The sequence below is a fragment of the Arthrobacter sp. NPDC093125 genome, from assembly GCF_044754225.1.
Classification (GTDB): Bacteria; Actinomycetota; Actinomycetes; order Actinomycetales; family Micrococcaceae; genus Arthrobacter.
In genome coordinates this window covers 130022-245364 of record NZ_JBIVOQ010000006.1, presented here as the reverse complement: position 1 = coordinate 245364, position 115343 = coordinate 130022, and the positions used below count along the sequence as shown (strand labels likewise).

General features: G+C 65.4%; 105 protein-coding genes, 1 tRNA gene and 2 riboswitches (1 of these 108 cut by a window edge). Of the genes, 76 read left to right on the top strand and 30 right to left on the bottom strand.

Annotated elements, in window-relative coordinates; translation table 11 throughout:
- The 7 genes from gcvP to ACIP9X_RS13970 all read left to right on the top strand — a co-directional run.
- On the top strand, window positions 1-77 hold the 3' portion of the coding sequence (gcvP, locus tag ACIP9X_RS14000) for an aminomethyl-transferring glycine dehydrogenase (RefSeq protein WP_400480352.1). It extends 2812 nt beyond the left edge of the window; only the last 77 of its 2889 coding nucleotides appear in the window; the start codon falls outside the window, past its left edge; the stop codon is at window positions 75-77.
- An 11-nt stretch (window positions 78-88) separates the two neighbouring features.
- Window positions 89-1252 (top strand): glycine cleavage system aminomethyltransferase GcvT, encoded by a 1164-nt coding sequence (gcvT, locus tag ACIP9X_RS13995; protein ID WP_400480351.1) that lies wholly within the window; start codon window positions 89-91, stop codon window positions 1250-1252.
- Between the two features lie 537 nt (window positions 1253-1789).
- Window positions 1790-2173, top strand: a complete 384-nt coding sequence (gene gcvH, locus ACIP9X_RS13990; protein ID WP_400480350.1) for a glycine cleavage system protein GcvH — start codon at window positions 1790-1792, stop codon at window positions 2171-2173.
- Window positions 2174-2426: 253 nt separating this feature from the next.
- The gene (locus tag ACIP9X_RS13985; RefSeq protein WP_400480349.1) at window positions 2427-3839 is read left to right on the top strand and encodes an L-serine ammonia-lyase; all 1413 of its coding nucleotides are present in this window, start codon (window positions 2427-2429) and stop codon (window positions 3837-3839) included.
- A gap of 81 nt (window positions 3840-3920) precedes the next feature.
- Window positions 3921-4742, top strand: a complete 822-nt coding sequence (locus tag ACIP9X_RS13980) for a DNA/RNA non-specific endonuclease (protein WP_400480348.1) — start codon at window positions 3921-3923, stop codon at window positions 4740-4742.
- A gap of 123 nt (window positions 4743-4865) precedes the next feature.
- Window positions 4866-5939 (top strand): lipid II:glycine glycyltransferase FemX, encoded by a 1074-nt coding sequence (locus ACIP9X_RS13975; protein WP_400480347.1) that lies wholly within the window; start codon window positions 4866-4868, stop codon window positions 5937-5939.
- A 47-nt stretch (window positions 5940-5986) separates the two neighbouring features.
- Window positions 5987-7483 (top strand): threonine/serine exporter ThrE family protein, encoded by a 1497-nt coding sequence (locus ACIP9X_RS13970; protein ID WP_400480346.1) that lies wholly within the window; start codon window positions 5987-5989, stop codon window positions 7481-7483.
- A gap of 28 nt (window positions 7484-7511) precedes the next feature.
- On the opposite strand, the gene ACIP9X_RS13965 is transcribed toward ACIP9X_RS13970, so the two are convergent.
- On the bottom strand, window positions 7512-8351 hold the full coding sequence (locus ACIP9X_RS13965; protein WP_400480345.1) for a siderophore-interacting protein: 840 nt from the start codon (window positions 8349-8351) through the stop codon (window positions 7512-7514).
- A gap of 127 nt (window positions 8352-8478) precedes the next feature.
- The gene (locus ACIP9X_RS13960; RefSeq protein WP_400480344.1) at window positions 8479-9270 is read right to left on the bottom strand and encodes a uracil-DNA glycosylase; all 792 of its coding nucleotides are present in this window, start codon (window positions 9268-9270) and stop codon (window positions 8479-8481) included.
- A gap of 107 nt (window positions 9271-9377) precedes the next feature.
- Between ACIP9X_RS13960 and ACIP9X_RS13955 the strand changes: the two genes are divergently transcribed.
- The 6 genes from ACIP9X_RS13955 to ACIP9X_RS13930 all read left to right on the top strand — a co-directional run bounded on the left by ACIP9X_RS13955 (window position 9378) and on the right by ACIP9X_RS13930 (window position 15579).
- Window positions 9378-9761 (top strand): DUF3263 domain-containing protein, encoded by a 384-nt coding sequence (locus ACIP9X_RS13955; RefSeq protein ID WP_400480343.1) that lies wholly within the window; start codon window positions 9378-9380, stop codon window positions 9759-9761.
- A 51-nt stretch (window positions 9762-9812) separates the two neighbouring features.
- A complete protein-coding gene (locus ACIP9X_RS13950) occupies window positions 9813-10499 on the top strand; it encodes a LytR C-terminal domain-containing protein (protein ID WP_400480342.1) in 687 nt (228 codons plus the stop codon).
- 158 nt (window positions 10500-10657) lie between these two features.
- Window positions 10658-10861, top strand: a complete 204-nt coding sequence (locus ACIP9X_RS13945) for a cold-shock protein (protein WP_400480341.1) — start codon at window positions 10658-10660, stop codon at window positions 10859-10861.
- A gap of 113 nt (window positions 10862-10974) precedes the next feature.
- The gene (locus ACIP9X_RS13940) at window positions 10975-12225 is read left to right on the top strand and encodes an ABC transporter substrate-binding protein (protein WP_400480380.1); all 1251 of its coding nucleotides are present in this window, start codon (window positions 10975-10977) and stop codon (window positions 12223-12225) included.
- Between the two features lie 318 nt (window positions 12226-12543).
- Window positions 12544-14172, top strand: a complete 1629-nt coding sequence (groL, locus tag ACIP9X_RS13935) for a chaperonin GroEL (protein ID WP_400480340.1) — start codon at window positions 12544-12546, stop codon at window positions 14170-14172.
- 201 nt (window positions 14173-14373) lie between these two features.
- Entirely contained in the window at window positions 14374-15579 is a 1206-nt protein-coding gene (locus ACIP9X_RS13930) for an RNase H family protein (RefSeq protein ID WP_400480339.1), read from the top strand.
- A gap of 39 nt (window positions 15580-15618) precedes the next feature.
- On the opposite strand, the gene ACIP9X_RS13925 is transcribed toward ACIP9X_RS13930, so the two are convergent.
- The 6 genes from ACIP9X_RS13925 to ACIP9X_RS13900 all read right to left on the bottom strand — a co-directional run bounded on the left by ACIP9X_RS13925 (window position 15619) and on the right by ACIP9X_RS13900 (window position 22787).
- Complete coding sequence (locus ACIP9X_RS13925) at window positions 15619-15906, bottom strand: WXG100 family type VII secretion target (RefSeq protein ID WP_400480338.1); 288 nt, start codon at window positions 15904-15906, stop codon at window positions 15619-15621.
- A gap of 116 nt (window positions 15907-16022) precedes the next feature.
- A complete protein-coding gene (locus ACIP9X_RS13920; protein ID WP_400480337.1) occupies window positions 16023-17534 on the bottom strand; it encodes a sensor histidine kinase in 1512 nt (503 codons plus the stop codon).
- Window positions 17535-17536: 2 nt separating this feature from the next.
- Entirely contained in the window at window positions 17537-18250 is a 714-nt protein-coding gene (locus tag ACIP9X_RS13915; protein WP_400480336.1) for a response regulator transcription factor, read from the bottom strand.
- 140 nt (window positions 18251-18390) lie between these two features.
- Window positions 18391-20037 carry a DNA repair helicase XPB gene (locus tag ACIP9X_RS13910; protein WP_400480335.1) on the bottom strand — a complete coding sequence of 549 codons (1647 nt, stop codon included), beginning with the start codon at window positions 20035-20037 and terminating at the stop codon, window positions 18391-18393.
- 13 nt (window positions 20038-20050) lie between these two features.
- On the bottom strand, window positions 20051-22543 hold the full coding sequence (locus ACIP9X_RS13905) for a helicase-associated domain-containing protein (RefSeq protein ID WP_400480334.1): 2493 nt from the start codon (window positions 22541-22543) through the stop codon (window positions 20051-20053).
- A 10-nt stretch (window positions 22544-22553) separates the two neighbouring features.
- Window positions 22554-22787 (bottom strand): hypothetical protein, encoded by a 234-nt coding sequence (locus tag ACIP9X_RS13900; protein WP_400480333.1) that lies wholly within the window; start codon window positions 22785-22787, stop codon window positions 22554-22556.
- 184 nt (window positions 22788-22971) lie between these two features.
- Between ACIP9X_RS13900 and ACIP9X_RS13895 the strand changes: the two genes are divergently transcribed.
- Genes ACIP9X_RS13895 through ACIP9X_RS13885 form a run of 3 tightly spaced genes read left to right on the top strand, consistent with a single transcriptional unit; the run spans window position 22972 to window position 25369 of the window.
- The gene (locus ACIP9X_RS13895; RefSeq protein ID WP_400480332.1) at window positions 22972-23355 is read left to right on the top strand and encodes a cold-shock protein; all 384 of its coding nucleotides are present in this window, start codon (window positions 22972-22974) and stop codon (window positions 23353-23355) included.
- Between the two features lie 9 nt (window positions 23356-23364).
- On the top strand, window positions 23365-23973 hold the full coding sequence (locus ACIP9X_RS13890; protein ID WP_400480331.1) for a DUF3027 domain-containing protein: 609 nt from the start codon (window positions 23365-23367) through the stop codon (window positions 23971-23973).
- 49 nt (window positions 23974-24022) lie between these two features.
- A complete protein-coding gene (locus ACIP9X_RS13885) occupies window positions 24023-25369 on the top strand; it encodes an MFS transporter (protein WP_400480330.1) in 1347 nt (448 codons plus the stop codon).
- A gap of 78 nt (window positions 25370-25447) precedes the next feature.
- Here ACIP9X_RS13885 and serC read toward each other — a convergent pair whose 3' ends face one another.
- Window positions 25448-26578, bottom strand: a complete 1131-nt coding sequence (serC, locus tag ACIP9X_RS13880) for a phosphoserine transaminase (protein WP_400480329.1) — start codon at window positions 26576-26578, stop codon at window positions 25448-25450.
- A 337-nt stretch (window positions 26579-26915) separates the two neighbouring features.
- Here serC and ACIP9X_RS13875 point away from each other — a divergent pair, with 337 nt between their 5' ends.
- The 10 genes from ACIP9X_RS13875 (at window position 26916) to ACIP9X_RS13830 (ending at window position 38332) form a co-directional block, all read left to right on the top strand.
- Window positions 26916-27611, top strand: a complete 696-nt coding sequence (locus ACIP9X_RS13875) for a metal-dependent transcriptional regulator (RefSeq protein WP_400480328.1) — start codon at window positions 26916-26918, stop codon at window positions 27609-27611.
- 143 nt (window positions 27612-27754) lie between these two features.
- Window positions 27755-27999: riboswitch (cyclic di-AMP (ydaO/yuaA leader) on the top strand.
- 4 nt (window positions 28000-28003) lie between these two features.
- Window positions 28004-28831: a M23 family metallopeptidase gene (locus ACIP9X_RS13870; RefSeq protein ID WP_400480327.1), complete on the top strand. Its 828-nt coding sequence runs from the start codon at window positions 28004-28006 to the stop codon at window positions 28829-28831.
- Between the two features lie 113 nt (window positions 28832-28944).
- Window positions 28945-29138, top strand: a riboswitch (cyclic di-AMP (ydaO/yuaA leader).
- Window positions 29139-29209: 71 nt separating this feature from the next.
- Window positions 29210-29890 carry a C40 family peptidase gene (locus tag ACIP9X_RS13865; RefSeq protein WP_400480326.1) on the top strand — a complete coding sequence of 227 codons (681 nt, stop codon included), beginning with the start codon at window positions 29210-29212 and terminating at the stop codon, window positions 29888-29890.
- 99 nt (window positions 29891-29989) lie between these two features.
- Window positions 29990-30784: an NlpC/P60 family protein gene (locus ACIP9X_RS13860; protein WP_400480325.1), complete on the top strand. Its 795-nt coding sequence runs from the start codon at window positions 29990-29992 to the stop codon at window positions 30782-30784.
- Window positions 30785-31054: 270 nt separating this feature from the next.
- Entirely contained in the window at window positions 31055-31555 is a 501-nt protein-coding gene (locus ACIP9X_RS13855) for an HNH endonuclease (protein WP_400480324.1), read from the top strand.
- 23 nt (window positions 31556-31578) lie between these two features.
- Window positions 31579-32301, top strand: coding sequence for a molybdenum cofactor guanylyltransferase (locus tag ACIP9X_RS13850; protein ID WP_400480323.1), 723 nt, complete (start codon window positions 31579-31581; stop codon window positions 32299-32301).
- The gene (locus tag ACIP9X_RS13845) at window positions 32276-32641 is read left to right on the top strand and encodes a DUF6457 domain-containing protein (RefSeq protein ID WP_400480322.1); all 366 of its coding nucleotides are present in this window, start codon (window positions 32276-32278) and stop codon (window positions 32639-32641) included. The genes ACIP9X_RS13850 and ACIP9X_RS13845 overlap by 26 nt, the downstream gene beginning before the upstream one ends.
- Window positions 32638-34119, top strand: a complete 1482-nt coding sequence (locus ACIP9X_RS13840; RefSeq protein ID WP_400480321.1) for a molybdopterin molybdotransferase MoeA — start codon at window positions 32638-32640, stop codon at window positions 34117-34119. Before ACIP9X_RS13845 ends, ACIP9X_RS13840 begins: the two co-directional genes overlap by 4 nt.
- Before the next feature lie 139 nt (window positions 34120-34258).
- On the top strand, window positions 34259-35152 hold the full coding sequence (fdhD, locus tag ACIP9X_RS13835) for a formate dehydrogenase accessory sulfurtransferase FdhD (RefSeq protein WP_400480320.1): 894 nt from the start codon (window positions 34259-34261) through the stop codon (window positions 35150-35152).
- A 153-nt stretch (window positions 35153-35305) separates the two neighbouring features.
- A complete protein-coding gene (locus tag ACIP9X_RS13830) occupies window positions 35306-38332 on the top strand; it encodes an alpha-mannosidase (RefSeq protein WP_400480319.1) in 3027 nt (1008 codons plus the stop codon).
- Window positions 38333-38421: 89 nt separating this feature from the next.
- Here ACIP9X_RS13830 and ACIP9X_RS13825 read toward each other — a convergent pair whose 3' ends face one another.
- From ACIP9X_RS13825 to ACIP9X_RS13800, 6 genes are all read right to left on the bottom strand, one after another.
- Entirely contained in the window at window positions 38422-39258 is an 837-nt protein-coding gene (locus ACIP9X_RS13825) for an amino acid ABC transporter ATP-binding protein (RefSeq protein WP_400480318.1), read from the bottom strand.
- Window positions 39245-39910 carry an amino acid ABC transporter permease gene (locus tag ACIP9X_RS13820; protein ID WP_400480317.1) on the bottom strand — a complete coding sequence of 222 codons (666 nt, stop codon included), beginning with the start codon at window positions 39908-39910 and terminating at the stop codon, window positions 39245-39247. Before ACIP9X_RS13820 ends, ACIP9X_RS13825 begins: the two co-directional genes overlap by 14 nt.
- A complete protein-coding gene (locus ACIP9X_RS13815; protein ID WP_400480316.1) occupies window positions 39911-40741 on the bottom strand; it encodes an amino acid ABC transporter substrate-binding protein in 831 nt (276 codons plus the stop codon). It abuts the gene before it with no gap.
- A gap of 247 nt (window positions 40742-40988) precedes the next feature.
- On the bottom strand, window positions 40989-41774 hold the full coding sequence (locus ACIP9X_RS13810; RefSeq protein ID WP_400480315.1) for a hypothetical protein: 786 nt from the start codon (window positions 41772-41774) through the stop codon (window positions 40989-40991).
- A gap of 36 nt (window positions 41775-41810) precedes the next feature.
- Entirely contained in the window at window positions 41811-42554 is a 744-nt protein-coding gene (locus tag ACIP9X_RS13805) for a hypothetical protein (protein WP_400480314.1), read from the bottom strand.
- Window positions 42551-43327, bottom strand: a complete 777-nt coding sequence (locus tag ACIP9X_RS13800) for a hypothetical protein (protein ID WP_400480313.1) — start codon at window positions 43325-43327, stop codon at window positions 42551-42553. Before ACIP9X_RS13800 ends, ACIP9X_RS13805 begins: the two co-directional genes overlap by 4 nt.
- 214 nt (window positions 43328-43541) lie before the next feature.
- Between ACIP9X_RS13800 and ACIP9X_RS13795 the strand changes: the two genes are divergently transcribed.
- Window positions 43542-45197: an ABC-F family ATP-binding cassette domain-containing protein gene (locus ACIP9X_RS13795; RefSeq protein WP_400480312.1), complete on the top strand. Its 1656-nt coding sequence runs from the start codon at window positions 43542-43544 to the stop codon at window positions 45195-45197.
- A 37-nt stretch (window positions 45198-45234) separates the two neighbouring features.
- Complete coding sequence (locus tag ACIP9X_RS13790; protein WP_400480311.1) at window positions 45235-47148, top strand: ABC transporter ATP-binding protein; 1914 nt, start codon at window positions 45235-45237, stop codon at window positions 47146-47148.
- Between the two features lie 67 nt (window positions 47149-47215).
- Here ACIP9X_RS13790 and ACIP9X_RS13785 read toward each other — a convergent pair whose 3' ends face one another.
- The 3 genes from ACIP9X_RS13785 to ACIP9X_RS13775 form a co-directional block, all read right to left on the bottom strand.
- On the bottom strand, window positions 47216-47623 hold the full coding sequence (locus ACIP9X_RS13785) for an NUDIX domain-containing protein (protein WP_400480310.1): 408 nt from the start codon (window positions 47621-47623) through the stop codon (window positions 47216-47218).
- Between the two features lie 24 nt (window positions 47624-47647).
- On the bottom strand, window positions 47648-48175 hold the full coding sequence (locus tag ACIP9X_RS13780; RefSeq protein ID WP_400480309.1) for a DUF6314 family protein: 528 nt from the start codon (window positions 48173-48175) through the stop codon (window positions 47648-47650).
- A gap of 1 nt (window position 48176) precedes the next feature.
- Window positions 48177-48249: transfer RNA gene (locus ACIP9X_RS13775), tRNA-Arg, on the bottom strand.
- 85 nt (window positions 48250-48334) lie between these two features.
- Between ACIP9X_RS13775 and ACIP9X_RS13770 the strand changes: the two genes are divergently transcribed.
- The gene (locus ACIP9X_RS13770; protein WP_400480308.1) at window positions 48335-49105 is read left to right on the top strand and encodes a DUF998 domain-containing protein; all 771 of its coding nucleotides are present in this window, start codon (window positions 48335-48337) and stop codon (window positions 49103-49105) included.
- Here the strand turns inward: ACIP9X_RS13770 and ACIP9X_RS13765 are convergent.
- Window positions 49102-49746: a hypothetical protein gene (locus tag ACIP9X_RS13765; protein ID WP_400480307.1), complete on the bottom strand. Its 645-nt coding sequence runs from the start codon at window positions 49744-49746 to the stop codon at window positions 49102-49104. The genes ACIP9X_RS13770 and ACIP9X_RS13765 overlap by 4 nt on opposite strands.
- A gap of 62 nt (window positions 49747-49808) precedes the next feature.
- Between ACIP9X_RS13765 and ACIP9X_RS13760 the strand changes: the two genes are divergently transcribed.
- The 16 genes from ACIP9X_RS13760 (at window position 49809) to ACIP9X_RS13685 (ending at window position 68389) form a co-directional block, all read left to right on the top strand.
- Window positions 49809-50657, top strand: a complete 849-nt coding sequence (locus ACIP9X_RS13760; protein WP_400480306.1) for an inositol monophosphatase family protein — start codon at window positions 49809-49811, stop codon at window positions 50655-50657.
- Window positions 50658-50750: 93 nt separating this feature from the next.
- The gene (gene pcrA / locus ACIP9X_RS13755) at window positions 50751-53345 is read left to right on the top strand and encodes a DNA helicase PcrA (RefSeq protein ID WP_400480305.1); all 2595 of its coding nucleotides are present in this window, start codon (window positions 50751-50753) and stop codon (window positions 53343-53345) included.
- Between the two features lie 44 nt (window positions 53346-53389).
- On the top strand, window positions 53390-54109 hold the full coding sequence (locus tag ACIP9X_RS13750) for a hypothetical protein (RefSeq protein ID WP_400480304.1): 720 nt from the start codon (window positions 53390-53392) through the stop codon (window positions 54107-54109).
- Window positions 54110-54333: 224 nt separating this feature from the next.
- Window positions 54334-55500 carry an ADP-forming succinate--CoA ligase subunit beta gene (sucC, locus tag ACIP9X_RS13745; protein WP_400480303.1) on the top strand — a complete coding sequence of 389 codons (1167 nt, stop codon included), beginning with the start codon at window positions 54334-54336 and terminating at the stop codon, window positions 55498-55500.
- Window positions 55501-55530: 30 nt separating this feature from the next.
- Window positions 55531-56433: a succinate--CoA ligase subunit alpha gene (gene sucD / locus ACIP9X_RS13740; RefSeq protein ID WP_400480302.1), complete on the top strand. Its 903-nt coding sequence runs from the start codon at window positions 55531-55533 to the stop codon at window positions 56431-56433.
- 212 nt (window positions 56434-56645) lie between these two features.
- Complete coding sequence (locus tag ACIP9X_RS13735) at window positions 56646-57011, top strand: ArsR/SmtB family transcription factor (RefSeq protein WP_400480301.1); 366 nt, start codon at window positions 56646-56648, stop codon at window positions 57009-57011.
- Entirely contained in the window at window positions 57008-57481 is a 474-nt protein-coding gene (locus ACIP9X_RS13730) for an SRPBCC family protein (RefSeq protein WP_400480300.1), read from the top strand. The genes ACIP9X_RS13735 and ACIP9X_RS13730 overlap by 4 nt, the downstream gene beginning before the upstream one ends.
- Before the next feature lie 159 nt (window positions 57482-57640).
- Entirely contained in the window at window positions 57641-58045 is a 405-nt protein-coding gene (locus tag ACIP9X_RS13725; RefSeq protein ID WP_400480299.1) for a tautomerase family protein, read from the top strand.
- 310 nt (window positions 58046-58355) lie between these two features.
- The gene (gene iolC / locus ACIP9X_RS13720) at window positions 58356-59387 is read left to right on the top strand and encodes a 5-dehydro-2-deoxygluconokinase (RefSeq protein WP_400480298.1); all 1032 of its coding nucleotides are present in this window, start codon (window positions 58356-58358) and stop codon (window positions 59385-59387) included.
- Entirely contained in the window at window positions 59384-60319 is a 936-nt protein-coding gene (locus ACIP9X_RS13715; protein ID WP_400480297.1) for a deoxyribose-phosphate aldolase, read from the top strand. Before iolC ends, ACIP9X_RS13715 begins: the two co-directional genes overlap by 4 nt.
- A gap of 36 nt (window positions 60320-60355) precedes the next feature.
- Window positions 60356-62284 carry a 3D-(3,5/4)-trihydroxycyclohexane-1,2-dione acylhydrolase (decyclizing) gene (iolD, locus tag ACIP9X_RS13710; protein WP_400480296.1) on the top strand — a complete coding sequence of 643 codons (1929 nt, stop codon included), beginning with the start codon at window positions 60356-60358 and terminating at the stop codon, window positions 62282-62284.
- 37 nt (window positions 62285-62321) lie between these two features.
- Window positions 62322-63836 carry a CoA-acylating methylmalonate-semialdehyde dehydrogenase gene (locus ACIP9X_RS13705; protein ID WP_400480295.1) on the top strand — a complete coding sequence of 505 codons (1515 nt, stop codon included), beginning with the start codon at window positions 62322-62324 and terminating at the stop codon, window positions 63834-63836.
- 75 nt (window positions 63837-63911) lie between these two features.
- On the top strand, window positions 63912-64823 hold the full coding sequence (locus ACIP9X_RS13700; protein WP_400480294.1) for a sugar phosphate isomerase/epimerase family protein: 912 nt from the start codon (window positions 63912-63914) through the stop codon (window positions 64821-64823).
- Between the two features lie 39 nt (window positions 64824-64862).
- On the top strand, window positions 64863-65876 hold the full coding sequence (locus tag ACIP9X_RS13695) for a Gfo/Idh/MocA family protein (RefSeq protein ID WP_400480293.1): 1014 nt from the start codon (window positions 64863-64865) through the stop codon (window positions 65874-65876).
- Between the two features lie 114 nt (window positions 65877-65990).
- Window positions 65991-66863, top strand: coding sequence for a sugar phosphate isomerase/epimerase family protein (locus ACIP9X_RS13690; protein WP_400480292.1), 873 nt, complete (start codon window positions 65991-65993; stop codon window positions 66861-66863).
- Window positions 66864-66874: 11 nt separating this feature from the next.
- Entirely contained in the window at window positions 66875-68389 is a 1515-nt protein-coding gene (locus ACIP9X_RS13685; RefSeq protein WP_400480291.1) for a sugar porter family MFS transporter, read from the top strand.
- Window positions 68390-68481: 92 nt separating this feature from the next.
- On the opposite strand, the gene ACIP9X_RS13680 is transcribed toward ACIP9X_RS13685, so the two are convergent.
- On the bottom strand, window positions 68482-68931 hold the full coding sequence (locus tag ACIP9X_RS13680) for a MarR family winged helix-turn-helix transcriptional regulator (protein WP_400480290.1): 450 nt from the start codon (window positions 68929-68931) through the stop codon (window positions 68482-68484).
- Window positions 68932-69077: 146 nt separating this feature from the next.
- Between ACIP9X_RS13680 and ACIP9X_RS13675 the strand changes: the two genes are divergently transcribed.
- Window positions 69078-70343 (top strand): MFS transporter, encoded by a 1266-nt coding sequence (locus ACIP9X_RS13675; RefSeq protein WP_400480289.1) that lies wholly within the window; start codon window positions 69078-69080, stop codon window positions 70341-70343.
- A 34-nt stretch (window positions 70344-70377) separates the two neighbouring features.
- On the opposite strand, the gene iolB is transcribed toward ACIP9X_RS13675, so the two are convergent.
- Window positions 70378-71274 carry a 5-deoxy-glucuronate isomerase gene (gene iolB, locus ACIP9X_RS13670; RefSeq protein WP_400480288.1) on the bottom strand — a complete coding sequence of 299 codons (897 nt, stop codon included), beginning with the start codon at window positions 71272-71274 and terminating at the stop codon, window positions 70378-70380.
- Window positions 71275-71323: 49 nt separating this feature from the next.
- On the bottom strand, window positions 71324-72064 hold the full coding sequence (locus tag ACIP9X_RS13665) for a GntR family transcriptional regulator (protein ID WP_400480287.1): 741 nt from the start codon (window positions 72062-72064) through the stop codon (window positions 71324-71326).
- A gap of 304 nt (window positions 72065-72368) precedes the next feature.
- Between ACIP9X_RS13665 and ACIP9X_RS13660 the strand changes: the two genes are divergently transcribed.
- From ACIP9X_RS13660 to ACIP9X_RS13645, 4 genes are read left to right on the top strand one after another with little or no spacing between them, the layout of a single operon-like run.
- Window positions 72369-73364: a substrate-binding domain-containing protein gene (locus tag ACIP9X_RS13660; RefSeq protein WP_400480286.1), complete on the top strand. Its 996-nt coding sequence runs from the start codon at window positions 72369-72371 to the stop codon at window positions 73362-73364.
- Window positions 73365-73418: 54 nt separating this feature from the next.
- The gene (locus ACIP9X_RS13655) at window positions 73419-74471 is read left to right on the top strand and encodes an ABC transporter permease (protein WP_400480285.1); all 1053 of its coding nucleotides are present in this window, start codon (window positions 73419-73421) and stop codon (window positions 74469-74471) included.
- Window positions 74472-74483: 12 nt separating this feature from the next.
- On the top strand, window positions 74484-75422 hold the full coding sequence (locus tag ACIP9X_RS13650; protein ID WP_400480284.1) for an ATP-binding cassette domain-containing protein: 939 nt from the start codon (window positions 74484-74486) through the stop codon (window positions 75420-75422).
- A gap of 39 nt (window positions 75423-75461) precedes the next feature.
- A complete protein-coding gene (locus ACIP9X_RS13645) occupies window positions 75462-76496 on the top strand; it encodes a Gfo/Idh/MocA family oxidoreductase (protein WP_400480283.1) in 1035 nt (344 codons plus the stop codon).
- An 8-nt stretch (window positions 76497-76504) separates the two neighbouring features.
- Here the strand turns inward: ACIP9X_RS13645 and ACIP9X_RS13640 are convergent, their stop codons facing one another.
- Window positions 76505-77341 (bottom strand): gamma-glutamyl-gamma-aminobutyrate hydrolase family protein, encoded by an 837-nt coding sequence (locus tag ACIP9X_RS13640; protein WP_400480282.1) that lies wholly within the window; start codon window positions 77339-77341, stop codon window positions 76505-76507.
- A gap of 168 nt (window positions 77342-77509) precedes the next feature.
- On the opposite strand from ACIP9X_RS13640, the gene ACIP9X_RS13635 reads away from it, so the two are divergent.
- From ACIP9X_RS13635 to ACIP9X_RS13620, 4 genes are all read left to right on the top strand, one after another.
- Window positions 77510-78217, top strand: coding sequence for a FadR/GntR family transcriptional regulator (locus tag ACIP9X_RS13635; RefSeq protein WP_400480281.1), 708 nt, complete (start codon window positions 77510-77512; stop codon window positions 78215-78217).
- Between the two features lie 210 nt (window positions 78218-78427).
- Window positions 78428-79795 (top strand): MFS transporter, encoded by a 1368-nt coding sequence (locus ACIP9X_RS13630; protein WP_400480280.1) that lies wholly within the window; start codon window positions 78428-78430, stop codon window positions 79793-79795.
- 48 nt (window positions 79796-79843) lie between these two features.
- The gene (locus ACIP9X_RS13625) at window positions 79844-80620 is read left to right on the top strand and encodes an SDR family NAD(P)-dependent oxidoreductase (protein WP_400480279.1); all 777 of its coding nucleotides are present in this window, start codon (window positions 79844-79846) and stop codon (window positions 80618-80620) included.
- 219 nt (window positions 80621-80839) lie between these two features.
- Window positions 80840-81973, top strand: coding sequence for an LOG family protein (locus ACIP9X_RS13620; RefSeq protein ID WP_400480278.1), 1134 nt, complete (start codon window positions 80840-80842; stop codon window positions 81971-81973).
- Between the two features lie 28 nt (window positions 81974-82001).
- On the opposite strand, the gene ACIP9X_RS13615 is transcribed toward ACIP9X_RS13620, so the two are convergent.
- Window positions 82002-82895, bottom strand: coding sequence for a matrixin family metalloprotease (locus ACIP9X_RS13615; protein WP_400480277.1), 894 nt, complete (start codon window positions 82893-82895; stop codon window positions 82002-82004).
- 83 nt (window positions 82896-82978) lie between these two features.
- A complete protein-coding gene (locus tag ACIP9X_RS13610) occupies window positions 82979-84109 on the bottom strand; it encodes a VIT1/CCC1 family protein (protein WP_400480276.1) in 1131 nt (376 codons plus the stop codon).
- A gap of 246 nt (window positions 84110-84355) precedes the next feature.
- Here ACIP9X_RS13610 and ACIP9X_RS13605 point away from each other — a divergent pair, with 246 nt between their 5' ends.
- Complete coding sequence (locus ACIP9X_RS13605; protein ID WP_400480275.1) at window positions 84356-84586, top strand: hypothetical protein; 231 nt, start codon at window positions 84356-84358, stop codon at window positions 84584-84586.
- Between the two features lie 127 nt (window positions 84587-84713).
- Here ACIP9X_RS13605 and ACIP9X_RS13600 read toward each other — a convergent pair whose 3' ends face one another.
- Complete coding sequence (locus ACIP9X_RS13600) at window positions 84714-86249, bottom strand: sodium:solute symporter (protein WP_400480274.1); 1536 nt, start codon at window positions 86247-86249, stop codon at window positions 84714-84716.
- A gap of 271 nt (window positions 86250-86520) precedes the next feature.
- Here ACIP9X_RS13600 and ACIP9X_RS13595 point away from each other — a divergent pair, with 271 nt between their 5' ends.
- From ACIP9X_RS13595 to ACIP9X_RS13545, 11 genes are all read left to right on the top strand, one after another.
- A complete protein-coding gene (locus tag ACIP9X_RS13595) occupies window positions 86521-87096 on the top strand; it encodes a helix-turn-helix domain-containing protein (protein WP_400480273.1) in 576 nt (191 codons plus the stop codon).
- A 176-nt stretch (window positions 87097-87272) separates the two neighbouring features.
- Window positions 87273-88340: an agmatinase gene (gene speB / locus ACIP9X_RS13590; RefSeq protein ID WP_400480272.1), complete on the top strand. Its 1068-nt coding sequence runs from the start codon at window positions 87273-87275 to the stop codon at window positions 88338-88340.
- The gene (locus tag ACIP9X_RS13585; protein ID WP_400480271.1) at window positions 88337-90007 is read left to right on the top strand and encodes a thiamine pyrophosphate-binding protein; all 1671 of its coding nucleotides are present in this window, start codon (window positions 88337-88339) and stop codon (window positions 90005-90007) included. Before speB ends, ACIP9X_RS13585 begins: the two co-directional genes overlap by 4 nt.
- A 188-nt stretch (window positions 90008-90195) precedes the next feature.
- Window positions 90196-90693 carry a MarR family winged helix-turn-helix transcriptional regulator gene (locus ACIP9X_RS13580; RefSeq protein WP_400480270.1) on the top strand — a complete coding sequence of 166 codons (498 nt, stop codon included), beginning with the start codon at window positions 90196-90198 and terminating at the stop codon, window positions 90691-90693.
- Between the two features lie 61 nt (window positions 90694-90754).
- Window positions 90755-92356, top strand: coding sequence for an MFS transporter (locus ACIP9X_RS13575; protein ID WP_400480379.1), 1602 nt, complete (start codon window positions 90755-90757; stop codon window positions 92354-92356).
- A gap of 159 nt (window positions 92357-92515) precedes the next feature.
- Window positions 92516-94249 carry an ABC transporter ATP-binding protein gene (locus tag ACIP9X_RS13570; protein ID WP_400480269.1) on the top strand — a complete coding sequence of 578 codons (1734 nt, stop codon included), beginning with the start codon at window positions 92516-92518 and terminating at the stop codon, window positions 94247-94249.
- Entirely contained in the window at window positions 94246-96255 is a 2010-nt protein-coding gene (locus tag ACIP9X_RS13565; RefSeq protein WP_400480268.1) for an ABC transporter ATP-binding protein, read from the top strand. The genes ACIP9X_RS13570 and ACIP9X_RS13565 overlap by 4 nt, the downstream gene beginning before the upstream one ends.
- A 101-nt stretch (window positions 96256-96356) precedes the next feature.
- Entirely contained in the window at window positions 96357-96797 is a 441-nt protein-coding gene (locus ACIP9X_RS13560) for an acyl-CoA thioesterase (protein ID WP_400480378.1), read from the top strand.
- 2 nt (window positions 96798-96799) lie between these two features.
- Window positions 96800-97042 carry a hypothetical protein gene (locus ACIP9X_RS13555; protein WP_400480267.1) on the top strand — a complete coding sequence of 81 codons (243 nt, stop codon included), beginning with the start codon at window positions 96800-96802 and terminating at the stop codon, window positions 97040-97042.
- A 54-nt stretch (window positions 97043-97096) separates the two neighbouring features.
- Entirely contained in the window at window positions 97097-99328 is a 2232-nt protein-coding gene (locus ACIP9X_RS13550) for an McrB family protein (protein WP_400480266.1), read from the top strand.
- 37 nt (window positions 99329-99365) lie between these two features.
- Complete coding sequence (locus tag ACIP9X_RS13545; protein ID WP_400480265.1) at window positions 99366-100601, top strand: restriction endonuclease; 1236 nt, start codon at window positions 99366-99368, stop codon at window positions 100599-100601.
- Between the two features lie 53 nt (window positions 100602-100654).
- Here ACIP9X_RS13545 and ACIP9X_RS13540 read toward each other — a convergent pair whose 3' ends face one another.
- Window positions 100655-100972, bottom strand: a complete 318-nt coding sequence (locus ACIP9X_RS13540) for a hypothetical protein (protein ID WP_400480264.1) — start codon at window positions 100970-100972, stop codon at window positions 100655-100657.
- Window positions 100973-101325: 353 nt separating this feature from the next.
- On the opposite strand from ACIP9X_RS13540, the gene ACIP9X_RS13535 reads away from it, so the two are divergent.
- Window positions 101326-101973 (top strand): TetR/AcrR family transcriptional regulator, encoded by a 648-nt coding sequence (locus ACIP9X_RS13535; protein ID WP_400480263.1) that lies wholly within the window; start codon window positions 101326-101328, stop codon window positions 101971-101973.
- 32 nt (window positions 101974-102005) lie between these two features.
- On the opposite strand, the gene ACIP9X_RS13530 is transcribed toward ACIP9X_RS13535, so the two are convergent.
- Window positions 102006-103667 (bottom strand): sensor histidine kinase, encoded by a 1662-nt coding sequence (locus ACIP9X_RS13530; RefSeq protein ID WP_400480262.1) that lies wholly within the window; start codon window positions 103665-103667, stop codon window positions 102006-102008.
- A gap of 101 nt (window positions 103668-103768) precedes the next feature.
- Between ACIP9X_RS13530 and ACIP9X_RS13525 the strand changes: the two genes are divergently transcribed.
- Entirely contained in the window at window positions 103769-104524 is a 756-nt protein-coding gene (locus ACIP9X_RS13525) for a response regulator transcription factor (protein ID WP_400480261.1), read from the top strand.
- A gap of 4 nt (window positions 104525-104528) precedes the next feature.
- On the opposite strand, the gene ACIP9X_RS13520 is transcribed toward ACIP9X_RS13525, so the two are convergent.
- Together ACIP9X_RS13520 and ACIP9X_RS13515 are read right to left on the bottom strand one after the other, a co-directional pair.
- On the bottom strand, window positions 104529-104951 hold the full coding sequence (locus tag ACIP9X_RS13520; RefSeq protein ID WP_400480260.1) for a very short patch repair endonuclease: 423 nt from the start codon (window positions 104949-104951) through the stop codon (window positions 104529-104531).
- Window positions 104952-105006: 55 nt separating this feature from the next.
- Window positions 105007-105441, bottom strand: a complete 435-nt coding sequence (locus ACIP9X_RS13515; protein WP_400480259.1) for a pyridoxamine 5'-phosphate oxidase family protein — start codon at window positions 105439-105441, stop codon at window positions 105007-105009.
- A 272-nt stretch (window positions 105442-105713) separates the two neighbouring features.
- On the opposite strand from ACIP9X_RS13515, the gene ACIP9X_RS13510 reads away from it, so the two are divergent.
- The 8 genes from ACIP9X_RS13510 to ACIP9X_RS13475 all read left to right on the top strand — a co-directional run bounded on the left by ACIP9X_RS13510 (window position 105714) and on the right by ACIP9X_RS13475 (window position 115168).
- On the top strand, window positions 105714-106376 hold the full coding sequence (locus ACIP9X_RS13510; protein ID WP_400480258.1) for a DUF6318 family protein: 663 nt from the start codon (window positions 105714-105716) through the stop codon (window positions 106374-106376).
- Between the two features lie 1058 nt (window positions 106377-107434).
- Window positions 107435-108508: an alkene reductase gene (locus ACIP9X_RS13505; RefSeq protein WP_400480257.1), complete on the top strand. Its 1074-nt coding sequence runs from the start codon at window positions 107435-107437 to the stop codon at window positions 108506-108508.
- Between the two features lie 246 nt (window positions 108509-108754).
- Window positions 108755-109489, top strand: a complete 735-nt coding sequence (locus ACIP9X_RS13500) for a GntR family transcriptional regulator (protein WP_400480256.1) — start codon at window positions 108755-108757, stop codon at window positions 109487-109489.
- A gap of 317 nt (window positions 109490-109806) precedes the next feature.
- Entirely contained in the window at window positions 109807-110808 is a 1002-nt protein-coding gene (locus ACIP9X_RS13495) for a sugar phosphate isomerase/epimerase family protein (protein ID WP_400480255.1), read from the top strand.
- A 150-nt stretch (window positions 110809-110958) separates the two neighbouring features.
- Complete coding sequence (gene dhaL / locus ACIP9X_RS13490; protein ID WP_400480254.1) at window positions 110959-112734, top strand: dihydroxyacetone kinase subunit DhaL; 1776 nt, start codon at window positions 110959-110961, stop codon at window positions 112732-112734.
- A complete protein-coding gene (locus tag ACIP9X_RS13485) occupies window positions 112731-113213 on the top strand; it encodes a ribose-5-phosphate isomerase (RefSeq protein ID WP_400480253.1) in 483 nt (160 codons plus the stop codon). The genes dhaL and ACIP9X_RS13485 overlap by 4 nt, the downstream gene beginning before the upstream one ends.
- 2 nt (window positions 113214-113215) lie before the next feature.
- Entirely contained in the window at window positions 113216-114184 is a 969-nt protein-coding gene (locus ACIP9X_RS13480; protein ID WP_400480252.1) for a 3-hydroxyacyl-CoA dehydrogenase family protein, read from the top strand.
- Window positions 114185-114400: 216 nt separating this feature from the next.
- Window positions 114401-115168, top strand: coding sequence for an SDR family NAD(P)-dependent oxidoreductase (locus ACIP9X_RS13475; protein WP_400480251.1), 768 nt, complete (start codon window positions 114401-114403; stop codon window positions 115166-115168).
- The last annotated feature ends 175 nt before the right edge of the window (window positions 115169-115343 follow it).

The following is a 115343-nucleotide window of genomic DNA, read 5'->3' as shown; positions in this document are numbered from 1 at the left end:
GCTCCTGCCCGCCCCTCGAAGCGTTCGAGGAAAACACGGCGGCGTTCGAGGAGAACACAGCAGGCGCTGAGAACTGAGGACCGACCTTATGACTGAAAAGTACACAGCCCTGTACGAAGAGCACAAGAAACTCGGCGCTTCCTTCACCGACTTCGGTGGCTGGCAGATGCCGCTCAAATACACCTCCGAGCTGGCAGAACACCACGCCGTCCGCAACGCCGCCGGCATCTTCGACCTCTCCCACATGGGTGAAGTCTGGGTGACCGGGCCCGGCGCCGCAGCCTTCCTGGATTACGCCCTGGTGGGAAAGATCTCCGCGATGGCAGTGGGCAAGGCCAAGTACTCGCTGATGTGCAACGAGGACGGCGGCATCATCGACGACCTCCTCGTGTACCGGCGCCCTGCCAGCGCTGAGGCTGCCGGGACCGAAAGTGCCGACAGGTTCCTCGTGGTGCCCAACGCCGGCAACGCGGCCACGGTAGCCGCGGCCCTCGCCGAGCGGGCAGCGGGATTCGAGGTCGTCGTGGACGATGTCTCCGTCGACACCTCGCTGATCGCTGTGCAGGGTCCGAAGGCCGAAGAAATCCTCCTTCGCCTCGTTCCCGCAGCGCAGCACGAGCTGGTCACCGGTTTGAAGTACTACGCCGGCGTCGAGGTCCCGTTCCTCGTGGCCGGCGCGGGCCAGGAGCTGCTGCTGGCGCGCACGGGCTACACCGGCGAGGACGGCTTCGAGATCTTCGTGGACAACGCCGACGCCGCCGCCCTCTGGCAGGCAGTCATCGCCATTGCCGACGAAGGCGAGCTGACGCCCGCGGGGCTGGCTTGCCGCGATTCGCTCCGCCTGGAGGCCGGGATGCCGCTGTACGGCAACGAGCTGTCGCTGGAAGGCGACCCGTTCGCTGCCGGCCTGGGTCCCGTCGTCGCACTGTCCAAGGAAGGCGACTTCGTCGGCAAGGCCGCCCTGGCCGCCAAAAAGGACGCCGGAGCCGGAACCAGCACGGGCCGCAAGCTCGTAGGCCTCAAGGGCCTCGGCCGCCGCGCCGGACGCGCACATTACCCGGTGCTCAAGGACGGCAAGGTCGTCGGCGAGGTCACCTCCGGCCAGCCCAGCCCTAGCCTCGGCTACCCGGTGGCCATGGCTTACGTGGACGTCGAGTACACCGAGCCCGGCACGCCCCTGGACATCGACCTCCGCGGCAAGGCAGAGCCGTTCGAAGTCGTCGCACTGCCTTTCTACAAGCGCTCCAAGTAGCCCGGCGCTGGTTGAGCCTGCCGAAACCGTCGAACCCTGCTGGTTGAGCTTGTCGAAACCAGCTCTGTGCGGGGCCGGCGGTGGCTGGCTTGCGCCCGTCGGGGCTGACATCCTCCGCGTGCTCGGTCGCGTAGACGCCCGCTGAGCGGACGTGACGCTCCCTTAGACGCACGCTTCCGGATGCCAGCCCCGAAGGGGCCCGGCAACTCACCTCCCAGCCACTCCAGTTACCGAACGAGAGTCAACTCGCCCGCCAGCCGCGCACCGCGTTCCGACGTTCTTTGCGTCTTCGGTCGCCAGGGGGTGGGAAGCATGTTCGCCTGCCGCGCGTGCGGCTTATGAAAACTAGGCCAACGGGCGAAGTCGCGGGGGGACTGTTGGATCCCAAAAACTGAACTGGATATCGACGGGTGAGGGGATTCCGGAAGCGTGCTCCCCACCAAGCACGCGGAGGAATTCGGTCATCCGCCACTTACCCCAGGCACCACTGATTGAGCCCCACGAGAATTTTCACACCAAGAGAAAAGGAAAAAGCACATGGCAAAAGTTGCCGCTGATCTGCAGTACTCCGAGGAACACGAATGGCTTGCCCGGGAGGATGGGAACGTGGTTTCTATCGGGATCTCTGCCGTGGCTACTGACGCCCTCGGCGACATCGTCTACGTCGACCTGCCTGAGATCGGCTCAACCGTGACGGCGGGGGAGACCTGCGGCGAGGTGGAGTCCACCAAGTCCGTTTCGGACCTGTACTCTCCGGTTACGGGCGAGGTCACCGAAACCAATCCGGCCGTCGTCGACGACCCCGCGCTGATCAACAGCGATCCCTACGGCGCTGGCTGGCTTTTCAAGGTTGCTGCCGAGTCAGAGGGACCGCTGCTCTCCGCCGAGGAATACGCGTCCAAGAACGGCGGCGAGCTGTAACAGGCGCAGCTGCCCCACTGCCTGACCCAGCAGCTGAGCCTGCACGACCAAACGGGGGTAGCGTGGATTAGAGAGACTTCTGACGAATCCGCTGGTTGAGCTTGTCGAAACGTTGGTCCCGACAGGTTCGATCAGCGGGTCCGAGTGCGATCGGAGCAGCGGATCCAGCGCAACACGGAGTCAGCAGACCCAGAGCAATACATCCGGCAGGACCATCTGCCGGACCAGAGCAAGACCAAGTTAGGAACCGGCAATGGCTGTTGGTGTCTTTGACCTTTTCTCGATCGGGATTGGCCCGTCGAGTTCGCATACTGTGGGGCCCATGCGGGCTGCTGCGGTGTTCGCGGAGGAGCTGAGGGCTTCGGGCGTGCTGGAGCGGGTGGCGTCGTTGCGGGTGGATCTGTATGGGTCGTTGGCCGCGACGGGGCATGGGCATGGGACGATGACGGCGATCCTGTTGGGGTTGGAGGGCTTTCATCCTGAGCTGATCCTGCCGGAGGAGGTGGAGTCCCGGCTGGCGTCGATCGCGGAGACCGGGACGCTGCGCCTGGCGGGCGCGGGTGACGGGGGCGGGGTGCCGTTGCCGTATGGGGTGGAGGATATGGTGCTGCGGCCGTTGACGGTGCTGCCCCGGCACACGAACGGGATGACGTTTACCGTCTCCGACGCGGCCGGGGACGAAATCCATAAGGCGACGTTCTTCTCCGTCGGTGGCGGGTTCATTGTCCGGGAGGGTGAGGAGGACGCGGCGCAGCAGGAGCTGGAGGAGTCCAAGAAGGAGCTGCCGCTGCCGTTCCGCACCGCGGTGGAGCTGCTGGAGCACTGCCGGGCCCAGGGGCTCTCGATCAGCGAGATCATGTTTCTCAATGAGCGTGCCTCCCGGTCCGAGGAGGAGATCCGGGCGGGGCTGCTGCACATTTACGCGGTGATGGAGGCCTGTGTGCAGGCCAGCCTGCAGCGGGAGGGGCTGCTGCCGGGCGGGCTGAAGGTCCGCCGCCGGGCTCCGGACTGGCATGAGCGGCTGCTGAAGGAGGACAAGGGCCGGGACCCGATGTACTGGCAGGAGTGGGTGAACCTGGTCGCGTTGGCGGTGAACGAGGAGAACGCCTCGGGCGGGCGGGTGGTGACGGCCCCGACGAACGGGGCGGCCGGGATCATTCCTGCGGTGCTGTACTACGCGCTGCATTATGCCCCGGGCATGGACCGGGCCAGCCAGGCCGACCGGGATGATGTGGTGGTGCGGTTCCTGCTCGCGGCCGGCGCGGTCGGGGTGCTGTACAAGGAGCAGGCGTCCATTTCCGGTGCGGAGGTCGGGTGCCAGGGCGAGGTCGGGTCGGCGTCGTCGATGGCCGCCGCGGGCCTGGCCGAGGTGATGGGCGGGTCCCCGGCGCAGGTGGAGAACGCCGCGGAGATCGCGATGGAGCACAACCTGGGCCTGACCTGTGACCCGATCGGGGGCCTGGTGCAGGTGCCCTGCATCGAGCGGAACGCGATCGCCGCGGCGAAGGCCATCAACGCCGCGAAAATGGCGCTCTGGGGTGACGGCACCCACCGCGTCTCCCTGGACGAGGTCATCATCACCATGCGCGAGACCGGCAAGGACATGAGCTCCAAATACAAGGAAACCGCCATGGGCGGCCTCGCCGTCAACGTGGTGGAGTGCTGAGGCCTGGTTTTTGGTAGCCGCCCGAGTCAAGGCGTTCGGGGGACCAGCGCGGATTGTCAGGGTCATGCCACCATGTAGACCATGGGCGAAGGCTACGATCCCGGCTTCCTGCGTGCGGCCCTTGACCTTCCATGCCCGGCGCGCCCGACTGTCCTGCTCAATTACACGCACTTCTCGGTGCGGCTTCAGCCCTCCCGCAGGCTGGCCGCCGTCGTCGGCGTCAACATCAACGGCAGCGAACTTCGGCCGCTCGAGCGCAGCGGAACCTGGCACTTCGACCCGAGGGTGCCCCGGGAGCAGCAGGCCGGCCCCGAGGTGTACCGGAGCAACAGGCTGGACCGCGGGCACCTGGTGCGCAGGCTTGACCCAGTTTGGGGAGACCCGGAAACCGCCCGGAGAGCCAACCAGGACACGTTTGCCTTTCCCAACGCCGCCCCGCAGGCAGCGGACTTCAACCAGGATAAGGAGCTCTGGCGCGGCCTCGAAGACCATGTGCTGAACCATGCCGACCTTCACGACGCCAGACTGAGCGTCTTCACCGGACCGGTCCTGGCCGACGACGACCTGCCGTACAGGGGGATCCGGGTACCACGACAGTTCTGGAAGATTGCGGCCTGGACCGCGGACGGGGCGTTGGCCTCGGCGGGATTCGTGCTCGACCAGTCGCCCCTGCTGGAAGGACTGGAGCTGGAGCAGGCCATCCGCCGGCGGCTGGCCGCCGGCGAGCCGCCACCGCTGGGACCCTTCCGCACCTTCCAGGTCCCGGTGACGCTGATAGCGGGGCTCGCCGGGCTTGAGCTCGCCGTGCTGGCAGCCGCCGACCGGCTTGCCCGGGAAGCCCTCCGGGCCGGTCGCACACCGGCGGCAGCACGCCTTAAAGACGCAGCGCAGATAAGGCTGTGACCGAAAGCCCACCGCAGGCGTGCCGCTTATTCGGCGAGGTCTCATGGTGTCCCGATAGACTTGAGGCTGCCTCATCGGGCACCTGCTGCAGAGACACGTACGCGAAGATTGGACACGGCACACTTGCGAGAATTCACTGCCCGCTTTGCCACCTCCGAAGAGGTCGCCAACTGGGATTCCCACGTCACCGCGAATCCGAACGGCGGAAACCTCCTGCAGTCCGAGGCCTTCGCCGACGTCAAACAGCACTATGGCTGGAAGACCCTCCACCTCGTCTATGAGACAGCCGACTACGTGAGCTACAACCTCGTCCTCGAAAAGAGCTTCCCGCTGCTGGGCAAGCTCTGGTACCTCATCAAGGGCCCGGACGTGGCCGGCGTCGAGGACATTCCCGGCATCGCCAAGGCCAACGCGGACTTCGTCAGGCGGGCACGGCTCGGGGTCTTTGCCATCAAGATCGAGCCGGACATCGTCCTCAGCGACCAGGCGCGCCAGGTCATCGAAGGGGCGGGGCTGGTCAAGACCCACAACCTGCAGCCCAACGACTCCACCGCCCTCCTAGACATTTCCCCCGCCGAGAACCAGCTGCTCCGCAACCTCCACTCGCGCGGCAGGAACGCGGTCCGCCGCGCCATCCGTGAAGGCGTCGAGGTACACAACGTGGAGCCGACGGAAGAGAACTTCCGCGCCATGTACGGGCTCATGACCACAACCGTGGAGGCGAAGTCGCAGGTCCGGGTCCGGGAGTACGACTACTACCGCCAGTTCTGGACCAACTTCATCAAGCGCGGCCAGGGCAGGCTCCTGTTCGTCTACGAGGACGGGGTCCCCTCCGTGGGCGCCTTTGTCATCAACTACGGCCGCAAAGGCACGTACAAGGACGGCGGCTCGCTGCAGAAACGCAGCCAGTACGGCGATTCGCACCTCGTGCAGTGGACCGCCATCAACCAGGTCAAGGAACTTGGCTGCACCGAATACGACTTCTGCGGCACGCCCCCCAGCGACAAGCTGAAGGACACGTCCAACCCCTTCCACGGGCTCGGGCTCTTCAAGACAAGCTTCAGCAAGACCGTCACCGACTTCGTCGGCTGCTACGACCAGGTCATCAGCCCGCTGAAGTACAAGCTCTGGACCGCCGCCGGTGAACGGGTGGCGCGGCAGGTGTACACCCGCCGGACGGGGCAGCAGTTCTACTAGACAACACTGGTATGCCGAGCAGCAGTAACCGACGGAGGGAGGCCGGAATGACCAAGCAACCCGACGGGGCCAAGCGCCCCCACCCCAACAGCCTGCCCAAGACCGAGCCGCTCACCGCCTCGCAGCTGCGCCAGAACGCGGCGGCCAAGCGCATGCTGCGCCGACTGGTGCAGGGGGAGAACCCACCGACGGCGCCGCTGAGCATCGTGGATCGGCTCACGGGCAGTCCCTACGCCAACCCCATGATTCAGGTGGGCGGGGTGGATACCTCAGCGCGGAAGACGATGGACTTCGCGCTGCGCCTCGCCGAAGCGATGTTCCGCTATGGAGCCGGTGCGCTCGAAGTGGAAACCAGCATCATCGCCGTCACCGCGGCGCTCGGGCTGAAAAACATCGAGGTGGATATCACCAACCAGTCGGTGGCCATTAACTATGCGACCGAGGACCAGCCGCCGATTACACTGCTGCGCGTCGTGCGTTCCTGGACCAACAACTATGCAGGCCTGGCGAAGGTGCACCAGCTCGTGACCGACATCGTGGCCGGAGGCGTTGGCCGGGATGAAGCGGCCCGGCGGCTGGACGAGATCGTCCGCAGCCCCAAACCGTTCCCGCGCTGGATGGTCACGGTCGCGTTCGCGGTGTTTTCCGCCATGTTCGTGGGCGTGATCGGTGGCGGCCCGGGTGCGTCTGCAGTCGCCTTCGCCTCCAACCTGCTGATCAGCCTCCTGGCCCGGAAGCTGGGCCGCTGGCGTACGCCGGACTTCTTCATCACCGCGGCCTGTTCCTTCCTGGCCACTGTCATCGCTCTGCTCCTGTGGAGATTCGGCAGCCCCGTAGGAGTCCAGCTTGCCCCCGCCATCGTGGTGGTGGGCGGCATCCTGCTGCTGCTTCCCACCGGTCGGCTCGTATCCTCGGTCCAAGACGCCATCAACGGCTTCCCTGTTACCGCAGCAGGCCGGTTCCTGTCCACGCTGCTGACTTTCGGGGCAGTCGTTGCCGGGATCGCCGTCGCCTTCGTGGTGGGGGACAGGATCGGCATGGAACCCATCGACGTCACAGAGACCTTCCCACCGGCGTATCCGCTGTGGGCACAGGTGATCATGGTGGCCATCGCCGTCGTGGCCATCGGCATCACGGAACAAACGGACTGGAAGCTGTTGCTTCCGACGGCCGGCGTCGGCGTGGTTGGGCACCTGGCCCTTATCGGCGCCGAATCGCTGAACGTTGGCGCGCGGTTCTCACCGGCGCTGGCCGCCGTCGTGATCGGCTTGCTGGCCCGCGTGGTGGCGCTGAGGATGGGCGCACCGCAGCTGGTGGTTGCCGTGCCTGCCGGCCTGATACTCCTGCCCGGCCTGACCATCTTCCGGTCGATGTATGTGCTCACTATCGAGGAAGCCGAGATCCTGCTGGGGGCCGGAGGCATGCTCAGCGCAGGGGCGATCGTCTTCGGTATCGCCGGCGGCATCGTGCTCGGCGACACGCTGGCGCGGCCGCTCACCAAGAGCCTCGCGAGCAATGAACGACGGCGGGCCCGTCGCCGCTAGTCGCCGCTAGCTGTACAGCTAGCGGCTGTTAGATTTGCCCGATGGGCAGCTTCTTCTCAGCCTGGAAAGCATCTTCCACCCTGCCCTTCGCCCAATATCCGGACAGGGACACCTTGCTGCGTTCCAGGCCACGCTCCTTGAAAAGCACGTCGCGCAGTGCCTTCATGTAGCCCCGTTCGCCGTGCACAAAGGCGTCCACCCTGCCCTCGGGCCACTGCGCCTCCCGCACGGCGTCGATCAGCAGGGTGCTGTCGCCGGCGGGTACGCCCCTCCGCTTGAGCCAGACGACCTCCACGCCGGCGGGTGCGGCAATCGGCTGGACATCGGCGTCGTCGTCCACTTCGAGGAAGGCCTGCCCGCGGGCGCCCGGGGGAAGGGATTCGACGACGGCGGCGATGGCAGGCAGCGCCGCTTCATCGCCGGCGAAAAGGTGCCAGTCCGCCGAGGGATCCGGGTTGTAGGCCCCGCCGGGGCCGGTGAAGATCAGGCTGTCACCGGGCTCGGCCGACGCGGCCCAGGGACCTGCCAGGCCCTCGTCGCCGTGGATGACGAAGTCGATGGCCAGTTCGCGTGCAGCCACGTCGACCCGCCGGAGAGTATAGGTGCGGGTGAACGGCCATTGCTCCCGTGGCATGGTCTCGCGCACGGTCCACAGGTCAAGCGGCTCGGGGTATTCGACGCCCGGCTGCGGAAAGGCGATCTTGACGTACCGGTCCACGAAGTCGTTGTTGATGTAGTCCGCGAAGCCTTCGCCGCCTGCGATGATCCTCACCATGTGGGGCGAAAGCTGCTCCCGGCGCAGGACGGTCAGGTTGATCTGGGGGCGGGATTTCCGCGTCGCGGTGGTAGTGGCAGGCAGAGCAGTCATGAAGTAAGCCTAGCCTAAGTCCACTTTCGGACTCCCTTTTGTTTCCTTCCAAGCCTCAGTGCATCAGTGGACGTCAAGCGCGCGGGTCGGGGCAGCGCGGCATATGCGCCCAGGACGGGAGAGACGATTAGCGGCCAGGGGCAAACGGAGGAAGTTCCCAGTCCACGGCGCGGGCACCCTGTTCTTCCAGCAGGGTGTTGGCGCGGCTGAACGGCCGGGAGCCAAAGAAGCCCCGCGAGGCGGACAGCGGGCTGGGATGGGCGCTGGCCACCACCGGAGTTTCGCCGAGCAGCGGGCGGACGCTTTCGGCATCTTTGCCCCAGAGCACGGCGACCAGGGGGACCCGGCTTCCCTCCGCCGTCCGGCGCCCGGCGACGGCGGCGACTGCCGCCGTCGTAATGGTTTCCCAGCCCTTTCCGCGGTGGGACCCGGCAGCACCCTCGCGCACACTCAGCACCCGGTTCAGCAGCAACACGCCCTGATCAGCCCATGCGCCGAGGTCCCCGTGGGTCCGTGCCGGGTACCCGAGGTCCGATTCCATTTCCTTGTAGATGTTCGCCAGGCTGCGGGGGATGGGCCTGGTCTGGCCGTCCACTGAGAAGGCAAGGCCTACGGCATGGCCCGGAGTGGGATAGGGATCCTGTCCTACGATCAGCACCCGGACGTCCGCCAGGGGCTGCCGGAACGCCCGGAGGAGGTTCGACGGCGACGGCAGCACCTGGTGCCCGGCGGCCTCCTCCCCAGCCACGAAGGACAGCACCGAGCGCAGCTCGTCCTCCACGTCCGACAGGGCAGCGGCCCAGTCGGGCGCCACCAGCTCCTCCAAGGGCGTGGCCGCCATTCCGGCAAGGGCAGGGCCGTCAGCCGCCGCGGCAGGCTCCAGCACAAACAGGGGTTCCGGTTCAGTCACACGGACCATTGTTCCAGCGCGGGGCCTTCGGCGTAACGCCGCGTAAATGACAATGCTGTTATTCGTCCGTAACATGGGGGTTGGTCTTTTTCCCGGAACCAGCCAAGGAGTGTGCAGTGGCCGAACCGTTGCAGGACCATCTCACAGAGCATTCCGCCGAGCACTCAGCTGCCCAACCCGCTGGTGCGTCGGATCCCCACACGGGGCCGCGCCGCGGCTCGCTGCTGGAGGATCTTCAGCTGCGGGACTCGCCGCTGAGCGAGCGCGAGCAGCAGATCCTGGCGCTCGAGCGGCAGTGGTGGAAGTACGCCGGCGCCAAGGAACAGGCTATCCGCGAACTGTTCGATCTCTCGGCCACGCACTACTATCAGATCCTCAATGCGCTCATTGATACCGAGGCCGCCCTGGCCCACGATCCCATGCTCGTGAAGAGATTGCGCAGACTACGTACGTCACGTCAGAGGGCCCGCACCGCGCGCCGCTTGGGGTCTGACGCCTAAATCGTTAGTGCCGGACTGCCGGCAAAAGACCAGCAAGGACGTCGTTTCACCATGACCAATTACGCCCGGGACGAATTCGACAGGGTCCCTGAGGCCGCCTCACGGCAGGGCGTCCACCGGGCCGCGGCGGCGCCGACGCGTCCCCGTCTGTGGCCCATTCTGAGTGTGGGAACCGGCGCCCTGGCAGTGGGCATGGCCGCGTTCGTCCTGCTGCCCCATGCAGGGTTCGAGGCCGCAGGGCAGTCCTCTTCCGAGGCGGCGGCCGCCGTTGCGCAGTCCGGGGGCACGGCATCGGAGGCGGCCTCGGCCAAGCCGTCATCGGCCGCGCCGACTGCGGATGCCTCCAAGCCGGCCTCCCCGTCTGCTGCCGCGTCTGCTGCCGCGTCTGGCGATCCGTCCGAAGCCGCACCGTCATCGCCGGCTGCCTCCGAGGCTGCCGCTGTCGACGTGCTGGCCTCAAGCGTGGACAAGGCAGTTCCGGTCTCGATCTTCAACGGCACCCTGGCTTCCGGGCTGGCAGGCCGTGTTGGTGCCACCGTCAAGGCCGATGGCTGGACCCTGGGCCAGGTTGCCAACTGGCAGGGCGCTCCGCAGCAGACGTCGGTTATTTTCTACTCGGGCTCCGAGCGAAGAGCCAGCGCCGAAGCGCTGGGGGAGCTGTTGAACATTACGACGCTCGTGGAGACCCCGGGATTTGAGACCTCCGTAGCCGTGGTGCTTGGCCCCGGATTCCAGTGATGAGCCGGGTTACGCCCGAATAACTATTGCGTCAGGTTTGGGCTGTCCGTCTGCCTCCCGCCACCCGCCGATGGATAGAGTGAAGACAGTCTTCGCAGCGTAATTCGCGGCACACGCTGAAGTGGGCCTTACGGAAGCAATCTGAAAGTGTGGAAATCATGGCATTGGGAACCGTGAAGTGGTTCAACGCTGAAAAAGGCTACGGCTTCATCACCGTTGACGGCTCGGGCGACGACATCTTTGTGCACTGGTCTGCCATTCAGGGTGACGGCTACCGCGCCCTCGACGAGGGCCAGCGGGTCGAGCTCGATGTCGGAGAGGGTGAAAAGGGCCCGCAAGCTGAAAACGTGCGGCCCGCCTAGTGGCTGACCGTGCCACCCCGGTGACTGCCCGACGGCGGACAGGCGCGTCGCGCTTCACGACCCTCCGCTTCACGAGCCTGAGGTTTGCCCGCACTGGCTCCGTCCGCACGCGCATCATCCGCATTGCAGCGGTCGGCGCTGCCGCCGTACTGGTGCTGGCGGCATGCTCCGGGCAGGGCGGAAACGCAAGGACAGCCTCGGTCGAGGCGAGCGGCGACGGGACACTGCGGATCGGCCTGATTCTTGACAACTCCGGATCCCAGGCGTTTCTGAACGCCGCGCAGCTCGCGGCGGCCAAGCTTGCCGTGCAGGAGATCAACGCCGCCGGCGGGCACAAAGGCCGGCCCGTGGAGTTGCTGCCGGAAAAGATTGGCGGGGAGGTCTCCGACCAGGCGAGAGCACTGGTGGACGCAAAGGCCGACGTCGTCATAGGACCCACGGATTCGAGCCGGGCTCCTGCCGCCATCGATGTGCTGTCCAAAGCCAAGACGGTCCTCATCTCGCCGGCCAACACGTCCGCCAGCCTGAGCCAGTACAAGAGCGACGGCTACTACTTCCGCACTGCGGCAACGGATGTGGCCCAGTCGCCGGTCCTGGTCAAGCTGGCCAAGGACGGCGCTGCAAAGAAGCTGGCCGTTGTCCACGAGCAGGGTGCCTACGGCACCGACGTGTCGGCAGCCGTATCCTCCTCCGCCAAGGAAGCGGGGATGGAGGTCGTGACAGTGGCCGGGTTCAAACCAGGTGAAGCGCAGAAGGCGGCGGCGACCGCCGCGGAAGCCTCGCCGGACGCCGTCGTGGTCATTGCCCGCGACGGCGCGCAGGGTGCCATCGCCGAACTGCAGAATGCGGGCGTGACCGGGAGCCAGCTGATCCTGGCTGACGGAGCCTTCAGACAGTATGGCTCGGACCTTGGCTCCCGGGCGCTGGAAGGAGCCCGGGGGATCGTTCCGGGCGCCTTTCCCTCCGCGCATCTGCAGGGCGAACTGGTCGCCGTGGATAAGGGGCTCAAGGACATGACTTTTGCCGCGGAGACGTACGACGCCATCAATCTCGCTGCCCTTGCCGCCGCCGTGGCTGATGACGACGCCGGAGCCTCCGTGGCCGCCCACCTCATTGCCGTCTCGGGCGGCTCTGCGGGAGCCAGCACTCAGCCCGCCGCGGCGCCCACCGTCTGCAGGTCATACAAAGACTGCCTGGCCAGAGTCAGAGCGGGAACGCCGGTTGATTACGACGGCGAGTCCGGCCCGGTGCGGTTCGATGAGAACGGCGACGTGACGGCGGCCAGGTACATGGTGTTTACCTATGGGGCGGACAACAGGGCGAAATTGACCGGAACCGAAACGGCCGGCAGGGCACACCGTTGATCCGGCTCCACCCAAAGTGTGTCCGCTGATCGCTGAGAGCGAAGCGGCCCTGGAGGACCGGGGGTTTTCAGGCCGACTGCTTGCACTCTCCCCGGGGGAGTGCTAATTATTGATTAGCACTCCTGCGTATCGACTGCTAACTCATCGCCCGGTTTAGGCCGCAAGCGGGGTCAGCGGCCGTGCACGGAGCGAAAGAAACACCTGGTTGGGGTGAGATCGGGACTGCCGGCATACAGAGGCCGTCGGGAACGATCGTCCGTCGCGGGCACCGCAGCGAGGTTCATTCTTAACGACTGTCCCGAAAGGACTACTGCCGTTATGGCCAAGATCATTGCATTTGATGAAGAGGCACGCCGCGGTCTTGAGCGGGGCCTGAACACCCTCGCCGACGCCGTCAAGGTCACCCTCGGCCCGCGTGGACGCAACGTCGTCCTCGAAAAGAAGTGGGGCGCCCCCACGATCACCAACGATGGTGTGTCCATCGCCAAGGAGATCGAGCTGGACGACCCTTACGAGAAGATCGGCGCCGAGCTGGTCAAGGAAGTTGCCAAGAAGACGGATGACGTCGCTGGCGACGGCACCACCACGGCTACCGTGCTGGCCCAGGCCCTGGTCAAGGAAGGCCTGCGCAACGTTGCAGCCGGCGCTGACCCGCTGTCCCTCAAGCGCGGCATCGAGAAGGCCGTAGAGGCCGTCACGGTTGAGCTGCTGGCCTCCGCCAAGGAAATCGAAACCAAGGAAGAGATCGCCGCTACGGCCTCCATCTCCGCCGGTGACGACGAAATCGGTGCCCTCATCGCCGAAGCCCTGGACAAGGTCGGCAAGGAAGGTGTCATCACGGTCGAGGAGTCCAACACCTTCGGCCTGGAGCTCGAGCTCACCGAAGGCATGCGCTTCGACAAGGGCTACATCTCCGCTTACTTCGTCACGGACACCGAGCGCCAGGAAACGGTCCTTGAGGACCCGTACATCCTGATCGTCAACTCCAAGATCTCCAACGTCAAGGAACTGGTTGCTGTCCTCGAAAAGGTCATGCAGTCCAGCAAGCCGCTGCTGATCATTGCCGAGGACATCGAGGGCGAGGCCCTGGCCACCCTGATCGTCAACAAGATTCGTGGCACCTTCAAGTCTGTTGCCGTCAAGGCCCCGGGCTTCGGCGACCGCCGCAAGGCCCAGCTGGCCGACATCGCCATCCTCACCGGTGGCCAGGTCATCGCCGAGGAAGTCGGCCTGAAGCTGGAGACCGCCGGTCTTGAACTGCTGGGACGTGCCCGCAAGGTTGTTGTCACCAAGGATGAGACCACCATCGTTGAAGGCGCCGGAGACGCCGACCAGATCGCCGGCCGCGTTTCCCAGATCCGCGCCGAGATCGAAAACTCCGACTCCGACTACGACCGCGAGAAGCTGCAGGAACGCCTGGCCAAGCTGGCCGGCGGCGTTGCAGTCATCAAGGCCGGTGCCGCCACCGAAGTTGAGCTCAAGGAACGCAAGCACCGCATTGAGGACGCTGTCCGCAACGCCAAGGCTGCTGTTGAAGAAGGCATCGTCGCCGGTGGTGGCGTTGCACTGATCCAGGCAGGTCTCAAGGCGTTCGCCAACCTGAACCTGACCGGCGACGAAGCGACCGGTGCGAACATCGTCCGCGTTGCCATCGACGCTCCGCTGAAGCAGATCGCCTTCAACGCAGGCCTCGAGCCTGGCGTTGTCGTTGACAAGGTCCGTGGCCTGCCCGCAGGCCACGGCCTGAACGCTGCAACCGGCGAGTACGTCGACCTGCTGGCTGCCGGCATCAACGACCCCGTCAAGGTAACCCGCTCTGCCCTGCAGAACGCGGCTTCCATTGCCGGACTCTTCCTCACCACCGAGGCCGTCGTGGCCGACAAGCCGGAGAAGAACGCTCCCGCCATGGGCGGCGGCGACGAGATGGGCGGCATGGGCGGTTTCTAACCACCCCTCCCATCGCTGAGGGAGTCAGCGAACACGCGTAAGCGCGGCGGCGGTCCTATCTTCGGATGGGCCGCCGCTGGTCTTTAACCACCGGACGCCGGACTTAAACGGCTGCTGGCCCTGACGGGCTGCCGGCCTATAACAGTGCAGGCGGTTACAGGGCGGACTTCCAGTGTCGGCCCAGTCTGGCAGGATGGATTTGTGACGATTACAGCAGCGGCCGACGGTTCGGCTTTAGGAAATCCCGGCCCGGCCGGATGGGCCTGGTACGTGAACGACGATTGCTGGCGGGCCGGAGGATGGCCGCACGGCACGAACAACCAGGGCGAGCTGATGGCCGTGCTGGACCTGTTCCGTTCCACGGCGCACATCCCCCAGGAGGATTTGCGGATCCTGTGCGACAGTCAGTACGTCATCAATTCCGTGACCAAATGGATGCCGGGATGGAAGCGCAAGGGATGGCGCAAGGCCGACGGCAAGCCGGTGCTGAACGTGGACCTGCTCAAGGAAATCGATAAAGAGCTTGTCGGCCGCAAGTACACGTTCGAGTGGGTGAAAGGCCATGCCGGCCACGACCTCAATGAGGCCGCCGACGAACGTGCCCGGGCCGTCGCCCTGGCCTACCAGCAGGGCGTCGCAGCCCGGTCCGGCCCCGGCTTCCGCGGAGCGGCTGCGCTGGAACAGGACGACGACGCCCTGGAGCAGGACGAGAGTGAAGAGCTGGACCTGTTCGGTGGCCTTGGAAGCGGGCTTTCCCTCAGCGCCGAACATAACCGCCGTGATCCCAGCGGCCGGGCCGACGCAGGTGCGAACGCCCCGGCAATGGCAAGCGGTGCGGTGCCGGCAAACGGCAGCCTGGCGGCCAGCAGCGGTGCAATGGCAAACGGCAGGGCATTGGCAAGTCGCGGCGTAGTGTCTAACGGCAGCGCAGTGGCAAACGGCGGCGCAGCGGCTAACGGCAGGACAGTGGCCAACGGCAGTGCAGCGGCGGGCAGCGGGCTGCCTGAGGAGCTGGACCTTTTCAGCGAACTGGATGCGGACGCTTTCACCTCGCCGCTCGGCAACCCGAGTCCGGAACAGACTGTCGAAGCGCTCGAACGCGAGCTCCTCCGGCCCGATGTACGCAGTGATATCGGCCGGACCGGGGTACTGCTGCATCCGGAGTTCACCGAAATCGGCACCTCCGGAAGGCTCTGGACCCGTGACGCCATGATGATGTCACTGGAGGAAAGCCCCGGCAGTCACATGGAGCTGGAACTGATCTCCGTGGACCGCATCGGTGCCCAGGCTATCCTGCTGGTCTACCGCAGCCATTCCCGTGAGGGCGCCGCCCTCGGGAGCTCCCTGTGGGTCCTCGACGGCGAACAGTGGCGCCTCCGCTTCCACCAAGGCACCCCGGAGGCCTGAGGACAGCGAGCCTATGCCAGGGTCAGCTCAAGCACGGGGTCAGCTGAAGCGCTGCGCGTTGCCCTGCTCCGCTTGGGCATAGGTAGCCGCCGCGGACGACAGCGCGAGGTTGATGGACGCCAGGGACGCCTCCACCTTTCCCTGCGTCAGGGTCCACTCAGCCACGAGTGCCTGGAAGTTGGTGGCTGCCGAACCCCGCCAGGTTCCTTGGAGTTCGTCCAGGCCGTGCTTCATGGCCTGGACGTCGGCGCTGATGCGGTCGACGGTTGCCCTGACGTTCGCTGACTTGAGCTGGAGGAGTTCGGTATCGACGGAAATGATGCTCATGGCTCTGCCTCTCGACGTGCCGCGCGAGTGATCGCGCCGGCGCTGGACGAAAGCGGACAGGTGGTCCGGCCCGCTGCATCGAGCCTATGAGCGCGGGATCCTCAGGGCACACAGGGTCATCCCTGTATGTGGATAACCTGCGCGTCGTTCTGCCTGTTCTGGCCTTCACCCTTTCTAACGCCGCGGGGCGCAGCTTGCTGTGAGTCGTCGCGCAGGGGAAGGCTGACTGTCAGAGTTGCCCCGCCGCCGTCGGTGGTATGGACCCGGACGGAGCCGCCATGCGAACCCACAATGGCGGCCACGATGGCCAGGCCCAGGCCGCTGCCGCCTGTTTCCCGGGTGCGGGAGGTGTCCGAGCGGTAGAAACGTTCAAAGATCCTGGGAGCCTCACTGTCTGGAATGCCCGGCCCATGGTCACGGACTTCAAGAACAGCACGCGGCGCCCCGTCCTCTCCGGGGCGCACGCCCACGGCGAGCTCGATCGGGGTGCGTTCCGGTGTGTACCTCAGGGCGTTGCCGACCAGGTTTCCCACGACCTGGCGGAGCTTGGCCTCGTCTCCGAGAACGGGGGCCGGTGTGGCGTTCCCGCCGTCGAGGCCGATCAGGGTGATGCTGCGGTTCCTGTCACTTGCCTGGGTGTCCACCACAGCGTCGTGGGCGATCAGTTGCAGGTCGACCGGCTTCTGCTGCAGCGGCCGCTGCTCGTCCAGCCGGGCAAGCAGCAGCAGGTCCTCCACCATGGACCCCATCCGCTTGGCTTCGCTCTCGATCCTGCCCATGGCATTGGAGATGTCTTCGTCAGACTGCAGGGCCCCGTGCCGGTAGAGCTCCGAGTAGCCCCTGATGGTCACCAGCGGGGTGCGCAGCTCATGTGATGCGTCAGCGGCGAAGCGCCGCATCCGCTCCTCGGACGCCATGCGTGCGGCAAACGCTGCCTCGATGTGCGCCAGCATGGCGTTGAGTGAGCGTCCCAGCCGCCCAACCTCTGTGTCCGGGTTCTCCACCGCCACTCGGCGCGACAGGTCGCCGGCCGCGATCGCAGCGGCAGTCTTTTCCACACGGGCGAGGGGTCTGAATGATCTGGTGACGGTCCAGGAAGCGATAAAGGAGGCCAGGATCATCGTCAGCAGGCCGACGCCTGCAACGACTAAGGCCGCATGGCGCAGCACTTCATCCACCGGCGAAAGCGGCAGACCAACAACCACCACCGCCCGGCGCTGTTCGCGGTCCACAACGTTGACTGCAACGACCCGCCAGTTCTTGTCGTCGCTGCCCTTGACCTGGTACGGCCGAAGTTCGCGCTCCCGGGCTTCCTCTATCGAGATTTCCTCGATGTCGGGTCGGTTGGACTTGCCATCGAGGTTGCTTCCCGTGGCTCCGGGGTAGTAGATGGTCACGGTGTAATCCGTGGGTACCACAGGGTTCGGCACGATGAGCTGGTTGAAGGAGCGCTGCCGCTGCGCCGACTCCACCGCTGCCCGCAGCTTGTCGTCCACCTGTCCCTCAAGATAGCTGCGAAGCAGGGTAAGGGTGCCCGCCCCAGTCACGGCGAGGGCCACCAGCATGAGTGCCATCATGATGGCCACCAGCTGGGACCGGAGCGTGGCGGACTTCCAACGTTCGAGCAAGGTCAGCGCTTTTCTGCTGTCCGCAGCACGTAGCCTACGCCGCGCTTGGTCTGGATCAGGGCAGGGGCTGCGGGATCGATGTCCACCTTTCGGCGCAGGTAGGAGATGTAGGATTCCACGATCGAGGCGTCGCCGTTGAAGTCGTACTCCCAGACGTGGTCCAGGATCTGCGCCTTGGACAGGACACGGTTCGGGTTAAGCATCAGGTACCGCAGCAGCTTAAATTCGGTGGGGGACAGCTCGATCACGGTCCCGCCGCGGCGTACCTCATGGGCATCGTCGTCGAGTTCGAGGTCGTCAACGCGGATGACGGCTTCGTCGTCGTCCATCATCGGCTGGGTGCGGCGGAGGACCGCCCGGATCCGGGCGACGACTTCGTCGAGGCTGAAGGGCTTTGTGACGTAGTCATCGCCACCCACCGTGAGGCCGGTGACTTTGTCCTCGGTGTCGTCTTTGGCGGTCAGGAACAGGACGGGGAAGTGCTTGCCGGCGGCACGCAGGCGCCGAGTGACGGTGAAGCCATCCATGTCCGGCAGCATGACATCCAGCACGGCGAGGTCCGGCGCGTGGCTCTCTGCAGCGGCCAACGCATCACGCCCGTTGCCTGCAGATACCACCTCAAATCCTGCAAACCGCAGGGAAGTGGACAGCAGTTCGCGGATGTTGGGTTCGTCGTCTACCACGAGGAGCTTCGCTTCGGCACCGTTTTTCTTCATAACTCAATGATGCTCCCGGAGTCTGGGAGTTTTCTGGACGAATCTTGTGTGTTGCCAGCGCTGAGCAGCCTTTCCCCTCGCTGGCAGCACAAGATGGGCACTTCTAGGGTGCGGTGGCGCCGCCGCCGAAAAGCGTGACGCTAGCCCAGGGCGCCGGCGTCCTTGGCGTCCATGATCCGGTAGGCATACCCCTGCTCGGCCAGGAACCGCTGGCGCTTAGCGGCGAAGTCCTGGTCCAGGGTGTCCCGCGCGACGAGCGAGTAGAAGCGGGCCGCGCGCCCGTCCTGCTTGGGACGCAGCAGCCTGCCGAGCCTCTGGGCCTCCTCCTGCCGGGACCCGAAGGAACCGGAAACCTGGATGGCAACGGACGCCTCAGGCAGGTCGATGGAGAAGTTGGCCACCTTGGAGACAACGAGGGTCTGCACCTCGCCGGCCCGGAACGCGTCAAAGAGTTTCTGGCGCTCCTTCACGGAGGTCTCGCCCTTGATGACTGGGGCGTCCAGCCGCTCGCCGAGCTCATCGAGCTGGTCGATGTACTGGCCGATCACCAGTACCTGTTCGCCGCGGTGCTTTTCCACGAGCTGCTCCGCAACCAGGGTCTTGGTTTCGGATGTTGCGCAGAGCCGGTATTTGTCCGCGTCGTCGGCCATGGCATAGGCGACCCGCTCGTCACGGGGCAGGTCGACGCGCACCTCAACACAATCAGCAGGTGCGATATAACCCTGCGCTTCGATGTCCTTCCAGGGAGCGTCGTACCGCTTGGGACCGATCAGGCTGAAAACTTCCCCCTCGCGGCCGTCCTCCCTGACCAGGGTCGCGGTGAGGCCCAGTCTGCGCCGGGCCTGCAGGTCTGCGGTCATGCGGAAGATCGGCGCCGGCAGCAGGTGGACTTCGTCGTAGATGATCAGCCCCCAGTCGTTGCCGTCCACCAGCTCGAGGTGCGGATAGAGGCCGCCGCGCTTGGTGGTGAGCACCTGATAGGTGGCGATGGTGACCGGGCGGACTTCCTTCACGGCCCCGGAGTATTCGCCGATCTCCGCTTCGGTGAGGGAGGTCCGCTTGAGCAGCTCGTCCTTCCACTGCCTCGCCGAAACGGTATTGGTGACGAGGATGAGGGTGGTGGTGGAGCTGGTGGCCATGGCGGCGGCGCCCACCAGGGTCTTGCCTGCGCCGCAGGGGAGCACCACCACACCGCTGCCGCCGGCCCAGAAGTTCTCAGCGGCGTGCTGCTGGTACGGCCGCAGTTTCCAGCCGGACTCATCCAGCATGATCGGGTGCGGGGTGCCGTCGACGTATCCGGCCAGATCCTCGGCCGGCCAGCCGATCTTGAGCAGCAGCTGCTTCAGCTGGCCGCGCTGGGATGAGTGGACCACCACGGTCTCGCCGTCGATGCGCGGCCCCAGCAGCGGCTGGATCTTCTTGGCGCGGCTGACCTCCTCCAGCACCGGATAGTCGTTGGTCCGCATGACGAGGCCGTGCTGCGGATCCTTTTCCAGCCGGAGCCTGCCGTACCGGGACATCGTTTCTTCGATGTCAATGAGCAGCGAATGCGGCACCGGGAAGCGGGAGTACTTCAGCAGTGTGTCCAGCACCTTCTCCGCATCCAGGCCGGCCGCCCGCGCGTTCCACAGGCCAAGGGGAGTCAGCCGGTAGCTGTGCATGTGCTCGGGCGCGCGCTCCAGCTCGGCAAACGCCGCGATGGCGTGCCTGGCCTCGGTGGCCTGCTCGTGGTCGACTTCGAGGAGAATTGTTTTGTCGCTCTGGACAATCAGGGGGCCGTCGTTCACGCGGTGAAAACCTTCACGGATGGATATCCTCTGCTGCTTCAATATCGATGATCCGGTGGATGGACAGCACCCGCTCGGTGTCTTTGGCGGGATCGAAGACCCGGACACGTCCGCCAGTCACCGATACCGGAACAACCGTTTCCAGCTTCGCATTCCCAAGGCTGTCCACCACGTTCATGGTCACCCGCTGTTTGAGCCGGATGGCCTTCCGCAGGGTTTCAAGCCCCAGCTGGGTGGCTTCCTCGGCCCCGTTGAGTCCGGCACCGGTTCGGTGGCCGTTCGTCGCCGCGGCATGGCTCCGGAGCACGGCGAGCTGCGCGGTGATCTCCTCGTCAGGCGGTGCTGTGCGCGGAGCGCTGTAGACCGGTCGTCCGGTGGCGCCGGGAGCCGGTGCCGTCCGGTTTAGGCGTACGACGGCGGAACCCGCCTCTTCGACGGCGGGCGAGAGTCCCAGCCCGCGCAGCACAAGGGCAGTTTGCCGGGGCGGGGCGTGCGAAATCAGCACCGTCGGGGCGATCCTTACCAGGTTGAGTGAGGCTGCCGCGGCTTCACCAGCCAGTTCCGCAAGAGCCGCCTCATCGTCGCTCTGAACGAAGCTGCCGGCCGCGCCCACCCGCAGTTTTCCGTGCCGCTGCGCGGTGTCCTCGATGAGGTACTCCAGCGGCTGCGGGACGGGGGTGGCTGAGTGCCTGCGCAGGAAATTCAGGATCGCGGCGGCGTCCTGCCCGGCGTCGAGGGCCCGCCTAATGGACTGCACGGAGAACCTGTAGATGGTGGCAGGTCCCTGTCCTTCGGCGTCGGCCATCTGCAGCAGCTGCTTGGTGAGCTCGGGAGTCAGATACCCGGGAGCGACGGCCGTAAGGTCCGCCTGGAGCAGGACATGGTTCAGCGCGGCCGGAAGGTGTTCGCCAAGGATGTCCATGGCGTTTTCCGGCTCTTCGGCCGCGATGGCTGCGCCGAGCTGGCTCAGAGCGCCGGAACCGAGCAGGCCGAGCATTTCGGCTTCCGCCAGAACTCCGCGGATGAGGGAGCTGAAGCGGCGGGCCATGCGGGGCTGCGACCATTCGGCGCGTTGCAGTACAGCTTCAGCGTTGAGGACGGGGGCAGTGCCGTCCGGTGCCTCCGCTTCCAGCGTCAGTTCCCGCAGTATCTCCAGGATCCTCTTCCGGACCACCGGGGCGTCGGTCCGCTGCGCCTCTGCGGACAGGGCGTTGACGGTAGTGGCGGCGGCTGCCTTGTGGTTGGGCGGGCCGCCGGGCGCTCCGTTGATTGGCTGGCCCACCAGCGACGGCGCCCGTTCACTTGCGAGCCATGCGGTGACAAGCCACAGCCACTGTTCCTGGCGGGGGAGCCCCAGCCATTCCAGTTCGGGAGCCTGAACCCAGCAGGAGCTGTCCACATCCAGCCGGATCAGCCCGGAAAGGGCGCAGAATTCGAGGAGGATGGCGGCCGTATGCTGGTCCACCCGCAGAGCGTCGGCAAGCCGCCGCATTTCGCGAATGCCCACCCCGCCGCTCCTCAGGGTGGCCAGCGGCTGTTCCCGGACCGCGTGGAGCAGTTCACCCGTGAGCCGCAGTGTTTCGGCAATGGCGCCCAGGGCCGCGTTGCGGCGGAGGGAAGCGGTGGTTGTTCCGAGCGTCGGCCGGGGCGGGGTGAGGGAGAAGTTGTCGATCGCCGCGCCGCCACGAAGGGAAATGCCGACGCTGTGGGGTAACTCCACGTGTGCCGCGTCCAGGGGCACCAACAGTCCCCGGGCAAGCAGCCAGTCCACCGGCCCGACGTCGTGCCCCTCGGTAGTGACGGAAACTTTCCGTTGCGCCTGGGGGACGGCACCCATGGCCCAGTTGCTGAATCTGGCGAGGAGCGCCGTCGTGCGTTCCGGAGCCTTGGCGAGAACCGTACGCAGGGCTTCGGGAGAGGCCGTCCAGTGCTGCAGCGCGAGCGCCGCTTCCATGGGCGTGGTGGCGGGCTGGATTGCGGCGCCGCTGCGGTGGAGTTCTCCGACTATCTGGACGACGCGCTGGGCGAAGGCAGGCTGCAGGCGGACGAGTTCGGTATAGCTGCGCCCGAGCCCGGCGGGATAGATGCCGATGACGTCCTTCAGGCTGCCTACGGGCAGGTAGAAACGCTGCCGGTGGGCGGACGGGCTGGCGGTGTGAGGGGGCTCAGCCCGGTGGACGAGTGCCAGTTCCTGAAGGGACAGCAGGATCCGTTCAACGGCTGGCAGCGTTGAGCCTGCAATGAGTTTTTTGACGCCCGCGGCCGAAGCGCTGTGTCCGGTGTCCGTGTTGGTGCACAGGTGCAGCGTCTCAAGCACCTGCATGTGCGGCCGGTCCAGGCGTTCCAGCGCGCGCTGTACGCTGACCCTTGCGCTGGCCCGGGCGGCCAAGGCAGCGAAGTCAGGGACGCCGGGCGAGATGAGGTCCGGACGCGCAACGAACAAGCCACGCAGCGAATCGTCGCTGCGTGCCTCCAGTTCCTTGCTGAGCGCACGAATAAGGGACATCAGTCCAACGTTACCGCCCCCCGCCGTTTCCTGCCCGGCGTCGTGCTGCCACGCCATCGATCAGCAGCACGAACATCAGGATGAAAGCGAGCGGAAGCCCGTAGAGTGCGGCGGAGGTAATCCAGGGCGGGGCCGCCTGTCCGCCGAAGGCCAGCGCCATGACTGTTCCCACAGCCATCAGGGAAAGCACTGCGAGGACCGCGGCCGCGATCATCAGGGGGCGCCGGAAACGCGTGGTAATCATGCACGTAACGCTAACAGTCCGGCCACCCGAGCGCGCCTCAAAGCAGGAATCCCGAGCCAGTCAGGATAACCTTGAAGGAGCAGATCAACATGGACCAGGCGGTCACACCCTGAACCCGTACATCAGTGCGGATGCGGTGACGGCCGGACATGTCTTAGACAGTCAGAAGAAGAAGGTTGATTACGTGCCTACCGGCAAAGTCAAGTGGTATGACAAGGACAAGGGTTTCGGATTCCTCGCGGGGGAGGACGGACAGGAAGTGTTCCTGCCCAAGTCGGCGCTTCCGGAAGGCGTTAACGACCTGAAAGCCGGCACCCGGGTGGAGTTTGGTGTGGCCGACGGCCGCAAGGGGGCGCAGGCTCTGGGTCTGCGCGTGCTGGACAAGACCCCGTCCATCGCCAAGGCCAAGCGGCCCAACGCCCGCGATCTCGCGCCTCTGGTGCAGGATCTCGTCACTGTCCTGGACAACCTGTCCGGCACGCTGTCCGCCGGCAAGTACCCGGAGGGTCACAAGGGCAAGGCCATCGCCGCTGCCCTGCGTAAGGTTGCCGACGAGCTGGACGCCTAGGCCCTGCCCATGAACCCGGAACCTGAACAGGCCAAACCGCAGGCGGAACCCACACCGTCCAAAAAGCGTACCGGCGTTCCCGTCTGGCGGACCGGTAAACCGGATGCTGTTTTGGCAGCTTCCGTCGGCGTGGCACGCACTGCCATTGAAGGCATTGCCAAGGCGTCCGAGATTGGCGAGCACCTGGCGGCCCGCACCGAAGGCGACCGCCTCGTGACGCACCTGTTCGAATCAAAGCTGCCCGGTTATGGCGGCTGGCAGTGGTATGCGGTGCTCACCCGTAATTCCCGGTCCAAGGTGGTTACGGTGAGCGAGCTGGGCCTGCTGCCCTCCGAGGACTCGATCCTCGCTCCCGAGTGGGTTCCCTGGGCGGAACGTGTCAGGCCTGAGGACGCCCAAAATGAGGACGTGCAGACGGACGACGTTCAGACGGACGCGCCGGAAGAGGCGCACGTAGAGGCCCCTGCCGGAGAGTACGACGGCGGCCCGGCCGCTGAGGGTGCAGTGCCGCCTTCGGAGCCCGCCGGGGAGTCCGACGGCGCCCAGAACGGGAACGTCCAGAACGGGAACACCCACGACGAGGACATCGCTGAGGCGGACAGTCCCGGTCGGGACTGATCACGCCGTTGATGTTCACAGGGATTGAGCAGCGCGAAGGCGGACGATGATGTCCACCTTCCGATCCCTGCACATCCTCAACTACCGCATCTGGTTCATTGGAGCCCTGGTCTCCAACATCGGCACGTGGATGCAGCGGACCGCCCAGGACTGGCTGGTCTTTGACCACCTGACGGCCCACGACGCCGGGGCCATGGGTGTCACCATGGCGCTCCAGCTCGGGCCGCAGCTGTTCCTGGCACCCGTGGCAGGACTGGCCGCCGACCGCTACAACCGCAAGCAGCTGCTGGTCATGACCCAGTCCCTCATGGCGCTGCTGAGCGCCGGCCTCGGAGTCCTCGTGGTGCTCGGGGCTGCCGAGCTGTGGCACGTGTACGTGTTCGCTCTGCTGCTCGGAATGGTCTCGGCGCTGGACGCGCCCGTGCGGCAGACGTTTGTCTCGGAGCTCGTCAGGGACGAACTCCTGCCCAATGCCGTGGCACTCAACAGCGCTTCGTTCAATGTTGCCCGGATGATCGGACCAGCCGTAGCCGGCCTCCTCACAGTAGCGGTGGGGCCCGGATGGGTGTTCCTGATCAACACCCTCACGTTCCTCGCGCTGCTGGCCAGCCTGGCCAAAATCCCGACGACGTCGCTCCGGTCCCTGCCCCGGGCAGCCGGAGGGAAAGGCCGGATCCGCGAGGGCCTTCGCTACGTTCGCTTCCGCCCTGACATCGTGGTGGTCCTGGTGGCCATCTTCATCGTGGGCACGCTGGGACTCAACTTCGTCCTGTTCATAGCGGCGATGGTTGGCACCGAATTCGGCCTGGATGCGAAGGCCTTCGGGCTGATGAACTCCATCATGGCCCTGGGCTCCGTAGCAGGTGCGCTGCTGTCCGCCCGACGCAGCAGGCCGCGGCTCCGCATCATCTTCGGTGCCGCTGCAGGTTTCGGCCTGGCCTCCGGGCTGGCGGCCCTGGCACCCAACTACTTCTGGTTCGGCGCTGCGCTGGTGCCCGTGGGCCTCTTCGCGCTGACCATGCTTACGAGCGCCAACGGCTATGTGCAGGCAACCACGGACGCCGTAATGCGCGGCCGCGTCATGGCCCTCTACATGGCGATCTTCATGGGCGGCACCCCCATCGGTGCGCCCCTGGTCGGCTGGGTGGCCAACGTTGCCGGCCCCCGCTGGGCCATGTCGGTGGCGGCCGGGTCAGGCCTGGTAGCCGCAGCCATCGGCCTGGTGTGGGTCATCCGGGCAAGGATGCTGCGGCTCCGGGTGAGCCGGCCGCCACGGGGGCTGCCGCGGTTCACGGTCGTCTCGAGGGCGGGCGCCGCTCCAGCGGGCGGAACAGCCGGCTTAACAGCGGACGGCGCCGCCCGGGACGCAAGCCCGGACGACGCCGTCGAACGCTGACGCTGTCAGCGTCACCAGCAGCACGGTGACCTCTGATCGCATCACCTGGTCAAACCGGCGCTGGTGAATTTAGGGACCCTACTTTTTCAGCTCGCCCACCACGTAGTCGATGCAGTCCAGCAGTGCGGAGACGTCCGACGGCTCGATGGCAACGAAGGTGGCGATGCGGAGCTGGTTGCGTCCGAGCTTCCGGTAGGGCTCGGTGTCCACGATGCCGTTGGCCCGCAGGATCTTGGCGACGGCGGCGGCGTCAATGGAGTCATCGAAGTCGATCGTGGCGATAACGTTCGAGCGTTCGGCTGCATTCGTGACGAACGGGGTGGCGAATTCCGACGCTTCGGCCCACTTGTAGATGCGGCCCGCGGAGTCGGCGGTACGGCGGGCAGCGAAGTCCAGGCCGCCATTGGCATTGAGCCACTGCACCTGGGCGTCGAGGGTCACAAGGGTGGCCAGTGCCGGTGTGTTGTAGGTCTGGTTCAGCTTGGAGTTGTCGATCGCCGTCTGCAGGTCCAGGAAGTCGGGGATCCAGCGGCCGCTGGCCTTGACCCGGGCGGCCCGATCCAGCGCGGCGGGGGAGAAGAGCCCCAGCCATAGCCCGCCGTCGGAAGCGAAGTTCTTCTGCGGCGCGAAGTAATAGACGTCCGTCTGGGAGACGTCAACATCCAGGCCGCCCGCAGCTGAGGTTGCGTCCACGAGGACGAGCGAACCGGCATCGGCGCCGGCCACCCGCTGGACGGGGGCGGCAACGCCGGTGGAGGTTTCGTTCTGCGGCCACGCGTAGACGTCAACGCCCGCCTCAGCCTGGGGTGCGGGGCATGTTCCCGGTTCAGACTTGATGATGGAGGAGTCGGAAAGGAACGGCGCCTTGTTGGTGGCTGCGGCAAATTTTGAACCGAACTCGCCGAAGGAGAGGTGCTGGGCTTTCTGCTCCACCAGGCCAAAGCTCGCCACATCCCAGAAAGCCGTCGAGCCCCCGACTCCGAGGATCACCTCGTAGCCTTCAGGAGCGCGGAAGAACGTGCTCAGGCCCTCACGTACGGAGCCGACCAGGTTCTTGACAGGAGCCTGGCGGTGGGACGTGCCCAAGAGCGTCGTGGACACGGCGGACAGTGCTTCAACCTGCTCCGGCCTAACCTTGGAGGGTCCGGCGCCGAACCGTCCATCCTTTGGCAGGAGGTTTGCTGGGATAGTGATGCTGGTGTCGCTCACAGTGGCTCCAATTTTCGGCATGGACATGAAGTTCAGCGGGGGGATCGATGACCTGCGGCCAGACTTGGCTGCCCGCGAAGGCCCCTTTTATTCTGCCTGAGACGCTGAAATCCGCGGAAACTCCGCCGTCACAGTCCAGTCATTGAGACGGCCCTGCCGTGAGACAAATTATCTGGAGTAATTCAAAATAGGCTAAGCTTTTAGAGGACGTACGGGCGGAACGCCGGTGTGCGCCGCCGCCGATTTGCGGCCGCGGTGCCGGACGCCGCAACGCCGGACGGTGGGCCCGCGATACGGTGGGACGGACGCAAGTACTGTGCTCGAGGAGCTGAGCTGAATGACGGATCTGATCGATACCACGGAGATGTATCTTCGGACCATTTTGGAGCTTGAAGAAGAGAACATCGTGGCGCTCCGGGCCCGCATCGCCGAACGCCTCCGCCATTCTGGCCCCACTGTTTCACAGACCGTCGGCAGGATGGAGCGCGACGGGCTGGTGGTGGTCTCCGGCGACCGTCACCTGGAGCTGACGGAAACAGGCCGGAAGCGGGCCACGGAGGTCATGCGGAAGCACCGCCTGGCCGAGCGGCTCCTCGCCGACGTGATCGGCCTGGACTGGGCCTATGTCCATGACGAGGCCTGCCGGTGGGAACACGTGATGAGTGAGCGCGTGGAGCGCAGGATCTACGAACTGCTGGACCACCCCACCGAGTCGCCGTATGGAAACCCGATTCCCGGGCTGGCTGCACTTGGCGGCGAGCCGTCACGGGCATTCACCGACGGCGCCATGAATCTGCTCGAAGCAATGGCCCGCTATGCCCCGGACTCCCGGGTCACCGTCAGCAGGCTGGCGGAGCCGATCCAGGTAGAGCCGGAACTGCTGCTGCAGCTGGACGAGGGCGGTATCCGGCCCGGTGCCACAGTCTCCCTGGAGCGCGTCGGCGAGTACATCTCCGTGCGGGTCCCCGGCATCGAGGGTGCCCTTGAACTCCCGCCGGAAGTGGCCGCGCATGTGTTTGTCCAGGTGGGCTGACCGTCATGGTTGACCACGCAGACCAGATGTCCGACATCAGTTGGCAGGACGACCCACGAGTTTTGCACAATGAAGATAACGGAATTATTACTGCAAGCTTTAATCGCCTATAGTTAAACGGCAGCGCCGATACTAAAGCGTTACCTGATCCGGAGCCGAACTCTGCCAGCGGATCAGTAGCTCGAAACACCTTCTGGCAGAGGCGGGGGAACCACAACCGGCCGTTCATGAACGGCCTTGGGGTGAAGTCCGCAGCGGCAAGCCACTTTCCACAGCTGGAATCTCCTGGGATACCCCTGTGCCGAAAAGCTTGCCATGGCGGACCGGGCCAATGATCTCTCTGGCCCGAATCCGACAGCTAACTTCGCAGGCTTTCCAGAGAGGAACAGTTCTTGACCATGCAGAATGCCCGGGGCCGCCGCCGCGCGACGGGCCCCGCAGCGGAGCCGCGCACGCCCGTAGCCGTCGCCGTCGAGCGACCCCGCGACGCGCAGCGCGAAGCGCGCAGGCGCCGCGGCCCCTTCCGTCAGGTCACAGACTTTGCCGCCGCCAGCGGCATGGGCCAGAAAGCCGGTGTAGCGCTGGCCGCCACGGGCCTCCTGCTGACCGTCACGGTCCCCGCCACCAGCCCCGTCATGGCGACGCCGGACCAGGGCAGTGCGCCAGCCAATGCGGCAGCGGCTACCGCCCAGCCTGAGGTTTCAGCCGAGGCAGCAGCCAAGATCGACTTCAGCCGCACCTCCGTAGCGACGGCCGGCGACCCCGAAGGAAAGCTCAAGCAGCTCCTCAGTGCCCAGTCCGCCGGCAGCATCAGCCGCGCGGCCTCAGCCGGCAGCCTCGGCCTCCCGCTGGAGACCATGGTCAAGTCTTCCCCCTTCGGCTACCGCGTGAGCCCGATCACCGGAGGCGCGGGAGAATTCCACCGCGGCCAGGACTTCGCTGCCCAGTGCGGAACGCAGGTGTTTGCTGCCGCGAGCGGCAAGGTCACTTTTGCCGGCTGGCACCCGTACGGAGGCGGCAACAGGGTGGTCATCGACCACGGCAACGGCCTGGAAACCACGTACAACCATTTGTCGTCATCGAGCGTCCGGGTAGGCCAGAAGGTCAGCCGGGGCGAAGCGGTGGCACTTAGCGGGACCACCGGCGCTTCCACTGGCTGCCACCTCCACTTCGAGGTGATGGTCAACGGAGACGTCGTTGATCCCCAAGGCTGGCTCTGAGCAAGCCGATGGAGAACTCTCACATTCTCGTGACACGCCGTGATCTGAATGTGACATTCGCTCCGAACTGCTGTACCGTCTAAACCGCGTCAACTTTTCCGAAGTTGACGCCTTTGAGTGGATTGCCTAACTCTGCCACCGCTCAAGGTCCGTTCGCATTACATCGTCTGGCAGGGGCGGGGGAACCAATTTTGGTCTTCGCAAGAAGGCCTTGGGGTTAAGTCGCAAAGCTTCCCAGGAAGCAGCGCGGCCGGGTGACTCCCATCCGAATCCGACAGCTCACCTCGTAGGCATTGGGAGAGGCTACCTTTCGTGTCTTCACGCCACAATTCTGCGCGCCACCGTGCGCAAACGGTTCGCAAGAACCCGCTCGGCGCCGTGTCCAAGGCAGTAAGCGCCAATGCAGGAACAGTAGGTCGCCAGGCAGCAGTCGTCGCAGCCGCTTCAGGTCTTGTCCTGAGCGTCGGCATGCCGGCCAATGCAGCCGACGCCAATGTTGGTATTTCCGCCTCCGCTGAATCCGGATCCCAGGCTGCGCAGCTTGCTGTGACAGCCGCGCCCACCGCAACGGTCTCGTTCGAACGCCCTGCCGTCACCACCGAGGCAGCTCCGGTCATCGAAACCGTCGCAGTGCAGTCCAGCGACGACACCGCCGCCGCTGCAACTGCAGATGCCGCTACCGAAACCGTCACGGCCAAGGCCGCAACGGTTGACGCAGCAGGATCGGGCGCGACTTCGGGTCTCGCTGGCATTGCCTACACCGGCATCGGCAACCCCTACGTATGGGGCGGCACCACTCCCAGCGGCTGGGACTGCTCTGGATTCACGCAGTGGGTCTACGCGCAGGCAGGCATCAGCATTCCCCGCGTCAACGCGTGGAACGCCATGAAGCCCACTTCGGCTCCCGCTCCCGGCGACCTGGTCATGCAGAACGGCGGTGCCCACGTTGGCATCTACGTAGGTAACGGCATGATGATCAGCGCGCTGAACCCCTCGCAGGGCACCCTCCTGCACGCAGTGTCCGCCACGGGCACGGCTTCGTATTACACCCTTCGCTAAGAACCCCATTCGAGACGATCCGGCGTACCCCCAAGATGCCGGCGCGTCGCTAAACCGCGGCCTGCTACAGCGGGCAGCGGACCACGAAAGAGAGAAATCATGACTACACGTGCGACCAGTGCACGCCACCGCGCCGAGGTTACTAAGACCAACTCGCTGACCGTCATTGCCAAAGCTGTCGGCGACAACGCCGGTGGTGTAGGCCGCCAGGCTGCAGTTATCGCTGCTGCTTCCGGACTCGTTCTGACCAGCGGCATTGCCGCCAACGCTGCGGAGACCAACGTTCAGCGTGACTCCGCTTCCGCGTCCACCCTCGAAGTGCAGTCGCTTGCTTCGGCTCCGATCTCCGCTGCATCCAGCATCGCCATCTCCTACGAGAAGCCTGCTGTAACCACCGAGGCTGCCCCCGTCGTCGAGGCGCCCAAGCCCGTCGTCAAGGTTCAGGAAGCCGCCCCTGTTGAAGAGGCCGCGGCCCCGGTCGAAGCTGCCCCCGCAGTTCAGACCGCCTCCGTGAAGACCGCTGTAACCACCGAGGCTGCTCCGGCCAAGCCGGCTGCCAGCAGCGGCATGGGTGCTTCGATCGCAGCTGCTGCCTACGCCCAGCTTGGCGTTGCGCAGGACTGCACCCGACTGGCCACCAACTCCCTGGCCGCCGTCGGCATCAACTACCACGGCTGGCCGGCAGGCTACCTCTCCCTCGGCCGCACCGTCAGCGCTGCTGAGGCCAAGCCGGGCGACCTCGCCTACTACCAGAACGGCGGCATGGGCCTGGCCCACATCGCTGTTTACGTCGGCAACGGCCAGGCCGTCCACGGTGGCTGGAACGGTGGAACCACCGCTCTGTTCAGCGTGAACGTCGGCTCCGGCCCGGTCTTCATCCGCGTTGGCGGCTAAGACACACCGCTCTAAAGCTGAAAAGGACCCCTGCCGTTCGGCAGGGGTCCTTTTGCCTGCCCGGCATCCTACTGGCAGTGCCGTAAATGGCCTACTGGCGGTGCCCTAAATCACGCGGTTTATCCCCGGACACGCACCCTCCAATATTTGCCCGATTCGTCGATCTGGGCTAGGAGTGTTTACTCTTATGGTGTCGATCCATAGCCCGGACATGCAGAGGGCAGCCGGCCCTCGCGCCTCTGCCGGGTGCGGCCGTGAAGAGGTATGCGCATGCGCACGCTCGTTCTCAATGCTGGATATGAACCGCTGGCGGTTGTAAGTTTCCGCCGGGCGCTGGTCCTTGTGCTCACCGGAAAAGCCAGCGTGGTAGCCGAAGGTGACGATCCCGTCGTGGGGCCGCAGGACATCATGGGCCGCCCGTCCGTGATCCTCCTGAACCGGTATATCCGGCCGCGGTACACCATGGTCACCGCCGTGAGCCGGCGCGGGGTGCTGCGCCGGGACGGGCACCGGTGCGCTTACTGCGGAAAAGCAGCCCACACCATAGACCACGTCCAGCCAAAGTCGCGGGGCGGTGCAGACTCGTGGGAGAACCTCGTCGCTGCCTGCCTCCGGTGCAACAACGTCAAGGGTGATCACACGCCTGCAGAAATGGGTTGGAAACTGCGCTTCGTCCCCGCGCCGCCTGTTGGAACTGTCTGGCAGATCAAAGAACTGGAGAAGCCCACGCCGGCGTGGGATCCGTTCCTGCTTCCGGAGACCGCCGCATAACCCTCCGGCAGTAGGCTGGGGATGTGGACTTCGACACATTAATCCTGGCCGGGGGCCGCTCATCGCGGCTCGGCGGCTCACCCAAGTCTGAGCTGGTGTACGACGGCGGGACGCTCCTGGAGCGGACGATCCATGCGGCGCGCGGTGCCCGCCATATTGTTGTCGTCGGTCCCGTACCGGAGGGCCTCCCGGCCGGCGTGCACAGCTGCCGGGAAGACCCACCGTTCGCCGGGCCTGCTGCTGCGATCGCGGCCGGTCTCGCTGAGCTCGATACCCTGCGCCGGCCAAGGCCTGGTGAAGCAGCAGCCAGTGCAGGAGCGGCCCCCTTTACCCTCGTTCTGGCCTGTGACATGCCCCATGCGGACGTGGCCGTGCCTGTGCTGCACGAAGCACTCGTTTCCACGGGCGTCGAGAATACGGGGGCCGCACTCCGAGTTTTCGACGGCGTCATGGCAGTCTCCCCTGAGGGGCGGCGCCAGCCGCTGGCGGGTTTTTACCGCACCGCTGCGCTCCAGGCTGCCGTGGATGACGCCGCGGCGCGGAACCAGCTGAACCATGGGTCAGTTTTCGCGCTGCTTGCTAGGCTTGACGCAATGGCTGTCACCGTACCCGCCGGCTCTACAGACGATGTGGATACCTGGGACGATGCTGCCGCATTGGGAGTGGACGCGGGCGCGAACCGGGCTGAAGGTCCGGCCGCAGTTAAATTTGGAGGCAGGCATGAAAAGCCAGGACGAAACGCTTGAAGAGTGGTGCCGGCTGCTGCTTCGGGCCTTCGAGCTCGAAGACCTGCAGGTGGATGTCAACGAGGTCCTGTCCCTCGCCGGGGTTGCTGCACACTCTGTTGTGAGGCCCGCAGCGCCGCTGACCACGTTCATCGCGGGTTTTGCCGCCGGCCTCGCATCCGGTTCAGGCCAGGCGTCGGACGCGACCTCAATGAAATCCGCACTGGACGTGGCGCGTACCGTCTCGAAGGCGTACTCGGCTGACGCGGCAGGGGAGGACTCAGCCCTTCCTGCCGCAGGTACCTCCGCCGGCTCCCCGTCTCCCACCGGGACCTCGCCCACCGGGACGCCCGGGGAATGACAGCGCCCGCCGGACATCCCGCCGACGAAACCGCACACCCAGACAAAACCTCCACCGAGGAAGCCGCCCCGGCAACACCGTCCGGTGACGACGCCGTCCCAGCGACACCCTCCGGCGATGACGCCGTCCACGTGGCACATTCCTGGGACGAAGCCCGGCAGGCCGCTTTTGACTGTGCCGCCCCGATTCCTGCCGCCCCGGTACCACTGCGCGAAGCCCTGGGCAGGACCGTGGCCGAGGACATCACCGCTCTGCAGGACATGCCCCACTACGCCTCCTCCGCCATGGATGGCTGGGCCGTCAACGGCAGCGGCCCCTGGATCATCGCGGAGCCCGGGCAGCGGCTGGCTCCGCATCAGGCAAGTGTCATTGTGACGGGCGGCCTTCTTCCTCCCGGAGCCAAGGCTGTGCTGCGCAGCGAGAACGGCGTCATGGCCACTGATGATGAGGGCCTGCCGGTGCTCGCCCTCGGCGGCTCAGCCCGTCCCGGCGAACCGCGCAACGGCCAGCACATCCGCAAGGCAGCGGAAGAGGCAGAGGCCGGTGAGGTGCTGGTCAAAGCCGGCACCGTGCTGAATCCTGCGCATGTGGCCCTTGCTGCCCTCGCCGGCTACGACACCGTCCAGGTCCTGGGCAAGCCGGTGGTGAAGCTGCTGCTCACCGGGTCCGAAGTGGTGGAACACGGCCTGCCGGAACCGGGAAAGGTGCGCGACACCTTCGGCCCGCAGCTGGCCGGCGTGGTGGAGATGATGGGCGGAATCTCGACGTCGCGGGTCAGGATCGGCGACAGCTACAGCGAGTGGCTGGAAGCGCTGGAGGATGAGGGTCCTGCGGTGGATCCGGATGCTCCGCTGGGGGAGCCGGCGGCCGCGGCGCTGCCGCCCGACGTCGTGATCACCACCGGCGGCACGGGGCTGTCCCGCACAGACCACTTCAGGCGGGCCGTGGCCGACCTCGGCGGGCGGCTCGTGATCGACAGCGTGGCGATGCGTCCCGGGCACCCGGTTGTCCTCGCCGAACTTCCGGACGGGCGCTTCGTGCTGGGACTGCCGGGCAATCCGCTTGCCGCCATGATGGCCTTGTTTACCGTCGGCGCCCCGCTGCTCGCCGCACTGGGCCACGGGACTTTGCCGCCGGTGGAGGAGGTGCCGTGCGGAACCATGATCGATCCGGATCCCGGCAGGACACGGCTGATGCCCTTCCGGCTCCTTTACGGCATGGCCTCTCCCGCCCAGCACGCCGGCCCCGGCATGATGCGGGGCCTTGCCTCCGCCGATGGTGTGATGGTGGTTCCGCCGCATGGCGTGCAGCTCGGTGAAGGAGTCCCGGCTTTTGCCCTGCCATGGGGGCCCCCGATTCCCAAGCCCAAGCCGGCCGACTCCAAGACGAAAGCGGCGCAGCGGAAGGCCGGCAGCCGGACCGCCGCCAAGGCGGACGCGAAAAGTGGCCCGGTGGACTGGAGCGCCCTGCTGGACTGAAACAGCGCACCGGAAGCCGCAGGGCCTTTCGTGGCCGGGGACAGTGGTGCGACAGTTCCGTGGTCCGCACGTCCTTGGTGTGCGGGCGCTTCGCTTGCAATGATGGAGGCATGAACAGGCTGGAACCCGGGGTGACCCCATGGGACGCGTGACGCAACGACGCAAGATTCACAGGTACGTCCTGGACGGCTCCCCGTCCGCCCTTGAGTTCCCGGTCCGGCACCGTGAAGACGTGCTCGCCGTGGAGGAACCGCTGGAGATCCGGCTGGGCAACCTTTCCTTCTCGGTCACCATGCGCACCCCGGGCGACGACTTCGATTTGGTGGCGGGCTTCCTGGTTTCTGAAGGCGTCATCTGGAACTCCGACCAGCTGATTTCGCTGCGGTTCTGCGCGGGGGAGGATGAAAACGGCGTCCAGACCTTCAACGTGGTGGAGGCCCAGCTCAGGCCGGATGTGGCCCTTCCGGACACCGGCCGCCATGTCTACACGTCCAGTTCCTGTGGCATCTGCGGCACCGACTCCATAGAGGCCGTGCGGAAGTCTTCCCATTTCAGCCCGGCCGAGGACACGCTGACCGTCCCGGTGGGCACGCTCGCTTCCCTGCCCGACCTGCTCAGGGAAGCACAGGCAGTCTTTGAGACCACCGGCGGCGTGCACGCTGCCGGGCTTTTCAGGATTGACGACGACGGCGGCGCCCGGCTGCTCTGCCTCCGCGAGGATGTGGGACGCCATAACGCAGTGGACAAGGTGGTGGGCTGGGCACTGCGCGAGCAGCTGCTGCCGCTCTCCGGCACCGTACTTCAGGTGTCCGGCCGCGCCTCCTTCGAACTGGTGCAGAAGGCTGCCCTCGCGGGCATTCCGGTGCTCGCCGCGGTCAGCGCTCCTTCCAGCCTCGCCGTGGAACTGGCAGAGTCCAGCGGCGTCACGCTGGTCGGCTTCAGCCGGGGGAGCAGCCTCAACGCCTACACCGGCAGGGAGCGCATTTCCCTGCCGGCAACGCAGCCCCTGCAGGAGCCGCAGACCCTTGGCTAATGCCGCGCAACGCAGTAGATTTTATCCATCGAATGGACACCTTGCTCCGCTCTTTTCCGGCAGTGAACCCTGCCGGAACATCAGCTGCGGAACGCACGGGCCGGCACAACAGCCGGCCCGGCGGCCCAGCCCCACGCATTGAAGAGGCCTACATTGCACGACAACCGCCGGATCACGGAAGTCCGTCTCGACCGATTCCTGCGGGAACGCATCGTGCCCGCCGTCTACTCACGCAGCGTTCCGCTGGCCCTGAGCAGCTGGGAAGTGCCCGGCGAGCCTGTCCCCGTTACGCAGGCCCTGCTCCAGGACTTCGTGCCGCAGGAACACGGCGCCGCCTGGGGCCGCCCCTGGGGCACCCTGTGGCTGCGCCTCCAGGGTGAAGTTCCGGATTCCTGGGGCACCGCCCCGGACACTGAGGTGGAAATGGTGGTGGACCTGGGGTTCACCACCGAGATTCCCGGCTTCCAGTGCGAAGGAACGGCGTGGCGCCCGGATGGCAGCATCATCAAGGCGATTTCTCCCCGGAACCAGTACATTCCGCTCAAGCTCCTGGGCAGCGGGATGGCCGTGGACTTTTATGTTGAGGCCGCAGCCAACCCTGACGTCGCCCAGGGCTGGACCTTCGCCGCCACGCCCTACGGGGATAAAGCGACTGCGGGCGACCAGCCGCAATACCGCCTCGGCAGTATCGCCATCGCCGAACTCAACAGGGCGGTCTGGGAGCTGCAGCAGGACGTCTTGACTCTGCGGGGGCTGATGCATGAGCTGCCGATGGAGTTGCCCCGCCGCCACGAAATCCTCCGTGCCCTGGAGCGGATGCTGGACGTCATGGATCCAGACGACGTGCCCGGCACGGCAGCGGCAGGCAGGGCCGAGCTCGCCGGTGTCCTGGCCAGGCCGGCTTACGCTTCTGCCCATCAGCTCCTTGCCACCGGCCATGCCCACATTGACTCCGCCTGGCTGTGGCCCGTCAGGGAGACCATGCGGAAGTGCGCGCGGACCTTCTCCAACGTCGTCGCCCTCATGGACGAGGATCCGGACTTTGTGTTCTCCTGTTCCTCCGCCCAGCAGATGGCTTGGATCAAGGAGTTCTACCCGGAGCTGTTCGGCCGCATCCGCGAGAAGGTCAAATCCGGACAGTTCGTTCCCGTCGGCGGGATGTGGGTGGAGTCGGACACGAACATGCCCGGCGGCGAAGCCATGGCCCGGCAGTTCCTCGAGGGCAAGAGCTTCTTCCTCGAGGAGTTCGGAATCGACTGCCAGGAAGCATGGCTTCCCGACTCGTTCGGCTACTCGGCTGCACTGCCCCAGATCGTCAAGTCCGCCGGCAGCCGGTGGTTCCTCACCCAGAAGATCTCCTGGAACCAGATCAACCGGATGCCGCACCACACCTTCAACTGGGAAGGCATCGATGGGACGCGGCTCTTCACCCATTTCCCGCCCGTGGACACCTACAATTCTGAACTGAGCGGCCGGGAGCTCGCCCACGCGGAGCGCAATTACCGCGACCACGGGCACGGCACCGTATCGCTGATCCCCTTCGGCTACGGAGACGGCGGCGGCGGACCCACCCGGGAGATGCTGGCAGCAGCCCACCGCGCCGCCGACCTTGAGGGTTCACCCAAGGTCCGGATCGGGTCGGCGCGCAGCTTCTTCGAGCAGGCCGAGGCCGAGTACACAGCACTGCCCGTCTGGGTGGGCGAGATGTATCTCGAACTCCACCGCGGCACCTACACGAGCCAGGCCCGCACCAAGCAGGGGAACAGGCGCAGCGAGCACCTGCTGCGCGAAGCCGAGCTGTGGTGCGCCACGGCCGCCGTCAGGACAGGAGGCGCCTTCACCTATCCTGCAGCCGAACTGAAGCGGCTCTGGCAGCTGGTGCTTCTGCAGCAGTTCCACGATATCCTGCCCGGCAGTTCCATCGCCTGGGTCCATCAGGACGCCGAACGGAACTACGCCGCCGTGGCCCGGGGGCTCGAGGATCTCATTGCGCAGGCTGCCGCCGCGGTACTGGGGGAGGGGACCACGGAGTTCCTGCTCAATGCCGGACCCCACCAGCGCGACGGGGTCCCGGCGCTCGCGGCTGCCCCGGCCGTGCGCCCGGAAGCAGCCGTGCAGGCGGAACCGCGGGACGGCGGATTCCTGCTGGACAACGGAATCATCAGTGCCGTGCTGGACTCCAACGGACTGCTGACCTCGCTGCGGGACCACGCCAGCGGACGGGAAGCGATAGCACCGGGGCAGTTCGGCAACCACCTGGAACTGCACCGCGACACCCCGAACGAATGGGACGCTTGGGACATCGACGAGTTCTACCGGCGGAACGTCACCTCGCTGACCGAAGCAGCGTCCGTGGCGCTCGTGCGGCACGGTGCGGACGCCGTCGTCGTGGTTGAACGGCTGGCGGGCAACTCCCGCATTACCCAGCGCATCACGCTGGCAGCGGGCAGCACGTCACTGGTGATCTCTACTGAAGTCGACTGGCAGGAACGGGAGAAACTGCTCAAGTTGGGCTTCCCGCTGGACCTCAGGGCGGACCGTTCAGCAGCAGAGACGCAGTTCGGCCATGTTTTCCGGCCAACCCACGTGAACACATCCTGGGAGGCAGCGAAGTTCGAGATCTGCGCCCACCGCTGGATCCATGTGGCCGAACCCGGCTATGGCGTTGCCATCGCAAATGCCTCCACTTACGGGCATGACGTTTCCCGGACCATCAGGGACGACGGCGGCACCACCACCACCGTGCGGCTGTCACTGCTGCGGGCGGCCAAGTTCCCCGATCCGCAGGCAGACCGGGGCCGCCACGTGCTCGATATCCGGATCCGGCCCGGCGCCGGCATTGGGGAGGCTGTCGAGGAAGGCTACCGTGCCAACCTTGCGCCGCGCACGGTAAAGGGAGGTCACGCGGTGGAGCCGCTGATTTCCGTGGACAACGCAGCGCTCGTGGTTGAAGCGGTGAAGCTTGCTGAGGACGGGTCCGGAGACGTCATCGTCCGGCTCTACGAGTCCCTGGGTGAGCGCTCGTCCGGGCGGCTGACGGCCAACTTCCCAATCCGCAAGGTCCAGGCTGTGGACTTGCTGGAGCGGACGGCCGAAGCACCCGGTGTGGTGGCCGGAGCGGATGCCGCGGATCTCACGCTGCGGCCCTTCCAGCTCGTCACGCTCAGGTTTGTCCGCTGACGGTTTGCAGGCCCAGCTAGCAGGCCGGCGCAGCATCTGACGGCAGCTGACGGAAGCTGCCGCGCCGGTCCGGTCAGGACCGGTGCCTGTCAGAATTCATGGAGCAGCCTCTTGATGAACTGGCGGGTGCGCTCCTGGCGCGGGGCCCGCAGGACCTCTGCTGCGGGCCCGCGTTCCACCACCACGCCGCCGTCCATGAAGATGACCTCATCGGCCACCTGCCGGGCGAAGGCGAGTTCGTGGGTGACGATCACCATGGTCCAGCCCTCTTCGGCCAGTTCCTGGATGACCCCCAGCACATCGCCCACCAGTTCGGGGTCCAGTGCGGACGTGGGCTCGTCGAACAGCAGCAGCTGAGGCTTCAAGGCGAGAGCGCGCACAATTCCCACGCGCTGCTGTTGCCCGCCGGAGAGCTCGAAAGGATAGGAATCGCGCTTGTCGGCCAGGCCCACACGGGCGAGCAGCTTCTCCGCCTCGGCAACTGCTTCGGCCCGCTTGCGCTTCTGCACCTGGACTGGGCCTTCGATGACATTCTGCAGGACGGTCATGTGCGGAAACAGGTTGTAGTGCTGGAAAACCATGGCGCTGCGGTCACGCAGCTCCGCGATGTCCCTCCGGGTCACCCGTGCCGAGAAATCGAGCGACAGGTCCTTGCCGGCTGCGGTGTCTGCAAAGGTGACGGTGCCGGCGTCGGGTTTTTCCAGTCCGTTCAGGGAACGGAGCACAGTGGTCTTGCCCGAACCGGAGGGACCGATGAGTGCCACCACATTGCCGCGGCGCACGTCCAGGTCGATGTCGCGGAGCACCACGTTGCTGCCGAATGCCTTCGCCAGGTTGCGGACACTCAGCACCGGCTTCGCATGGGGCTTGCCCGTGGAGGGCGGCTGGCCTGGGGAAGCGCCCGCGGGCGGGCTAATGGGCGACATAGCGGTCCAATCTCTTTTCGAGGGCGGATTGTCCCGAGGACAGTGCCAGGCAAATGACCCAGTAGACGAGTGCCGCCTCCAGGTACAGCACCATGAACTCCTGGCTGAAGGCGGCGATCTGCTGGGCGTTCCGGAAGAGTTCGGTGACCAGGATCAGCGAGGCAAGGGACGTGTCCTTGACCAGCGAGATGAATGTGTTGGACAGCGGCGGCACGGAGACCCTTGCCGCCTGCGGCAGGATGATGCGGCGCAGGGACTGGCCCCGGGACATGCCGATGGTGTGCCCGGCCTCCCACTGCCCCTTGGGCACCGAGAGGATGGCCGCCCGGATGATTTCCGCTGCGTAGCCTCCCACGTTGAGGGAAAATGCGATGATGGCACTGGGCCAGGGGTCAAGCTTCACGCCGATCGTGGGCAGGCCGTAGAAGATCACGAACAGCTGCACCAGCAGCGGGGTTCCCCGGATGACGGAGACGTAGAACCGCGCCGCCCCTGACAGCACGCCGTTCCGGCTTAGCCGCATGAGCGCCACCACCAGTGCCAGGGCCAGGCCGAGGGCGAAGGAAGCCAGGGTCAGCGGGATCGTGCCCGTGACAGCACCGGAAATGAGAGGGCCGAAGGAACTCCAGACGAGGTCCCAGTTCAACGGCATCTACTTGGTGACGTCCGCGCCGAAATACTTCTCCGAGATCTTGGCCAGGGTGCCGTCGGCGCTCAGGTCGGCGAGTGCTTTGTCCACGGCGGCGGCGAGTTCCGTGGAACCCTTCCGGAAGACGAAGGCGCTCTCCGACTTCTCGGTGGTCTCAGCCGCAATCTTCAGTCCGGAGTCCGGATTGGTCTTTGCGTAGTCAAGGTAGGTGAGTTTGTCGTTGACGATGGCATCCACCCGGCCCTGCCGGACCAGTGCCACGCCCTGTGCCCAGCCTTCAACGGACTGCACGTTCGCACCGGCGTCCACGGCCATCTTGTAGAAGTTGCTGGTCAGTGACTGGGCGGTGGTCTTGCCCTTGAGGCTCTCGAAGCTGGTAATGCTGGAGTCGTCCGCCTTGGTCACGATCACGCCCGTTGAAACCGTGTAGGGGGTGGAGAAGTCATACTTGGCCTTGCGCTCGGCGTTGATGGAGATCTGGTTGGCGATGGTGTCGAAGCGCTTGGCGTCAAGGCCGGCGAAGATGCCATCGAACTGGGTCTCCTCGAACCGGGCCTTCACGCCCAGCTTCTCCGCGACAGCCTTGGCGATCTCCACGTCGAACCCCGTGAGGTCACCCGCACCCTCAGCATGGAAGCTGAACGGCTTGTAGGTGCCTTCTGTGGCGATGACGATCTCACCTTTGGACTTCACGTCACTGAGGGACGTGTCCGACCCGCCGGCGGCCGGAGTCTGTGAACCCCCGCCGGTGCCGCCGCCGCAGCCGGACAGTGCCAGGGCCAGGCCCGCGACGGTGGCGGCGATTGCACTGCGGCGTGTGGGAAAGCGGTTCATGGCGGTTCCTTTTGTCGGCTGGCGGCGGGCTTTGCAAAAGTCCCTTTATTTCGCCATCATACGGGGGAGCGAACCAGCCCTTAAACAGGCTGAGTGGGGGCGGTCCCCAACGGCCGCCACCACTCATCCCCCCAATGTATGCTCCGGCATGCGCCACGGTCCTCCGTTTGCGGAGTGCCAGGCAGCAGCTGCTTTCACACATTCATGATTCTTTCATGCTCTAATGATTTTGTGAATCCCTTGGATGCTACCGGTCGGTATATGACGTGCCGGGTCTTTTCCGGGGTCCCCTTCTCTGCTGCTTTCCCGGCCGCCTTCCCGATGGACGGAGCCCTGGCGCCCGCACCCGTGCCAGCCAAACCGTTGCCAGTCCAAGAATGAAGAAAACCACGGCCGCGTTATTAACGGCCGAGCGGAGAAGATCGAGGGAAGGGCCGATGAACTCAAGCAGAAACCCGGTGGCCGTAGCCACTGCACCGGCCGCCATGAGTGCCGCGCCGGTGCGGACGAGGCCCGGCAGGCTGCTGGTGACTGCCCGGACCAAACCGGGGAGCAGGGCGAGGGCGAGGTACGCCGGGTATCCCCTGGCAGCGGCCCAGTAAAAGGGAAGCAGTGCGGCGTTCCGGGCGCTCCTGTCGCCGACGTCGGCAAGGCCAAGCGAGGACGGGGCGGGGTCCATCATGGCGAAGATGCCCACGAGGGCAGCCACGAAAATGCCCAGCACGGTGAGTCCGGCCGGGCCCGCGATGAGGCGGTGGGCTTCGGCCGCGCCAAAAGCCTTGCTCACCCGCAAGGCGATGAGGTGGATCGTAGCGAAAATGATCAGCCGCAGGAGGACATTGGCTATGTTCGTTCCGCCCCCTGCGCGGTCGGCGGGCAGGTAGAACTGTTCCATGCTCAGGATGGCCGCCGCTGTGGCCAGCAGGAAAATCAGGAAAAGCGAGCGGTTCCTGCCCCGCAGGGCGCTCGGAATTCGGGCCAGGGCGGCGGCCGCACACACGATCAGGGTGGTCCATTGCAGGATCTCGATCATGGGCGGCTCTTCCGGATGGTTGGTTTGGTGGTTCTCCTAGGCGCCGGCGGCCGGGTGCCGTCTGCTGGCCGGCTGTTTCCTGGCAGCCTGGCCCTTCGCAACCCAGACGAGTACGAAGCCGCCGACAAAGCACAGGATGGCGGTGTAGTTGATGATGAACCGCAGGAAGCCGACTGCCGGAGGAATGACAGGAAACAGCAGGCTCAGCGGAATGGCGATTGCGCCGATGGACATCAGCAGGGCGCTGATCCGGAGCTGCGCCGGAAGCGTGCTCCCCACGGCCCGCAGCAGGCCGGGGAGGATTGCCACGCAGACGTAAGCCGGGTACGCCCGGCCCGCGGCGCCGTAGAACTCCACCAGTGCGGCGTTGCGCGGGTCCTTCGCGCTGACCGCTGCCATGCCCGCCGATGATCCCTCAGTGTCCATAAGGGCAAACAGGATCACCAGCGCGACGGAGATCAGCCCCAGGACTAAGGCACCAGTGCGGCCCCGGATGAGGTTCAGGCCGGTGTTGTCCCCAAACCCCCTGGCAATCCGGATGCCCAGGAAGTAGATGGCTGCGAAGATGATGAAGCGCAGCAGGAGGTTGGCCACATTGATGCCGCCAAGGAGGCCGTCAATGGTGGCATAAGGCCCCTTGATGCTCAGGAGAATGGCCAGTGTCAACAAAGCGAAAATGTAAAACAGGGACCTGTTCTTCTTCTGGCGGAAACTCGGAATACGCCATATGGCGGCAGCGGCGCAGGCAGCAAGGGTTGTCCACTGCAGGATCTCGATCATCCCAGGTTCTCCCAGATTTTTTCGGTTTGTTCTTGGTCTTGTTCCTGCCGGCGCAGGGTTTTGCCGAGCGCCTGGAGCCTTTCGCCCGCGAGCGCCGTGAGCGTGCCGTCTGAAAGCCTGTCCAAAGCGGCCCTGCGGGCGCCGGGCGGCCAGCCGGCTTCGGCTTCCGTAATCAGCCCGGAGGCCACCAGGCCACCGGTAAGCCCGACGCCGGCAGCCCGTGACGTGGCGATCGCCACCTCGGGGGCAAGCCGGTTCGCGGTCAGCTGGGCGGAGTAATTCTGCGGCGCAATTCCGGTGGCGGCGGACACGCGGTGCCGGAGCTCGCCGTCGTCGATGGCGTCAACCCAGTTCTTCACGGAGGTGGCATGCGGTGTGGGGTCAAGTTCCCATTTCTCCGCCGCGCGGCGGGCGCCTGCTTCCGGTGCGCCGCCTTCGCTGTCTGCGGCGCCGTCAGCCCCCGGCACGGTGCGGGCGATGACCTCCCGCAGCAGGTCCACGGTGGCGATCTGGCTCACCAGCTCCTCCTGCCGTGGCGGGATGGGCGGGCCGGCGAGGTCGCGGTACGTGTCGAAGAAGGCGAGGGAGGCAACCGGGTCGACGTTGAATGCCCGGCTGATGCTGACAACGGTTGCTTCCGCCACCTTGCCCCGGACGAGCTGCTGCGCCAGGGTGGTTCTCTTCACGTTCGACAGCCTGCAGACGTCAGCCATGCTGGTGTCGGGGGCAATGCCGTGCAGCCAGCGTTGGAACGCTTTGGCGGGGAGTGGCATGTAACGCTCTCTGCTGACTAATTGATTGGCATGATCTTTGCTGCCGGTATTTTCGATTTTACGTGGGCGGCAGCTTCCACTATGCTAGTTTCTCGAACCCGCTGGTCCGTACACCCCCCAAGTCCGGACCAGCGGGTTCTTTCATGCCCGCCGGAATTTCCGGGCCGGGCCGGTATCTCCGGACCCGCCCAGGCAGCGGTGAGAGGATGGACTAATGACGGCAACCCTTGTTGCAAAGGACCTGGCGGGCGGTCATGATCACCGCACCCTCTTCTCTAAACTTTCCCTGACGGTAGCGCCCGGCGATGTGGTCGGCGTCGTCGGCGCCAACGGAGCAGGCAAGTCCACGCTGCTCCGGCTGCTTGCCGGGGTCGACCTGCCGCTGGAAGGCGGAGTCAGCCTGGCTCCGGCCGACGCTTTTGTGGGCTGGCTCCCGCAGGAGCACGAGCGGGTCTCCGGGGAGACGGTGGGCGGCTACATAGCCCGCCGTACCGGCTGCGCCGCCGCCACCGCTGAGATGGAGGCCGCCGCTGACGCCCTGGGCGGGGGAGCGCCCGGCGCCGACGATGCGTACGCCGTGGCTTTTGACCGCTGGATGGCATCAGGGGCTGCTGACTTGGATGAGCGGATTCCCCCTGTCCTTGCCGATCTGGGACTGGACGTCGGAGCGGACGCGGAAATGACCGGTCTCTCGGGCGGGCAGGCCGCCAGGGCGGCGCTCGCAGCCCTGCTGCTCAGCCGGTTCGACATCGTGCTGCTTGATGAGCCGACGAATGACCTTGACCTGGACGGCCTCGCCAGGCTGGAGGCGTTTGTGCAGGGGCTGCGGGGCGGCGCCGTGCTGGTCTCGCACGACCGCGAGTTCCTGGCCCGCTGCGTGACCAGGATCGTTGAGCTGGACCTCGCCCAGAACGCTGTGGCAGTTTACGACGGCGGATACGAGGCGTTCCTGGAGGAGCGCGCCGTCGCCCGCCGGCATGCCCGCGAACGGTATGAGGAGTTTGCCTCCACGAAAGCGGACCTGGTGTCCCGTGCAAGGACGCAGCGCGAGTGGAGCTCCCAGGGTGTCCGGAATGCGATGAAGAAGAACCCGGACAACGACAAGATCCGGCGTGCGGCGAGCACCGAATCATCGGAAAAGCAGGCGCAGAAGGTCCGCCAAATGGAATCACGCATTGCCCGCCTCGATGTTGTGGAGGAGCCCCGGAAGGAATGGCAGCTGCAGTTCAGCATCGGCCAGGCACCGCGTTCCAGTTCCGTGGTGGCCACCCTCCGTGACGCCGTGGCCCGTCAGGGCAGTTTCACGCTCGGACCGGTCAACCTGCAGCTCAACGCCGCCGAACGGATCGGCATCACCGGCCCCAACGGTGCGGGCAAATCAACCCTGCTTCGCCTGCTGCTCGGGATCCAGGAGCCGGATTCCGGCAGCGCCTCCAGGGGCGCGTCCGTCGCCGTCGGCGAGATCGATCAGGCGCGCGGGCTGCTGGCCGGGCACCTGACCCTGGCAGCCGCCGTCGAAAGAGTGCTGGCAGACCAGACGCCGGCGGAGGTGCGGACGCTGCTGGCCAAGTTCGGCCTGAAAGCGGACCACACCTCGCGGACCGTGGATTCGCTCTCGCCCGGTGAGCGCACGCGTGCAGCCCTGGCGCTGCTGCAGGCTCGGGGCGTCAACCTGCTGGTCCTGGATGAGCCCACCAACCACCTGGACCTGCCGGCGATCGAACAGTTGGAGCAGGCGCTCGAGAGCTACGAGGGCGCGCTGCTGCTGGTCACCCACGACCGCCGCCTGCTGGACAATGTCCGGCTGGACGCGCGCTGGAATGTGGAGGACGGCGTGGTCACTGAAGTTATGACAGGCACAAAGTCATGAGGCGCAACATCATGACCGGCAGTATGGAGCAGAAAAAATGAGCATGGATGGCGTCGCCTGGCGCTCGCTGTACAACATCACCCGGGCCAAGAGCGGTTCCAAGCCATTTTCGAAGGAGACCCTGAAACGCGTCATGGGGTTTGCCCGCCCGCATCGGGGCAGACTCGTCGCCTTCGTTCTCGTCTCTGTTGCCATGGCCTTCCTGGCCGTTGCGACGCCGGTTCTCGCCGGCCAGGTGGTGGATGCCATCGTGGCGGCGGCCGGCGCTGACGTGGTGTTCCGCCTTGCGGCGCTCATCGCCGGCGTGGCCGTGGCAGAAGCCGCGCTCGGCATGGTGAGCCGGTGGCTGTCTGCGACCATCGGGGAGGGCGTCATCCTCGACCTCCGCACCCGGGTGTTCGATCATGTGCAGAAAATGCCGATTGCCTTCTTCACGAGGACTCGGACAGGTGCCCTCGTCAGCAGGCTGAACAACGACGTCATCGGCGCCCAGTCGGCCTTCGCCGGGACACTGTCCGGGGTGGTGAGCAACGTTGTGGCGCTCATCCTTACGCTCATCGTCATGCTCAACACGTCCTGGCTGGTCACCGTGCTGGCCATGCTCCTGCTGCCCATCTTCCTCATCCCAGCCCGCCGGATGGGTTCGAAACTGGCGGACCTCCGGCGCGAAGCCGCTGAGCACAACGCGGCCATGGGCACCCAGATGACGGAGCGCTTCTCGGCCCCGGGCGCCACGCTCGTGAAGCTCTTTGGGCGCCCGGCAGAGGAATCACGTGAGTTTGCCGTGCGTGCCGGCCGCGTCCGCGACATCGGCGTGCGGACCGCGATGCTGCAGTTCACCTTCGTCACGGCCCTGACGCTCGTCTCGGCCCTGGCCCTGGCCCTCGTGTACGGGCTGGGCGGCTGGCTCGCCGTTGAGGGCCAGCTCGCGGCCGGCGACGTCGTTGTGCTGGCGCTGCTGCTGACCCGCCTCTACGCGCCGCTCACGGCGCTGTCCAACGCCCGGGTGGAGATTATGAGCGCCCTGGTGAGCTTTGAGCGCGTCTTCGAGATCCTTGACCTCAAGCCGCTCATTCAGGAGAAGCCCGACGCCGTGGAGGTTCCGCCGGGACCGGTGGCCGTAGAGTTTGACGACGTCCGGTTCGCCTACCCCTCTGCCGATAAAGTCTCCCTGGCCTCGCTGGAGGAGGTCGCCACCCTGGACACCCGCGGCGGCGAAGAGGTGCTGCACGGCATCAGCTTCCGGGTGGAGCCGGGCCAGACCGTGGCCCTCGTCGGCTCGTCCGGCGCCGGCAAGTCCACGATCGCCCAGCTGCTCTCGCGGCTTTACGACGTCGATTCCGGCGCCGTCCGCCTCGGCGGCCAGGGCCCCAAGGCAGGGCTGGACGTCCGGGACCTCACCTTCGATTCCATGCGCGCCACCCTGGGCATGGTCACGCAGGACGGGCACCTGTTCCACGAATCCATCGCCTCCAACCTGCGCCTGGCCCGCCCGGAGGCCACCGAGCAGGACATGTGGGACGTGCTGCGCCAGGCGCGGCTCGAGTACATGGTCCGGTCCCTGCCGGACGGCCTGGACACCGTGGTGGGGGAGCGCGGCTACCGGCTCTCCGGCGGTGAGCGCCAGCGCCTCACCATCGCCCGGCTGCTGATCGCCCAGCCGCGGGTGGTCATCCTGGACGAGGCCACCGCGGCTCTGGACTCCACCAACGAAGCCGCCGTGCAGGCGGCGCTGGGTGCGGCGCTCGAGGGGAGGACCGCCGTCGTGATTGCGCACAGGCTCTCCACGATCCGGGCGGCGGACGTGATCATGGTGGTGGAGGACGGCACCATCGTGGAACGCGGAGCCCATGCCGAGCTCCTTGCCGCCGACGGCCGCTACGCCGAGCTGTACCGGACGCAGTTCGCCGAGGCAACGGCCGTGGCCGAGGACGCCGTCCCGGAACTCTGACCGAAGAGGCCGCCCCAGCCGTTTCCGGTTTCGGTACGCGGACTCAGGGTCTTTCCTGCCTTGTTGCTTACCGGAGCCGGGATGCCGCGAGCGCCGGCAAGATGTGGTCCGTCAGGAGTGGCGCCAGGTCATCGGGCAGCTCGGCAGACAGATCCAGCCACCGGATTTCCGCGATCTCAGCAGAGGGATGGGCTTCCCAGACGCCGGGCGCCGTGAAGACCGTTGCCTCGATTTCGGTGGCGGCCTCGTTGGCCGCCTGCGCCAGCCACACGCCCATCAGTTCCAGCTCGCGCGGGTCCACGACGATGCCCACTTCCTCCTGCAGTTCCCTGGCAGCAGCCTGCAGCGCCGATTCGCCGGGCTCGGGCTTGCCGCCGGGGTGCATGAACCTGTCGGTGCCGCGCTTGCGGACAGTCAGGAGCCGGCCGGCGGCGTCATAGACGCACACGGCGGAGACGATGATGCGGGGATTCACCCTACGAGCCTAGCTTGCCGCCGCCTACTGACGGCTGTCTGGCGCCGGCCCCGGGCGGGCGCTGGCCGAGGGCTGGCGCCGCAGCACGGATTCCAGCAGCAGGTCCTTGCGGGGGCCGGTGACATCCCAGACGTAGCTGAACCGGTCAGGACCCAGCAGGGTGTAGGTGACCCGGTAGGTGTCGGGGTCGCACCAGTGCCGGTCCTGGCTCGCGTCCGGTGTGAAGCTCATCCGGTGGAAGGGCCGGCCGTCGGGGAAGGTCATGTCCAGGGCGTCGGGGGAGGCGGTCGGCACGAGCAGGTACTCCCGCGTGGCGGGTCCGGTGAACGTTTCGCCGTTCTCAGCAGGCCAGCGGACGGTGCCTTCCTCGCGGAAGCGCAGCCCGCCGTCGTCGTTCCCGGAGAAGATTACGACGCCGGTAAAGGTGCCGCGGGTGCCCGCTGACCGGTCGAAGAGCGTCCGTGCCACGGACCAGTGCCCCTCGGAGGAGGCGTCCGGTGGTACGGCGCCCAGGAGATAAGCGCGGAGCCCGGAATAAGGCTGCAGATTCAAGTGCCCTCGATTGGAATCGAACCAACGACACCGGCTTTAGGAGAGCCGTGCTCTATCCACTGAGCTACGAGGGCGGGCGTCCCGGCGTTCCGGCTGGACCGGCCCGTTCGGACACGCTTACAAGCATACAAGGTGACAGCGCGTACTACGCTCATTGGCATGGCCGCAGCACCTTCCGCACCCTCCGTCCGGGGAACCTTCCTTCCCGATACCGCCACCACCCGCCAGTACATCGGCGCCTGGGCCGTGCTGAGCGTAGTGCAGTATTTCGTCGCCGAGGCCGCCGTGATCGAAGCGTGGGCCGGGCCCGAACCGTACGACCGGCGGATTGGGTTAATCAGCGACCTCGGCGCCGTCAACTGCGGGATCTTCGACGGCAGGAACGTCTGTTCGCCCCTCCACGGCCTGATGAACGCTTCGTTCGTGGTGCAGGGACTGGGCATGCTCTTGGGCGCCCTGCTGCTGAGTTCGGCACTGCTGAGGATCGCGGCCCGTCCGGGGGTGCGGGTCGCCGTGACGCACACCGGCGAGGTGCCGTGGTTTGCGGCGGTGGGTGCCCGCCTGCTGACCGGAACCGCCGGTACCGGAACCGTGATTGTGGGTCTTGTGCCGGAGGACGTGGGATCGGGCTGGCACTACGCCGGCGCCGTGATGTTCTTCGCCGCCGGGTCCCTCGCGCTGCTGCTGCTGGGCGGGCTCTGGCTCAAACAGACCCCGGCGGGCTGGTTCATCCTCTCCTGCGGCATTGTGTCCTTCGGCGCCCTGGTGACCGGGGGTGTGACCGGCCTCAAGGTGCCGGAGCCCGGGACGCTGGAGCGGCTGATGGGCTACCCGATCACCATTGGACTGGCGGCGGCCGGCCTGGTGATCGCCCAGCGCGTCCACCACGAGCGCGCCGTCCGTAAAGCCCACGGCGCACGGACGGCTTAGCCTGCCGTGGCCTGCGGAGCCTGCTTCGGGGACCGGCGGCCGAGCAGGACGGCGGCGCCGCCCGCAACCAGGCTCAGCACCAGCAGGACCCAGCCCACCACAGTGAGAGTGGACGCCAGCGCGACCTGTCCTGGCTGGAGGGTAGGAGCGGACATCATGGCGTCGATGGCCACGTTGCCCCAGAGCCGGGCCACCACGAACAGCAGCGGCAGGGACCACAGGGCCCAGCGCAGCGGCTTCGCGGCCACGTTGGAGCCGATCAGGAGAAGCCACGTGAAGCCGAAGATCAGCGGAAAGAGGGTGCCGGCGGTCTTGTGCAGGTAGTTGAGCTGGCCCAGCGCATCGCCCGTCAGGACCCGTCGCAGTTGCTCCACGAAGCCCTGGTCGAAGCCGCCGACCAGGGAATCGGGCATCGGCAGGCCGCCTGAAAGCTGGGTGAGCTGGTTCAGCGTCAGCAGGTGCAGGTACCAGAAAAGGAAGAGGCTGGCGACGACGCCCGCAATCACAATCAGGTTGCTGTTGCTCTGGGCCTTCCGCGGCGAGCGGGTGGTGGTGGGGTTGATCACCGGCGGCAAATGGTGCTCCGGGACCACCGCCTTCGCTCCGTGCTTTTTGATCCGCTGTGCAGGTGTCTTGGCCATGCGTCCATTATCGCCCGCCGGCCTGCTGTGCAGTGTCTGCTGCCGCCGATAGGCTGGGGACCGTGACGGAACTCGGCAGACACAAACTCGGTAAACACAGCGCATCCAATCTGAGCCCCTCCCTCGATGACTTCGAGCTGGCCGCCGCGCTGGTGCGCGAGGCAGGAATGCTGGCCCTGATGATGCGGCAGGGCGGGCTGGATGCCCAGCGCAAGACTTCGGTTTCCGACATCGTCACCGCAGCCGACCATGCCGCGGAGGCCTATGTGCAGCAGCAGCTGCAGAACTGCCGGCCCGATGACGGCGTCCTGGGTGAGGAAGGCGCTGCCGTCCACGGCAGCAGCGGCCGCACCTGGGTCATCGACCCCGTGGACGGCACCTACAACTTCATGCAGGGTTCCACCTACTGGTGCTCAGCGATTGCCCTCAAGGACGAAACCGGCGTTCTGCTCGGAGCCATCTACCAGCCGGAAGAGGACAAACTGTGGCTCGGCGGGACAGGACGCCCGGCCACCCTCAACGGTGACCCCGTCACCACCTTCAGCGCAGACGGCGCCCCCCGCGGCGCGCTTCCCCTCTGGGACCTCGGCGCCGCCACCTACATCCATCCCCGCTGGCTGGCAGACCCGATGTGCGCCATGCCGTGGCACGCCGCCGCCACCTCCGCGGCCACGCTCCGCATGCTGGGATCAGGCTCCTGCGACCTGGGACGCGTCGCCGACGGCGAGATCGGCTGCTGGTTCCAGCACAGCTGTCCCGAGTGGGACTGGCTTCCCGGGAAGGCAATCGTGCTCGCAGCGGGCGGTGCCGTCGGCACCGTGTATGTAAACGGCCTGGAGTGGTTCATGGCAGGGGGCGCGACGGCGGTACACCAGCTGAGGGCGGCCCTCGAGTCCGGATCTGTGGACTAGGTTCTCAGCCGCCGGGTTCTGGTTCTACGTGGCGGTGGTTATCCACAGGCGCGGAGCCGGGTGTCAGTCCCACCGCCTAGACTTGTAGTCACCATGGACATGTTGTTTGACCCGTATGCTGACGGACCCTTCAAAGCAGGCACGCGCTCGGCCGCGCTCACCAAGTCGCGCCCCGAGCCTGGGCTGACACCGCTTGAATTCGGCGGAGCTGCGCCCGCTGCAAGGGAACCCAGCCACCAGGAACAGGGCCAGTACAGCCCGGGGCAGCAGGAACACGGCCACTACGAACAGGGCCAGGGCCGCCATGAGGCTGCCGGCGGTGCGGCAGGCGGCTGGGCCCGCCCCCACCTGCCGGACGCCGACGCCCTCCTCGAGGGGCTCAACCCGCAGCAGGAAGAGGCCGTCAAACACGCCGGCAGCGCACTGCTGATCGTGGCAGGTGCAGGTTCAGGCAAAACACGTGTCCTCAGTAACCGGATTGCGTACCTCATTGCCACCAAGCGCGCCCACCACGGCGAAATCCTTGCCATTACCTTCACCAACAAGGCCGCAGCTGAGATGCGGGAGCGGATCGAGGCGCTCGTCGGCGGCAGGGCAAAGGCCATGTGGATCTCCACGTTCCACTCCTCCTGCGTCCGTATCCTGCGCCGCGAAGCAGCCAATGTCGGGCTGAAATCCAACTTCTCGATCTACGACTCCGCTGATTCGCTCCGGCTCATCACGCTGGTAGCCAAGAACCTGGACCTGGATCCCAAGAAGTTCGCGCCCAAGGCCATCCAGCACAAGATCTCGGCGCTCAAGAACGAGCTGATCGACGCCGATGCCTTCGCGGGCGCCGCCAACCACAGTGACCCGTTCGAGAGCGCCGTGGCCGACGTCTTCAAGGGCTACACCCAGCGCCTCCGCCAGGCGAACGCCATGGACTTCGACGACCTCATAGCTGAGACCGTCTACATGTTCCGGGCCTTCCCGGCGCTCGCGGAATCCTACCGCCGCCGTTTCAGGCATGTGCTGGTGGACGAATACCAGGACACCAACCACGCCCAGTACGCCCTGGTCCGGGAAATCGTGGGGGAGGGCCAGAGCGTTGCTGAACTCACAGTGGTGGGCGATTCCGACCAGTCCATCTACGCCTTCCGCGGCGCAGATATCCGCAACATCGTCGAGTTCGAAAAAGACTATCCGGACGCTCGCACCATCAAGCTGGAACAGAACTACCGGTCCACGCAGAACATCCTGAGTGCGGCCAACTCTGTCATCTCCCGCAACCCGAACCGCCCGGAGAAGCGCCTCTGGACGGCAGAGGGCGAAGGTCACAAAATCATAGGCTACGTCGGGGAAAACGAGCACGACGAAGCGCAGTTCATCGCCAAAGAGATCGACCGGCTGCAGGACGAGGACAACCTCCGTCCCGGTGACGTCGCCATCTTCTACCGCACCAACGCCCAGTCGCGCTCCATCGAAGACGTCCTGGTCCGGGTCGGCCTGCCATACAAGGTGGTGGGCGGCACCAGGTTCTACGAGCGCAAGGAAATCAAGGACGCCCTCGCCTACCTCCGGGTGCTGGTTAATCCTGACGACGACGTCAACCTCCGCCGCGTCCTGAACGAGCCCAAGCGCGGGATCGGGGACCGCGCCGAAGGCGCAGTTGCTGCCCTGGCGGAGCGGGAACGGACGTCCTTCATGGCGGCCGCCCGGCGCGCCGACCAGGCACCCGGGATGGCCACCCGTTCGGTCAACGCCGTGCTCGGTTTCGTGAAGCTGCTCGATGACCTCGTGGAGGTCGCGGCAGGATCCGGTGCCGCGGCCGCGCTCGAGGCTGTATTGGAACAAACCGGATACCTCGCCACGCTGCGGTCCAGCACCGATCCCCAGGACGAATCCCGGGTCGAGAACCTCGCCGAACTTGTCGCCGTCGTGCGTGAGTACGAACAGGAGAACCCGGACGGTACCCTCGAAGCCTTCCTGGAACAGGTCTCGCTGGTCGCGGACGCGGACCAGATTCCGGACGCCCCCGGCGCTGACATTGATGCCGCCGTCGCCGAGGCCAAGCGCCTGGGCGTGGTCACCCTGATGACGCTTCACACGGCGAAAGGCCTCGAATTTCCCGTCGTGTTCCTCACCGGAATGGAGCACGGGCTCTTCCCGCACCAGCGCTCCGCCACGGACCCGAAGGAACTGGCCGAGGAACGCCGGCTAGCCTATGTGGGCCTGACCCGGGCCCGGAAGCGGCTGTATGTCACCCGCTCCGAGGTACGGAACATGTGGGGCCAGAGCCAATACAACCCGGCCAGCCAGTTCCTGGAGGAAATTCCGTCCGAGCTCGTGGAGTGGAAGCGCGAGGGCACCAGCAGGCAGGCAGGCAGCTGGGGAAGCGGCGCGTCCATCGGCTCGAGCCGCTACGGGGGATCCTTCTGGGGCGCAGGAACGGCCCGCGGCAACCGCGCCGACTCCTCCGCGGGCTTCAATGCTGACGTGCCGGCCGCCGTCGCGAAAAACAGGGTGCAGCCGCAAAAGGAAGTCATTGCGGTCAGCGTGGGGGACAAGGTCAACCACACGAGCTTCGGGAACGGCACCGTACTGGCCGTGGAGGGCGCCGGGGACAAGACCGTCGCGAAGGTGAAGTTCGACGTCGGTGAGAAGCGGCTGCTGCTGCGCTACGCGCCGCTGACGAAACTCGACGCCTGACGGTGGCGGTCGCCAGGCCGCTGGGGGCCGCCGGAGGTGCGGCCTTGGCCGCGCTCCTACTGGCCGGCTGTTCCGTCACGGTGAAGGACCCAGGGTACACGCCGCCGGCGCCGCTGCCTCCGCTCGAACAGCTGAAGCAGGCGGCGCTGACTGACGCCGCACCCTTCGCCGCAGCCGGTGACGTGCTGGCCTTCGTCACGGCGGACCGCAACATCGTCTGCGCCCTGACGTCTGCCCGGGGCCCGCACCTGGACCTGCCGTACGAACCGAACAACTTCAGCGACCCGGGCAACCGGAAACTGGACACGGTTCCGGTGGCCCACTGCGAACTGGCGGTGTACCCGGAGCCGAAAGAAGCCGATATTACGGACACCTGCTCGGGAACCGGCCTGGGTTACCTTGGCGGCTCGGCCCTGCTTACTCAGGGAAAGACCACGTACGGCGAGTGCCGGTCCGGAGTCAGCGCCATGGAAGCTGCCTACGGTCCGCGGGGATCTGTTCGCGGGGGGACCGGTTCCCAGGGAAAAGGTCCGCAGGAACCTGATCCGCAGGGGAACAAGGACATCGCGGAGCTTCGCGTCCTGGCTGACGGCGTAAACCTGGAACGCAACGGTCTGCGATGCTCCGCCTACGAGGGCGGGGTGGCGTGCGGGAACATTTCCGGAGGCGTGGCGTTCTTCATCAGCCGCGATCATTACGAACTCGTGCCCCCGGAGGGAAAAAACACCGTCGCCGCGCCCTCCAAGGCCCCAAAATCCCCGTAATCATGCGGTTTTTCTACGTTCCATAGAATAGTGTCCTTACTCACAGAACAGGTACTCTGGAACAGGCTCATCCCTGCAAAGGACTAGAGTTCCCAGAGGAGCATGGCGCCGCGTGGCTCGTTTCCGGACCTGCCGCAGGGCGCGCTAATTCCGCAGCCCGGTCCGCATCCTTGGGTGTAGTCCGGCTGTACAGAAACTACTTCGACGTAGAAGGACACTAAACCGTGGACCTGTTTGAATATCAGGCGCGCGATATGTTCGAGGCGCACGGTGTACCCGTGCTCGCCGGCATCGTGGCGCACACCCCTGAAGAAGCAAAGGCAGCTGCCGAGAAGATCGGCGGCGTAACTGTCGTCAAGGCACAGGTTAAGGTCGGTGGCCGCGGCAAGGCCGGCGGCGTCAAGGTCGCCAAGTCCGCCGATGAGGCGCTTGAGCACGCCACCAACATCCTGGGCATGGACATCAAGGGCCACACCGTCAACAAGGTGATGATTGCCCAGGGTGCGGACATTGCCGAGGAATACTACTTCTCCGTCCTGCTGGACCGCGCCAACCGCAACTACCTGGCCATGTGCTCTGTTGAAGGCGGCATGGAAATCGAGCAGCTCGCCGTCGAGCGCCCCGAGGCCCTGGCGAAGGTTGCAATCGACCCCGCCGTCGGCATTGATCAGGCCAAGGCCGACGAAATCGTCGCCACTGCCGGCTTCGCAGAGGAACTGCGCGGCAACGTCGCCAGCGTGATCCTCAAGCTCTGGGACGTCTTCAAGAAGGAAGACGCCACTCTCGTTGAGGTCAACCCTCTCGTCAAGACCGGTGCCGGTGACATCGTCGCCCTTGACGGCAAGGTCTCGCTCGACGAGAACGCCGAATTCCGCCACCCCAAGCATGCCCAGCTTGAGGACAAGGAATCCGCAGACCCGCTCGAGGCAAAGGCCAAGGCGCAGGACCTGAACTACGTCAAGCTGGACGGCGAAGTCGGAATCATCGGTAACGGTGCAGGCCTCGTCATGTCCACCCTGGACGTCGTCGCCTACGCCGGCGAGAACCACGGGAACGTCAAGCCCGCCAACTTCCTGGACATCGGCGGCGGAGCCTCCGCCGAGGTCATGGCCGCAGGCCTGGACGTCATCCTGGGCGACGAGCAGGTCAAGTCCGTGTTCGTCAACGTCTTCGGCGGCATCACCTCCTGTGACGCCGTGGCGAAGGGCATCGTCGGAGCACTGGCTGAACTGGGCCACACTGCCAACAAGCCGCTGGTAGTCCGCCTCGACGGCAACAACGTCGAAGAAGGCCGCCGCATCCTCGAAGAGGCTAACCACCCGCTGGTTACCCTGGCCGCCACCATGGACGAGGGCGCCGACAAGGCCGCCGAGCTCGCCAACGCCCGCTGATCGAGCCTGTCGAGATCTAGGAAAGAAAACATGTCTATTTATCTGAACAAGGACTCCAAGGTCATCGTCCAGGGCATCACGGGCGGTGAGGGCACCAAGCACACCGCCCTCATGCTCAAAGCCGGCACCAACATCGTGGGCGGCGTCAACGCCCGCAAGGCCGGCACCACCGTGCTGCACGGCGACAACGAGATCACCGTCTTCGGCACCGTCAAGGAAGCCATGGCCGAGACCGGCGCCGACGTCTCCATCGTCTTCGTTCCGCCGGCCTTCACCAAGAGCGCCGTCGTTGAAGCCATCGAGGCCGGCATCGGCCTGGTCGTTGTCATCACCGAGGGCGTCCCGGTCCAGGACTCCGCCGAATTCTGGGCGCTCGCCCAGTCCACGCTCGACGCCGACGGCAACCAAGTCACGCGCATCATCGGCCCGAACTGCCCCGGCATCATCACCCCGGGCGAAGCCCTCGTCGGCATCACCCCGGCCAACATCACGGGCAACGGCCCCATCGGACTGGTCTCCAAGTCCGGCACCCTGACCTACCAGATGATGTACGAGCTGCGTGACCTCGGCTTCTCCACCGCCATCGGCATCGGCGGCGACCCCGTCATCGGCACCACGCATATCGATGCACTGGCCGCTTTTGAGGCTGACCCCGAGACCAAGGCGATCGTCATGATCGGCGAAATCGGCGGTGACGCCGAAGAGCGCGCTGCAGACTTCATCAAGGCCAACGTCACCAAGCCGGTTGTCGGCTACGTGGCCGGCTTCACCGCGCCGGAAGGCAAGACCATGGGCCACGCTGGCGCCATCGTCTCCGGTTCTGCCGGTACCGCCCAGGCCAAGAAGGAAGCCCTCGAGGCTGCAGGCGTGAAGGTCGGCAAGACGCCGTCCGAAACCGCCAAGCTGCTGCGTGAGGTCTACGCAGCCCTCTAGCCGCACCAGTAACGCGGGGTCACTCCCGCCCATTCCGAACCTGGATTGGGCGGTGGATGGCCCCGCATTGCAGTTTAAAACTGTTGTGCCAAAACCCCTTGTTTCGCGGCAGCGCGGGGTCTATCGTGGTGATCAACCGATAGGTTGATAAACAAGCTGATTGATCAAGACGGTCGGCTACGAACAGTAACCACGAAGCCAGGGCAGTAACAGTGGACGCACCGGACGACGACGAACTCCTCAACTTGGCCTTCCTGGCCTTGTCTGATCCTGTCCGCCGTCGTCTCATCTCCCGGCTAAGCCGGGGGCCCGCCACTGTCAATGAACTGGCGGAGCCTTTCGCGATCACCAAACAGGCGGTCTCGAAGCACATCCAGGTTCTCGAGCAGGCGCAGCTGGTCACCCGCACCCGCGAAGCCCAGCGCCGGCCCGTCCACCTCAACCCCGCACGGCTTGAAGCCCTCACCGCGTGGATCGACCAGTACCGGCTGGCTCGCGAAGCGCAGTTCCGCAGCCTCGATGCCGTGCTCCGCTCCAGCGCCGCTACGGGCGGCGGCAGTCAAAGGAAAGAAAAATGAGCAACGCGCTTAAACTCACCGTTCCCGACGGAGTCCCTTTCATCGACTTTGAGCGGGAGTTCGACTTTCCCGTCGCCGATGTTTTCCGGGCCCATAGGGAGCCTGAGCTGATCACGCAATGGCTTGGGCCGCGCGGCACGTACGTGGACATCGACCACTACGACTTCCGCTCGGGCGGCACTTATTTGTACAACCACACGGGTCCCGACGGAGTGACCTATTCGTTCAACGGGATCTTTCACACGGTCCGTGAGAACGAGTTTGCCATCCAGACCTTTGAGTTCAGTGGGTATCCGGATGTTGTGAGCATTGAGTTCATGAACTTCGAGGATCTGGGCGGCGGCCGCTGCCGGATCCGGGGGCACTCCGTCTATCCGACGCAGGAGGCGCGGGACGGCATGGCCCAGTCCGGGATGGAGAGAGGTATGACCGACGGCTACGAGAGGCTCGAGGAGCTTCTCGCGAAGTAGCGGTCTGCGCAAAAAATTCTATAAACGTACGACGCCGGGCGGTCACCCTTGGGAAGGGTGGCCGCCCGGCGTCGTTCTCCAACATCCACTGGCAATGACCCTTGTCGCCCGACTTGCGGCTTTGATAGTATGACAGGACAAACTATCAAAGGAGCAACGTTGCCACTCGTTCGAATCGACGTCAATGAAGGGCGCAGCCCGGAAGAACTCCAGCAGCTCAGCAGGGGGATCCATGACGCCATCCTGGCCGAATACCGCATCCCCGAGCGCGACTACTTCCATATCGTCACCGAGCATCCGGCCGGCCAGATCTTCGCGCAGGATGCAGGGCTCGGCTTTGAGCGCACGCCGGAGGTCGTGATGATCCAGATCTTCACCCAGGGCGGCCGCAGCCAGGATGCGAAGCAGTCCCTCTTTGCCGCCGTGGCCGAAAAGCTCGGGGAACTGGGGATTGCCGGCGAGAACGTCTTCATCGGCTGCGTGGAAAACACGGCAGGCGACTGGTCCTTCGGATTCGGCCGGGCGCAGTACGTCACCGGAGAGCTCGCGGTTCCCAAGAAGTAACGGCGCATAAGGCGGACCGGCTGCTGCGAACGGCGCACGCACATCTCCGCTCGGAACGCCCCGCTCTCCCAACTAAGTAGCAGCTCAGGCCGTTCTGGGGGCCCAGAAGCGCCTCAACTGCTACTTAGTTGGGTGGGCGGTTGGAGCGCGCAAATGCAAGTTGTAAATATGTCAGTACAAACCTTTGACAGGACATTCATTCTAGGGCAAAGTAGGTGTGTGGCCCCGCTCACGGGGCCGGATACGCACCGTAGCCCCGGCTGTTCGGCTGCTTAGGTACAGAGTTCAAACAGAAAGGTCCGCGATTACCGTGACCCACGAACTGCTCACGATCGGGCGAATCAGCGTTGATATCTACCCGAACGACATCGGGGTGGGCCTGGAGGACGTGACGTCCTTCGGCAAGTACCTCGGCGGATCACCGTCCAACGTGGCCGTCGCCGCCGCCCGCCACGGCCGCCGCACGGGCGTCATCACCCGCACCGGCGATGACCCCTTCGGCACGTACCTGCACCGTGAACTGGAAAAGTTCGGTGTGGACGATTCCTTCGTCACCCCGGTCCAGGGGCTCCAGACGCCGGCGACCTTCTGCGCCATCCAGCCGCCGCATGATTTCCCGCTGTACTTTTACGGCCGTTTCCCCACCGCTCCGGACCTGCAGATCAAGGCCGACGAGCTCGACACGGACGCCATCCGGAACGCACGCATCTTCTGGTCTACCGTGACCGGACTCTGCCAGGAACCCAGCCGGGAAGCGCACATCAAGGCCCACGAAGCCCGGCCGCGCACCGGCCTGAAGCCCGGCCAATACACCATCCTGGACCTCGACTACCGTCCCATGTTCTGGGCTTCCGAGGAGGAAGCCCGAGCCGAGGTCGCCAAGATCCTGCCGCACGTGACCGTCGCCATCGGCAACGACCAGGAATGCGCCGTGGCCGTGGGACAAGGCACGCCTGATGAGCAGGCGGACCGCCTCCTGGCCGACGGCGTGGAAATCGCCGTCGTGAAGCTCGGCCCTGAAGGCGTGATGGCAAAGACCCGCACCGAGCGCGTGGTCTCGGCCCCTGTTCCTGTCGAGACTGTCAATGGACTGGGTGCCGGTGACTCGTTCGGCGGTGCCTTTGTGCATGGTCTGCTGTCCGGCTGGCCGCTCGCCCAGGTTCTCGACTACGCCAATGCCGCGGGCGCGATCGTCGCGTCCCGCCTGTCCTGCGCCGATGCCATGCCGACGCCGGCCGAGGTCACCTCCCTGCTCGCCGAGCGGGGCCGCCTTGTCCCCGGCCAGGATTCAGTCCCCGGCCAGGATTCCGGCACTCGCACCCCTGAAGGAGCGGCACTGTGAGCCTTAACCCCGGCAGCGCCACCCTCACGGTGGATGACGATCCCCGCCGCTATGAGCACCTGAGCCGCATCCGACTCGAGGACCCGGAGGCCGTGGCCCGCGCCGCCAAGGCGCGCCGCCGCCACCCGGGGCCGAAGGCGGGCAGGCAGAACTTCATCGTCGCAGCCGACCACCCGGCCCGCGGCGCCCTCGCTGTCGGCAGCGATCCCGTGGCCATGGCGGACCGCCGCCAGCTGCTGGACCGCCTGCGGATCGCCCTGGCCAACCCGGACGTGGACGGCGTGCTCGCTTCCCCGGACATCATGGATGACCTGCTGCTGCTCGGCGCGCTCGAAGGCAAGCTGGTCTTCGGTTCGATGAACCGCGGCGGCCTCACCGGACTGGTGAACGAATTCGATGACCGCTTCACCGGCCACACGGCAGCCGCCCTCGAGGCGCTGGGAGCCGACGGCGGCAAGATGCTCACCCGCATCTGCCTCGAGGACCCGGACACCGTGGTCACGCTGGAAGCAACCGCCAAGGCCATCGACTCCCTGGCAGAACGCAAGCTGATCGCGATGGTGGAGCCCTTCCTCTCCGTCCGCGTCAACGGCAAGGTCCGCAACGACCTCTCGACCGATGCCGTGATCAAGTCCATCGCCATCGCCGAGGGTCTGGGCTCCACCAGTGCCTACACCTGGATGAAGCTGCCCGTCGTCGCGGAGATGGAACGCGTCATGGCTGCCACCACCATGCCCACCGTCCTCCTGGGCGGGGACCCCGAGGGGACACAGGAAGAGGTCTTCGCGACCTGGCAGGCGGCGCTGGCACTGCCCGGCGTGCAGGGACTCACCGTCGGACGGACCCTGCTCTACCCGCAGGACGGCGACGTTGCCGGCGCAGTCGCCGCTGCGGCTTCGCTCCTCCACCACACCACAGAAGTATCGGAGTAACCTCCCATGGAGACGAGAACAACAGGAACCCGCCGGATGACCGTGGCACAGGCCGTGGTCGAGTACCTCTCCAGGCAGTACACCGTCGATTCTGTCGGCGGGGTCGATTTCCGTGAGCGGCTCATCCCCGGCACCTTCGGCATCTTCGGCCACGGCAACGTGGCCGGCGTGGGCCAGGCGCTGAAGCAGTACCAGGCCGCGGACCCCTCGGTCATGCCGTACTACCAGGGCCGCAACGAGCAGGCGCAGGTCCACCAGGCTGTCGGCTATGCCCGGCATACCCGCCGCCGCCAGACCTACGCGGTCAGCACTTCCATCGGCCCGGGCTCGTCCAACCTGCTGACGGGCGCGGCGCTGGCGACGACGAACCGGCTGCCGGTGCTGCTGCTGCCGAGCGACACCTTCGCTACGCGCGCCGCGGATCCTGTGCTGCAGCAGCTCGAGCAGCCGTACGCCTACGACATCACGGTCAACGACGCCTTCCGGCCGCTCTCGAAGTTCTTCGACCGGGTTACCCGGCCGGAGCAGCTGTTCTCCGCGTTCCACCACGGCCTGCGGGTGCTGACCGACCCGGCAGAGACCGGCGCGGTGACCATTTCGCTGCCGCAGGATGTCCAGGCCGAGGCCTTCGATGTGCCCGAGGAGTTCCTCGCCGAACGCGAGTGGCGCATCCGCCGCCCGGACGCCGACGACGAGGACATCCGCCGCGCCGCTGAAGCGATCCGCGCGGCCAAGCGGCCGCTGATCATCGCCGGCGGCGGTGTGCTCTACGCGTACGCCAACGAGGAGCTCGCCAAGTTCGTGGCACTGACCGGCATCCCGGTGGGCAACACGCAGGCCGGCGTCGGTGTCCTGCCGTGGGACCACAAGTTCTCCCTGGGTGCCATCGGCTCCACGGGCACGACGGCGGCCAACGCCATCGCAGCCGAAGCGGACCTGATCATCGGCATCGGCACCCGCTACGAGGACTTCACCACCGCGTCCCGTACCGCGTTCCAGAACCCGGACGTGAAGTTCATCAATATCAACGTTGCAGCGATTGACGCGTACAAGCACGGCACGTCCCTGCCGATCGTGGCCGACGCGCGCAAGGCCCTGGTGAAGCTGAACCAGGCCCTGGGCGGCTACCGTGTGGGCGCTGACCTTGAGCAGAAGATCACCGCGGAAAAGCAGCGGTGGGACGCCACGGTGGACGCGGCCTTCGACACCCGCTACACCCCGCTGCCTGCGCAGAACGAGATCATCGGCGCGACCAGCCGTGCCATGGATGCCCAGGACGTCGTGATCTGCGCCGCCGGCTCGCTGCCGGGTGACCTGCACAAGATGTGGCGCGTCCGGGACCCGTTCGGCTACCACGTCGAATACGCCTACTCCTGCATGGGCTACGAAATCCCGGGCGGGCTGGGCGTCAAGCGTGCAGCGCTGGCCGAGGCTGCCGGCGGCGGATCCCAGCGCGACGTCGTCGTGATGGTGGGGGACGGCTCCTACCTGATGATGCACACCGAACTGGTCACCGCCGTCGCCGAACGGATCAAGCTGATCGTGGTCCTGATCCAGAACCACGGCTACGCCTCCATCGGTTCGCTCTCCGAAATGCTCGGCTCCCAGCGCTTCGGCACCCAGTACCGCGTGCTGGACGAGGAGCAGCACAGCTTCGACGAAGGCGAAACCCTTCCCGTGGACCTGGCCACCAATGCCGAAAGCCTCGGCGTGAAGGTGATCCGGATCGAACCGGGGGAGAAGGTCGTCGCCGAACTCGAACAGGCCATCCGCGACGCCAAGGCAGCACCGGAACGCGGCGGACCCATCCTCATCCACGTCGAATCCGACCCGCTGCTGGATGCCCCCAGCTCCGAATCCTGGTGGGACGTTCCCGTCTCCCAGGTCTCGGATCTGGAATCAACCCAGCAGGCCTACCAGACCTACACCGACCACAAGAGCCGCCAGCGCAAGCTGCTGGGCTGAATCCCCCCTTCGAACTTCAACCACTCAAGGAAGAGTCATGACGACCACCACTGAAGGCACCACCACCATCAACCACTTCATCAACGGTGTTGAAACCGCCGGCGAGGGCGACCGCACGACGAACGTGTACAACCCGGCCACCGGCGCTGTGTCCGGCGAGCTGCGCCTGGCCAACCGCGCCGACCTGGACAACACCGTCGCCGCCGCCCGCGCCGCCGCCGACACCTGGGGCGACATCTCCCTGGCCAAGCGCACCGCGGTGCTGTTCAAGTTCCGCGAGCTCGTCGCGTCCCACGTTGACGACCTCGCCGCCCTGATCACCGCCGAACACGGCAAGGTCCTCTCCGACGCCAAGGGCGAGATCGGCCGCGGCCTGGAAGTTATCGAGTTCGCCTGCGGCATCCCGCAGCTGCTCAAGGGCGACTACTCGGACCAGGTCTCCACCGGCATCGACGTCTTCTCCTTCCGCGAGCCCCTCGGCGTGGTCGCCGGCATCACCCCGTTCAACTTCCCCGTCATGGTCCCGCTGTGGATGGCCCCGATGGCGATCGCCACCGGCAACGCCTTCATCCTCAAGCCCTCCGAGCGTGACCCCTCCGCCTCCATGCTCCTGGCCAAGCTCTGGAAGCAGGCAGGCCTGCCCGACGGCGTCTTCCAGGTCCTGCACGGCGACAAGGAAACCGTTGAGGGCCTGCTGACCCACCCGGACGTGGACGGCATCTCCTTCGTCGGCTCCACCCCGATCGCGAAGTACGTCCACGAGACCGCCACCGCCCACGGCAAGCGCGTCCAGGCCCTCGGCGGGGCAAAGAACCACGCCATCGTCATGCCCGACGCCGACCTCGACAACGCCGCCGACCACCTCGCGGCCGCCGCCTTTGGCTCCGCCGGGGAACGCTGCATGGCCATCTCGGTCGCCGTGGCCGTCGCTGACGCCGCTGACCTGCTCGTGAAGAAAGTCGAAGAGCGCGCCCTGGCCGTCAAGGTCGACAACGGCACCGCCCCCGGCGCCGAAATGGGCCCGGTCATCACCCCGGCCTCCAAGGAACGCATCGTACGGATCGTCACCGAAGCCGAAGCCGCCGGCGCCGCGATGGTGGTGGACGGACGCGACCTTGTGGTCCCCGGCCACGAAGAAGGCTTTTGGGTCGGCCCCACCGTGATCGACCACGTCAAGACCGAAATGACCGCCTACCAGGAGGAGATTTTCGGACCCGTCCTCGTCGTCGTCCGCGTCGATACCCTGGAAGACGGCATCAAGCTGATCAACTCCAACCCCTACGGCAACGGCACCGCCATCTTCACCTCCTCCGGCGCCCACGCCCGCAAGTTCCAGCGCTCCGTCACCGTGGGCATGGTGGGCATCAACGTGCCCCTGCCCGTCCCGGTGGCCTACCACTCCTTCGGCGGCTGGAAGGCCTCGCTCTTCGGCGACAAGCACATCTACGGTCCCGAAGGCGTCTCCTTCTACACCCGCGGCAAGGTCATCACGTCCCGCTGGCCCGAACCCACCCACGCCTCCGGCGCCTCCTACAACTTCCCCTCCAACTAATCCCCACCCGGTTTCGAGAGGCTCAACCACCGGTGGTTGAGCCTCTGGAAACCAGTCGATGACAAGGAACAGACAATGACAGAGAACAAGCTGATCATCGGCACGGCACCGGACTCCTGGGGCGTGTGGTTCGCGGACGACCCGAAGCAGACCCCCTGGGAGCGCTTCCTCGATGAAGTGGCGGAATCCGGCTACAAGTGGATTGAACTTGGCCCCTACGGCTACCTGCCCACCGACCCGGCACGCTTGGCCGAGGAGCTCAAGCAACGTGACCTGAAGGTCACGGCCGGAACCGTGTTCACCGCGTTCCACCGCGGCCTGGAGCAGTGGGAGACGGCCTGGGAGCCGGCCCGGAAGGTTGCCGAGCTGACGGCTGCCATGGGCGGCGAGCACATCGTGGTGATTCCCGCGATGTGGCGTGACGACGTCACCGGCGAAGCCGTTGAGAGCGGCGAGCTCAGCGACAAAGCCTGGAGCGACCTCTTCGCCGGGCACAACCGGCTCGGCAAGACCCTGCTGGAGGACTTCGGCCTGAAGCAGCAGTTCCACTCCCACGCGGACTCGCACGTCGGAGCCCAGGAGGACATCGAAACCCTGCTGCGCGCGACCGACCCGCAGTACCTGAACCTGTGCCTGGACACCGGCCACGCCGAATACTGCGGCGCCTCCAGCCTGGAGCTCGTCAAGAACTACCCGGACCGCATCGGCTACCTGCACCTGAAGCAGATCAACCCGGACGTCCTGAAGAAGGTCAACGAGGAAAACATGACCTGGGCCGCTGCCAATTTGGCCGGCGTCATGACCGAACCGCCGAACGGCCTGCCGGACCTGCGCGCCGTCATCGAAGCCGTCGAGGCCCTCAACCGGCCCATCTTCGGCATCGTGGAACAGGACATGTACCCTGTGGCCTTCGACGTTCCCATGCCGATCGCCAAGCGCACCAGGAACTACCTGCTCTCCTGCGGTTCGCGGACCGCTGTCAACTAATCGGCATCCTGCTCACGCCAACTCCAAAGGAAGAGAACAATGACTGAAACCCTTCGCGTCGCCGTCATCGGCGCCGGCCGCATGGGCGCGGACCACATCCAGCGCCTCAGCAAGCGGATCCACGGCGCTGAAGTTGCCGCCGTCGTCGACGTCGACCTGGCCCGTGCGCAGGCCGCCATCGAAGGCATCCCTAGCGCCGTGGCCCTCGCCGACGCCGAAGAGGCCCTCAACAACGGCGACGTCAATGCCGTGCTGATCGCCACCCCCGGCTTCCTGCACGAGGACATCCTGCTCAAGGCCCTTGAGAAGGACATCCCCATCCTCTGCGAGAAGCCGCTGACCCCTGACGCCGAAACCTCCTGGAAGATCGTCGAGGCAGAGCAGAAGCTCGGCCGCAAGCGCATCCAGGTGGGTTTCATGCGCCGCTTCGACGCCGAATACGCGGCACTGGGCGGAATCATCCGCGACCGCGAGCTCGGCGAGCTCCTCATGCTGCACCACCAGCACCGCAATCCGAACACCCCGGCCGGCTTCACCAACGAGATGCTCATCAACGATTCCGTGGTACACGAGTTCGACGCCATCCGCTACTTCACCGGCGAGGAAATCACGTCTGTCCAGGTCCGTCTGGGCAAGCCCACCAAGAACGCTCCGGCCGGGCAGCACGACCCCCAGCACGTCCTGATCGAAACCGAGTCCGGCGTCCTGGCCGACGTCGAGATCTACGTGAACGCCAAGTTCGGCTATGAGGTGGCCACGCAGGCGTCCTTCGAGGACGGCATCGTCAGCATCGGCGGCGACCACGGACCGTACGTCCGCACCGAAGGCCGCTGGGGCGGCAAGGTGACCCCCGGTTTCGAAGAGCGCTTCGGCGCCGCATACGACGTCGAGATCCAGGCCTGGGTGGACGCCGCACTCCGCGGCGAAGTCGGCGGTCCCACCGCCTGGGACGGGTACGCCACCGCAGCATGCTGCGAAGCAGGCGTCGAAGCCCAGAAGAACGGCGAAAAGGTCGCCGTAAAGCTTAACCCCAAGCCCGCTCTCTACAGCTAAGCCCCGCCCTTTGAGTTTTTGTCCAGATAATGCGCCTTCGAGGCCCTCAAGGTCGCATTATCTGGACAAAAACTCCGTTCGCGGCCCTGACTGATCCACAATGGAGTGTCCCACGTGAAAATTGCCCTTGATCCCACCCCGTTCCACCACAGCCACAGCCTGCTGGAGTTCCCCAAGGTAGTGGCCGACCTCGGCTACAAGTACATGCAGATGACGCCGCACGCCGACTTCATCCCGTTCTACAACCACCCCAAGGCCGACGACGAGTTGGTGGGCCAGCTGAAGAAGGCCTGCAAGGACGCCAGCATCGAAATCGCCTCGGTGCTGCCGGTGCTGCGCTGGTCCGGGCCGGACGAAGACGCCCGCGAGGCCGCCGTCCGTTACTGGAAGCGCGCCATCCAGATCACTGTGGACCTCGGCGTGGGCACCATGAACACCGAGTTCAGCGGCCGGCCTGAAAAGGCCGAAGAATCCGAGCGTGCTTTCTACCGCTCGATGGAGGAGCTGCTGCCGATTATCGAGCGCGAGGGCATTGACCTTCTCATCGACCCCCACCCGGACGACTTTGTTGAAGAGGGCCTGGCAGCCATCCGCGTGATCCGGGGCCTGAACTCCAAGAATGTCGGCATGGTTTACGTGGCCTCGCACAGCTTCCACATGAAGAACCGGCCCCTGGACATCATGCGCGCAGCAGGGGACAAACTGCGCCTGGTCCACGTCGCGGACACGATGGACCACCACGCCTCGCACGGCCTGCGCTACATCACCAACCCGCCGGGCAACCCGGTCCGGGTGCACCAGCACCTGAAGATCGGCGACGGCGACGTCAACTGGGAAGAATTCTTCGGCGGCCTGAACGAGATCGGCTTCCTGGACCGCGACGACACCGTGATGGTGTCCAGCGTCTTTGCCGAGGACGATAGCGCGGAGGAGGTCTCCCGGTACCAGCTGGACACGATGAACAACTACATCGCGAAGGCCCGGTAGAGACGGAATTCATGAAGCATTCAGATGAAGAGACACTGACTGAAGGGCTACTGACTGAGGAGGCGCCGGCTCAAGTGACGCCGGTGCGCCCTGCGGCTGCGGCCACCCCGGAAGAACCCGCCGCTGCCGCAAATCCCAAGGGCTTCATGCGGAAGGTGGCGCTGTTTTCTACCTTCGGCGGCCTGCTGTTCGGCTACGACACAGGAGTTATCAACGGTGCGCTGCCGTTCATGCAGCGCGACCTGGGTCTGACACCGCTGACCGAAGGGCTGGTCACCTCGACCCTGCTTTTCGGAGCCGCCTTCGGCGCCATTACGGCCGGCCGGCTGTCGGACCGCTTCGGCCGCCGCAGGACCATCATGGCCCTCGCCCTGATCTTCGCCGTTGCCACGATTGGCTGTTCGATCGCCCCCGGCACCGAACTGCTGGTTGTTGCCCGCACCGTCCTCGGCCTGGCCGTCGGCGGGGCCTCGGTCATTGTGCCCGTGTACCTGGCCGAAATGTCACCTGCCGCCCAGCGCGGGCGGATAGTGACCCAGAACGAGCTGATGATCGTCACCGGCCAGTTCCTGGCATTCACCTTCAACGCCCTGATCGGCAACGCCTTCCCGGACGCATCCCACGTGTGGCGGTGGATGCTGGTGATTGCCACGCTGCCTGCAGTGGTGCTGTGGTTTGGAATGATGGTGCTGCCCGAAAGCCCCCGCTGGCTGGCCTCGGCCGGTCGGTTCGGCGAGGTCCTGGACGTGCTGCGCAAGACCCGGGCTTCGGCAAACGTCGCCGATGAATTCGATGAAGTGCGGCAGGCGGCCCGGGAGGACTACCAGTCCAAGCTGGGAACGTGGCGTGACCTCACCGTTCCGTGGATCCGCCGCATCTTTGTGGTGGGGCTTGGCATGGCAGTGATCAACCAGATCAGCGGTGTCAACGCCATCATGTATTACGGCACCTCCATCCTCTCCAGCTCCGGTTTCGGTGACCAGGGTGCATTGCTCGCCAACGTGGTCAACGGCGTGACGTCGGTAGTCGCCGTCGTGGTCGGCATGGCCCTGATGACGCGGGTGGCCCGGAAGTCAATGTTGGTCGTTGGACTGGTTGGTGCTGCGAGCTCCCTGCTGGCCATCGGCCTGATCTCGCTGCTGATCCCCGAAGGCACGCTCCGCGGCTACCTCGTGCTGCTGTTCATGGTGACGTTCCTGGCGTCCATGCAGTCCTGCATCGGCACCGTCACCTGGCTCACGATGTCCGAAATCTTTCCGCTGCACGTTCGGGGCATCGGCATGGGCATCTGCGTGTTCGTGCTGTGGATGATCAACTTCCTGATCGGTTTCTTCTTTCCGCAGATGGTCTCGTGGATCGGCGTCTCAATGACGTTCTTCATCTTTGTCGCGATCCAGCTTGTGGCCATCGTCTGGGTGAAGCGCGTGGTGCCGGAGACGCGGGGCAAGAGCCTCGAGGACCTGGAGCACTACTTCAAGAGCATTGCCGGCGCCAAGGCGGAAACGGCGGAAAGCCGAACAGCGTAAGGCGCCGCTTCACAGGAGTTCTAGCGCAATGCCCCTCGCCAACGGCGAGGGGCATTGTCATGCCCGGGAACTTTTGGGGCTTGTAAAGGGGATCAGACGCCGGCGTAAAGCCGGGGGAGGGCGTCCACGAGCGGTGCCAGTTCGGGGATCTGCTTCGCCTCCGCCAGGGTCCGTTCGAGAGTTGCATCGTGGACAGGCCGGGCCTGGTCCAGGAGTTTGCTCCCGTTCGCCGTCAGCTCTGTGTAGATGCCCCGGCGGTCGTCGGCGCAGAGGATGCGCGTCAGCAGGCCACGGTCCTCAAGACGGTTGACAAGCCGTGTGGTTGCACTGGGACTCAGGGCGCTGGCCCGTGCCAGTTGCTGCATGCGCATGTGCCAGCCGTCCTGGCGGCTGAGCGCGTCCAGCACCGTGTACTCGACCACCGAGAGCTGCGCGGCGGACTGCAGGGAGCGTTCCAGCTCCGTTTCAATGACTCCGTGCAGCGCCGCCAGGGTCCGCCAACCCTGGGCACGCACTTCCACGGCGTCGTCCTTGATGCCCATCGTTCCTCCTTCGGCGCCCGGGGGAGCAGCGCGCGCCAATTAGTTGCTTGCGCGGGATAATTGCGTGTGCAACAATTAATAACGCGTCTGCAACTAATAGCCTACGCACTTCCTCCCATTCCGTACAGCTTCTTAGGAGCACCTCCATGCCTGTTGGCCTGATTGCGCTTGCCCTTGGCGGGTTCGGCATCGGACTCACCGAGTTCGTCATCATGGGCCTGTTGCCCGAAGTGGCTGCAGATTTCCGGGTCAGCGAAGCCGAGGCAGGCTGGTTCATCTCCGGCTACGCTCTCGCCGTCGTAGTGGGCGCGCTGGCGCTCACTGCCGCGGTGACCCGGTTCGAACGTAAACCGGTCCTGGCCGTGCTGCTGGTGCTGTTCGTCGCCGGCAATCTCATCTCCGCCACGGCGCCCGACTACTGGATGATGATGGCCGGCCGTATCGTGGCCGCCCTGTCGCACGGGGCGTTCTTCGGAATCGGTGCGGTGGTGGCTGCCGGGTTGGTGCCGCCGACGAAAAAAGCCGGCGCCATCGCCATCATGTTCACCGGCCTGACGGCAGCAAACGTGCTGGGCGTGCCCTTTGGCACCATGCTGGGCCAGGCCGCCGGCTGGCGTTCCACGTTCTGGGCCATTGCCGGAATCGGCGTGCTGGCCCTTGCAGGCATACTCGCCCTCGTGCCACGGACCACTGACGACGGCGGTGCTTCTCGAGCTGCCGATATGCGTTCCGCTTCGGGTGGCCTGGGGAGTGAACTCCGGGCCTTCCGCGCGGGTCAGGTCTGGCTCTCCATTCTGGTCACCATACTGGGCTACGGCGGCATGTTCGGGGCCTTCACCTACATCGCCTTCACACTCACCGAGGTCTCAGGGTTCGCCCCGGCCACCGTCCCGTGGCTCCTGATCGTTTTCGGCGTGGGACTGTTCATCGGCAACACGGTCGGCGGCAAGGCCGCAGACCGCAACGTGGACCGCACGCTGCTGGTGGTCCTCTCGGTGCTGGTGGTGGTGCTCGTGGCCTTCGCGCTGACTGCAGGCAGCCAGCCCCTGACCATCGCGTCGCTGGTGCTCATGGGCGCCTTTGGCTTCGCCACTGTACCCGGCCTGCAGATGCGCGTCATGAAGTACGCCGAGGCCGCCCCGACCCTCGCCTCAGGCGCCAATATCGGCGCGTTCAACGTGGGCAACGCCCTCGGCGCATGGCTGGGCGGGGTCACCATCACCGCCGGCCTTGGCTACACCTCGCCCATCTGGGCAGGCGCCGGAATCACGCTTCTGGGCCTTGCTGTGATGGCATTCGCAGCTGCGGGCGCCAAGCGGGCCGACGGCCGGAGGCAGCAGCAAATTGCCCCCGACCCTGACGCAGCGCACGCAGCCCGGCCGGCCGACGTCGAACGCGCGGTTATCCGGTAGACCCGCTCGTGGCTGACCCGCTGCCGGCCGGAAGCTACGCGCCGAACGGCAGGCGCGGGTCCACGTCCTGGCCTTCCCAGGTCTGGCGGACCCAGCCGTGGTGCGGGTCGTCGCTGATCAGCCAGTCACGGACCCGACCAGGCCCGGCCATGACGTTCAGGTAGTACATGTCGTAGCCGGGCGCAGCCATGGCGGGTCCGTGCCAGCCATAGGGGACCAGGACCACGTCGCCCGTGCGCACTTCCGCGGCGACGTCGATGGGGCGCTCGTCGGAGGCGTAGACGCGCTGGTAGCCGATGGCGTCAGTGTCGCCGGCCGGGACGTCTGCGCCCGGGGCCACGCGCGTTTCGAAGTAGTAGATCTCCTCGAGGCGCGTCTCGCCTTCCTTCTCCTCGTCGTGCTTGTGCGGCGGGTAGGAGGACCAGTTGCCAGCGGGCGTGATCACCTCGCACACAATGAAGCGGTCGGCTTCCAGCGCCGCCGGGGTGCCAAAGTTGTGGACCTGGCGTGAGCAGTTCCCGGCACCGCGCAGCTCCACCGGCGTCTCCGCGGCCGTGATCAGGCGGGTGGGGTACTGCACCTTGGCGGGGGCTGTGGCGATGGCAACCCGGCCGCCGTCGGACGACGTCACCGTGACTGCCTTCTCCGTGCCCGAGTACAGCACGTCACTGGGGCCGTTGAAGACACTTGCCCGGCCGGCGAGCTGGTACTTCTCGCCGTCGACGCTCACCGTCAACGCTCCGCTCAGCGGTATAACAATGCGTTCCTCGCCCGCGGCGGGAAGTTCGACGGCGGCGCCCGCGGCCAGCGAGGCCACCTTCAGTCCCGTGTGCTTCCACCCGTCGACGGTGATTGCAGAGTCCGCTGTTCCCAGCGAAACATCCCAGCAGCCTTCGGCTGCGCTGCCCAGCGGATATACCCATTCGGCCATGGATTGGTCTCTTTCAGGTCGGTGTTGTCAGGATTGCGTTGCAGGATGTCTACCTCTGCACGAGTGTCATTTCGAAGCTGTAGGAATCGCCGCGGTACACGTGGTGGCCCGTCTCGACGTTGCGGCCGGTGTCATCCACCGCTGTGCGCTCCATGGTCACCAGGGCGGAGCCGGGCTCCGTCTCCAGGAGCGGTGCCTGGTACTCGTTGGCCACCACTGCGCCGATCCGCTGTGTTGCGAGCCGGAAGTTCACCCCGCCGCTGCGGAGGATTCCGTAGAGGCCCTGAGAGGCAAGCAGGTCCTCGTCGATGGGCGTGATGTCATCGCGAACCCAGTTTTCCATCAGCGCCAGCGGCTTGCCGCCGACTTTGCGGAGCCTCGTGAAGTGGTAGACCTTCGCGCCGGCGGGCAGGTGCAGCGCCTTGCGGGTGGCGTCATCGGCTTCGACGTGCGCGAAGGTCAGCACGTCCGTGGTGGGCTTGCTGCCGTTGTTGGTGAGGTCGTCGTAGAGGCTGGAAAGCTCAAGCGGCCGGCGGACCTGGCTGGAAACCACCTGGGTGCCCACTCCGCGCTTGCGGACCAGCAGCCCTGCACGGACCAGTTCGTCCATGGCTTTACGCATCGTGGGGCGGGACAGGTTCAGCTGTGCGGCGAGATCAATTTCGTTCTCCAGCCGGCTGCCTGGTTCCAGCAGTCCGGTGTGGATGGCAGCTTCGATGCCCTGCACCACCTGGTGGTACAGCGGCACCGGGGACGACCTGTCGATGCTGAGGTGAAGTTGGTTCGCCATTGAATGCTCCCTTGTGTGCTGCGCCATCCTGCGTCCAGGATCGGTATGTCCGGTGCATGTCTGCTTGATAGGACATACTGCCATTCTGATATTAGCAGTGACGGGGTGGGGGTCAAGGGGTAGTTCCGGAAAGGCTGCCCGGGCGCGAAGAAGGTGGGGCCAACCGGACCTACTTTCGTAAAAACATCCTAATGTCAGGACAAACTATTGACATCTGTGGTCTGAGTCACCATGATCGGTGTAACAAGCCTGCTGAACCCGCGCTGCGGCGGGGCCGCGGCTTACAAATCGAAGGAGATTTACTGTGACCAAGTTCTTTTGGCGCCGCGCGGCTGTCGCGGCCGTCGCGATCCCGATGCTCGCCCTGACGGCTTGCTCCAGCCAGGGTGGCCGTGCCCCCGAAGGGAACGCCGGAGGCGGCGCCGGGCAGGTTGCCTCCACCCCCCGCATGAAGGTTGCACTCATCACTCACGCCGCCCCGGGCGACACCTTCTGGGACATCGTCCGCAAGGGGGCCGAGGAGGCCGCCGCGAAGGACAATGTCGAACTGCTCTACACGTCCGACCCGGAAGGCGGACGCCAGGCACAGCTTGTCCAGCAGGCGATTGACCAGAAGGTCGATGGCATTGCCGTGACACTTGCCAAGCCGGATGCGTTGAAGGACTCCCTCAAGAAGGCAACTGACGCCGGAATTCCTGTGGTCAGCCTCAATGCCGGCGAATCGGTCTCTGCGCAGTTGGGCGCTTTCACCCACTTCGGGTCCAACGAAAAGCTCGCCGGCCAGGCCGCCGGAACGAAGCTCAGCGACCTGGGCCTCAAACACCCCATCTGTGTTATCCAGGAGCAGGGGCACGTGGGTCTGGAAGCCCGCTGCGCAGGGGTCAAGGAAAAGGTGGCCGGAACGGAGATCCTGTACGTTCCCGGTACCGACATGGCCCAGGTTTCCTCCACGGTGACCGCCAAACTGCAGGCTACTGCTGATGCCGATGCCATCATTGGCTTGGGTGCGCCCTACACGTTGACCATCCTCAAGGCCGTTACCGGCGCCGGCAGCAAGGCCAAGGTGGCCTCCTTCGACATGAACCCTGAGCTCGCCCAGAAGATTGCCGACGGCGCCGTTGAATTCACAGTGGACCAGCAGCCGTGGCTGCAGGGCTATGGCGCAATTGATTCGCTGTGGCAGGCCAAGCGCGGCGGCTTTAAGATCGGCGGCGGGCAGCCCGTGCTGACCGGCCCGTCCATCGTCGACAAGGCTGCAGCCACCGACGTTCTCACGTTCGCCAAGGACGGCATCCGCTAACAGCCCGCTAGCCGGGCCCGGCCGATGCCGGGCCCGGAAGCAAGGAGAATCATCATGACCATGACCCCAACACTGACAAAACCAGCTGTGGCAGATGAGCGCGTTGCAAAACGTAACCCTCTACAGAAGCTGCTCGGACGTCCCGAAGTCGGCGCCCTCGTAGGCGCAATCGTCCTCTTCGTCTTCTTCGCCTCTGTCTCCCAGACGTTCATCCAGCCGAACGCCTTCGCCACCGTCCTTTACGGCAGCTCCACCATCGGCATCATGGCGGTGGGAGTCTCGCTGCTGATGATCGGCGGCGAGTTCGACCTCTCCACCGGCGTCGCCGTGATCAGCTCGGCCCTGACCGCCTCCATGTTCAGCTGGTACTTCAGCATGAACGTGTGGGTCGGCGTGGTCCTGGCGCTCGTGGTGTCCCTGGGCATCGGCTATATCAACGGCTGGATCCTGATGAAGACCAAGCTGCCGAGCTTCATCGTTACCCTGGCAACGTTCCTGATGCTGACCGGCCTCAACCTGGGCCTGACGCGCATGATCGGCGGCGGCGTGTCCTCCCCGTCCATTTCCAGCATGGACGGCTACCAGGCGGCCCGCGCCATCTTCGCCTCCTCGGTCAATATCGCCGGCGTGGACGTGAACAACACGGTCTTCATCTGGATCGCCCTGGTTGCCGTGGCGTCCTGGGTACTGTTGCGCACCAAGGTGGGCAACTGGATCTTCGCCGTCGGCGGCGACGCAAACGCCGCCCGCGCCGTGGGCGTTCCCGTCAAGGCCACCAAGATCGGCCTCTTCATGGCCGTCGGCTTCTGCGGCTGGATCCTGGGCATGCACAACCTGTTCGCCTTCGACGCCGTGCAGTCCGGCGAAGGCGTGGGCAACGAATTCCTCTACATCATCGCAGCGGTCATCGGCGGCTGCCTCCTCACCGGCGGCTACGGCTCGGCCGTGGGCGGCGCCATCGGCGCCTTCATCTTCGGCATGGCCAACAAGGGCATCGTCTACGCCCAGTGGAACCCGGACTGGTTCAAGTTCTTCCTGGGCCTGATGCTGCTCCTGGCCACCATCGTGAACCTGATCGTCAAGCGCCGCGCCGACGCAAGCAAGTAAGGGCTGAAAACCATGAACGCCAAGCAGATCGACCAGCAGCAGCTCCTCAAGGATGAAAAGGACCCGCTGACCCACACCCCCGTGCACCTGCTCTCCCTGGAGAGCGTGGGCAAGCACTACGGGAACATCGTCGCCCTCACCGACGTCACGATGGCCGTCGACAACGGCCGCGTCACCTGCGTCCTGGGTGACAACGGTGCCGGCAAATCCACCCTGATCAAGATCATCGCCGGGCTGCACCAGCACGACGAAGGCGTCCTCAAGATCATGGGGGAGGAGCGCAAGTTCACTTCTCCCAGGGACGCCTTGGATGTCGGAATCGCCACCGTTTACCAGGACCTCGCCGTGGTGCCGCTGATGCCCATCTGGCGCAACTTCTTCCTGGGCTCCGAGCTGACCACCGGTGTCGGACCGTTCAAGAAGCTCGATGTCCAGAAGATGAAGGACATCACCAAGAAAGAGCTCGCCGACATGGGCATCGACCTGCGCGATGTCGAGCAGCCCATCGGCCAGCTCTCCGGCGGTGAGCGCCAGTGCGTCGCGATCGCCCGCGCCGTCTACTTCGGCGCCAAGGTCCTGATCCTGGACGAACCCACCGCCGCCCTCGGAGTGAAGCAGTCCGGCGTGGTGCTGCGCTACATCCTGCAGGCCCGCGACCGGGGACTGGGCGTCATCTTCATCACCCACAACCCCCACCACGCCTTCCCGGTGGGCGACCGGTTCCTGCTGCTCAAGCGCGGCAAATCAATTGGCTACTACGACAAGAAGGACATCACCCTCGACGAGCTCACCGCCCAGATGGCCGGCGGCGCGGAACTCGCCGAACTCGCCCACGAACTCGAACAGCTCGGCGGACACGGCGACATCGTCAAGGAAGTCCAGGCTGAAGTAGCGGGCGCCGGGAGCGCGGGTGCCACGGACGCCGGCACTCCAAAGCACGTACGCGCCTGAGCTTCACAACCGGCCTCTTCTCCAGCAGTAAGGAACTACATGAAGGACACCATCCTCGGGCTCGTCGGCGTCGGCCGGATCGGCGTCATGCACGCCAACAACATCGCTGCACTGAACGGTATGCTCCATCCACAGAACATCAACGTCCAGCTCAGGCTGACTGATGTGGCCGCTGACCACGCACACGCCGTGGCCGGGGGTCTGGGTGCAAAGTTCCTGCCGTCCGTGGACGCACTGTTGGAGTCGGGGATTGATGGCCTGCTCATCGCCACCGGAACCGGCACCCACCCCGACCTGATCAGGGCAGGGGTGGATGCCGGAGTCCCGGTGTTCTGTGAGAAGCCTGTGGCCATGAACGTGGCTGACGCCCTGCCCGTGCTGGAGTACATCAAGGCCAACAGGGGGACCGTCCAGATCGGGCATCAGCGGCGGTTCGACGCAGGCTACCTCGAGGCCAAGCGGGCCTTCGAAGCCGGCGAGCTCGGCTGGATCCATTCCCTGAGGGCCGTCACCTGCGACATGACACCCCCGCCGGTGGATTTCCTGGCGACATCAGGAGGCCTCTTCCGCGACTGCTCCGTGCATGACTTCGACATCCTGCGCTGGCTCACCGGCCGCGACATCGTGGAGGTCTACGCCAAGGGCTCCAACAAGGGCGACCCCGCGATCGGTCAGGTGGGGGACGTGGACACCGCGCTGGCAGTGGTGACGTTCGACGACGGCACGCTGGGTTCCGTCGTCGCGTCGCGGTACAACGGGGCAGGGCACGACGTGCGGCTGGAAATCCAGGGCTCGGCCGGGTCCCTCATGGTGGGCCTGGACGAGAATGCCGCGCTGGCCTCGGCGGAAGCCGGCGTCGCCTTTCCTTCGGGGGAACCGCACAGGACGTTTGCCGAGCGGTTCGACCAGGCCTACCGCTCGGAGATGGCGGCCTTCGTGGAACTCGTGCTCGGCCAGCGGGACAACCCGTGCACGCCGGAAGACGCAGTCGCCGCATCGCGCGTGGCGGACGCAGCCCAGGAATCACTCGAAACCGGAGTGCCGGTCCGCGTGGCCGCGGCCGTCACGATCTGACCCGCCCTTCAGGATGTGCGGCGGCAGACCTCAACAAAGGCGCGGAAGGGTTCCTGCCGCTGGGCATCCGGCAACTCGGCCACCTCGGGGTGCCACTGGACGGACGCCACCCACCGGTGCGGATCCTCAAGCGCCTCCACCGTGCCGTCGTCGGCCACGGCAGTCACCACCAGCCCCGGCGCCAGGTGGCCCACGGCCTGGTGGTGGCCGGAGGCGATCTTTACGCTGAGGGCGCCGCCCGCGTCATCGGCCACCTCCCCGTACAGCCCGGCCACTTTGGACCCCGGCGTCATCGCCACGTCGTGCCAGGCCCACAAGCCTCCGCCGTCGGCCGGGCTGTCGCGGTGCCGCACCTTCCCGGCGGGCATGTCCTGGATCAGCGTGCCGCCATAGAGGACATTCAGGAGCTGGTGGCCGCGGCAGATACCGAACAGCGGAAGCCCTGCCTCTATCGCCCGGCGTGCAACGGCTGCGTCCAGGCGGTCCTGGTCCGGGTTGACGTCATAGCAGGCGTTGCCCGCCTCCTCTCCGTACAGCCCCGGGTCGAGGTCGCCGCCGCCGGGAAGGATGACGCCGTCAAGCGCGCCGAACACATCGGCACCGCCGGCCGCACGCGCGCCGGCCGGACCGCCGTCGTCGTCTGTGCCTGCATCAGCCCGGCCGGCGAACAGCACTTCGGGAGTAAGGAGCACGGGCTCCCCGCCTCCTTCCCGCAGCAGGTCTGCGATGTCGTCAAAAAGGCCGTTGGCCTTGGCCACACGCGGATCAGGATTGGCCGAGCCGGTCAGCCGGACGGGAATGCCGATGCGGGGACGGGGACTGGAGGCAGGCGCTGAATTCTGCATGTTCAAATTCTGCACCACCAGTCCCGTTTTCTGCCCGTATTGCATGCAAGGCATCGGGGCTGTCGCGCAGCCGCACGTTTTCCCCCCAAACGCCCCGGTTTCTGTAGTGTTATGCCCATCAGGGTTAGGCGCATGGGGCCTACATGAGGCGAAAGCAGGTTGTTCCACATGGGTCGCAGGTCGCTGGTTGACCACCTCGTGGACGGCCTGCTGGATGACATCCTCGATGGCAGGCTGAAGGCCCATGAGGCGTTGCCGCCGGAAGCGGATATCGCCAAGACTTATGACGTCAGCCGGCTGACGGTCCGGGAAGCACTCAAGGCGCTGCGCGCACAGAACATTCTCTATGTGAAGGCCGGGCGCGGAACTTTCGTCAACCCGGCCGAAAACTGGACTGGCCTGGATGCGATCATCAAGGCGGCGTCGCACGGCAATGCTGACGACCAGGTGTCGAGAGGTCTTATCGAGGTACGCCGCATGGTCGAAACGGGCGCCGCGGCGCTCGCGGCGAGACGGCATTCGCCGGAGCACATTGAGAATATGCGCCAGGCGATCGCCGACATGAAGCGGTTTCACGACTCCGGTGATCTGGACGGATTCGTGACAGCGGACATCGAATTCCACGACGTGGTGCTGAAGGCCTCGGGCAATCCGTTCGTGCGTGCCCTGCTCGCCCAGCTTGGCCAGTCGCTGTACCGCGCACGCCGCGAAACCTCCGCCGTCCCGGAAATCCAGCGGCACGCCATCGTTTTCCACCAGCGCGTGCTCGACAGCATTCTTACGGGCGACGCTGAGTTGGCCCGCCGGGTCATGGACGAGCACATGGACCAGACGTTCGAGGACTACGAACGCTACGTCCACGGCCCGCAGAGTTAGCCCACCCTTTCGTGGCCGAATCCGACCGGCCTTGACGTAATGCGCATCACCCTCCTAAGATCTTCATCATGTTCTTCCGTCAGATGTCTGACATCAGATTCACCTCATCCAGACGAAAGATGCTCCTCCGGAGCGGACAGAACCCCAAATAAAAGCAATCGGATTCCTCCGCGCGTAGCCGCCGGCCGGAAACCGTCTGATAGAAGGTCGATGATGACTTCATTAACCACAAAGTCCTCGGGACTCGGCGAGCTTGGTGACCGCACACTCCGCAAAGTCCGCCGCCGCGTCATGCCCCTGATCGTGCTGCTGTACTTCATCGCTTACCTGGACCGGAACAACGTCGGTTTCGCCAAGCTGACCATGAGCGAGGACATCGGCCTCAGTGCCGCCGCGTATGGCCTGGGCGCCGGCATCTTCTTCCTCGGATACGCCCTCCTCGAGGTGCCCAGCAACGCCGGCATGTACAAGTACGGCGCGCGCAAATGGCTGGCCCGCATCCTCATCACCTGGGGCATCTTCGCCACGGCCATGGCCCTGGTCAACGGAGAATCCACCTACTACATCATCCGGTTCCTGCTCGGCGCCGCTGAAGCAGGCTTCTTCCCGGCCATCCTGTTCTACCTCACCCTGTGGTTCCCCGCCGCGCAGCGCGTCACCGTGCTGGGCATCTTCATCCTCGCCCAGCCGATCTCCAACGCCCTCGGCGCCCCGGTCTCCGGCCTGCTCCTCCAGATGGATGGCATCATGGGCCTCCACGGCTGGCAGTGGCTGTACATCATTGAAGGCATCCCCGCCATCCTCCTCGGCGTGCTGACCCCGATCCTCATGACGGACCGCCCGCGGGACGCCAAGTGGCTCAATGCCGATGAGCGCGAATGGCTCACCACCACCATGGAGGCCGAACTCGCAGCCAAGTCAAAGGGCGGCAGCCATAACTTCCTGGCCGGCCTGAAGGACAAGCGCACGCTCGTCTACTCGGCCCTCTACTTCGGCCTGGTCTGCGGCATCTACGGCCTCGGACTCTGGATGCCCACCATCGTTGCAGCCCTCGGGAAGTTCTCCACCGCCCAGGTCGGGTTCATCGTCCTCATTCCCTACGCCATTGCAGCAGTCTTCGTGTACTTCTGGAGCAAGCGTGCTGACAAGACGGGCAAGCGTGCCTGGCACAGTTCCGTCAGCATGGTGCTCGCCGGCGTGGGTCTGCTGTCCGCAGGCTACCTCCTGCAGGTCAACCCCATCCTGGCCCTGATCGCCCTCACCGCCGCGGCGATGGGTATCTACGGAGCCATCGCCCCGTTCCTGTCCATGCCGTCCGCAGCGCTCACCGGCGCAGCAGCAGCCTCCGGCCTGGCCCTGGTGAACTCGCTGGGTAACCTCGGCGGCTTCGTTGCCCCCTACGCCGTCGGCCTGTTCAACGATGCGACCGGCAGCAACCAGAGCGGCCTGCTGTTCCTCTCCTTCTGCCTGTGCACCACAGCGGTGGCCACCTACCTCTACGCCCGCAAGCGTCCGGAAGGTGACGCCGCCCTGGATCCCGCTGTCGAGGCGGCTGCCAAGGTCGAAACCACCCGCTAAGAACCATCCGCCAAGAACCGGCTAACACCAGCTAAAGGAATTCCTGCAATGAGCTCAACCACTCCCTTCCCCGCAGAACGCACGGTCGTCCTGACCGGCGCGGCCTCCGCCCGCGGCATCGGCCGTGCCGCCGCTGACCGCATGGCCAGCGAAGGCTGGTCCATCGCCATCCTGGACATCAACGCCGAGGACGCGAAGGCCGCTGCCGCAGAGATCGGCTCCAGCCGCGCGGTGAAGGCAATCGGCGTCGGTGCGGACGTTTCCGATGAAGCATCCGTGGACCGGGCAATCACTGAGATCGAAGAGTCCCTGCCGCCGATCGTGGCACTCGCCAACCTTGCAGGCATCAGCTCGCCCACCCCTTTCATGGAAACCACAGTTGCCGAATGGGACAAGGTCTTCGCAATCAACATGCGCGGTACCTTCGTGGTCTCCCAGCGTGTCCTCAAGGGCATGATCGAGCGCAAGCTCGGACGCATCGTGAGCATCTCCTCGATCTCGGCACAGCGCGGCGGCGGCACCTACTCCAAGGTTGCCTACAGCGCCTCCAAGGCCGGCATCATCGGGTTCACCCGTGCCCTGGCACGCGAAGTGGGCGAGTTCGGCGTCACCGTGAACGCCATCGCCCCGGGCCCCATCGATACCGACATCATGGGCGGCACCCTGTCCGAAGAGCGCAAGGCACAGATGTCCGAAGGCATCATGATGGGCCGCGTCGGAACCCGCGAGGAAGTGGCTGCGCTCATCTCCTTCCTGCTGGGTGCGGACTCCGGTTACATCACCGCCGCCACCTATGACATCAACGGCGGGCTCCAGGTTTCCTAGGTGCTGCCACCCCAGGTGCACGTCTCCTGGGTACAGGTCTCCTAGGAGCAGGTGCGTCACCCTGAAGCAGTAACATCACGAGGAACACCAGAAGCACCCCGCAGCCCAGGCTGCGGGGTGCTTCCCTTTTAAGTTGGCCTGGTCCTGCATTGGTCTGGTTTTGAATTGGCGCGCTTCCAGTTGGCCTGCTTGAATCGGCCCGGCCACTAGGCTGGCACCATGAACCCCTCCGGCAACCTCAACCCGAGCCCGCGGACCCTCGACATCGAAAGCCTGGTCGGCTTCGACGAGCTGGTCAGCGCCGGAGCGAAGAGCATGCACGGCTGGCACGCACAGTCCCTCGACCTGCGGGGCCGGGCATCCGCGCTCGCTGAAATGGATGCCGAAGGCGCCATCTTCCTGGGCTGCACATTTGATCCCGGCATTGAGGAAGCGCTGCGCCGGCGCGGCGCCCTCATCTTTCCCAGACTGACTGGCGTGCCGTTCGACGCCTACCGCGGGGAGCTGTATTCGCCGCAGGAGCTCTACGCCGGCATCCGGGACGCCCCCTACGAGGAGTCCCCGGATGCCCTTGTGTACCAGTGGAGCATCCAGCCCGGGCAGCGGCACCGCCTCGATGCCACGCTCGCGGCCGCCCTCCACGACCATGCCATCGGCGACGCGCTGGAGGAACTCTCACGCGCCGTGCGCAATGAAGGACGCCCGATTGTCGGGGTGATGGGCGGCCACGCCGCGCAGCGCGGAAGCAGCGACTTTGCCGACGCCGCGAAGCTGGGCAGGCTGCTGACACGCAGCGGGCGGATGGTGGCCACCGGGGGCGGGCCGGGTGCCATGGAGGCGGCAAACCTCGGCGCCTACCTCAGCGAATGTCCCGAGGATGATTTCCGGGACGTCCTCGCGGAACTGGCTGCCGTCCCCGGCTTCCGGCCCTCGGTGTCCGCGTGGGCGCGGGCGGCGGCGGCCGTCGTCGAACGCTTTCCTGAGGGCACGGCGTCGATGGGCATTCCCACATGGTTTTACGGACACGAGCCGCCAAATTACTTTGCGACGCACATCGCCAAGTACTTCACGAACGCCATCCGCGAAGCCATCCTGCTGGAGCTCTGCGACGGCGGGATCGTGTTCCTGCCCGGCGCGGCGGGAACGGTGCAGGAGATCTTCCAGGATGCCTGCGAGAACTACTACGGTGCGCCCGAAACCATGACGCCCATGGTGCTGGTGGGCCGGGAGCACTGGGAACACCGGTACCCGGCCTGGCCCATGCTGCAGCGCCTGGCGGCAGGGCGGGCCATGGAGGAGCGGATTTTCCTGGTCGACAGCGTGGACGAGGCCGTCGCGGTTTTGGGCGGGTGATTTCCAAGGCGCACCGGCAAGGAGTGTCCTAGAGATCCTTCCGGCACGGCGCGTTGCCGAGCGCGTGCAGGCCGTTAAGATCCCCGGCGGCAAGGCCCTCCGGGGTCCCGATTTCCCGGTACATCAGCTGTGCCGGGTCGTCGACATGTTCGAGGCCCATGACGTGTCCGAGCTCGTGCAGGATGACGGCGGTGGCGTAGGCGGAGCCGTCGGGCCTGTGCAGTTCAACACCGATCTGAGGTGCGTCGAGCTCGAGGCTGCCGGTGACGAAGCTCTTGGGCCCGCCCTCGTAGCTGAAATGCGTGCTGCCGCCGGTGCCGATGATCTGCCCCTTGAGCTTGGGAGCGGCCTCGGGCGTGGTCCAGCTGATGAGCAGCGGCGCCCACCGCTCGCCGTAAGCCTCGGGCTGGTAAGGGTCGCGCTGCTCGGACGGCTGCTCGCTGCTCGCGCCGTCGTGGACGAAGCGGATGCCCGTAGCCCGCGACATCGTCCTGATGGCTTCGTGCACCAGGCCCGCCGCGCCCGCAGGGGCCAGTTCGGCATTCACCACGTAGTGCAGCGGCCGGCACGGAGAGTATCCCACGGGGGTGCCGTCGTCGTTCGTGGCGAGAAACTTGTATGAGGTGCTGGGTTCGGGCGGAGACTGCGGCGTGCCGAGCGGCTCGGCCGCTTCCTCCCGGCCGGGCGGCGGGGCGTCGGCCGCGCCGTCTGTTCCCCGCTCACCGCCGGGCTCGCCGGCCCTGCCGGACTCGTGCGTCTGCCCTGTCTCGCCGCCAGCAGCACCTTCCCGGGCGGGATCGGGACGGTCATTTCCCTGGCCCGCACTCCCGGAACCCAGCCGGAATTCCAGCAGCGCGGCAAGCCGAGGGTCGCCGTAGGCCAGGCCCGCGGCGAGGAAGGCTCCACATCCAATGACGGACACCAGAACGAGATTGCCCATGAAGCGGCGGGCGGCTTTGGCCGGCCCGGAGTGGCGCCCGGACGGCCGGTGCCCGGCATCCCGCACTAAGCGATCACCGCGCCGAAGGCCATGCCGAGCATGTAGGTCACGCCGGCGGCGCCCAGGCCGATCGCCAGCTGGCGCAGCCCGCGGGTCAGGGGAGAGGTTCCGGACAGCAGGCCGACGACGGCGCCAGTCGCCAGCAGCGCGACGCCCACCAGTGCAGCGGCCACCACGAGCGCACCGATACCGGTCATGCCGAAAATGAAGGGAAGGATGGGGATAATTGCGCCGGATGCGAAGAAGCAGAAGCTGGACAGCGCGGCACCCCACGCCGTGCCGACGGCCTCATGCTCATCTTCGGCGGCGGGGAGCTCTGGCCGAAGGGAGAGGCTGGGGTCGCAGTCGCAGCTGAAGAAGCCCATCCGCTCCGCGACCCGGTGCTCTGCCGCTTCCCGGGACATCCCGCGGGCCAGGTACACAAGCAGGAGCTCATTGTGTTCGATATCGAGCTGCGGCGCCGCGGCGAGCGTGACCTGCGTAGGCCGGGTGGCGGCAAGCAGTTCACGCTGTGAGCGGACCGAGACGAATTCGCCGGCTCCCATGGAAAAGGCGCCGGCCAGCAGGCCTGCGATGCCACTGAGCAGAACCACCGAACTGGCAACGCCGGTGGCTGCCATGCCCATGACGAGGGCCAGGTTGCTGACCAGGCCGTCGTTGGCTCCGAAAACGGCGGCGCGGAAGCTGCCGGCGAGACGGTTGCGGCCGCGTGTGGCAAGACCCCGCACCACCTCTTCGTGGATCTGCTCGTCAGCGGCCATGGCCGGCGTGGCGGACGGCTCCTTCGTATAGGGGGAGCGGCCCTCAGCCCGCTGTGCCAGAGCCAGCACGAAAACAGACCCGAAGTGCCGGGCAAGGAATCCCAGCAGGCGGCTCCGGGCTGAGGCGCGGCGGGGCTTGCCGGCGTGGTCGCCGAGCAGCTTGAGCCAGTGTGCTTCGTGACGGCCCTCTGCCGCGGCCAGTGCCAGCAGGATCGCGCGTTCTTCGCCGGTGCGGTTCTGCGCCAGGTCCCTGTATACGGCGGCTTCTGCGCGCTCGTCGGCCAGGTATTGGCGCCAGCGCCTGATGTCTGCCGGGTCCGGGGCGGCGCCGGTGTCGGCCTGGCGGGGTCGGTCAGATTTGGCGTGCTGGGACACGGGAACTCCTGGGCTGGACGAGGCATGGTTTCGGCCCCATTGCTTGCCCAGCTTACCCCGCAATTCCGCGGATTTTCGGCCGGTATTCCTCACCCGGAAGTTTAGGGATCCCGTAATTTTCCCTGTTCAGGAGCTGATTTTCCGGCGCGCCCCTGCGCCCTTGACCCACCGCACTGGCGGTGATCTGATGAAAATGTGCCTCGCTGACGGAGGGCACGGAAGTCCAACCACACGGAGGTCTGCAGTATGAACACCACCGGAGCACATCCCGAGCCTGCCCGCCACACCCTCGAATCCGATCCCGCCTACGACTTTGCCGAGGATGCTCCGGTAGAGGAAGACTGGGACGCCGAAGACGAATTCCTCGATTCCGAGGAACGGGTCGTTCCCGCTGTGCCGGAGGCAGCGGACGACGACGAACGCGTCGTTTCGCTGGACACGGACGAGTTCCGCGACGACGAGGAATATGATCGCTGACTCCCCGTTCGGCTGACTCCCACGTCTTAACCTCGACTTTTAACCTAGACGGCGGTGCCTTCCCAACAGGGGAGGGCACCGCCGTCGAACGTCAGTTCTTAGGGCTTGCGGGCATGGCTGCTAAGCGTCACTTCCCCTGGCCGGTTGCGGGAACGGCAAGCGGCTTCTCTTCGGCACCCTGGCCGGACACGCGGCGGTACCAGTGCGACATGACCGACGGGTCTGTGGGCGGGGTCAGCAGTGAGACCGCCACGTACACGATGGCGGACGCCAGCAGGCCGAAGTAGATCGGTTCGTTCGCGAACACGCCGTCCAGCGGTGCTTTGGCGTTGATTTCCAGGATGATCATGGTGCCGAGCGTGACAACAGAGCCGACGGCCATCGAAGCGGCGGCGGCCACTCCGGTGCCGCGCTTCCAGACCAGCCCGCCGAGGATTGCGACGAGCAATCCGCCGACGAGGATGTCGTAGGCAATGGTCAACGCCGCAACTACATCCCGGGTGATGATGGCGATGAGGATGGCAACGATGCCGAGTCCCAGTACCCACATCCGGTTTGCCTTGACGTCGTGTTCTGGATTGTCCGAGTCCTCAGTGCTGATCGTCTTGCCAAACCAGCTGGCCACGAACGGGAGGACATCGGCCCGTGCCACGGTAGCGGCGGCGATAAGAGCGCCGGATGCTGTGGACATCATTGCGGCAACGGCGGCGGCTAGTACGAGCCCGCCTATGCCGACGGGCAGCAGGTTCTGCGCCACTTCGGCGTAGACGACGTCCTTGCCTTCAGCGGCTACGTCGATGTCAGGCAAGGCAACGCGGGCTCCGAGGCCGATCAGGGCCCCGGCGGCGCCATAGAGGATGCAGTAGATACCGGCGGTTGCCCCTCCCCAGCGTGCTACCTTCGGGGTCTTTGCCGTGAATACCCGCTGCCAGATGTCCTGGCCGATGAGCAGTCCCAGGGTGTAAACGACGAAGTACGTGATGATGGTCTGCAGGCCGATGCCGTCGATCTGGAAGAAGCTGGCGTCGACACGGCTGCGGATACCGTCGAGGCCGCCAGCGGCGTTGAGGGTGAACGGCAGCATCAGGATGAAGATGCCCACGGTCTTGATGACGAACTGGACCTGGTCAGCCAAAGTGATGGACCACATGCCGCCGATCGTCGAGTAGACCAGCACGATGGCGCCGCCGATGGCGATGGCAAGCGCCCTGTCCCAGCCGAACAGCACCACGAAGATGGTGGCGTACGCTCCGGTGGAGGTAGCGCAGAGCATCAACGTGTAGGCGAGCATAACGATGCCGGATGTCTTGGTGGCGTGGCTGCCGTAGCGCAGCGTCAACATCTGGGACACGGTATAGATCTTGAGCTTCTGGATGGTTCCGGCGAAGAGCAGGCTCAGGAGCAGCACGCCGGCACCGATCGCCACCACGAGCCACATGCCCGAGATGCCGAATTTGTATCCCAGACCGACTCCGCCAACGGTGGAGGCGCCGCCCAGGACGACGGCGGCCATGGTTCCGGTGTAAAGGAACGGCCCCAGGCGGCGGCCGGCCACGAGGAAGTCGCTGTTGTTCTTGGTGCGGGACTTGCCCCACCAGCCGAAGGCCAGCATTGCGGCCAGATACGCCACGACGATGGCGATGTTGACGAAGTTTGCTTCCATGATCTTGATGTCCTTGGAGCTTTCGGGGCAGCTGTGGCAAATTCGGGGAGCACATTCGAGGTGCTTGGAATTGGGGCTGCGGTGAAGACGGGAAGGGAATTTGTTGTTGCATGTGATGCAACGGTTGTTGCTTCCGAGAGTAAGTTGTGATGGGAGTAACAGTCAAGACGCAATTTGTTTGTGACGCGATTCCAGCGGCATCAGATCAGCGGCGTGCCGCTAGTATGGCTGCAGAGATCGGGCCGAGCGGCCGGCCGTGAAAGGTTCGTACATGAAGGCACTTCCAGTTGAGCCGAGCAATATTCCGGTTGCCATCGGTTCAAGAATCCGTGCCGCCCGCCAGTCGCAGCGGCTCACGATCGAACAGGTAGCGGACGCCACCGGACTCACCAAGGGCTTCCTGAGCCGCGTCGAACGCGACCTGACCTCGCCGTCGGTGGCCTCCCTCGTGACCCTGTGCCAGGTGCTGTCCATCTCGATTGGCGATCTGTTCGCCGCCCCGGAGACCCACCTCACCAAGCGCGACGCCGGTCCCCGCATCTCGCTTGGCGGCGAGGGCATCGTTGAACGGCTGCTGACTGCGCGCTCAGAGCGGCGGGTCCAGATCATTCAGGCCGTCATCGAGCCGCAGGGGCGCGGCGAGTCGGAGCTCTACGCCGTGGACTGCGACGTCGACGTGCTGCACGTCATCAGGGGCTCTATAAAGCTCATCCTCACCAATGAGGAATACGAGCTTTCTACCGGTGACACCGTGACCTTCCCGGGGCGGGAGCCGCACACCTGGGTGAACCCGACGAACGAATCCGTTGAGGTTCTCTGGGTGCTTGTGCCGGCTGCCAGCCGGTAGCGCCCCCTTCCCTCCCTTCCCCTTTCGGCCGCCTTCGCGGAACCGGGTCACTTGGCGTGCCTTGGACTCACTGTCTGATCCTCCGGGCCGTTCGTAAACAAGTGATTCGCATTAGGCAACTTCGCGTGTATGATGGCTGCCACATCACCTTTCATCCTCGAAGGAGAGGCGTTCCTTTGGAAGAGCTGCGCATCGAAGCCAACGGCAACCTTGGCCCCATCGATTCATCCCGTATTCCCCGCTACGCCGGTGCTGCCACCTATGCCCGGCTGCCCCGCCTGGACCAGGTCTCCAAGGCCGACGTCACCGTGGTGGGCGTCCCCTTCGACTCCGGCGTTTCCTACCGCCCCGGCGCCCGCTTCGGCGCCAACCACATCCGCGAGGCCAGCCGCCTGCTGCGGCCCTATAACCCCGCCTGGGATGTCAGCCCCTTCGAAAACTGCCAGGTGGCGGACGCCGGCGACATGGCCGTGAACCCCTTCAACATCAACGAAGCCATCGAATCCGTCCAGCACAACGCCCTGGAGCTGACCGCATCAGGCAGCAAGCTGGTCACCCTCGGCGGCGACCACACCATCGCGCTGCCGCTGCTGCGTGCCGCAGCCGAACGCGCCGGCGGACCCATCGCCATGCTGCACTTCGACGCGCACCTGGACACCTGGGACACGTACTTCGGCGCCGAGTACACCCACGGCACCCCCTTCCGCCGGGCAGTGGAGGAGGGCATTCTGGACACCGAGGCCATCAGCCACATCGGCACCCGGGGCCCGCTGTACGGCAAGAAGGATCTCGACGACGACCACCGCTTCGGCTTCGGGATCGTCACCTCCGCGGACGTCTACTATCAGGGCGTCCTCGAGACCGTGGCCAAGGTCAGGGACCGCATCGGCAACCGCCCCCTCTACATTTCGGTGGACATTGACGTGCTTGACCCGGCGCACGCACCCGGCACCGGAACGCCGGAAGCCGGTGGCATTACCAGCAGGGAACTGCTGGAGATCCTCCGCGGCTTCCGCGGCATGAACCTGGTCGGCGCAGACGTCGTCGAAGTTGCCCCGGCCTATGACCACGCCGAAATCACCGGCGTCGCGGCCAGCCACGTCGCCTACGAACTTGTCACGCTCATGGCGGACAACGCCGTCGAGGGCAGCCGCATCGGTGCCGACACCGGCTATGCCGCCCAGGCGCTGGGGCAGGAAGCCCGCCAGCCCGCCGGCTTCGCCAATCCGGTGGCCTCGCGGTGACCGACCTCCGCAACGGCGGGGACCTCGTCGTCGAAACCCTCGAGGCGCTGGGCGCAAAAACCGTCTTCGGCATCCCGGGCCAGCACGCGCTGGGCCTCTTCGACGCCATGGGCCGGGGCAGCCTGAAGTTCGTGTCCTCCCGCGTCGAAAACAACAGCGCCTTCGCGGCCGACGGGTATTCGCGCGCCACCGGGGAAGTGGGCGTGCTGTTTCTCTCCACCGGGCCGGGGGCGCTGACCTCCCTCGCCGGACTGCAGGAAGCCTATGCCACAGGCGTGCCCATGGTGGTGGTCGCCAGCCAGATCCCGCTGGAAGGACTGGGGGCACGCCGCAAGGGAATGTTGCACCAGCTTGATGACCAGAAGGCTTCGGCCGCGAACGTCACGAAGAGCCAGCGCCTCATCCAGCACGCGTCCGGGATTCCGTCGGCCATCCAGGATGCGTGGACCGAGGCCATCTCGTCACCCCAGGGCCCGGTCTGGATCGAGATCCCGCAGAACGTCCTGCTCGATCCCATCATGGTGCCTCCCGTTGAGGACGCCCTTGCCGAAGCAGCGGACAACCCGCCCCGCGTCGAGCTGGTCCGTGAAGCTGTCAAATGGCTGTCCGCCGCGGAGCGCCCTGCCATCATCGCCGGCGGCGGCACCCGCCGCGGGCGGGCCGAGAAGTCCCTGCTCTCCATAGCCGAGAAGCTGCGGGCACCCGTCATCTGCACCCCCGGCGGCAACGGAGCGTTCCCCTGGAACCACGAGCTGTCGCTGCAGTCCTGGATCGAGGACCGGTACATGACCGACGTCCTTGAAGACGCTGACGTGCTGATCGTCATCGGTTCCTCCCTGGGCGAGGTCACCTCCAACTACTTCACGTTCGAGCCGCGCGGCCGGATCATCCAGATCGACGCCGAGCCGAGGGTGCTCGAATCGAACCGGCCGGGACTGGGCATTCGAGCCGACGCCGGACAGGCCCTCACTGCGTTGGACGAGGCCCTTGTTGCCGCCGGCTCAGGTGAACGGCGCCCCAACTGGCACGGCGCAACACCGGAGGAGCTTGTCCGGGAATCCCTGGCGAAGGTCCGCGCCCGGCTCGAGTCGCAGGACATCGGCAAGGAGCTGAAGTTCATGGCCGACATCCGGGAAGCCGTCCCCGCGGACATGCAGACGTTTTGGGACATGACGATTTCCGCGTACTGGGCCTGGAGCTGCTGGGATGCCCGCGAGGGCCAGTTCCACTCCGCCCAGGGCGCGGGCGGCCTGGGCTTCGGATTCCCGGCCGCCGTCGGGGGAGCGGTGGGCCTGGAGACCGTGGGCAAAACCGGCGCTTCTGCCCGCGTGCTGGCAGTTTCGGGCGACGGCTCCGCCATGTACTCCATCTCGGAACTCGCAACGGCCAGGCAGCACAACGTGCCGGTCACCTGGCTCATCGTGGACGACGGCGGCTACGGCATCCTGCGCGAATACATGGTGGGCGCATTCGGGAAGGCGACAGCAACCGAGCTCGCCCGGCCGGACTTCGTGAAGCTCGCCGAGGCCTTCGGCGTGCCGGCCACCCGGGTTGCACCGGAAAAAGTGGGGGACGCGCTCAGGGCGGGGTTCGCCGCGGACGGACCGAACGTCGTCGTCGTCGAAACGCTCCTGAAGATGTTCGCCCCCACCCACCTGACCCCTTAATCCCCCGCACCTTCCATCCAGCGCGAACGTACAGTTGTGGCCCCATTTCCACCCGGATTTGGGGCCACAACTGTACGTTCGCGCTTCTGCTTTTAACCTATGCGGGATACCTATCCCCGGTTGCTTAGTTTCCCAAAGCAACAATGTATTGTTATAGTTGCCTAAGGCAAGCAATGGGAGGATCAATCATGGCGCTTGAGCCCGCTACCGCGGCCGAACTCGTCCGCCAGATCTTCGATCTCCAGCGCGCCGTCCGGTGCGCCGCCGTCGCAAACTCGCGGGGCATGGAGGCAGGCGTAGCCCTGCAGGGTGTCCTGAGATTCGTGGGGGAGAAGGAATCCCGCGCCACGCATCTCGCCGCACGGTTAGGGGTGAGCGCGCCAGTTCTCAGCCGGCACATCGCCGAACTCGAGGAACTCGGGCTGGTCCACCGACGGCCGGACCCCGACGACGGCCGGGCGCAGCTGGTTGCCCTCACCGACGCCGGCCGCGTCAAACTCGTCGAGATCGAGGACCACCGCGTGGCCACCCTGCAGGAATTCCTGCAGGACTGGAGCCAGCAGGACGCCGAGGAGACGGCGAAAGTACTCCACAAACTTGCGGAATCCCTTTGGGAATCTGCCCGGACAACGACGGCCGGCCCCATCACAACCACTACCAAACGCAAGGAGCAGCTCATTGGTTAGCCACGCTGCCGTCTCCGGGACGGTTACGTCACGCCCCTCGGCCCACCCGCCCCAAGCCCCCATGACGCACCGTCAGATCATGGAGGCTCTGACCGGGCTCCTGGCCGCCTTCTTCACCGCGATCCTCAGCAGCACCATTGTTGCCAATGCGCTGCCCACCATCATGTCCGAGCTCAAGGGCACGCAGACGGACTTCGCGTGGGTGATCACCGCAGCACTGCTGGCGAACGCTGCCACCACCCCGATCTGGGGGAAGCTCGCCGACCTGTTCGACAAGAAGGTCCTGGTCCAGCTCAGCATCGTGATCTTCGTGGCGGGATCGGTGATGGCCGGCCTGTCCGAGACAATCCCGCTGCTGCTGACGGCCCGAGTTGTCCAGGGCATCGCCATGGGCGGCTTGACCGCGCTGGCACAGGCGATCATCGGGTCCATGATCCCACCCCGGGACCGCGGAAAGTACTCCGGCTACATGGGTGCAGTCATGGCCGTGGGCACGGCCGGCGGACCCTTGCTTGGCGGCTTCATCGTTGATAGCCCACTGGGCTGGCGCTGGACGTTCTTCGTCTGCGTGCCACTCGCCGTCGTCGCCCTGATCCTGCTGCAGATCACGCTCAAGATCCAGTACGTCAAGCGGCCTGCCAGGATCGACTGGCTCGGCTCCATCCTTCTCACCACCGGCGTCAGCCTGCTCCTCATCTGGGTGTCGTTCGCTGGCAACCCCGACTACTACGACTGGTGGTCCTGGCAGTCGGCACTGATGGTGGGCGGCGGCGTCGTGCTGCTGGCGTTGCTCGTGGTGGTCGAATCCAAGGTTGAACAGCCAATCATCCCGCTGAAGATCATCTCCGAGCGCACCACCGCTCTGGCCATCTGGGCCTCTGTGGCTGTGGGCGTGGCGATGTTCGGATCGTCGACCTTCCTAGGCCAGTATTTCCAGGTGGCGCGCGGTGCTACGCCCACCGAGGCCGGCCTCCTGACCCTGCCCATGATTGCCGGCAACCTGATCGGCTCCGTGGCTTCGGGGCAGCTGATCAGCCGCACCGGCAAGTGGAAGCGCTACCTGGTCGCCGGGTCCGTGCTGCTGATCGGCGGGCTGGGCCTCACCGGCACCATGGACCACACCACGGACCTGTGGCAGTCCGGAGTCTTCACGGCGATCCTGGGACTCGGGCTCGGCATGCTCATGCAGAACCTCGTCCTGGCCGTCCAGAACACCGTCAGCGCCAGCGACATCGGCACTGCGAGCGCTTCCGTCGCATTCTTCCGCTCTGTGGGCGGCGCGATCGGTGTATCCGTACTGGGCGCGATCATGAGCAACCGGGTCAAGGAACTCGCCACCCAGGGTTTGGCGGACGCCGGCGTTTCCGCCGGCTCCGGTTCATCTTCCGCCAGCCTCGACCTGGCGGACATGCCTGCCCCGGTCCGGGATATCATGCGGGCCGCCTACGGCGATGCCACTGCGGAGATCTTCCTTATTGCCGGCGCGATCGCCGTGGTGGCGCTCATTGCTGTCCTCCTGATCAAGGAACAGCCGCTCCGCCGCACCGTCGACATCCGTCCGGAGGCCGCGGCCTCCGACGCCGGCCCTCAGCTTCGTCGCCAGGCAGGCCGAACAGCAGCGGCGCGAACGGACACTTGTGGCCCCTCTTCCGCGAGGATTTAGGGCCTCAAGTGTCCGTTCGCGCTTCTCGGGGAGGATGTTCGTGCGCAGATGTTTCGCTTGGGCAACAGATTTCGTAGAGTTGGAGGGCTAATGATGTCAGCCCCGGCTGCTATTACTTTCAGCAACGAAACCGCACTCATTCCTTAAGGACCCGTGGGCATGCTTGTCACCGTGATACGTCGCTACTCCAAGCCGTATAAACCGTACATTTTGGCCGTTATCGCCTTTCAGCTCGCGTCCACCATCGCCGCCCTATATCTGCCAAGCCTCAATGCCCAGATCATCGATGAAGGCGTGTCGCGCGGCGATACGGACTTCATTTGGCGCACGGGGGGCGTGATGCTCCTGGTGGCGTTCCTGCAGGTGGGTACCGCCATCGCCGGGGTCTACTTCGGATCCAAGACGGCGATGGCCATGGGGCGGGACCTGCGCCGCGGCGTCTTCCGGAAGGTGACGAGCTTCTCCGCCAAGGACGTCAATACGTTCGGCGCGCCGACCCTCATCACGCGCGGCACGAATGATGTGCAGCAGGTCCAGATGCTGGTGCTGATGGGCCTGAACTTCATGGTGTCCACGCCCATCATGTGCATCGGGGGCATCATCATGGCGCTGCGCGAGGATATCAACCTGTCCTGGCTCGTGTGGGTGTCCGTGCCGGTTCTTATTGTTGTGGTGGGCTACCTCGTGGTCCGCCTGATGCCGCTCTTCCGGTCCATGCAGAAGAGGATCGACCGCATTAACGAGGTGCTCCGCGAGCAGATCATAGGCATCCGCGTGGTCCGGGCTTTCGTCCGCGAGCCCTACGAAACTGAACGGTTCGGGCAGGCCAACAAGGACCTGACGGACGTTTCGTTGAAGATCGGCGCCCTGTTCGTTCTCATGTTCCCGGCCATCGGCATGATCCTGCACCTGTCGACGGCGGCCGTGCTGTGGTTCGGCGGCCAGCGTGTGGACTCCGGAGAAATGCAGGTCGGCGCCCTTACCGCCTTCCTGCAGTACCTGCTCCAGATTCTCATGGCGGTCATGATGGGCACGTTCATGGCCATGATGATTCCCCGGGCATCGGTCTGCGCCGACCGCATCGGCGAGGTGCTCGACGTCGAGCCCTCCATCCATGATCCCGAAAGCCCGCACACCCCGGCAAAGCTGGAAGGCGTGGTGGAATACCGCAACGTCACGTTCGCTTACCCGGGCGCCGAGGCCCCCGTCCTGAGCAACGTCAGCTTCACGGCCCGCCCGGGGGAGACGGTGGCGATCATCGGTTCGACCGGTGCGGGCAAGACCTCGCTGCTGGCGCTGCTGCCGCGGCTTTACGATGTTGCCGACGGTGAGGTACTGCTCGACGGCGTCCCCGTCAGCAAGCTGGACCGCGCCGAAATCACTAAACGGGTCGCCCTCGTGCCCCAGCGGCCCTACCTTTTCTCCGGAACCGTCGAGCACAACCTGCGCTTCGGCAAAACCGAGGCCACCGACCAGGAACTGTGGGATGCGCTCGCCGTGGCCCAGGGCGATGGCTTCGTGCGGGAAAAGAAGAACGGGCTGGCCTCCCGAATCGCCCAAGGCGGCACCAACGTTTCCGGCGGACAACGCCAGCGCCTGTGCATCGCCAGGGCACTGGTGACCAAGCCGAAGGTGTACCTGTTTGATGATTCGTTCTCTGCCCTGGACGTCGCCACAGATGCACGCCTGCGCGCAGCCCTGAAGCGGACCACCGCGGACGCTACTGTCATCATCGTGGCCCAGAGGATCTCCACCATCACGGACGCAGACCAGATCCTCGTGCTGGACAACGGCAGGATCGTGGACCGCGGAACCCACGAGGAACTGCTGGAAACATCGCCCACCTACCAGGAAATTGTTGAGTCCCAGCTGAGTGTGGAGGAAGTGGCATGAGCGGCGACAAGACGGCCCTGGAGGCGGACGACTTCGTCGAGGAGGAGTACAAGCCCACCGAGGCGGACGGCGGCATGTTCGGCGCTATGCCGGCGAAGAAGGCCCAGCACTTCTGGCCCTCCGCGAAGCGGCTCCTCGGGCTGCTCAAACCCGAGGCCGCAGGCATCTACTTCGTGGTGGCCATGGTCATCGTGTCCGTGGTGCTCAACGTCATCGCCCCCAAGGTCCTCGGCCAGGCCATGGACGTCATCTTCGGCGGGGTGGTCGGCAAGCAGCTCCCGGCCGGCGTAAGCAAGGAGCAGTTCGTCGAGGGGCTGCGCGCCCAGGGCCAGAACAACTTCGCCGACATGATCTCCCGCATGGAGCTGGTGCCGGGAACCGGCATTGATTTCCAGAAGCTGACGGTCCTGATCTCCGCGGTGCTTCTCATGTACTTCGTGGCGAATATCTTCCTGTGGCTCCAGGGGTACATCCTGAACCGCATCGTCATGAAGGTCATCCGCCAGCTGCGCGACGATACCGAGAAGAAGCTCAACCGGCTGCCGCTGAACTACTTCGACACCCGGCAGCGCGGTGACGTGCTTTCCCGGGTAACGAACGACGTCGACAACGTCCAGCAGGCGCTGCAGCAGGCATTCGCCCAGCTGATCAGCTCCGTCCTCACCGTCCTCGGCATCGTGATCATGATGTTCATCGTCTCGTGGCAGCTTGCCCTGATCGCACTCATCGCCCTCCCGCTGTCCGGCGTGGCAGCGGGCATCATCGGAGCGCGCAGCCAAAAGCTCTTCGCCGCGCAGTGGAAGAACACCGGCGAGCTGAACGGGCAGATCGAGGAGTCCTTCTCCGGCCACGACCTAGTTCGGGTCTTCGGCCGCGACGCGGACATGCTGGAGCGATTCGAGGAACGCAACGATGCCCTGTACAAGGCCAGCTTCGGCGCCCAGTTCGTCTCCGGCATCATCTTCCCCGTGATGCAGTTCGTCTCGTACCTCAGCTACGTGGGCATCGCGGTGGTGGGCGGACTGCGCGTGGCGTCCGGCAGCATGAGCCTCGGTGACGCGACGGCGTTCATCCAGTACTCCCGCGAGTTCACCCAGCCCCTGGGCCAGATGGCTGGCATGGCCAACATGCTGCAGTCCGGTGTGGCCTCCGCCGAGCGTGTGTTCGAGTTCCTCGACGCCGATGAGCAGGAAGCCGAAACTGCCACCCGCCACCTGCCGGCCAAGACCGACGGGCATGTGGAATTCCGCAACGTCACCTTCAGCTACACCGAGGACAAGCAGCTCATCGAGAACCTTTCCTTCACTGCGGAGCCCGGGCACACCGTCGCCATCGTGGGCCCCACCGGTGCGGGCAAGACCACCCTGGTGAACCTCGTGATGCGCTTCTACGAGCTGAATTCCGGCTCCATCACGCTGGACGGTGTGGACGTCACCCAGCTGAGCCGGGCAGAGCTGCGCTCCAAGGTGGGCATGGTGCTGCAGGACGCCTGGCTGTTCGGCGGCTCCATCTACGACAACATCAGATACGGCAAGCTGGACGCCACCGAGGACCAGATCATGGCGGCAGCGAAGGCGACGTTCGTGGACCGCTTCGTGCGGGCGCTGCCCGAGGGCTATGACACCGTCATAGACGAGGAGGGCAACAACGTCAGCGCCGGCGAAAAGCAGCTGATCACCATCGCCCGGGCGTTCGTGGCCAACCCCTCGCTGCTGATCCTGGATGAGGCCACGAGTTCGGTGGACACACGCACGGAACTCCTGGTGCAGAAGGCCATGGCCGCGCTGCGCACGGACCGCACCAGCTTCGTGATTGCCCACCGGCTCTCCACCATCCGCGACGCCGATACGATCTTGGTCATGGAGAACGGAAAAATTGTGGAGCAGGGCAACCACCAGGAGCTGCTGGCTGCAGAAGGCGCCTACTACCGGCTGTACATGTCGCAGTTTGCAGGCGGCAGGTCTGAAGAAGCGCCCGTGGACGGTTCGACGGCGGTGCGCAGCTGAGCGCCCAGCGGCCGGAGGCCGTAACTGTCCAGGCGCAGGAGGCCGTAATTACCCGGCGTCCGGTGGCCCCGCCGTGCCGGCGCATCGAGGTGCTTGTGCCGATGCGCTGGGGCGACATGGATGCCTACGGGCACATCAACAACGTCCAGATCGTCCGCATGCTCGAGGAAGCACGCATTGCCGCCTTCGGTCCGCCGCGCGGCGCCGGGCTGCCCGGCGTGGAGCCGGAGGTGTCGCTGTTCAATGACGTGCCGGAGGGCACTATGGCGCTCATCGTGGACCACCGGATCCGCTACGTCAGGACGCTGGAGTACCGCAACATCCCCGCCGTCGTCCAGGTCTGGATCGGCGCCGTCAAAGGCGCGAGCTTCGACATCCACTACCTTGTGCAGGACCCCGTAACTCGCGAGGATTGTGTGAAGGCCTCAAGCCATCTCGCCTTCGTCGACGAAGCCAGCGGGCGGGTGCTGAGGCTCACTTCGGAACAGAAAGAGCGCCTGGCGCCCTTTGTCGAACACAAGCCCGAACGCAAGGAGCACTGACAGTGGCACGAAAGAAGAAGTCGTGGAAAGAACTTCCCCCGGCCGCCCGCTTTGGCACCATTGTGGTGGGAGCTGCCCAGCTGGCCTTCCTCACAGCCGCCCAGCGCGACATTTCACGCCGTCCTGCTGAGCAGATCCGGGGTTCCAAGACGCTCTGGCGGTTTGCCACGCTGATCAACTTCATCGGCCCTGGCAGCTACTTCGCATTCGGGCGGAGGAGGCTGCCGAAGCCTGCCGGCAAGTAGCCAGCGAAGGGGGCGTGGTGCTGGCGTCCAGCTAAACCCTGTAAATTTGAAGCCATGACCCCCAACCCCAAACCTGCCATGCACCGTGCCCTCGGCGTGTCCAAGGAAATCGAGGAAGCGGCGTGGTTCGTGCTCGGGGCGGGTCTCCAGGGCAGGCCCTCTGCGCTTGACGGGCGGACGCAGACGTGGACGGCGGATGCCGCCTCGGAGCTGCTCGAACGGCTGGAGCGGGGTGTGGCTGATGCCAAGGCGCCCATGATGACGAACCTTCGGCACAACCTCACGGACGCTTCCCGGCCGGCGAAGCAGCTTGCCGTTGAGCTTCTGTTTCTGCAGTCGCTGCCGCTGGCCCACGAGGTGAAATCGCTGAAGGTCAAGCGCGCCCGCGTGGCCGAGGCGGCGTCCTGGCTGGAGCCGCCCCTTCAGCTCCCGGACGAGCTGTACAAGGGCATGACCGACCACGGCGTGATCCGGGACCGGACGGCTGAATTCAACTGGACCATCTGGGACCATCTCATGTGGCTGTGCAGGTTCGTCCGTCACGTGGACCAGCAGTCCACCGCGGCTATCACCAAGGCGCTGAAGGATCCGCTGGCCTTCCACGCGCTCGCAGCCGGTACCCCGGACGACCAGCCGGCCATCCGGCGCAGCATCGAGTTCCTCGCCTGGCCGAACTTTTTCGAGCCCGTCGTGGCGGACGTCGAGCGCCGGGAAATCCGTGACGCCTTCGCTTCGCTGGTGGGCGGCGCCAAGGGGGACAGTGACGAAGAGATCACCGCCGACATCCGCCGCATCCGCCTGCACCTGGACGAGCAGGCCGGCCAGCGCATCGACTGGTACTCGCGCCAGCTGGTGAGCCAGTGGCGGAAAGTGGGAGATCCGGGCCGCCGCGCCTGGCTGCTGCGCACCCATCACGACAACGCCGAACTCCTCACCGCCTGGCAGGCCGAGGAAAAAGTGACGCTCGACGTCGAGCATCTCCGCCTTCTCGACGCCGGCGTCACGGCCGGCGTGGTCCAGCACGCCGTGGATGAGGACTACAAGCACCTCGGCTACGTGGAGCGGGAGGACACCAAGACGGCGGTGTTCGCGTTTCTCACCGTCATGAAGCCCGGGGACCTTGCGCTGTACCAGAACGCGGGCGCCGTCCGCATCGGCGTCGTACTCGGCGAGCCTGACCACAACGCCGACAACCGCCGGATGCGCCGCAAGGTGCGCTGGTTCGACGAGGCCCACGGCATGGCGGAGTTGCCGCGCCACGTGCAGCGCCAGCTCGCTACGCCGGGGATCGTCGTCGACGTGACGCGCGTCGTACAGGCGCTGCAGGCGCTGGTCCCGGCAGAAGCGGAAGCAGAGCCCGACGGCGGCGCGGAACCTGCCGCCGTCGTGCTCCCCGCCCCGGGCGGGTTCCGTCCGCTGACCGGCGACTTCGCGGAGTCGCTCCACATGGAGCTGGAGCCGCTCCAGGAAATCGCCGACCTGCTGGAGGAGAACCGGCAGCTGGTGCTCTACGGCCCGCCGGGCACCGGGAAGACGTACCTGGCCAAGCATCTTGCGGCCGAGCTCGCGCAGGACAGCACCGACGAACGGGTGAAGCTGGTGCAGTTCCATCCGTCCTACGCCTATGAGGACTTCTTCGAAGGCTACCGCCCGGACAAGACGGATGAGGGCCAGGTGTCCTTCAAGCTGGTGGCCGGGCCGCTGCGCCGGCTCGCCGAGGAGGCCGCCAAGCCGGGCAACGAGTCAAAGCCGTATTTTCTGATCATCGACGAGATGAACCGCGCGAACCTGGCCAAAGTCTTCGGTGAGCTGTACTTCCTTCTGGAGTACCGCGACGACAGGATCTACCTGCAGTACAGCCCGAACGAGCCGTTCACGCTCCCGGACAACCTATACATCATCGGCACGATGAACACGGCGGACCGCTCGATCGCCATGATGGATGCCGCCATCCGCCGCCGCTTCGCCTTCATCGAGCTGCATCCCAAGACCGAACCGGTGAAGGGCTCGCTTCTGCGTTTCCTGGAGGCGCGGCAGCTGGACACCACGCCGGCGCTGCTGCTGGATGCCCTGAACGATTCCATCGACGAGTGGGACCGCGACCTGATGATCGGCCCGTCCTACTTCATGAAGAAGGCTGCCCAGACCCCTGCCGGGCTGCGCCGGATCTGGAAGTACGAGCTCATGCCGCTGCTTGAGGAGCACTATCACGGGCAGCTGACCCGGGCCCAGTTGGAGGAGCGGTTCGGGCTGGACCAGCTGATGGGACGCCTTGCAGTCCGCTAGCGCCGTGCGGCCGGGAGTATCGGCTCCGGGTGCGTCCGTGCGCGGACTTTCCGGGCAGGGGTTCCGGCATCTTGTGCTGGACGAGCTGTCCGGCGGCATCGTCGAGAAGCTGGATCCAGCCAGTGCCGCCAGCGTCAACGCCAGCGGGCTCGCCAAGGCCTCGCCCATGGGCATGGGCCTGTACCGCATCGAGCCGGTGGGCCTGGTCGGTTCCGTGCGCACACGGCAGGTGCAGCTCGACGTGCGGCCCAAAGGCCGGCTGGGGCTCAGCAGGCTGCTGTTCCTGCTGAGCTACGCCGGGGACCAGGGGTTCCGCGACGACGCCGTCGCCGCCGCCGAGGACCCCGGCCTGTGGAGCGCGCTGGCGTCGTCCCTGGTGCAGCTCGCCGAACGTGCCCTGCAACGCGGAGTGCTGCAGGGGTACCTCGCCGTCGACGAGTCCCTCCGGACGGTCAAGGGCAGGATCCGCATCTCGGACCAGATCTCGCGCCGGCCCGGCATGCTGGTCCCTCTCGAAGTGTCCTACGACGAATTCACCGTCGACATCGCCGAGAACCGGATACTTCGGGCCGCCCTCGAACGCATGTCCCGTGTCCCCGGCGTCCGTCCCGAGGTGCTGAGCCGCCTGCGCCAGCTCAAGGGAAAGCTCGACGACGTCACCCGCCTTCAGTCCGGCGCGCCACTGCCGCCGTGGAGGGCCAACCGGATGAACGCCCGCTATCACGCTGCGCTGCGGCTCGCAGAGGTCATCCTGCGCAATGCCTCGGCGGAACCCGGCGAGGGGCAGCAGGAGACCGCCTCCTTTGTGGTGGACATGGACCGCGTGTTCGAAGACTTCGTAGGCAAGGCGCTTCGGCAGGCGATGGCGGCCTTCCCCGGTGAGATGCGGTTGCAGTACAACGCCCTGCTCAACGAGGCCGTTCGGGATTCGGACCGGCTTTCCGTCCGGCCGGACGCGGTGCATCTGCTCGGCGGCCGCCCGGTGGTGGTTTACGACGCGAAATACCGGGCACGCTCGGACCGCGGGGCGTCGTTGTCCGGCGACCACTTTCAGATGCTGGCCTACTGCACCGCGCTCCAGGTGCCCACCGCCTGGCTGGTCTATGCCGGGGCGGGGGAGATGAAGCTCAGACGGATCCTCAACACTGATATCGACATCGTGGAGTTTCCGCTGGACCTTTCACGGCCGCCGTCCGAAATACTTGCAGCCATCGCTGATCTCGCCGAGCAGTCGTGGGGCGAGGTAGTGCGGCAGGCCAGGCTGGCCGGCTAAACGACAGCTGAATCAGGCTGGCTGGCTGAGGACGCAGCCTGGGGTGCGCTGCGTCAGACAGGCGCTGCTTCCGGAAGTTCTTCGGATTCGGCATCCGGATCGGCGTCCAGAAAATCGCGTTGCATGGAGCGCAGGTGCTCCAGCAGGGCTTTCTCGGGGCAGGTGGGATGCTGGGCGAGGAGCTCGCGCAGCCTGATCCGAACGGCGGCAGTTTCCGGACTTACGTCGTCGAGAATCGAAGAGATGATTGCCATGACCTGGCGCCGCATGGGTCCCAGCTCCGGATCCTTGGTGGGCTGGTCGTATTGCGGCCACGAGGCGAGCGGTGCGGAGTAGGGGCGCAGCCCTGCCGGGACTAGATTCTGCGACATGTCACTCTCCGGTTCCCTTGGGTCTCAGGTTCTTCGTTAAGTTGTAATGCTTACCGCGCTATATCAAGGCTGACTCCTTCAGATGGGATCAGCCACCCACTGCGGAATGAACAGTCAGTGAAAACTTTATCCTGAGACAGACAGGTCTGTCTCGTGTTTGGGGTTACGATGTTAAACAAATGGAAGATTCATCCAGAACCGCTTTACCAAGCGCCGGGATTTTTCCATCCCGCGGGCTCCAATCTGACCCGCAGGCCCAGACCCTGCCGGGTGAGACGCAAGAAGTGGGCCCCGGCGAGCTGAACAAAGTGTTAAGCCCCGGCGCAACTCGGCAGGAGTCGGGAGCCCAAGCCATGGATACCGAACGACAAACCCAGAACTCACCAGCCATCTCGGGCGCGGGGGCCACCGGCCCAGCTGCCCCAAGCGCAGCAGCCGTCAGCCCGGCCGGAATCCGGGAGCGGATCGTCGACACCGCCTACGATCTCTTTGCCCGGCGGGGCGTGCGGGATGTTGGCATCAACGAACTCATCAGCCGGTCCGGCGTCGCCAAGGCCACCTTCTACCGCCACTTCGCATCCAAGGACCAGGTGGTGCTCGCCTTCCTCGAACAGCGCGACCGCGTATGGACTGTGAACGCAATTGTTGGCGAGGCGCGCAAGCGGGCCGACACGCCCGAAGATCAGCTCCTGGCCATCTTCGACGTGTTCTCCGACTGGTTCCAGCGCACTGATTTTGAGGCGTGCTCTTTCATCAACGTGCTTCTTGAGATGGGCTCCAGCCATCCGCTCGGGCGGGCCAGTATCGATTACCTCGCCAAAATCCGGGGACATGTGCAGCAGCTAGCGGAGGAGGCCGGTTTGCAGCGGACCGAGGATTTCTCCCGGTCATGGCACATCCTGATGAAGGGGTCCATCATTTCGGCGGCTGAAGGAGACACAGCGGCGGCCATGCGCGCCCGCCAGCTCGCGGGCTGGCTGATCGAACACCACCGCGAGTAGGCCCCCGGCCGGGCGCAGCCCGCAGCCCGGTGTCAGGCTGGAACGGCAAACGTAAACGTGGTGCCCCGCCCCACTTCGCTGTACAGCGAAACCTGGCCGCCGTGCGCCTCCACAATGGCTTTGCTGATGGACAGTCCCAGCCCGACGCCGGGAATGGCCGAGTTGCGGACGGCCTGGGAGCGGAAGAACTTGGTGAAAACCTCTTCCTGATCCTCTTTGCTCATTCCCATGCCGGTATCGCTGACACTGCATACAACGGTCCCGTCGTCGGAGCGCAGCGAGACTGTCACCTCACCGCCGTCGGGGGAGTACTTGATGGCGTTGGAGACCAGGTTGTCGAGGACCTGGGAGACACGGGCGGCGTCCACGTGGGCCTCCAACCGGTCAGGGGCATCGGCCCGCAGCTTGATCCCGGATTCCGTGGCGCGGGGTAGGGCAGCGGTGATGCTGGCGCGCACCAGTTCTGCGACGTCCACGGCGTGCGGAGTGACGACAAGTTGTCCGTTCCTGCTCGACAGGAGATCGGAAACGAGGGTCAGGAGCCGTTCGGAGTTCCGGCGGATGATCTCCAGGAACCCCCGCTTGTCGTCCCTCAGAGCCTCGTCATCGAGCATCAGCTCCACGTAGCCGAGGATGGATGTCAGCGGTGTCCGGAATTCGTGGGAGACATTGGCGACGAATTCGTCCTTGGCTGCAAGGGCCTTGACCAGATCCGTGACGTCGCTGAAAACAATGACAGAGCCCGCGAAGTTGCCGTCCTGGTCGATCATCGGCCTGGCGCTCGTGCTCACGGCGCGCTGCTCGTCGCCGGCGCCCAGCCAGACGAGGTAGTCGGTGAACTCCTCGCCCAGTATGGCCCTGCGGACAGGGCGCTGCTCGACGGGAACCAGGGTGGTCCTGTCACGGTCGAAGACGAGCAGCTGGGACTCGTTCGGGTCGTCGTTGCCTGGCGGCGAAGCCAGGAGGTGATGGGCCCGCTGCTTCCGGTTCATCAGGATGTCGTTGCCTTCTGCATCCACTGCAAGGACACCAAGGTGTACCGTATCGAGCACGGTGTTCAGCAGCCGCTCTTGGCGCTTGCTCACGCCCAGCACGCCGCGGAGCTGGATGTCCTTCTCCTCCACATCGCGTTGCTGCCGCATCATGCTCAGGGTCAAGACGGTGACGGAAACGCCGATTCCCAGTGACATGACGGGGAGCAGGAGCGAACGGGCAAGGTCCGGGCCTGTCATGTCTCCCCTGATGAGAAGCGGAACCCAGATGATGCCGAGGGGACCGAGAAATGACAGGGCCACGGCGGTCCTGGGAAACACTCCGGATGCGCAAAGCCAAATGACCGGGAAGACGGCCATCAGGCTGATGCCGGCCAGACTGTCTTGGCCCCCCTCCCTTCCCAGCGCGATCGAGACCAGGTCCAGAAACGGAATCACCAGGAAGCTGGGGTAGGGCAGCCGGTCCCACGGGATGGCAAAGCAAAGAATCAGAATGGCGGCCTGGGAGAAAAGGAAACTGAGGAAGAGCGGATTCAGCAGTGTTCCCGGGAAGTAAGCCAGAATAAGCAACGCCGTCAGAGCCACCGTCACAGAAAGCGGCAGCTGGCTCAGTGCCACCCGGCCCCGCATGGAATACTCGTGAAAGGGCCGGCTGAACAGCAGAAACTTGCCCGATGGCTCGTTCCAAGCCTTTCTGCTCATGGGCCCGGCTCGGTGAGGGCGCGGCGGAAGTAGTCCATACGAGCAGGATATCGGTCGAGGGCTATACTTCAGACGGGATGTAGCGGGCTGAGGGGACTGCAATGGGCGATACACGCGTGGGTTTGGTTATTGAAGACGACCACGATATTCGAGAGCTGGTTCGGGTTGTACTGACGCAGGCGGGCTTTGAGGTCACGGCCGCCTCAAGCGGAGCCGAAGGTGTTTTGGCTGCAAAAAACCTGGACCCCGCCGTCATAACCCTGGACCTTGGCTTGCCGGACATCGATGGGTTCGAAGTGGCGCGGCAGATCCGGCAGTTCTCTGACGCCTATATCGTGATGCTCACCGCCAGGGCGGAGGAGCTCGACACCCTGATCGGCCTGGAATCCGGGGCCGACGACTACCTCACCAAGCCCTTCCGGCCCAGGGAACTGCGTGCCCGTGTGGCCGCCATGATGCGGCGCCCGCGTTCGACGCCGGAACTCGCCGACGATGCAGGCGCACCTGCCGCTGCGGCCGATGATTCCAGAAGCTACCGCCACAACGGACTCGATCTGAGCTACGAATCCCGGACGGTCGCGGTGGACGGCCAGGAGCTGAGCCTCACCCGCACCGAATTCGATTTGCTGCACGCCCTCCTGGAAGCAAACCGTATGGTGCGTACCAAGTCCGATCTGGTGCGCCGGTTGCGCGACGAGCCGTACGACGTCGGAAGCTACATCAGCGAAGCTGATGAGCGGTCCGTCGAAGTCCACATGGGAAACCTCCGCAAAAAGCTGGGTGATTCGGCGCAGAATCCGCGCTGGCTCCAGACCGTCCGCGGCGTCGGCTACCGGCTGGCACCCGAACAGGACTGACGCGTCAGCTTTGGAGGAATCTCTCGAGATGTTCCTCCAAGGCCTGCCGGTCCTTCAGCTCACACTCCCAAACGGTGAGCACATCCCAACCCGCGCTTGCGAGCTGCTGGCGCTGGTCGGCGTCGCGGTTTCTGGTTTTGGTCCGTTTGGCTTGCCAGAACTCAGCGTTGGCCTTCGGCGCGTGCTGGCCAACCCGGCAGTCGTGGAAGTGCCAGAAGCATCCGTTGATGAAGATGACCTTGCGTCGGCTGGCGAAAACCAGGTCCGGATTTCCCGGCAGCTTGGTGCCTCCGGAAGTCCCGTGGAGGCGGTAGCGGTAGCCCTTTGCATGCAGGAGGCCGCGCACCAGCAATTCAGGTTTTGTGTTCTTACCCCTGATCCGGGACATGTTCCAGCTGCGCTGTTCAGGTGTCAGCCGGTCTACCATGGTTCCAGTCTAGGCAGCTCTGTGTGGGCCGGGTGTGGCGCCGGGCGCGCTGCCGTCAGGCGTTGAAGTCCGGTGGTGAACCGAATTCAAAGTGCCTTCCGCTGACGGAACCCGGTTCGATCTCGACGTAGAAATCCTTCAGTGTGGGGACCCACGACTCCAGGCCCAGTTCCTCGGCCTCGGAAATTTCCGCGGACTGGCTCAGCACCCGCGCAGTACCGCGCAACACGACTGACCACGCCTGGTCGGAGAGGATGCCGTCGGTCTCGAAGAGGACGCGGTCGTTGATGGTGAGCTCTGCCAACTTGTTGCCCGGCGCCGTCCGGAAATAGAGCTTCCGGCGGCTGGTCACGTAATTGACGGGGAAAATGTCCGGCTCGCCGGCCACTGTAACAACCAGCCTGCCGTGCCTTGCGCCCTCCAGCAGCTGCCAGCATTGCTCGTCGTCGAGGATAAGGATGGGGTCGCCGTCAGGGTGGTTGAACATCATGGCTCCATTCTTCTACGCAGTGTAGAAAAAGGATAGGGGTGTGCGCCCATTTTCCCAGCACCCAGCCTTGGTTCGCCAGAGCCGTGCGCTGGGGTGGTTGTTAGACCAGTGGTTGAGCCACGCAGTTCCCTTCTTTTCCAGGTCCCGGAATGGTAGAACGAGATGGCTGCCAGGGTGTGGATAACTTTGAGTCGGGAAGTGTGGCCTCAGTTACCCTTTAACCACTGCTCGGACACAGACGTCCGAAACCTATCCGGGGGGATTAGCTGCGCATGACTTCTCGTTCATCCATTTCCGGGCGCGTGCGCCTTACTGCTATTTCCTTTGCCGCCGTCGCCGCTCTGGTTCTCAGTGGTTGCAGCAACGGCGAGGATCCTCAGGGCAGCCCCAGCGCCGGACCAACAACTTCGTCTTCTCAGGCAGCCATTGCTACGCCGAGTGCCACAGCGACTCCGAAACCGACACCTGTCTATAAACCGGCCGACGCAAAGGGCCGGGCGCAAAATGTACCCGTGCCGGTGAAGCCGGCGTTGGCGGACAAGAACTCGAAAGAAGGGCTGGAGGCCTTCGCGAAGTATTGGTTCCAAACGCTCTCGTACGCTTATGAGACGGGTGATAGTCGCCTTATGGAGGCTGCCAGCGGACCCAACTGTCGATTCTGTAACGGGCTTCGGGACAACGTGAAAAACGCATGGCAAGGGAAGAATTGGATAGTTGGCGGCAAAATCCAGACGCCGTCAGTAAGTGGAAAATTGAAAGCCGGTGGAGGGCCACAACAAGCAACCATCCAGGTCATTCAGCAGGAAATTTCCATATATAAGGCCGCGGGAGTTTTGTCTCAAAAGGCCACCAAGGCGTCGAACACTGGAAGTCTTGCGCTTGCTTCCTTTGATTCGACCGGCTGGATAATGACCGACCTCGGCCTCATTCGCTAGACGATGAAAAGGGTCGGTTTAGCAGTTACCTCACTGGTTTTTGCTGGGTTGGCTACGATCTACGCAGCGGTCGGAGCTACTGCTAATGGCTCAACCGCCGTCATCGGATTCGAAGATACCGGTATTGACGTTGGAGCTTCGATTTGGGTGCTCGATAAGACCACGGGTGAGATGCTTCCAGCACCGGCAGGCTATGTAAGTGACGACCCAAACCAATACAACGCGTTTCCGCAGTGCCAGGTAGATGACGGGAACCTAGACATCACTTGCTTGGCCGGGCAACGTCCCTGCCCTCCCAGAGCTGATGGCAAGCCCGGAATTCCTGTGGTGTGGAAGGTCGCGCCCAGATCGATTGAGAATCCTACGTGGACGGACTGGCAAGGTAATGGTGGCGGGCCCACCTGCTTGTACGACAGAAACCCGGAAGACTTGCTGCCCCGAATCGCGGCCCTAATTCAGCGAGAGTTCGACCGACTGCCAATCATTCCTGGAAGGCTGACGGCCCAGCCTAGTCCTCACACTCTCCGTGGCGCAGAAACAAACTTTTATGCAGATGCCGCTATTCAGGAATTTGACATCACGATCCTCGCACAGAGGATTCACATCATCGCCACGCCAGTCCAGTACCGCTGGGATTACGGGGACGGCAGCTCGCTCGGCCCGACGACCACGTTGGGCGGGCCCCTGCCACAGGAGCGCTGGGGCGAGAAGACCCGCACCAGTCACGCATACGCTGCAACGGGAGATTTCAGTGTCGTGCTGACCACTTACTTCCAGGGCACTTACTCGGTCAATGGCGGCCCGGCACTTCCCATACCGAACCAGGGCCAACTCAGCTCGCCCCCTCAGGCAGTGAGTGTCTGGCGATCGGTCACCAGGAATTATGCCGACGACTGCATTACCAACCCCCGCGGCCAAGGCTGCCCAACGCGATAACCCAAGGGCGCGTGCCTTGCTGAATCCGACACAAACGGTGTGACCCTCAGCGCATCCGGAATAGTTGCACACGCGCGCCAGTTACAGGTGGTGAACCCAATGCATTCTGAAAGGAACTCCGCATGCTGTTTTCCCCGCTGACCCTTGGCGAGCTCGAACTTCCGAACCGCCTTGTCATGGCACCCCTGACGCGTGTCCGAACCGGCAAGGAAGGCGTACCCGGCCCCCTCGTGGTGGAGCATTACCGCCAGCGTGCTTCCCTCGGCCTGATCGTCAGCGAAGGAACCTACCCTAGCCCCGCCGGCCGCTCCTACCCGGGGCAGCCCGGGCTTGTAACACCCGAACAGATCGCCGGCTGGAAGAAGGTCACCGACGCCGTTCATTCTGAAGGTGGTCGGATTTTTGCGCAGATCATGCACGGTGGCCGTGTCTCCCACGAGGACATCAACGGCGGCCACCGGGTTGTGGCCCCCAGCGCGATCGCCGTCGACGGTGAGACGCGCACCTACAAGGGCAAGCAGCCGCACCCCGTGCCGCACGAACTCTCCACCGACGAACTTCCCATCGTCCGCGAGGAAATCGTAACGGCGTCGCGCAACGCCATTGAGGCGGGGTTCGACGGCGTCGAGCTGCACTCCGCCAACGGTTACCTTCTCCACGAGTTCCTCGCGCCGAACACCAACGTCCGCACGGACAGCTACGGAGGCTCTCCCGAGAACCGCGCCCGCTTCGTGATCGAGACGGTGAACGCCGTCGTGGAAGCGCTGGGCGCCAACCGGGTCGGCATCCGGATCTCGCCTGAACACAACGTCCAGGGCATCGAAGAGATCGACGCCGAGGATGTGCGGGCCACCTACGAGGTGCTGGTCAACTCCATTGCTCCGCTGGACCTCGCCTACCTGAGCATCCTGCACGCTGATCCCACCGGGGACTTGGTCCAGGATCTGCGGACCCGCTTCAACGGTACGTTCCTGGTCAACACGGGCTTCGGCGTCATTACCACTCGCGATGAAGCTGTTTCCCTGGTGGCTGACGGCCATGCGGACGCGGTCGTGGTCGGCCGGCCGGCTATCGCCAATCCTGACCTCGTCCGCCGCTGGCGCGAGGGACTGCCGCTGAATGAGCCCGATTCGAGCACATTCTACGGGGAAGGGGCCAAGGGCTACACGGACTACCCGGCGTACCAGCCGGCCTAGTCTGCTGCTGTGCCCTGAAAGGCCCAGTCGCCACTCTGCGGCCCGAGGCAGTCGTCACACTCTCGGCCAGAAGCACCGCCCGGACTCCGGGCGGTGCTTCTGGTTCTGGCGCTGTCGCTCACCCCCGCAAATGCTCCCGGCACTCCCGCAGGAGCGACGCCCGTAAGACGCCCCTAAGACGAGCAGCCAAGCGGAATCCCAGGGTCACATGCATCCCGATGCTGTGCACGCCTATAGGATTTGAGCATGCAAAAAGCGTCCAGCGGCCTCCGCGCCGGCAGTCGACAGTCCGGCGAGAGCTCCCAACGCTCTGCCGGCCGGGGCGTCAACCGACAGGTTCTCGCTGACCACGTGTACGAGGAACTCCTTGCCGCCCTCATGGACGGCCGGCTGGAGCCAGGCGCCGCCGTCAGCATCGACGGGACCGCCCGTGATCTCGACGTCTCGCCCACTCCCGTCCGTGAGGCCCTTGCCCGGCTGGAGCACACCGGGATGGTGCGGAGGGTGGCGCTGAAGGGCTACCGCGTTGCCCCGGTCTTCACCCGCGAGGATTTCGCGGAGCTCATGGAGGCCCGGCTGGCCATCGAGCCCGTCAACGCCCGTCTTGCCTGCGCCCGGCTCAATCCCGAACGCCTCGCGGCACTTGAGGAGACGGTCGATGCCCTGAAATCCGCGCCCCGCGGACCATCCTTTGCCGAGTACAAGGATTACCTGGAAGCGGACGAGCACTTCCACCAGCTCATCGCGCAGCAGACCGGAAACCAGTTCATGGAAGCGGCCTACGGCGCCCTTGGCGGGCAGGTCCAGCGGTTCCGGCTTTTTGGCGGCGTAGGAATTACCGACGCCGAATATGCCATTGCCGAGCACCAGGCAGTTCTGGATGCTCTCTCCACCGGGGATCCGGCACAGGCCGAGGCCGCGATGGCCGACCACATCAAGAAGGTCCGGGCACGCGCCATCGCCGACGCACCCGAGGATTAGGGTTCAAGGAATTAAGCCAGGGGGAGTAGCGCCTGCCGTGACTGAAGTAAGTAGCAGTACAGGCCCTTCCCAGCGCTCAGAACGGCCTTTGCTGCTACTTAGTTGGGCGGGGGCACCATCGGTAGGGCCGGCCGCCAGAAGGACGCACCCGAAACGCCTGCGGATAAGAACCAGCCTTTCCTTAGTAACGCCCTTCACAGCACGCACTACATCCCTATAGGATCTTTGATCAAGCGTGGAACTATAAAAAGACCTTGACAGCGCCAGCCGGAATAGTAGATCCTATAGGAAACAGGATTCACGAAGGAGTGCACCACATGGCTTATACAGCTGAGAACTGGCCCATCACCGCAGCCCTGCTGCAGTTCCCCGGCGTAGATGCCCAGGGAACCCCCATGAACGACGCCGACGCCTCCGCCTGGGCCGAGGTCTTCACCGAGGTCAAGGAAGCCGGCTTCGCCGACGTCGACCTGACCGACAGCTGGGTCCGCCCCGGCGACCTCAGCAAGGAGCGCCTTGCTGAGTTCAAGCAGACCGCGCAGAGCGTTGGCGTCGGCCTGCCCGTTATTTCCGCGATCCGCCGCAGCGTGATTGAAGAAGGCAACTGGGAAGCAAACCTCGAGTACAGCCACCGCACCATCGACGCCGCCGCCGAGCTGGGCTGCGAGGTTGTCTCCTTCGGCCTGCACCAGGCAATCACCCCGGAGCAGCAGAAGCAGCTGTGGTTCTGGACCCTTGAGGGCCACAAGGACCCGGCGGGGGACAAGGAAGCCTGGACCAACGCCGTCACGCGGCTCCGCGAGCTCGGCCGCCATGCCGCAGAGGTGGGCGTCCTGCTCTCCCTCGAAATGTACGAAGACACCTTCCTGGGCACCGCCGATTCTTCGGTGCAGCTGGTCCAGGACATCGGGCTGTCCAACGTCGGCCTGAACCCGGACATCGGAAACCTGATCCGCCTGCACCGCCCCATCGAGGACTGGCGCGAACTGGTGGCCAAGACCCTGCCGTACTCCAACTACTGGCACGTGAAGAACTACATCCGCGACGAGGACGTGGCCCGCGACATGTACGTTGCCATGCCGGCCCCGATGGAAAGCGGCCTCATCAACTACCGGGAGGCCTTCAAGGTGGCCATCGCCAACGGCTTCCAGGGCATCATCTGCACCGAGCACTACGGGGGAGACGGGCTCTCCGTCACCGCCAGCAACCAGGAATACCTGCGCCGCCACGTGCTCCCGAAGAAGGACGGCTACGCGCTCGGCAAGAGCCTGGTGGCACAGGGCCGGCAGCAGCCCGCCGTCGAACTCGCTTCATCCTGAAGCCAGCGGAAGTTCAGTTCCCACCGGGACTGAACTTCCGACGGCGGCAGCGGGCAGCGCCCCGACAGCCGCCTTTCAGGCGCCCTCCGGCACATAAAACCGGCGGGAACCCCGGAACTGAACATCCCAACCCGGATTCAATGAGGAACCATGACCCAGATCTTCGACAATCCCGCTGACTTTGCGGATGAGGCACTGGACGGCTTTGTCGCTGCCAACCGCGGCTACGTCGCCCGTGTTGACGGCGGCGTCGTCCGGTCCACCGAGATGACACCCGGCCAGGTGGCACTCGTGATCGGCGGCGGCTCCGGACACTACCCGGCCTTTGCCGGGCTCGTGGGACCGGGCCTGGCAGCGGGCTCGGCATGCGGCAACATGTTCGCGTCGCCGGCCGCCGGCCAGGTGTACCGCGTGGCCAAGGCCGCCAACGCCGGCGGCGGCGTGCTGCTCAGCTACGGCAACTACGCCGGCGACGTCCTGCATTTCGGCCAGGCCCAGCTGCGCCTCAACGCCGAAGGCATTGAGACCCGCACCGTTCTCGTCACGGACGACATCGCCAGCGCCCCGCTGGACCAGATCGAAAAGCGCCGCGGCATCGCCGGCGACCTCACCGTCTTCAAGGTGGCCGGTGCGGCCGCTGAAGCGGGCCTGAACCTGGATGAGGTGGAACGTCTCGCCATCAAGACCAACTACCGGACCCGGTCGCTGGGCGTGGCCTTCGACGGCTGCACCCTGCCGGGCGCGAGCGAGCCCCTCTTCCACGTTCCGGCTGGCCAGATGTCGCTGGGCCTTGGGATCCACGGCGAACCCGGCATCTCCGAACACCCCATGCCGACGGCTTCCGAGCTGGCCGAGCTGCTGGTGTCCCGGCTTTTGGAGGACAAGCCTGAGGACGCCGGGGACCGTGTGGTCGCCATCGTCAACGGGCTGGGCACCGTCAAGTACGACGAGCTCTTTCTGCTCTTCGGCAAGGTCGAAAAGCTGCTCACCAAGGCCGGACTGACGGTGGTGGAGCCTGAGTGCGGCGAACTCGTCACCAGCCTGGACATGTCCGGGCTCTCCCTGACCCTGCTGTGGCTGGACGACGAGATCGAGCAGTACTGGGCAGCTCCGGCGGACACGCCGGCGTTCCGCAAAGGAAACCTCGCACCGCGTACCCGGCGTGAACTCGCCGGTACCGAGGACACAGTGGCCGAAGAAGCCGAGAGCGCCACCGCTGCGTCCGCTGACCTGGGCCGCCTGGCAGCCGCCGTCCTCGCGCAGGTGCGGGACGTCGTCGTCGAACATGAAGAGGAACTGGGCAATTTGGACGCCATCGCCGGCGACGGCGATCACGGCATCGGCATGCGCCGCGGGGTGGATGCGGCCTCGGCCGCCGGTGGGCAGAATGCTGCCGCCGGTGCTTCGGTGGAGCGCGTGCTCACCGCTGCCGGCGAAGCCTGGAGCGAACGCGCCGGCGGAACGTCCGGTGCGCTGTGGGGATCGGCAGTCATCGCGGCCGGACTGGTTCTCGGCAACCGCGAGTCCTACCGGCCCGAGGACGCCGTCGCCGCCGTGGAGGCCTTCACCAACGCCATCACCGAACTCGGCAAAGCCGAACCGGGGGACAAGACGATGGTGGACGCCCTCCTCCCGTTCCGGGATGCCTTCCGGAAAGAGCACGACGGCGGTGCCTCCCTCGGCGGCGCCCTTGCCGCCGCCGCCTCCGCGGCAACGGAAGCAGCCCGCCAGACCGCGGACCTGCGCCCGCTGAAGGGCCGTGCCCGTCCGCTGGCTGAAAAGAGCCTCGGCCACCCCGATCCTGGAGCGGTCTCCTTCGGGCTCATCACCGAGCGGGTCGCCCGCTTTATCCAATCTGAACCGGCCACCTCTGGCCTGGCCTCATCCGACATGGCCGCATCGGCCGGAAATGGAGCACAAGCATGACAACACCTGCAGGCTGGCGCATTGTCATCGGCAACGATGAGGCCGGCGTTGAGTACAAGGAAGCCCTGAAGGCGCTGCTTGAGGCTGACGACCGCGTCGCCTCCGTCGAGGACATTGGCGTCGCGGCCAACGACTCCACCGCGTACCCGCACCTGGCCGTGGCAGCCGCCCGCAAGGTGGCTGAAGGCGAAGCGGACCGCGCGCTCCTCATCTGCGGCACGGGCCTGGGCGTGGCCATCGCGGCCAACAAGGTCCCCGGCATCCGCGCCGTCACCGCCCATGACAGCTACTCGGTGGAGCGCTCCGTGCTGAGCAACAACGCCCAGGTCCTCACCATGGGACAGCGCGTGATCGGCCTGGAACTCGCCAAGAAGCTCGTCGGCGAATGGCTGAACCACCGCTTCGACGAGAACTCGTCCTCGGCGGCCAAGGTGGACGCCATCTGCTCCTACGAACCCGACTACACGAAGGCTGACTGACCATGACCGAGACACCCACCAGCCCCCGCAAGTACGCCGTCGTCGGATCCGGTTACATGGGCGGCGGCATCGCCCAGGTTTTGGCCCTCGGCGGGGCGCGCGTCGCCCTCGCCGACGTGTCCGCGGAGGTGGCGCAAAAGAACTACGAACGTCTCCTCACGGAATCCGACCAGTTCGTGGCAGACGGACTGTTCCCCGAAGGCTCCACGGAAATCCTGAAGCAGAACCTCTGGGCCGCGAAGGACATCGAGGAGGCCGTGGCGGACGCCGACTTCATCGAGGAAGCCGTCCCCGAAGTCATCGCGATCAAGCACGAGACCCTGGCCCGCATCAGCGCGGCCGCCCGCCCGGACGCGATCATCGGCTCCAACACCTCCACGATCTCCATTGCGGAGCTGTCCGAGCCGGTCGCCAACCCGGAGCGTTTCCTTGGCGTCCACTTCTCCAACCCCTCGCCGTTCATCCCGGGCGTGGAGATCATTCCCCACGCCGGAACTTCGGCTGAGACCGTTGGCGCAGTACGCGACCTCGTGCACGGCGCCAACAAGCAGACCGCTGTGGTCAAGGACGTCACCGGCTTCGTGCTCAACCGCCTGCAGTATGCGCTTTTCCACGAGGCTGCGCAGCTGGTGGAGCAGGGCATCGCAACCGCGGAGGACGTGGACACCCTGGTCCGCACCACCTTTGGTTTCCGGCTGCCGTTCTTTGGGCCCTTCGCCATCGCCGACATGGCCGGCCTGGACGTCTACAACTTCTGCTACAAGTCCCTGCAGACCGATTTCCCGGAGCGCTTCGCCACGCCGAAGATCCTCACCGACCTCGTGGAGGCCGGAAAGCTCGGCACCAAGACCGGCGCAGGCTTCCTCAACGTCCCCGCCGAGCGCACGCCCGAGCTGATCGCCTACCGCAACAAGGCCTATGTTGCGATGCAGAAACTGATCGAGGACCTCGGCCCTGCGCCAATCAACTGAACGCCATTCAAGTGAATGTTGATCAACTGACGCGGTCTAAGCGCCTCGACTAATCCCGCTAGACGTTCCGTCAGCCAACAAGGACGGTCACTGGCCGGCAGCTATGCCGGTCGGTGGCCGTTTCCCGTGCCCTTTTCGGGCATTGCCAACTCTTGCTGTCCGTGCACCGGTCCCGGACGTGCGCGCCAGCTCCGCTACAAACTCAGGAGGACATCCATGAGCACCTTCCCGTCAGAACGAACCGTTATCGTCACCGGAGCCGTCTCCGAACGCGGCATCGGCCGTGCCACGGCAAATTACCTCGCAGAGCTGGGCTGGAACATTGGCATCATCGATTTGGACGACGCCCTGTCCCAGGCAACTGCCAAGGAAATCGCCGGCAAGTACGGTGTGAAGGCCCACGGCGTCGGAGCCAACGTAGCCGACGAAGCATCCGTCCGCGCGGCCGTCGATTCCATCGAGGCGGAGCTGCCCGAGATCGTTGCCCTCGCAAACGTGGCCGGCGTCAGCTCGCCCGTCCCGTACCTCGAACTCGAGGCAGCGGAATGGGATCGCGTCCTGAACATCAACCTCAACGGCGTCCACTACGCTACGCGCCGCGTCGCCGAGTCCATGGTGAAGAACCGCATCGGCCGCATCGTGAACATCTCCTCCGTTTCCGCCCAGCGTGGCGGCGGGACGTTCTCCAAGACCCCCTACTCGGTAGCCAAGGCAGGCGTCATCGGCCTGACCCGCTCCACCGCCCGAGAGCTGGGGGAGTACGACATCACCGTCAACGCCATCTCGCCCGGCCCCATTGACACCGACATCATGGGCGGAACGCTCAGCCAGGAACGAAAGGACGAACTCACCCAGGACCTTGTGGTCAACCGCGTCGGAACCCCGCGCGACATCGCAGCAGCCATCGCCTTCCTCATCAGCGAGGACGCCGGATACATCTCCGGCCAGACGCTGAATGTTGATGGCGGCCTCTACATGCACTAGGCCTCTCATTCACCCGGCCTGTTTTGCGGGCCATTCATGCACTCGGAAGGATCACCATGACCTCGTGGACCAGGGAACGCAAGATCTACCTCGCCGTCGGCGTCCTCGCCAGCCTGGCGGGCGTTCTGCTCATCGCGTTCTCGCTCTAAGCACCACATGTTCTAAGCACCACCTG

Excerpts from the sequence above, each read along its gene's own strand:
- gcvT (WP_400480351.1), top strand. The coding sequence starts at position 89 with ATGACTGAAAAGTACACAGCCCTGTACGAAGAGCACAAGAAACTCGGC.
- gcvH (WP_400480350.1), top strand. The coding sequence starts at position 1,790 with ATGGCAAAAGTTGCCGCTGATCTGCAGTACTCCGAGGAACACGAATGG.
- ACIP9X_RS13985 (WP_400480349.1), top strand. The coding sequence starts at position 2,427 with ATGGCTGTTGGTGTCTTTGACCTTTTCTCGATCGGGATTGGCCCGTCG.
- ACIP9X_RS13980 (WP_400480348.1), top strand. The coding sequence starts at position 3,921 with ATGGGCGAAGGCTACGATCCCGGCTTCCTGCGTGCGGCCCTTGACCTT.
- ACIP9X_RS13970 (WP_400480346.1), top strand. The coding sequence starts at position 5,987 with ATGACCAAGCAACCCGACGGGGCCAAGCGCCCCCACCCCAACAGCCTG.
- ACIP9X_RS13965 (WP_400480345.1), bottom strand. The coding sequence starts at position 8,351 with ATGACTGCTCTGCCTGCCACTACCACCGCGACGCGGAAATCCCGCCCC.
- ACIP9X_RS13960 (WP_400480344.1), bottom strand. The coding sequence starts at position 9,270 with ATGGTCCGTGTGACTGAACCGGAACCCCTGTTTGTGCTGGAGCCTGCC.
- ACIP9X_RS13950 (WP_400480342.1), top strand. The coding sequence starts at position 9,813 with ATGACCAATTACGCCCGGGACGAATTCGACAGGGTCCCTGAGGCCGCC.
- ACIP9X_RS13945 (WP_400480341.1), top strand. The coding sequence starts at position 10,658 with ATGGCATTGGGAACCGTGAAGTGGTTCAACGCTGAAAAAGGCTACGGC.
- groL (WP_400480340.1), top strand. The coding sequence starts at position 12,544 with ATGGCCAAGATCATTGCATTTGATGAAGAGGCACGCCGCGGTCTTGAG.
- ACIP9X_RS13925 (WP_400480338.1), bottom strand. The coding sequence starts at position 15,906 with ATGAGCATCATTTCCGTCGATACCGAACTCCTCCAGCTCAAGTCAGCG.
- ACIP9X_RS13915 (WP_400480336.1), bottom strand. The coding sequence starts at position 18,250 with ATGAAGAAAAACGGTGCCGAAGCGAAGCTCCTCGTGGTAGACGACGAA.
- ACIP9X_RS13905 (WP_400480334.1), bottom strand. The coding sequence starts at position 22,543 with ATGTCCCTTATTCGTGCGCTCAGCAAGGAACTGGAGGCACGCAGCGAC.
- ACIP9X_RS13900 (WP_400480333.1), bottom strand. The coding sequence starts at position 22,787 with ATGATTACCACGCGTTTCCGGCGCCCCCTGATGATCGCGGCCGCGGTC.
- ACIP9X_RS13890 (WP_400480331.1), top strand. The coding sequence starts at position 23,365 with ATGAACCCGGAACCTGAACAGGCCAAACCGCAGGCGGAACCCACACCG.
- ACIP9X_RS13885 (WP_400480330.1), top strand. The coding sequence starts at position 24,023 with ATGTCCACCTTCCGATCCCTGCACATCCTCAACTACCGCATCTGGTTC.
- ACIP9X_RS13875 (WP_400480328.1), top strand. The coding sequence starts at position 26,916 with ATGACGGATCTGATCGATACCACGGAGATGTATCTTCGGACCATTTTG.
- ACIP9X_RS13860 (WP_400480325.1), top strand. The coding sequence starts at position 29,990 with ATGACTACACGTGCGACCAGTGCACGCCACCGCGCCGAGGTTACTAAG.
- ACIP9X_RS13855 (WP_400480324.1), top strand. The coding sequence starts at position 31,055 with ATGCGCACGCTCGTTCTCAATGCTGGATATGAACCGCTGGCGGTTGTA.
- ACIP9X_RS13845 (WP_400480322.1), top strand. The coding sequence starts at position 32,276 with ATGAAAAGCCAGGACGAAACGCTTGAAGAGTGGTGCCGGCTGCTGCTT.
- ACIP9X_RS13840 (WP_400480321.1), top strand. The coding sequence starts at position 32,638 with ATGACAGCGCCCGCCGGACATCCCGCCGACGAAACCGCACACCCAGAC.
- fdhD (WP_400480320.1), top strand. The coding sequence starts at position 34,259 with ATGGGACGCGTGACGCAACGACGCAAGATTCACAGGTACGTCCTGGAC.
- ACIP9X_RS13825 (WP_400480318.1), bottom strand. The coding sequence starts at position 39,258 with ATGTCGCCCATTAGCCCGCCCGCGGGCGCTTCCCCAGGCCAGCCGCCC.
- ACIP9X_RS13820 (WP_400480317.1), bottom strand. The coding sequence starts at position 39,910 with ATGCCGTTGAACTGGGACCTCGTCTGGAGTTCCTTCGGCCCTCTCATT.
- ACIP9X_RS13815 (WP_400480316.1), bottom strand. The coding sequence starts at position 40,741 with ATGAACCGCTTTCCCACACGCCGCAGTGCAATCGCCGCCACCGTCGCG.
- ACIP9X_RS13810 (WP_400480315.1), bottom strand. The coding sequence starts at position 41,774 with ATGATCGAGATCCTGCAATGGACCACCCTGATCGTGTGTGCGGCCGCC.
- ACIP9X_RS13805 (WP_400480314.1), bottom strand. The coding sequence starts at position 42,554 with ATGATCGAGATCCTGCAGTGGACAACCCTTGCTGCCTGCGCCGCTGCC.
- ACIP9X_RS13800 (WP_400480313.1), bottom strand. The coding sequence starts at position 43,327 with ATGCCACTCCCCGCCAAAGCGTTCCAACGCTGGCTGCACGGCATTGCC.
- ACIP9X_RS13795 (WP_400480312.1), top strand. The coding sequence starts at position 43,542 with ATGACGGCAACCCTTGTTGCAAAGGACCTGGCGGGCGGTCATGATCAC.
- ACIP9X_RS13790 (WP_400480311.1), top strand. The coding sequence starts at position 45,235 with ATGAGCATGGATGGCGTCGCCTGGCGCTCGCTGTACAACATCACCCGG.
- ACIP9X_RS13770 (WP_400480308.1), top strand. The coding sequence starts at position 48,335 with ATGGCCGCAGCACCTTCCGCACCCTCCGTCCGGGGAACCTTCCTTCCC.
- ACIP9X_RS13765 (WP_400480307.1), bottom strand. The coding sequence starts at position 49,746 with ATGGCCAAGACACCTGCACAGCGGATCAAAAAGCACGGAGCGAAGGCG.
- pcrA (WP_400480305.1), top strand. The coding sequence starts at position 50,751 with ATGGACATGTTGTTTGACCCGTATGCTGACGGACCCTTCAAAGCAGGC.
- sucD (WP_400480302.1), top strand. The coding sequence starts at position 55,531 with ATGTCTATTTATCTGAACAAGGACTCCAAGGTCATCGTCCAGGGCATC.
- ACIP9X_RS13730 (WP_400480300.1), top strand. The coding sequence starts at position 57,008 with ATGAGCAACGCGCTTAAACTCACCGTTCCCGACGGAGTCCCTTTCATC.
- iolD (WP_400480296.1), top strand. The coding sequence starts at position 60,356 with ATGACCGTGGCACAGGCCGTGGTCGAGTACCTCTCCAGGCAGTACACC.
- ACIP9X_RS13705 (WP_400480295.1), top strand. The coding sequence starts at position 62,322 with ATGACGACCACCACTGAAGGCACCACCACCATCAACCACTTCATCAAC.
- ACIP9X_RS13700 (WP_400480294.1), top strand. The coding sequence starts at position 63,912 with ATGACAGAGAACAAGCTGATCATCGGCACGGCACCGGACTCCTGGGGC.
- ACIP9X_RS13695 (WP_400480293.1), top strand. The coding sequence starts at position 64,863 with ATGACTGAAACCCTTCGCGTCGCCGTCATCGGCGCCGGCCGCATGGGC.
- ACIP9X_RS13685 (WP_400480291.1), top strand. The coding sequence starts at position 66,875 with ATGAAGCATTCAGATGAAGAGACACTGACTGAAGGGCTACTGACTGAG.
- ACIP9X_RS13680 (WP_400480290.1), bottom strand. The coding sequence starts at position 68,931 with ATGGGCATCAAGGACGACGCCGTGGAAGTGCGTGCCCAGGGTTGGCGG.
- ACIP9X_RS13675 (WP_400480289.1), top strand. The coding sequence starts at position 69,078 with ATGCCTGTTGGCCTGATTGCGCTTGCCCTTGGCGGGTTCGGCATCGGA.
- iolB (WP_400480288.1), bottom strand. The coding sequence starts at position 71,274 with ATGGCCGAATGGGTATATCCGCTGGGCAGCGCAGCCGAAGGCTGCTGG.
- ACIP9X_RS13665 (WP_400480287.1), bottom strand. The coding sequence starts at position 72,064 with ATGGCGAACCAACTTCACCTCAGCATCGACAGGTCGTCCCCGGTGCCG.
- ACIP9X_RS13655 (WP_400480285.1), top strand. The coding sequence starts at position 73,419 with ATGACCATGACCCCAACACTGACAAAACCAGCTGTGGCAGATGAGCGC.
- ACIP9X_RS13650 (WP_400480284.1), top strand. The coding sequence starts at position 74,484 with ATGAACGCCAAGCAGATCGACCAGCAGCAGCTCCTCAAGGATGAAAAG.
- ACIP9X_RS13645 (WP_400480283.1), top strand. The coding sequence starts at position 75,462 with ATGAAGGACACCATCCTCGGGCTCGTCGGCGTCGGCCGGATCGGCGTC.
- ACIP9X_RS13640 (WP_400480282.1), bottom strand. The coding sequence starts at position 77,341 with ATGCAGAATTCAGCGCCTGCCTCCAGTCCCCGTCCCCGCATCGGCATT.
- ACIP9X_RS13635 (WP_400480281.1), top strand. The coding sequence starts at position 77,510 with ATGGGTCGCAGGTCGCTGGTTGACCACCTCGTGGACGGCCTGCTGGAT.
- ACIP9X_RS13630 (WP_400480280.1), top strand. The coding sequence starts at position 78,428 with ATGATGACTTCATTAACCACAAAGTCCTCGGGACTCGGCGAGCTTGGT.
- ACIP9X_RS13625 (WP_400480279.1), top strand. The coding sequence starts at position 79,844 with ATGAGCTCAACCACTCCCTTCCCCGCAGAACGCACGGTCGTCCTGACC.
- ACIP9X_RS13620 (WP_400480278.1), top strand. The coding sequence starts at position 80,840 with ATGAACCCCTCCGGCAACCTCAACCCGAGCCCGCGGACCCTCGACATC.
- ACIP9X_RS13605 (WP_400480275.1), top strand. The coding sequence starts at position 84,356 with ATGAACACCACCGGAGCACATCCCGAGCCTGCCCGCCACACCCTCGAA.
- ACIP9X_RS13600 (WP_400480274.1), bottom strand. The coding sequence starts at position 86,249 with ATGGAAGCAAACTTCGTCAACATCGCCATCGTCGTGGCGTATCTGGCC.
- ACIP9X_RS13595 (WP_400480273.1), top strand. The coding sequence starts at position 86,521 with ATGAAGGCACTTCCAGTTGAGCCGAGCAATATTCCGGTTGCCATCGGT.
- ACIP9X_RS13580 (WP_400480270.1), top strand. The coding sequence starts at position 90,196 with ATGGCGCTTGAGCCCGCTACCGCGGCCGAACTCGTCCGCCAGATCTTC.
- ACIP9X_RS13575 (WP_400480379.1), top strand. The coding sequence starts at position 90,755 with ATGACGCACCGTCAGATCATGGAGGCTCTGACCGGGCTCCTGGCCGCC.
- ACIP9X_RS13570 (WP_400480269.1), top strand. The coding sequence starts at position 92,516 with ATGCTTGTCACCGTGATACGTCGCTACTCCAAGCCGTATAAACCGTAC.
- ACIP9X_RS13565 (WP_400480268.1), top strand. The coding sequence starts at position 94,246 with ATGAGCGGCGACAAGACGGCCCTGGAGGCGGACGACTTCGTCGAGGAG.
- ACIP9X_RS13560 (WP_400480378.1), top strand. The coding sequence starts at position 96,357 with ATGCGCTGGGGCGACATGGATGCCTACGGGCACATCAACAACGTCCAG.
- ACIP9X_RS13550 (WP_400480266.1), top strand. The coding sequence starts at position 97,097 with ATGACCCCCAACCCCAAACCTGCCATGCACCGTGCCCTCGGCGTGTCC.
- ACIP9X_RS13540 (WP_400480264.1), bottom strand. The coding sequence starts at position 100,972 with ATGTCGCAGAATCTAGTCCCGGCAGGGCTGCGCCCCTACTCCGCACCG.
- ACIP9X_RS13535 (WP_400480263.1), top strand. The coding sequence starts at position 101,326 with ATGGATACCGAACGACAAACCCAGAACTCACCAGCCATCTCGGGCGCG.
- ACIP9X_RS13530 (WP_400480262.1), bottom strand. The coding sequence starts at position 103,667 with ATGAGCAGAAAGGCTTGGAACGAGCCATCGGGCAAGTTTCTGCTGTTC.
- ACIP9X_RS13525 (WP_400480261.1), top strand. The coding sequence starts at position 103,769 with ATGGGCGATACACGCGTGGGTTTGGTTATTGAAGACGACCACGATATT.
- ACIP9X_RS13520 (WP_400480260.1), bottom strand. The coding sequence starts at position 104,951 with ATGGTAGACCGGCTGACACCTGAACAGCGCAGCTGGAACATGTCCCGG.
- ACIP9X_RS13515 (WP_400480259.1), bottom strand. The coding sequence starts at position 105,441 with ATGATGTTCAACCACCCTGACGGCGACCCCATCCTTATCCTCGACGAC.
- ACIP9X_RS13510 (WP_400480258.1), top strand. The coding sequence starts at position 105,714 with ATGACTTCTCGTTCATCCATTTCCGGGCGCGTGCGCCTTACTGCTATT.
- ACIP9X_RS13505 (WP_400480257.1), top strand. The coding sequence starts at position 107,435 with ATGCTGTTTTCCCCGCTGACCCTTGGCGAGCTCGAACTTCCGAACCGC.
- ACIP9X_RS13500 (WP_400480256.1), top strand. The coding sequence starts at position 108,755 with ATGCAAAAAGCGTCCAGCGGCCTCCGCGCCGGCAGTCGACAGTCCGGC.
- ACIP9X_RS13495 (WP_400480255.1), top strand. The coding sequence starts at position 109,807 with ATGGCTTATACAGCTGAGAACTGGCCCATCACCGCAGCCCTGCTGCAG.
- dhaL (WP_400480254.1), top strand. The coding sequence starts at position 110,959 with ATGACCCAGATCTTCGACAATCCCGCTGACTTTGCGGATGAGGCACTG.
- ACIP9X_RS13485 (WP_400480253.1), top strand. The coding sequence starts at position 112,731 with ATGACAACACCTGCAGGCTGGCGCATTGTCATCGGCAACGATGAGGCC.
- ACIP9X_RS13480 (WP_400480252.1), top strand. The coding sequence starts at position 113,216 with ATGACCGAGACACCCACCAGCCCCCGCAAGTACGCCGTCGTCGGATCC.
- ACIP9X_RS13475 (WP_400480251.1), top strand. The coding sequence starts at position 114,401 with ATGAGCACCTTCCCGTCAGAACGAACCGTTATCGTCACCGGAGCCGTC.